This is a genomic window from Azospirillum endophyticum, from assembly GCF_016595245.1.
Taxonomy (GTDB): Bacteria; Pseudomonadota; Alphaproteobacteria; order Azospirillales; family Azospirillaceae; genus Azospirillum; species Azospirillum endophyticum.
This window is the reverse complement of record NZ_JAENHM010000095.1, coordinates 1-112,923: the sequence shown is the minus strand read 5'-3', so window position 1 is coordinate 112,923 and position 112,923 is coordinate 1. Positions and strand designations below refer to the sequence as shown.

The following is a 112,923-nucleotide window of genomic DNA, read 5'->3' as shown; positions in this document are numbered from 1 at the left end:
TACGAGACCTTCTTCGGCTCGTCCGAGTGGCTGCAGGCCACCCGCAACTCGCTGATCGTCTCGAGCCTGACGACGCTTCTGGCGACGCCCTTGGGCGTGGCCGCGGCGGTTGCCCTGTCGCGAAGCCGGATCACGACCGCCCAGATATTGAAGGGGGTCTTCCTGCTGCCTCAGGTCGTCCCGGTCATCATCCTGGGCATCGGCGTCTTCTTCCTCTACATCCGGTTGGGGCTGGTCAATTCACTGCCGGGCATCGTCACGGCCCACACGGCCCTCGCCCTGCCCTTCGTGGTGGTGACGACGCTGTCGGGATTGAAGACATTCGACCACAACCTTGAAATCGCGGCGCAGAGCCTGGGCGCCCATCCGGTCCGGGCGTTCCTCGGCATAACGCTGCCGCGGATCAAGCTGTCGGTTCTGGCCGGCGCGCTGTTCGCCTTCATCACCTCGCTGGATGAAGTGGTGATTTCGCTGTTCATCGCCGGCGGCGACAACACGCTGCTGACGAAGAAGATGTTCTTGTCGCTACGCGACCAGTTGGATCCGACCATCGCGGCGGTGTCCTCGATCCTGATCGTCATGAGCATCGTCGGCGTGTTCATCTTCATGGTGGCCGCTGGAACCGGAAAGGGCCGGCGGCTCTGAGGGGCCTCCGCCACCGGAGTTCCTCAGAGGCTTCAATGAGCGTCCGAGGGACTCCGGGCTTTTCATTTTCCGTGCGATCCACGCTTCAAGACGATGGCGTCTGAACCGGTCGCACTCTGGGCATCACGCCGCCAGCGCCGCGCGGACGCGGTCCACGCACTGGCGGACCGGCGTCAGCGGGTCCAGCGCATAGCGCGAGGCCGAGAACTCGAACGACAGGCAGCCGCCGTAGCCCGCCGCGGCCAGGTCGTTCAGATAGGTCTCCATCGGCAGGTTGCCGTCGCCCCAGGCCATGTGGCCGGCGGGATTGCCGTCGATGAAGTGCACATGGCGGATGTCGTCGCCGAACGCCGCCGTATAGTCGGTGACGTCTTCCCCGGCGACCGCCATGGCGACGGTGTCGAGCGCGATCTTCAGGTTCGGCGTGTCGGCGTCGGAGCGCATCCGGATCAAGTCCGCCACCGACAGAATCAGGTTGGACTCACGCGGCTGGAGGGCTTCCAGCACGCCGGTGACCCCCAGCGAGGACGCATGGTCGGCGATCTCAGCCAGGGCGTCGGCTGAACGCCGCCATGCCGGTTCGCGCGGATGGTCCTGATATCCGGCACCCGACGTCAGGAACAGGTGCGGGCATTCGAGTTCCGATGCGATCTCGGCCGCGCGCCGGAAGAACGCGATGCTGCGATCCCGCATCCAATCTTCGGCGGACGCGATGTTGATCGGGTAGAGGATCTGCTCCGGCGTGAAGCAAGCCAGTCTGAGGCCCCGTTCTCTCAACTGGCCCTTGATCCGCTTGAGATCCGCCGAGGTCACGTGATCGACGTGCAGGTGGGGCGCCACGCCCCAGATCTCCACGGTCTGGAGGTCGAGCGCCACCATGTCGTCCAGGAAACGATCGAACGAGAAGCGATAGTAGCTGAAATTGGTGCCGCAAAGCTGGCTCGGGCTGAGCTTGGTCAATGGTGTCTCCTATCTGGATCGAACCCACCCGCTCTGCTCTTTCGACTCCTGCGCAGGATCTGTCTTGACAGGAGCGCCGCCGGGTAAGAACGTTCTCACACAGTATGAGAACGATCTCATGACAAAACAAGGCTCACGATTCTGGGAAAGAGGAACATCATGACAGCGAAAACCCTCCCTGCCGTTTTCCTGCCGGGAGTCCTGTCCGGCCTTCTGGTGGCAACGGTCCCGCTCGGCGGCGCCGACGCGCAGCAACTGACGGTCGCCACCGGCGGCGGCATCATCGCCGATGCGGAACGCGCTGCCTTCTTTGAACCCACCGCCAAGGCACTGGGCGTGACGTTCAAGGAGGAAACCATCCAGAACGTGCGTGACATCCGGCTTCAGGTTCGCAGTGGGGCGGTCACCTGGGACATAGCGCAGCTTGGCCTGGACGAGTGCCAGCAGGCCGCCAAGGAAGGCATCCTGGAGAAGATCGACCGGAAGATCGTCAACACCGACGGCATCGAGTCACCGTCGGACATGGATTACTGCATTCCCGCCTACTACTACAGCACCGTCATCGCCTGGAATACCAAGACCGGGCAGCCCGGCGGCAAGACGATGAAAAGCTGGGCCGACTTCTTCGACACCAAGACGTTCCCCGGCGCCCGCTCCGTCTTCAAGTATCCGCGCGGCAACCTGGAAATGGCGCTGCTGGCCGACGGCGTGGCGCCTGACAAGCTCTATCCGCTGGACGTCGACCGCGCATTCCGGAAGCTGGAGCAGATCAAGCCGCAGATCGAAGCTTGGTGGGATTCAGGCGCCCAGTCTGCGCAGCTGCTCAAGGACGGCGAGGTCGATTACATCCAGATCTGGAACGGCCGGGCCTCCAGCGTGATGCGCGACGGCGGCAAAGCCGGCTTCACCTTCAACCAGGGCATCCTGACCGGCGACGCCTTCGCCATTCCCAAGGGCGCGCCGCACAAGGACATGGCGATGAAGGCGCTGGCGATGTTCTTCTCGCCCGAGCAGCAGGCGCATTTCCCGCTGACAGTCGATTACGGTCCGTCAAACCTGAAGGCCTTCGACACCAAGATCCTGTCGCCGGAGCAGATTGCCCGGATCAACACCGCGCCGGAAAACATGAAGACCCAGATCAAGCTGGACGAGGTTTGGTGGGCGCAAAACAACGCCGCCGTGCTGGAGCGCTGGGACAACTTCATGCAGCGCTGACGGACCGGCCGTTTCTGTCGACCAGCTTGGAAGGACGCGCTTGATGGGTTTGATCGTGGAAGACGTGACCGCCGACGCCGATGTCCCGGCGGAAACGGCGGTCGTGGTGATCGGCGGCGGCATCGTCGGGACGAGCACCGCTCTCTTCCTCGCCCGGAAGGGCGTCCCGGTGGTCCTCTGCGAGAAGGGCCATATCGCCGGTGAGCAATCCAGCCGCAACTGGGGCTGGATCATCACCTGCGGACGCGACGATCGGGAAATCCCGATCAGCATCCTGTCGGCACGCCTGTGGCGCGGGATGCCGGAACTGGTCGAAGCCGATATCGGATACCGGGCCACCGGCATCGCGAGGCTCTACGACAGCGACGCTCCCATCGCGGTGGCCGAAGCCTGGATCCGCAGGGCGGCCCCCCAAGGTCTCGACGCCCGCATGCTCTCCGGTGCCGAGGTCGCCACCCTTTTCCCCGGCGCCACCCGGCCGTTCAAGGGAGGGCTGTTCGCCAGCGGCGACGCCGTCGCCGAACCGCAACGCGCGGCTCCGGCCATCGCCAGGGCCGCCCAACGCGGTGGCGCCGTCATCCTGACCAACTGTGCGGTGCGGGCGCTGGACACCGAGGCCGGCCGGGTTTCCGGCGTGTGGACCGAACGCGGCCGGATCAAGGCGGATGCGGTCGTGCTGGCGGGCGGAGCCTGGAGCCGCCTGTTCTGCGACAGCCTGGACGTCAGGCTGTCGCAGTTGCTGGTGCAGGCGTCGGTCATGAGGACGGCCCCCCTGGCCGGCGGTCCTTTGCCGGCGGCGGTGACGCAACACTACTCGTTCCGACGCCGGGCTGATGGCGGCTACACCATCGGCGATCCCTTCAACACGCTGGCCCCGATCACGCCGTCCAGCTTCCGGTTCCTGCGCGACTTCACGCCGATGCTGCGCATGTCGTGGCGCCGGCTGCGGCCGACCGCCGGCCGGTTCATGACCGAATTGCGTGATGCGCGCCGCCAGCCCCCGGAGGCCGCCTCGGCTTACGAGCGGACCCGCGTCAACGACCCCGGCCCCGATCAGCGCTTCATCGACGAGGCGAGGCGACGGCTCGTCGAGCGGTTCCCGATCTTCGGAACCGTGGCGGTCGAGCAGAGCTGGGCCGGATTGCTGGACGTCACCCCGGACGCTATTCCGGTGATCTCCAGCGTTCCGGCCATTCCGGGATTCCATATCGGGACCGGCTTTTCGGGTCACGGCTTCACGCTCGGCCCCGGTGCCGGGCATGTGTTGGCGGACCTCGCCACCGGCAGCCGACCGGCGGTGGACGTGACGCCCTTTTCGATCACTCGATTTTCCGACGGCTCCCGTCCTGATCCGCAGGTCGGCTTCTAGGCAGGTTTTGCAGGATTTCCGGGCCCGTCCATCCATGGGCGGAGTTCGGAAATCCTGCTCGGGCTCCCGGGCCGCGAAGGGCTCCGGCGAGCGGCTTTGCCCGATTGGGAAAGGCGAGTAGCATGCGGCGCCCAATTCCCGTCCGGGTAGGGCGCTCCCGGCGATACCGAAACGAAGAATCTCCAGCCATGGCATCCTCCCCGATGAACACCGAGCGCCGCCGCGCCACCATCGCCGACGTGGCCAAGGAGGCGGGCGTATCCGCCGCGACGGCGGGGCGGGCGCTCGGCGACTACGGCTATGTGCGGGAAGAAATCCGCGAGCGGGTGCGCAAGGCCGCCGAAGCGTTGGGCTACCGGCCGAACAGTCTGGCGCGCAGCATGATCACCGGCCGCACCAACACGATCGGCGTCGTCGGCGCAGACATCGCCAACCCGTTCTTCGCCAGCGCCATGCGGGGGATCGGGGATGTCGCGCGGCGGGACGGCTTCGGTACCATCCTGACCAACAGCGACGAGGACGTGGCCCTGGAGCGCGAGGCCGTCGGTCTGCTGCTGCAAAAGCAGGTCGACGGCATCATCGTGTCACCGGCGAGCCCGGTCGACGCCGACCACCTGATCGACGCGGTGCAGGGCGGCACGCCGGTGGTGTTGCTCGACCGCGATGTCGCGGGACTGGCGGCCGACGCGGTCCTGACCGACAGTGTGGGCGCCAGCCGGACGGCGGTCGGCCACCTGCTTGCCCTGGGACACCGGCGGATCGCGATCATCGCGGAGCTTCGCACGGCTCTCGACAAGGAATGGCCGAACTGGATCGGCGCCGCGGCGGCGCCGGATGTCCGGATGCTGATGCCGAGCGGCGCCCGGCTTCTGGGATACATCCAGGCGCACGAAGCAGCGGGAGTCCCAGTCGATCCAAGGCTGATCCGCGGCACCGGATCCTACGATCCCGCCACGGCGCGGGAGCAGACGCTGGCGACGCTGAGGCTCGATCCCCCACCCTCGGCGATCTTCACCGTGGACAACGTCATGACCCATGGCGCCTATCAGGCCTGCCGCAGCCTGGGCATCCGCATTCCCGAAGACCTGTCCTTCGTGGCTTACGACGACATGGAATGGATGACCTTTGTGGAACCGAACATCACTGCCCTGTCACAACCGGTCTACGAAATGGGCAAGGCGGCCGCCGAATTGCTCATTCGCCGCCTGCGCTCCCCTGGAATCGAGCCCTCCCGGTGCCTTCTTGACACGACGTTGATCGTGCGGGGATCGACGATGGCGCCACGCTGACGGATCGCCGCCGAGCGGAATCCGGGCAGTTGGAAGCTGCGGATACGGGCGGCGGCTGCACGCAGATGGTTGGAAGACCCCTCGGGCCTGCAGAACGATCTCACCACTGCCCTCAACGACGGCGCGGCATGCACGTCCAGGGCGTACACCGCCCGAAAGCCGTGCCGCTCACGCAGGTCAGTCCTGTGAAAACTGCAACAAAACTTGACGTTGTTGGTGATTTCTTCGTACAGCTTGTGTCACGAACACAAGAGAGGGAAGAAGATGCTGCGGAACGAAGGAATTTTTCTCAAGCAGGCGCTGATCCTTGGCGCTTGCTTCCTCTTGCCGATGCAGGCAAATGCAGCATCTACGTCCGTCGATACGCTGGCGGCGAAGCATGCATCCGCGAATTATAAGGAATTCGTCGAGCTTCTTTCTCTCCCAAACGATGCTGTTGTTCCCGCCGACATTCAGAAGAACACCGCATGGCTGGAGCAGGCTTTCCAGAAGCGGGGCTTCCAGACGCGGCAGCTGGCGAACAACGGCAAGCCGATGCTGTACGCGGAACTGCCGGGCGCCGATCCCGCCAAGAAGACCATCCTGTTCTACGCACATCTGGACGGGCAGTCGGTCACTCCGCAGCAGTGGAAGCAGAAAAGCCCCTGGGAGGCCGCGCTGAAGCGGAAGACCGACAAGGGCGAGTGGGAAACGATCCCGCTGGAAAAGCTCTACGGCGAGCAGGTCGATCCGGACTGGCGGCTGTTCGCCCGGTCGTCGTCGGACGACAAGGGGCCGATCATGATGCTGCTGACGGCCATCGACGCCCTGAAGGAGACGGGCCAGGCGCCCGGCGTCAACGTCAAGGTCATCCTGGATTCCGAAGAGGAGAAGGGATCGCCGTCCCTGGGCGAGGTCATCCGGCAGAATGCCGAGCTGCTGAAGAACGACGCGCTGCTGGTGCTGGACGGCCCCATGCACCAGACCAACAAGCCGACACTGGTCTTCGGCAACCGGGGCGTCGCCCAGGCGACCCTGACCGTCTTCGGAGCCAAGCAGGGCCTGCACAGCGGCCATTTCGGCAACTACGCGGCCAATCCCGCCATGCGGCTGGCCCAGCTTCTGGCGTCGATGAAGGACGAGAACGGCCGGGTGACCATTCCCGGCTATTATGACTCCGTGAAGATCGACGCGGCCGCGGAAAAGATCATGTCCGCCGTCCCCGACGACGAAGCCGCGCTGCGCAAGCGCCTGGGCATCGCGCAGGCCGAGAAGGTCGGCAAGAACTACCAGGAGGCCCTGCAATACCCGTCGCTGAACGTCCGCGGCATCGCGGCGGCCGACGTGGGCGCCAAGGCCCGCACGATCATCCCGGAAAGCGCCGTCGCCGAACTCGACCTGCGCACGGTTCCGGAGACACCGCCGGAGCAGCTGATCGGCATGCTGAAGACGCACATCGAGGCCCAGGGCTATCATCTGGTCCAGGGGACCCCGACGGACGAGGATCGGGCCAAATACGACAAGCTGGCGTCGCTGGCGTCGGAGGAGGTGTCCGCCTCCAGTTCGGCGGCACGCACCGACATGCAGTCCCCGGTCGGCGAGTGGCTGTACCGCTCCTACAAGGCCACCTATGGCGAGGAGCCGGTGCGCATCCGCATGATGGGCGGCACGGTGCCGACCGGCGCGGCGGTCGAGGCGCTGAAGGTTCCCTTCGTCATCGTCCCGCTGGTGAATGCCGACAACAACCAGCACAGCTATGACGAAAACCTGCGCGTCGGGAACTTCGTGTCGGGCGTGAAGGGGTTGCTCGGCCTGCTCCAGCAGCCGTTCTGAGCGTTCAAGCCGGCGCGCGGGTACAGTGGTTCCGCGCGCCGTTTCTTCGGAAAGCGGCCTGGGCCGACATCCACCGGCGTCCCCGCCGCCCGAGGTGCTGCCGAATTCGCCTCGGGAATCGTCAAGCCGGGCAGTAGCGGCAGTTTTCATACACGTTCACCCTGGCGATTTCCGGCCCGGCGACGAAACGTCGGGCCGCTGCCAGTTCAATCATGCCCTCATGTGAGAGTTTCCCGGGCTCCGCATCGACGCAGGTAGGGCGGCGGAAAGCCATCGCGCATAACTCACAGCCTCTCACTGCCCGTTTCCACGGATTGGGCGCATCTACTGAAACCATACTTTCCTCTCGTCGGCGATCCCGTTTCGCAGCCATTTTTCGAATGCCGCAATCTGCGTGCCGTGCCGGTATCCGGGTGGCTTGACCAGGAAATAGGACGTCGTTTCCACCTGCAAGGCCTCACCCTCGTATAATGGGATGAGCTTGCCGTCGTGAACCTCCCTTGCAGTCAACAGTTCGCTTTCAAGGACAACACCCATGCCCGCGACCGCGGCGTCGATTGCCATGGTCGATCGGTCAAGCCAGAGCTCATTCGCCGGTTTGAGCCCCTCATAGCCGATGGTGCGAAGATATTCGGCCCAAGTCAGGGCGTTGACGGAATGGATCAGCGTGGCTCCCGCCAAGTCGTCGACCGTCTTCAGACCTAGCGATTCAGCAAGCTGTGGAGAGCAAAAGGGACGGAGTCTTTCAATCAGCAAAGGCTCGGCATGCCATTGCGGCGATGCCGGCCGTCCATAGGATATCGCGATATCAAACCGCACATTGTCCAGATCACCGCGATCGGACAGTGTCGACAGCCGTACTGCCACCCCTGGATTGGCGGCAAGGAACTGTGGAAGGCGCGGTTGTAGCCATTTGGCCGCGAAGCTGGGGCCGGACGCGATGACAAGGTGCCCGATCTGGGATTGTGGAGCGGCTCGCCGGGTCGCCTCGGCAATCAGTCCCAGCGCGTGATCGATATCCCGGGAGAAGGACTGTCCCGTATTCGTGAGAACCGCCCGGCCCGCATGCCTCTGAAAGAGGGGTATGCCTAGAAAATCCTCCAACTGTTGAATTTGGTGGCTCACGGCCGAAGGAGTCACGCCAAGTTCCTCGGCACCCTGGCTGAAGCTGCCATGCCGGCAGGCTGCGTCGAAGGCAAGCAGAGCCTTGAGCGGCGGCAGTCGGGGGCGCTTGGGACCGGCTGTTGAATTCATCTCACACCGCGCTGATTTTTTTCGACTGGTTCGACCATGAAACATTTTGTATCAATTTTGTCAAGGGCGAGCAAGTAAATCTGAGAAGATACTGACCGGTATGGTTCATAATTACTGCAAAGCCTGCAGATAAATCCGGAAATTCGGAAGTCTCCGCAACAGAATTTCTTTCGGTCTGCAAAGACAGATCGATCACGTCTCCAAAGGAAAACTGATAATGAAGGAAGATCTTTACAATCTGGCCCAGGAACACCTGGTCAGATATGGTGGCGACGTCTTCCCGACGCTGTTTACGTCGGCCAAGGGAACCATCGTAAAGGACAGTCAAGGGCGGGAATATCTCGACTTCACGTCGGGTCAGATGTGCGCAACGATCGGCCACAATCATCCAGCCATCGTTGACGCGGTGCATCGCGCCGGTGAAAAGGCCTTCCATTTCTTCAGCGGAATGATCCCGGAGGTGGTGGCCGAACTCGCCCAGACGCTGGCGCGAGACTGGCTGCCGGGGGATCTCAAGCGCTCGATCTTCATCAATACCGGCTCCGAGGCCAGCGAGGTCGCCCTTCGCATGGCGAAGATGTACACCGGCGGCTTCGAGGTCCTGGCGCTGGGCGGCTCCTGGCACGGCATCACCGGTGGGGCCAGCGCGGTCTCGATGGCAAGCGACCGCAAGGGTTATGGCGTTCCGGTATCCGGCATCTACGTCATCCCCGAACCGAACGCCTATCGGCCCTACATCGACAAGGCGACCGAGGACGAGGCGGCGCTGGCCAATCTCGACCTTGCGCTCAAGATGTTCGACATGCAGTCGACCGGCCGCGGCGCTGCAATCATCGTGGAACCGGTGGTCAGCGCCGGCGGGGTGCTGGTGCCGCCGAAGGCCTTCATGCAGGCGCTGCGGAAGGCCGCCGACGACCGTGGCATGCTGCTGATCTTCGACGAGGCCCAGACGGCGTTCGGCCGCATCGGGACCCGGACGGGAGCGGAATATTTCGGCGTCGTGCCGGACATCATGACGATGTCGAAGACGCTGGGCGGCGGCCTGCCGGTTGCGGCGGTTTCCACGACCGCGAAGATCGAGGACGACATCCATTCCAAGAAATTCGCCTTCTACACCAGCCACGTCTCGGACCCGCTCGCCGCCGAGGTCGGACTGGCGGTCCTCAACGTCATCCAGCGCGAGAGCCTGGTCGCGCGGGCGAACGTCATGGGGGCTTATCTGCGCGGCCGGCTGGAGGAATTGCAGCAGCGCTACGAGGCCATCGGCGACATTCGGGGGCTCGGCCTGCTGCTCGGCGTCGAACTCGTCACCGATCGGACCTCCCGCACCCCGGCCCACCAGCTGGGCGCATTGACCACCCAGAAGTGCTTCGAACGCGGCCTGAGCATGAACATCCGCCGGCGGCCGGAACGCGGTTCGGTATGGCGCATCGCACCGCCACTGACCGTCTCGACCGAGGAGATCGACCGCGCGGTCGACATCCTCGACCAGTCCCTGCGCGCAAGCCTGGACGAGTTGGCGGCGAGCAAGGCGGCCTGACCGGGGGAACGCGGAGGAGGTTTCCGGACGGACGACCTCCCTGGCCGCCCGATCGCAGAGACCCGAGTTGGATTTCCGACCTCCGCCCACAGATGGCCGGGCTCGGAAATTCTGCAAAACCATAAAGCCCGCAAGCATGCCCAGGCCGGACCATCCATGACCCGATCTGGGCATACCGGCTTAGGGCCAGGGTCGCCCAAGAGCGGCCGACAGGAGGCTTCATGCAATCACGTCACTTCTTCGTCGGTGCCGCCCTTGGCGCTCTCGGCCTGATGGCGCTCACCGGGGCGGCCGCGGCCGACGGCAAGACGCTTGCCAAGATCGCGGACACCGGCACGCTGACGCTCGGCTATCGTGAATCGTCGGTTCCCTTCTCCTACCTGGACGGCAACCAGAAACCGGTGGGCTTGTCCATCGATCTGTGCCAAGCGGTGGCCGAGCATGTGAAGGCGGAGCTGAAGCGTCCCGATCTCAAGATCGCCTATGTGGCCGTCAACGCGTCGAACCGCATTCCGCTGATCCAGAACGGCACCGTCGATCTCGAATGCGGCAGCACGACCAACACCGCCGAACGCCAGAAGCAGGTCGCCTTCTCGGTCGCGACGTTCGTCAGCCAAGCCAACTGGCTGACCCTCGCCTCTTCGGGGATCGCCAAGGCGGAGGATCTGAAGGGAAAACCCGTCGTCGTGACCCAAGGGTCGCTCAACCGTTCGGTCGCCGAGCGGATCAATCGCGAAAAATCCCTCGGCCTGGCCTTCATCCAAACCAAGGATCAGGCGGAATCCTTGCTGATGCTCCGCACCGGCCGGGCCGCTGCCTGGTTCGAAGACGACATCCTGCAAGCCGGGTTGGTGGCCAACGCACCCGATCCGAAAGCCTTTGCCGTCCTGCTGGACTCCCGCGGCGACAGCACTTTCTACGGCTTGATGTTCGCCCGCGACGATGCCGGCTTTAAGCAACTGGTCGACGGGGTGCTGGCGCGGGTGATGGCGTCGGGCGAGTTCGACCGGATGTACGACCGCTGGTTCGTACAGGCGATCCCGCCGACCGGGATGAGCCTCAATCTGCCGATGAGCGCGGCCCTGAAGGAACGCATCGTCCATCCCAGCGACGCCCTCGCTCCTTAAGCCCCGGTCCGACGCCTGAAAAGGGCGTCGGCACCGTCCGGTGCCGATGGGCCGACCTGAAGCCGCGCCGAGGGGTTGCCGAATGTTCGATGTTCTTTTCGATCAAGCGTCCGATGGCCAACGCTATCTGGACTGGTTGATGTCGGGGCTTGGCTGGACCCTCGCCCTGGCCTTTTTCGGATGGTGGATTGCTTTTGCTGTCGGCATCCTGGTCGGCGTCGGCAGGACAGTCGAAATCCGGTCCGTAGCGCTCCTGGCGCGCCTGTATGTCGAAATCTTCCGGAACATTCCCGTCCTCGTCCAGATGTTCCTCTGGTACTTCGTCCTGCCCGAAATCCTGCCGGCCGCGGCCGGCCACTGGCTCAAACAGCTGCCACCGCCTTGGGGAAGCTTCCTGCCGGCTCTGGCCTGCCTGTCCTTCTATACGGCGTCGCGCGTCGCCGAACAGGTCCGGGCCGGGATCGAGGCCTTGCCGAAGGGACAGGCCGAAGCCACGCGGGCATTGGGGCTTTCGTCCGTTCAAGCCTACCGGCTGGTGATCCTGCCGCAGGCCCTGCGGCTGATCGTGCCCAGCCTGACCAGCGAAGTGATGGCGATCTACAAGAACACGTCGGTGGCTTTGACCATCGGCCTGCTGGAACTCACCGCCCAGGCGCGTCAGGTCAGCGAGGAAACCTTCCAGACCTTCGCCGCGTTCGGTGCAGCCACCCTTGCCTATCTGACCCTGGCCCTCGTGGCCTATGGCCTGATGACCCTGGTCGACCGCCGTTTCCACATCCCGGGGCCGGCACAGCGCAGCCGCCCGCGTTACGGTCGCCTGCGGACGGCGAAGGAGGCCTAAACATGCAAGCCATCGATTTCACCATCGTCCTTCAGGCTTGGCCTTATCTGTGTTCGGGTCTCGCCTTCTCCCTGGCACTGACCGCAACGGCCTTCACGGCCGGAATCCTGCTCGGAACCGGCCTTGCCCTGGCGCAGCATCTGGAGATCCCGGTGCTGGGCCATGCCGCCCGGATCTACATCGCGACGATGCGGTCCATTCCGCTGATCCTCGTCCTGTTCTGGTTCTTCTTCCTGGCCCCGGTCATCCTCGGGTCGCTGTCGCCGGACGGACGGCCCGTCTCGATCGGTCCGACGTCGACAGCATTCATCACCTTCTGCCTGTTCGAAGCCGCTTATTATTCCGAGATCATCCGGGTCGGACTGCGCGCCCTGAGTCGCGGTCAGGTCGAGGCCTCGCAGTCCCTCGGCCTCACCACGCCGCAAACCTACCGCTACGTCGTCCTTCCCCAGGTCGCCAGGACGGTGGCGCCGATCGTCCTCAGCCAGACCATAATTCTATTTCAGGATACTTCGCTGGTTTATGTGCTTTCCCTGACGGATCTTGTCGGGGCGACATCGAAGCTTGTCCAGCTCAATGGCCGGTTCGTGGAGCTCTATGTGACCGTGGCCTTGGTCTACCTGACCATCTGCAGCCTGGCATCGCACTGCGTCGCCATCCTCAAGCGCCGAACGGCCGGCCACGCGGCACAGCGGTGACCACCGAATTCGCAAATTCCTGGCAGACCTTTGAACGGTTGGAAAGAGGCCCATGGACATTCAAATCGCCGATGCGGAAAAATCCACGACGCCGAGGAGTGAGGAACCGATCATCCGCCTGGAGAGTGTGTGCAAAATCTACGGTGAGTTCCAAGCGCTTTCGGGCGTCGACCTGGTGATCAGCAAGGGGGAAAAAGTCATCATATGCGGCCCTTCGGGGTCTGGCAAATCGACCCTGATCCGCTGCATCAACCACATCGAGCGGCACAATCGCGGGCGCATCGTCGTCAATGGCATGGAACTGACCAACAACGGCAAGGATATCGCCGCCGTCCGGCGGGATACCGGCATGGTCTTCCAGAATTTCAACCTGTTTCCTCACCTGACCATTCTCGACAACTGCTGCTTGGCGCCGATGAGGGTCAAGGGCATCGGGCGGGAAAAGGCACGGGAGTTGGCCATTCATTTCCTGCACCGTGTGCGGATCGCTGACCAGGCGGGCAAATATCCCTCTCAACTGTCCGGCGGGCAGCAGCAACGGGCCGCGATCGCCCGCGCCCTCTGCATGCAGCCCAGGATCATGCTGTTCGACGAGCCGACCTCCGCGCTCGATCCGGAAATGGTCAAGGAGGTTCTCGAGACGATGAAATCCTTGGCGAGTGATGGAATGACGATGCTCTGCGTGACCCACGAAATGGGGTTCGCCCGCGAGGTCGCCGACCGGATCGTCTTCATGGATCGCGGAGCCATCGTCGAGCAGAGCGATCCCGCCACCTTCTTCTCGGCGCCATCCACCGATCGGGCAAGGGATTTCCTCAGGATGATCCTGTAGCGGTGCTGATCCCCAGCGCCAGTGCGCCCAAGTTCGTTTCCCGTCCCCAATTGTCGGCGATGCGCAAGGGTTCGGTGCCGGTCGATGTCGCGATCGACCAGGGCGGCTGCTTCGAAACCTCGCGTCCGACCACGCACGAGGCACCGACCTACGAGGTCGACGGGATCATCCATTACTGCGTCGCCAATATGCCGGGCGCGGTGCCGTTGACCTCCAGCACGGCGCTCAACAATGCGACCCTGCCGTTCGGATTGGCCCTGGTGGCCAGGGGGATCGACGCGGTCCAGGACGACCCGCACCTCAGGAACGGCCTGAACGTTCGCGGCGGGCGGATCACCCATCCGGCCGTGGCCGCCAGCCTTGGAATGGCGTTGTCGGCCGCCTGACGGAGCCCCCGACCGCCATCCCTCCGGCAGGCGGTGAGAACGAGTCCCCAAGTTCCAGAAGGCTCATTTCCGAATGAGCCTTCCAAAATCCTGTGTTCGGGAGGAAGACCCATGGCCAAGTGGCTCAAGCGCGGCGCGGATTCCGCGATCGTCGCGGAAGGAGACCGGCAGGTCCGCTATACCGTGGAAGGCCTATTGGCCGACATCGCCGCCCGCGGCGACGCCGCGGTCCGCGAGCTGTCGGTGAAGTTCGACAAATAGGACCGCGCCGATTATCGGTTGACCGATGCCGAAATCCGCGACTGCCTTGCCCAGCTCTCGGCGCGTGATCTCGACGACATCCGCTTCGCCCAGGACCAAATCCGCAACTTCGCCCAGTACCAACGGGATGCTCTGCGCGATGTGGAGGTGGAGGTGGAGGTGGAGGTGGAGACCCTGCCCGGGGTCATCCTCGGCCACAAGAACATCCCGGTCAATTCGGTGGGCTGCTATGTGCCCGGCGGCAAATATCCTTTGCTCGCCTCGGCCCAAATGTCGGTGCTGACGGCCAAAATTGCCGGCGTCCCGCGGGTGGCGACCTGCGCCCCGCCCCATCTGGGTGGACCGGCACCCGCGATCGTCGCCGCCCAGCATCTTGCCGGCGCCGACGAGATTTATTGCCTGGGCGGTGTCCAGGCGATCGGCGCGCTCGCGATCGGCACCGAGCGCATCGCTCCGGTGGATATGCTGGTCGGCCCCGGAAACGCCTATGTGGCGGAAGCCAAGCGCCAACTGTTCGGGCGTGTCGGCATCGACCTGTTCGCCGGCCCGACCGAGACGCTAGTGATCGCGGACGAAACCGTTGGCGGCGAACTCTGCGCCACCGACCTGCTGGGACAGGCCGAACACGGGCCGGATTCTCCCGCAATCCTGCTGACCACGTCGGAGGCGCTGGCGCAGGACACCATCAGGCAGATCGAACGGCTGCTCGACATCCTGCCGACGGGCGCCGTCGCGCGGCGGGCCTGGGAAGCCTCTGGCGAGGTGATCGTCTGCGACAGCGACGAGGACATGTTGCGGGAAGCCGACCGCATCGCATCCGAGCATGTGCAGGTGATGACCCGCGATCCGGACTATTTCCTCAGGAACATGACCAATTACGGTGCGCTGTTCCTTGGTCCGCGGACCAACGTGTCCTATGGCGACAAGGTCATCGGCACCAATCACACGCTGCCGACCAGGAAGGCCGCACGCTACACCGGCGGCCTGTGGGTCGGGAAATTCCTCAAGACCTGAACCGCACCTGGCTTCCCGGAGCCGACCTGCCGCGGTCACTCCACCATGGCACCATCCAAAACTTAAAACCTCGTGCGGTTCATGGCAAACGCACGAGGTTTTAGCCGTCAGTCCGGCACGCTTCCCTTCACCACCACCCGCATCAGCACGCGGCGGTGCTTGCCCATCTCGTAATTGGCGGTGGCTCGGTGCAGCAGGCAGCGGTTGTCCCAGAAGACGAGATCGCCGTGCCGCCAGCGGTGGGCGTGGACGAAGCGGTCCTGCGTCGCGTGCTCCAGCAGTTCCTCCAGCAATGCACGCCCCTCCTCTTCCGGCATGCCCTCGATGTGGGAGCTGTACATGCCGATATAGAGGCTCTTGCGGCCGGTCTCGGGATGGGTGCGGACCAGGGGATGGGCGATGGGTGGGGCGGCGGCGATGTCGTCCTCGGTCGGCGGGGCGCTGCCGGTGTAGCGCCGCATGAATTCCAGGCTCTGCACCGACTTCAACCCGTCGATCCGCCGGCGCGTCGCCTCCGGCAACGCGTCGTAGGCGGCGGTCATGTCGGCGAACTGGGTGTCGCCGCCGTTCGGCGGCAGTTCCACCGCCTGCAGCATCGTCAGCAGCGACGGCTCGCGCAGGAAGGACTTGTCGGTGTGCCAGAAATAGTTGGAGCTGATGAAGGGCTTGGCCACCGGGTTGCCGGCGGCGTCCAGGTTGGTGATGGTGTGGACCGCGTCCCACTTCGACCCGTCGGCCAGCCGGATCATGTGGCCTTCGATCGGCCCGAACAGTTCGGCGAAGCGGTACATGCGCTCCTTGTCGAGCGACTGGTTGCGGATCACCAGCAGGTGATGGTCGCGGAAGGCCGCGCGCACCGCATCGACCGTCGCATCGTCGAGCGGCCGGGACAGGTCGAGCCTGTCGGTCTCCGCCCCGATGATGCCGTCGAGCGGCGTGAACAGGGGAGCGGTCGAGGCATCGGTCGGAGCGGCGGCCGGAGCGGCGGCTTGGGCAGGGAGGCTGGTCATCGGGACGGTTCCTCTTGCAGGTCGTATCGGTCTCAGAGCGGACGGCGGCAGGCCCAGAGGGCGGCGCGCGTCAGGACTTGGCGGTGCACCGGGTGTTCCAGGGAGGCGCGGTCGTGGCCCAGCGTGTCGGCCACCACCCGGCCCCGCCCGAAATCGCGTGCCCACAAGGCGGGCCAAGCGCTTCCCCCCTCCGGCGCCACCATCGCCAGCGGCTGGACGTCGGCGGCCAGATCGAAGTCGCCATAGGTCTCGTCGGTGACGGTGAAGGGCGGCAGGCCGGCGGTGAGGGGATGCGGCATGTCCGTCGGGATCAGGGTCACCGGACCGCGCGGCGGATGGGCGGAGCGGCCCCAGACCCAGGCGCCGCCCAGCAGATCTTTCCACTCCGGCCAGTCGTCGAAGCAGATCAGCGCGGTGTGCAGGCCCAGCAGCCCGCCCCCGCCGGCGACGAAGCGCGACAGCCGCTGCCGTCCGTCCGGCGACAGCGAGAAGGCCCAGCGCTCGCGGTGCGGGGCATATTTCTCGCTGCCCAGCATCCGCCAGCGCAGCGCGTAGACGGTGAGCAGGTCGAAACCGCCCCGTTCCAGCGCCTCCAGCCCGGCCTCGATGTCGTCGGTGACGGTCGAGACGATTCCCGCGCCGGCCTCAGCCAGAATCCGCTCCAGCGCCGGAGCGGCTTCGGCAAAGGGATGGCCGATGCCGCCGGTCAGGATCAGGTTGCGGACCGCCCCGTTCATCGGTCGCCCGCCGGCGGCTTGACTGCTGGCGATTTGACTGCCGGGGCGCGGCGGGGCAGGTGCATCTTCAGGCTGAAGGACACGCCGCCGTCGACCATCAGATGCTGGCCGTGGATGTAGCGCGCTTGGTCGGAGACCAGGAACAGCACCGCGTCGGCGACATCGTCGGCGGTGCCGAGCGACCGGGCGGGCACGGCGCCGCCGCGCACCGCGCGCACCTCCGCGTCGGCGTAGATCGGCGCCGACATGCCGGCGTCGATGAAACCGGGGGCGACGGCGTTCACCCGGACGCCGCGCGGCGCCAGCGCCAGCGCCAGATGCTCGGTCAGCAGCGCGACCGCCGCCTTGGTCGCCGGGTAGGCGCCGGCGTCGGGGCTGGGGGCGACGGCGTTCAGCGAGGTGATGTTGACGATCGCCCCCGATCCGCGCTCCGCCATCCGGCGCGCGACGGCGCGGGTGACGATGAAGGTGCCGGTCAGGTTCACGTCCACCACGCGGCGGAAATCGGCGACGCTGTGGTCGAGGATGTCGCCGAAACGGACGATGCCGGCATTGTTGACCAGCACGTCGGGTCCGTCGCCGAAAGCCTCCGCCATCGCGGCGACCACCGCGTCGATCTGCGCCTCGTCGGTCACGTCGGCGGTGAAGGCCAGGGCGCCGGGAATGCGCGCGGCCTCCACCTCCAGCCCGGCGGCATCGAGGTCGAGCAGCGCCACGCGGTACCCTTCGCCGGCCAGACGGCGCGCGATGGCCGCGCCCAGTCCGCCGCCGGCTCCGGTCACCAGAGCGGTCTTGGTCATGCGATCCTCCCGGGAAAGCGGGTTTTGAGGGTTGACGGGGCACCCATCACAGCGCGCTCTGCACCCATCACAGCGTGCTCTGCGATCATCACAGCGCGCTCTGCACGATGCCGCCGTCCACCGGGATGGCGGTGCCGGTCAGGTAACTGGCGCGTTCGGAAGCCAGGAAGACGATCAGGTCGGCGACCTCCTCGGGCCGGGCGAAGCGGCCGAGCGGGATGCCGGCGGCGATGCCGGCCGCGGTGTCCTCCGCGGTCCGGCCCTGGGCGGCGGCGCGGGCGCCGACCACCTGGGTCATGCGGTCGGTCGCCGTCCAGCCGGGACAGACGGTGTTGACCAGGATGTTCTCCGGCGCCAGCTGCGTCGCCATCGTCTTGGCCCAGCCCAGCGCCCCCAGCCGCAGGCTGTTGGACAGCATCAGCTCGCCGATCGGCTGCTTGACCGAATAGGAGCTGATGTTGACCACCCGCCCCCAGCGCTGCCGGCGCATGTGGGGAAGGGCTGCGCGGGTGGCGTTGACCGCCGACATCAGCGTCAGGCGGAAGGCGTCCTCCCAGTCGGCGCCGCTCAGCCCGTCGAAGGGGCCGGGTTTCGGACCGGCGGCGTTGTTGACCAGGATGTGGATGGTGCCGAAGGCGTCGGCGACCTCGTCGACCAGCCGCTCCACCGCCTCCGGGTCGCCGACATCGGCCGGCACCGCCAGAACCGGGCCGCCGGCCGCCTCCAGAAGCGCCCTCGCCTCCTCCAGCCGGCCGGGGTCGCGGCCACAGATGGCGACGGCGCAGCCTTCGCGCGCGAACCCCAGCGCCGCCGCCCGTCCGATGCCCTGGCTGCCGCCGAGCACCAGCGCGACCTTGCCCTTCAGTCCCATATCCATCGCTGTGGTCTTCCTTTTCCGGATGCCGCAAACCTTCGGTCCAAGACGATCGCCTATTGCTCCCTCTCCCGCCCCGGGAGAGGGAAGGGGCCCATGCGCAGCATGGGAAGGGTGAGGGGTTGGGCACGAAGCCATGCACTTTGGGACCATGCGGTCCGGGATTCTCGGACCACCCCTCACCCTCCCCGCCTTCGGCGGGTCCCCTCCCTCTCCCGGGACGGGAGAGGGCGTTTATCGGTACATGCGACAGCGGCCCGTCAGCCGCGCGGGCGCCTGCTGACGACGGTTCCGGCCTCGGGCTGGAAATAGCTGCGCTCGGGCTTGTAGGTTCCGCTCGCCACGGTGATGCCCCAGCTTCCCTGCTCCAGCGCCATGAAGCCGTGGATGTCGGCGGGCGGGGCGATCACCACGCTGTCGCCCGGCTCCAGCACGCGGTCCTCGACCATTGTCAGATCGGCCTTGCCAGGAACCGAGCCGTCGTCGCGCCGCTCGTAGACGGTGTGCTTCACCCGCCCCCGGTAAATCGCCATGCTCTCCCAGTTGCCATGGTCGTGGACGGCGATGGGCTGGCCGTCGGGCAGCTCGAACAGCAGGATCGACAGGTCGCCGTCATAGTAGAGGTACTGGGAATTGGCGACGTGGTTGCCGATGCGCGGCACGCCGGCCGTGCACAGGTCGGGCCGGGCGGCGAGCGCGGCCAGCGGTTCGCGCAGCGCCGCCGTCAGGCGGGCGGTATCGTGTCCGTGCGCCTCGATCGCCCGGATCACCGCCTGGGCGCAGGCACGGATGGCGGTGCCGGTCTCTGGGCTGGCGGCCATGGTGGATCCTCCTGAAAGCCGTCGATCGATAAGGGTCAGAGCGCCGCCAGCAGGCGGCGGGTGGCGGCGACGGCGCGCGCCACGCGGGCCGGCGCCTCCATCGTCCGCGCCAGGGCGGCGGTGGGGATTTCGAGGGCGAGCGGCAGGCCGGGCGGAAGCGCACGCAGCAGCCCGGTCAGGTCGATGCCGCCCTCGCCGGGAACCAGCCGCTCCTTCACCGCGGTGTGCAGCAGGGACTCGCGGTCGGTCCCATGCTCGCGCGGGGCGTCGCAGAGATGCATGTAGGCGAACAGGCCGGGCGGGATCGCCGCCAGCTCGGCCGGCGTGCCGCCGGAGCGGTCGTAATGCAGCGCGTCGAGCGCGATGCCGATGTTCGGGCGCTCCACCCGGCCGATCAGCCGGGCGGCGGCGGCGGCGCTCGGCACGCTCATCCAGGGCACGAACTCGAACTGCACGGTCAGGCCGAAGCCGGCGGCATCGTCGCACAACCGTCCCAGCCTTGCCGCCAGCCGCCCCTCGTCGGGGTCGTCGCCGGTCGCCAGAACATGGCGGGCGCCCAGTTCGGCCGCCGCCTCCAGGAAGGGGCGGAAGGCGTCGAGGTCGGTGTGGGGCAGGACGCGGGCGGTGTTGGCGTCGAGCGCCGTGACGCCGCGGTCGGCCATGCGCCGCTTCATCTCGCGCCGCAGGGCGGGGTCGGCCAGCAGCGGCATCGGATCGCCGTCGGGCTGGCCGCCCAGCAGGCGCAGGCCGACATGGGCGCAGCCCTGGTCCGCCGCCACCGTCACCATGTCGGGCGGCGACAGCTCCGGCACCGTGTAGTAGGAGAGCGACAGCGGGTTCATGCCGCTCCCCCCGCCGCCTGGATGGAAGACGGAGCCGGACGGACGCCGCCATACTGCGCCCAGCTGCCGGCGACGTGCCATCCGGCATCCACCACCAGATTGACGCCGGTGATCGCCGACGCCCGGTCGGAGGCCAGGAACTCGATGCTCTCCGCCACCTCGCGCGGCTGGACGATCCGGCCGAGCGCGGTGAATTCGGCCGGATCGGCGGCGTAGCGGCCCGACCGGATCCGTTCGACCACCCGCGGCACCAACGTCGAGCCGGGCGACACGCAGTTGACCCGCACCCCGGCGCGCCCCCATTCCCCGGCGAGGTTCAGCGTCAGGCTGACCACCCCCGCCTTGCTCGACGCGTAGGCATGGACCGGCACCGAGCCGATGGCGGCGATCGACGCGATGTTGACGATGCTGCCCCGCCCCTGCCGCGCCATGCGGGTGCCGAAGGCGCGGTTGGCGTAATAGGTGCCGGTCAGGTTGACGTGGATTGTGCGCTCCCACACCTCCAGCGGCAGCTCGGCCGGCGGCAGCACCGGCTGGAAGACGGCGGCGGCGACCACCAGCGCGCCGACCGGACCATGCGCCGCCTCGATGGCGGCGACGGCCTCGTCGACCGCCGCGGCGTCGGCGATGTCGAGCGCCAGCGCGGCGCCGCCGAGGTCGCCGGCCACCCGTTCCGCGGCAGCCGGGTCGAGGTCGGCGATGGCCAGCCGCCAGCCGCGTGCCGCCATCAGCCGGGCGGTCTCCTCGCCGATGCCGTTGCCGCCGCCGATGACGACGGCCAGCGCGCCGTCCGTGGCCGGGGTCTGCTGCGTCATGGCGGGGTCCTCCGTCACTTGCGCAGGTCGGCGGCGAGGAAGGAGCTGTCCAGCACCTTCGACCAGTCGACCGGGCCGGACCATTCGCCCATGCGTTCCATGCCCTTGACCCAGATGTTCAGGGCGTCCATGTCGAAATCGCCCTGGCTCCAGTATTTGATCGCCGCCATGCGCTTCATCGAGGCGGTGGCGACATCGACCGGCAGCGTGTCGCCATAGCGCTTGGCGACCATCTTCGCGGCCTCTTCGGGGTTCTCGTAGATGAAGTTCACCGCGGAGCGCCAGGCGGCGAGCAGCCCGCGCAGCTGGTCCGGGCTCTTGCGCATGAAGTCGCCGGTGGCGACGCCGACGGTCGGCGTCATCGACGGCAGGTTCTCCAGCGAGAAGGCGACCTTGTAGCGGTCCTTGCGGGCGCTGTAGAGCGGCTCCAGGATCAGCGCCGCATCCACCCCGCCCTGCTCCAGCGCCGACAGGCCCGAGCCGACCGATCCCAGCGCCACCATGTCGGCCTTGCCGGGATAGCCGGCCGCCTCGAAGGCCATGACGACCATCAGCTCGCTCGACGATTTCGGCGCGGTGATGCCGACCTTGCGGCCGACCAGATCCTTGACCGAGGACACGCCGCTGTCCGGCCGCGTCACCCACAGCAGGTCGTCCACCCGGCGGATCGCGGTATGGACGATGCGGATGTCCATCCCCTGCCTGATGCCGGCCAGCGCGGTGGAGGTGCTGACGATGCCGTAGCCGAGCCCGCCGCCCACCATGTTGCGGATGCCGGTGCCGCCGCCGACCGAGCTCATCACGTCGGTGACGTCGACACCGTTCTTCTTGTAGTCGCCGCGCTCCAGCGCCACCGCGATGGGGGCGGTGTTCAGCAGGGCGCCATAATGGGACGCCATGATCTCCAGCGCGTGGGCCTGCGGCGCCGAGGCCAGCAGGCCGCCGATCAGCGGCACCGCCGCCAGCGCGCGGGTCAGGAAACGGGTGATGGTCATGGCGTCCCTCCGTTGTGGGTCTTATCTTTTCTGGTGGGGTCTTTTCTCAGCAGGCGGCGGGCGTTGCCGGCCAGCGCGGGCGACATGGCGCCGTGGTGCCCATCCTCCGGCTGGTCCCAGCCGGCGAAGTTGGTGCCGAAGACCAGACGGTCCGGCCCCACCACCTGCGTCAGCAGCGCCAGCGCCCGGTCGTCGTTCAGGTGCGTGTCGAACCACAGGCGCGACAGCATCTCCTCGAAGGCGCCATCCTTCTTCATCGACTGGCTGGCCCACGGGCGCTTCATGCCGGCCTGCGCCAGCCGCCCGGCGGTGAAGGCGGCGGCACCGCCGCCATGGCTGATCCAGACGTCCAGCCGGGGGTGGCGCTCCAGCACGCCGCCGAAGATCAGGGTGGCGACGGCGATGGTCTCCTGCGCGGCGAAGCCGATGATGACGTCGAGGTCGAAACGCTTCAGCGCCGGGTCGCCGGGCGGCCCGTCGATGCCGGCCGGAGCCGGATGCAGGAACAGCGGCACGTCCAGCCGGACGAAGGCCTCGTAGAGCCTGTCGAACTCCGGGCTGTGCAGCGGCTCGCCCGCGAATTCGGTGCCGGTCGCCGCCCCCCACAGTCCCAGCTCGCCGACGGAGCGCTCCAGCTCCTCCGTCGCGGCGCGCGGGTCCTGCATCGGCAGGGCCGCCAGTCCGCCCAGCCGGTCGGGGTAGCGCCCGACCAGCTCGGCCAGCGCGTCGTTGTGCCGGCGGCAGAAGGACACGGCCGAGGGCACGTCGATGTGGTGGAAGTAGTTCAGCGGACTGGCCGACAGCACCTGGAAATCGATGCCGGCCTGGTCCATGCGGCGCAGCCGCAGCTCCGGGTCGGTGAAGGGGCTGTTCAGGTGGCGGACGCCGCTCAGCCGGTAATTGCCGACGCGGTACCAGGGCTGGCCGGTCTCGTCGACGCCATGCTCCGGCCCGTGGATGCCGGCGGCACCGTTGGTCGCCTCCAGGCGGACATGGGCATGGACGTCGATCAGCGTCGCGGTTTCGATGGGCATGGGAAGGTCCTTTCCGCCGGGCGGGCCGGCGGCCGGGAAGGAGGTGAACGGAGGTGCCGGATGGCTCAGGCGGCCCGGTGCATCCGGTTGTCGAGCGCGAGCAGCGCGCTGTTGACCGCCAGGGCGAACAGGCCGATCAGCACCGTGACGCTCATCATCGTCGCGGTGTCGTTGACGCTGATGCCGTTCATGATCATGAAGCCCAGCCCGCGCTTGGACGCGAACATCTCGCCGACCATCACGCCCAGCAGGGTGATGGAGAAGCTGATGCGCAGGCCGGTCACGATCTCCGGCACCGTCGCCGGCACCAGGACCGCGGTCAGCGTCTGCATCCGCGTCAGCCGCATGGCGCGGGCCGAGCGCCGCAGCACCGGGTTCATGGCGCGGATGGCGCCCATGGTCACCAGCATCATCGGGATGAAGCCGTGCAGCGTGCCGAAGGCGACCTTCGCCGGCATGCCGAGCCCGAACAGCAGCAGGATCACCGGATAGAGCGTGACCTTGGGAATGGCGTAGAGGGTGACGAACAGCGGCTCCAGCACGTCCGACAGCGACCGGTTGGCACCGATCAGCACACCCGCCAGCCCGCCGCCGATGCAGGAGATCAGCAGCGACAGCCCCAGCGCCTTGGCGGTCTCCGCCACGTTCTCCCAGAAGGACGGGTTGCCGAACAAGACGGTCATCCGGTTCAGGGTAACGGCGGGCGAAGCCAGCGCCTCGTCCCCCGCAAGGCCATGGAACAGCTGCCAGCCGCCCAGGATCAGCAGGGCGATGACGGCGGCAGCCACCAGCTTCTCCCCCGACCCGGCGGTGTCGCGGGCGGCGCCGACGCGGCCGGCGCCCGAGCGGTGGCGCACCCGCTGTTCCGCCCAGTGCAGCAGCACGGTCAGGCTGGACACGAAGACCACGACGAACAGCAGCAGCGCGTACATCGTCCGGTCCTGGAGATTGTTGTACGCGAAGGCGATGGAATAGCCGAGCCCGCTGCCGGCCAGGATGAACTCCGCCCCGATGACGCCGGTCACTGAATAGCTCAGCGCCAGCTTCACCCCGGTGAAGATGTGCGGCCCTGCGGCCGGAAGCTGGATCAGCAGCGCATCCTGGACGCGGTCGAGGCGGTAGGTGCGGCCGACCTTGCGCAGCACCGGCGGGATGCGGTCCAGCCCGGACAGCGTCGCCGTCACCATCGCCATCACCGCATAGAGGAAGCCCATGGCGATGATCGGCAGCGCGTTCATGCCGAGCAGCACGATGAACAGCGGATACAGCACGAAGAACGGCAGGGCGTAATAGCTGGCGATCAGCGGCTCGACCGCCCGGCGGACCCGCGGCAGGGCGTGCAGCGCGACGCCGCCGGCGAAACCCGCCACCATCGCGGCGACGGCGGCGGCCAGGATGTTGCGCAGGGTGAAGCCGATCTGCGACCAGAACCCGTCGGTTCCCATCAGCCGGAGCAGCTCGGCCAGCATCTCCGACGGCGGGATCATGGTGGCGCGCCCGACATAGCCCAGGCGGCAGGACGCCTCCAGAGCCAGGACGGCCGCGGCGGTGATCAGCAGGCGCTGGATGCCGGCCCGCGTCATCCCGCGACCCTCCGCTGGCTGGCCATCGCCTTCAGCGATTCCTCGCGCAGCGTGTTCCACAGCCGGGTGGTGACCTCGCCGAAGGCGGGCTCGGCGGCGATGGCGCTGGTGCGGTCGCGCGGCCAGCCGGTCTCGACGATCTCGATGAAGCGGCCGGGGCGCGACGACATCACGCCGATGCGGTCGGACAGCATCGCCGCCTCGTCCAGCGCGTGGGTGATCAGCAGGACGGTCGCCCCGCTGGCCCGCCACAGCCGCAGCAGCTCGTCGCCCATCAGCAGGCGCGTCTGCTGGTCGAGCGCGCCGAACGGCTCGTCGAGCAGCACCAGGCGCGGACGCATCACCAGCGTCCGGGCGATGCAGACGCGCTGGCGCATGCCGCCGGACAGCTGGTTGGGATAGGCGCCGGCGAAATCGTTCAGCCCCATGAAATCGATGGCATGGCGGACACGGTCCTCCGCCTCGGGACCGCGGAAGCCGGCGCGGCGCAGGCCGAAGCCGATGTTGTCGCGCACGGTCAGCCAGGGAAAGGACGCATCCTCCTGGAAGACCACGCCGACCCCGTCGGGAACCGTGCCGCGCACCCGCTTGCCCTCGAAGGTGATGGTGCCGTCGGTGGGGGCGCTCAGACCGGCCAGCACGTCGAGCAGGGTCGACTTGCCGCAGCCGGACGGACCGACGATCGAGAAGAACTCTCCCCGGCGCAGCTCCAGGTCGACCGGCCCCAGCGCATGGACCGCCGATCCGAAGATGCGGGTGACGCCGGCCATAACCGCGTGGGCCCCGGCCGCCAGACCGTTGGAGCCCGGGGCGCGGCCGAAGGGAATGGGGTGCGCCGGATGGGACGCGCCTGCCGGATCCTGGGGGACCGGCGCTCTTTCTGACGATAGGCCACGCATGGGCTGCATCTCCCTCCCGGTGTCGGGCGTTCGGCGTTCCGCCTGATTTCTGTTTGTTTTGTAAGCATACAAATGCAGCCTGCCGGCCCTGTCCAGGACAGCTTTGGACCACCCCCATATAAAAATTGTTTGCCCTCCCCCGCCACGGGTGCGAGGCTTCGGACCCTGTCGGCGCCGTCCCGCCCTGCCGCAGCCCCCGCAAACGATGGATCACGACGGATGCGCAGCCGCCAGCTGGAAAGCTTCATCCTGGTCTGCGAACTGGGCAGCATCAGCAAGGCGGCGCTGGCGCTCAACATCGCGCAGCCGGCGCTGGGGGTGCAGATCAAGGCGCTGGAGCGGGAATTCGGCGTGCCGCTGCTGGTGCGCACCGTCACCGGTACCCATCCCACCCCGGCCGGCCTTCTCTTCCTGGAAGAGGCGAGGCTGATGGTGCGGCGGCTGGAGGATTTGAAGCGCTCGCTGCGCGAGCTCGCCGGGCAGGTTCCGAGGACGCTGGCCGTAGGGCTGACCCCCAGCCTGTCGGGGCTGCTGGCCGGCCGCCTGATGGAACGGCTGCACGGCGCCCTGCCGGGGGTCGAGCTGAAGCTTTTCGAAGAGCTGAGCCACGCCCTGATCGGCCATGCCTCGTCGGGCAAGCTGGATCTGGCTCTGGCCTACACGGTGCCGCCCAGCCGCATGCTGCACCGGGAACCGCGGCTGAACGAGGCGTTGTGCCTGATCACCCATCCGGGCTCGCGCTTCGACGGGACCGGCCCCGTGTCGCTGGCGGGCATCGCCGACGCCGAACTGGCGATGCCCAACGAGGGCGATCTGGTCCGGCGCCTGGTCACCGATGCGATGACCGCGCGCGGGCTGGCGCCGAACGTCGCCTTCTCGCTGGAATCCATGCAGGCGATCAAGGACATGGTCCGGCGCGGACTGGCCTGTGCGATCCTGCCGCACAGCGCCGTGGCGGAGGACGTCCAGGCCGGCGCGCTGGTGATCCGGCCGATCAGCGACCCGGCGCTGACGCGCACGCTGTTCCTCATTCGCCCGACCGTCGGCGAACCGAACGCCGCGACGGCCCAGGCGCTGCACATCATCGACGGCCTGCTGGACGAGCTGAGGCGCCGCGATTCGAACTTCACCATCGCGGCGGAACAGGCCTGACGCCGGCGGCCATTGACGATCACACGGCGACCATCTCCATCAGCCGGGCACGGTCGGCGGACGAGGCGGCTTCGCCATGCAGCGTGATGCGGCCGCGCTCCACCGCGTAGAAGCGGTCGGCGACGTCGAGCGCGCGGTGGATGTTCTGCTCCACCAGCAGGATGGTCAGTCCCGCCCGCTTCAACTCGGTGATGATCGCGAAGATCTCGTCGACGATCATCGGCGCCAGACCTTCGGTCGGCTCGTCGATCAGCAGCAGCTTGGCGGTGCCCACCATCACGCGGGCCATTGCCAGCATCTGCTGCTCGCCGCCGGACAGGGTGGTGCCGAGCTGCCGCCGCCGTTCGGCCAGCCGCGGGAAGCGGGCGAAGGCCTGTCCGATCGCCTGCTCGTTCTCCCGCCGTGCCCGGCCGGGGCATTGCAGCAGCCCCAGCCGCAGATTCTCCTCGACGCTGAGGCCGGGGAAGATGCGGCGGTCCTCCGGCACCAGCCCGAGCCCGAGGCGGGCGATGGCGTCGGGCGTCCGGCCGGCCAGATCGACGCCGCCGAAGCGGATCGCGCCGGAGCTGGCCGGCACCCAGCCGGCGACGGATTTCAGGATGGTGGTCTTGCCGACGCCGTTGCGGCCGAACAGCCCGACCACCTCGCCCGGACCGGCCTGCAGGGACACCCCCTGCAGGACGTGGCTTAGGCCGTAATGCGCGTGCAGGTTCTCGATGGAAAGCATGGGGATCACCCGTGTCCGAAATAGGCGGCCTGTACGGCGGGATCGGCGCGCACCACGGCGGGCGGCCCCTCGGCGATCTTCCGGCCCTGGGCCATCACGACGACATGGTCCGACAGGCTCATCACCAGCCCGATGTCGTGTTCGATCAGCAGCACCGTCAGGTCGCCGGCCAGCGAGCGGATCAGCGCGCCGGTGTCGGCGGTGTCGCCGTGGCTCATGCCCTGGGTCGGCTCGTCCAGCAGCAGCACCCGCGGTTCGGCGGCCAGCGCCACCGCGATCTCCAGCCGCCGCTGTTCGCCGTGCGACAGGTTGCCGGCAAGCTCGCGCGCCTTGGCCGTCAGGCCGAAGCGCTCCAGCAGCGCGTCGGCCTTGGCGAGCGCCCGGCGGCTGTGGCCGACCGGGCGCAGCGCATGCCAGGGCCGTTCCAGCACCTGCGCGGCGATCCGCAGGTTTTCCAGGACCGGCAGCTCGAAGAACAGGTTGGTGATCTGGAACGACCGCGCCAGCCCGGCGGCGAGCAGCCGGTCGGGCGAGCGCCCGGTGACGTCGGCGCCGTCCAGGGTCACCCGGCCGCCGGTGGGGCGGATGGCGCCGCTGATCAGGTTGAACAGCGTGCTCTTGCCCGCCCCGTTGGGACCGATGACCGAGGTGATGCGGCCGGCGGCGGCCTCGAAACCGACGCCCGCCACCGCCTGGAGCCCGCCGAAATTCACCGACAGGCCGCGCACGCCGAGCGCACAGGCGCCGCCGGCCGTTGCCGTCCTGAGGGGAGATGCCGTCATGGTGCCGTCCTCCCCTGTTCGCCGCGGCGGTTCAGCCGGGCCAGCAGGGCGCCGACCAGCCCCTTGCGCAGGAAGATGACGGACAGCATGAAGATGACCCCCACGACGATCAGGTGATGCTCGGTCCAGGACCCGACGACCGAGCGCAGGGCGGTCAGCAGCAGGCTGCCCACCACCGGCCCGACCAGCGTGCCGACGCCGCCGACGATGACGGTGATCACCGCATTGCCGGAGGTCTCGAAGAACATCAGCTCGGGCGAGACGAAGCCGCGCAGCATCGGGTAGAGCGCCCCCGCCAGCGCCGCGACGCAGGCGGCCAGGACGTAGACCGCCAGCTTGTAGCGCCAGGCGTTGAAGCCCAGGAACGGCACGCGCTTCTCGTTGGCGCGGATGGCGGCCAGCGTGCGGCCGAACGGCGCGTCCATCAGGTAGGACAGCCCGGCATAGGCCGCCACGGTCAGGCCGAGCACCAGCAGGAAGAAGGACAGCGGGTCGGCGGTATCGAGGCTGAACGGCCCGAAGCCGACCCGGATCTGCGGAATGCCGATCAGCCCGTCCGACGCACCGAGAGCGCGAGTGTTGTAGACGGTCTTGGCGGCGACCTGGGCCAGTCCGAAGGTGATGAGGGCGAAATAGACGCCCTTCACCCGGTTGGCGATGACGCCGCCGATCAGGCCGGCGACGCCGCCCGCCAGCAGGGCCGCCGCCATCGCCAGCCAGAAGCTGGGGGCGACGTCGCGCAGGACGAGCGCCGAGACATAGGCGCCCAGCCCGAAATACAGCGCCTGCCCGAGCGACAGGAGGCCGGTGTAGCCCAGCAGCAGGTCGACGCTCATCGCCAGCCCGGCGAAGATCAACGCCTCGGTCGCCAGACGCAGGTAGAAGCCGTTGCCGGTCGCCCAGGCGACGGCGGCGAAGCCCAGCGCCGCCGCCAGGAAGGCCAGCGCCAGCCAATGGACCGGGGCCAGACGGGACAATCGCGATGCCGGACCGGCGCGGCCGGGATCGGAGAGGGTGCGCAAGGTGGCCTCAGGCATGTCCGAGCCTCCCGAACAGGCCCTGCGGCCGGACCATCAAAACCAGCACCATGATCCCGAACACCAGCGGGTCGGACCAGACCGGCGAGATGTAGAGGCTGGAGAGCGCCTGCACCTGGGTCAGCAGCAGGCCGGCGACGACCGCCCCCTGGATCGATCCCATGCCGCCGACGATCACCACGGTGAAGGCCATCAGGATGAAGTCGCGCCCCATGGTCGGGAACACCGAATAGATCGGCGCCAGCAGCACGCCGGACAGCCCGGCCAGCGCCACCCCGAAGGCAAAGGTGCCGGCATAGACCCGGCGCACCGGCACGCCCAGCGACGAGGCCATGTCCTTGTCGAAGGCCGCCGCCCGCACCATGGCGCCGAGCCCGGTGCGGAAGACCACCAGCCAGACCGCGGCGATCAGCGCGAGGCCGAAGCCGATCAGGAACAGCCGGTAATTGGGCAGGAACATGCCGAGGATCTCGGTGCCGCCCTCGATCGGGTTCTCCGGCCGCTGGGTGTTGGGGCCGTAGACCAGCTTCAGCAGGTCTTCCATGATCATGCCCAGCCCGAAGGTCAGCAGCAGGGTCAGGATGTGGCGGTCGCGGCTGTGGAAGACCCGGGCGATCAGCCAGCGCTCGGCCAGCCAGCCGATCGGCAGCATCAGCAACGGCACCAGCACCAGCAGCGCCCAGAACCCGACGCCCAGCCCGGCCAGGGTCAGCGCCAGGAAGGCGCCCACGGCGTAGAACTCGCCATGGGCCATGTTGATGACGTCGAGCAGCCCGAAGATGATGGTCAGGCCCAGCGCCATCAGGACGACGGCAACCCCGAGCGACAGACCGTTCAGCGCCTGCGGCGCCAGGACGAATTGCAGATAGTCGATGAGTTCGGCCATGGGCGGCGGCTCCTTGGAAGCGTCCTCAGAAGCGGGTGCACTGGTCCGGCCCGATGGCGGCGTCGCCCGGAACGGTGCCGACGACGTCGAAGCGGGTGCTGCTGCCGTCCGCCGCGATGCGCACGGCGTACATGTCCTGGATCGCCTGATGGTCGCCGGCCCGCATGGTCTTGGCTCCCTGCGGCGTGCTCCAGCTCAGGCCTTCCATCGCCTTGCGCAGCGCGTCGGTGTCGGTGCCGCCGGCCTTCTCGACCGCCGCCTTGAAGAAACCGATCAGGCCGTAGCTGTCGGCGCCGTAGAGGTCGGGGGCCGTGTTGTATTCCTTGCGGAAGGCGGCGACGAAGGCCTGGTTCTCAGGCGTCGCCAGCTCCGCCGAATAACCGACGCCGGTGACGAAGCCGTCGGCCGCCTTGCCGATGGCGCCGATGTTCTGGGCGGTGACGGTGCCCGACGCGCCGACGATGGTCAGGTTGCGCAGCAGCCCGTATTCGCCCATCTGCGTCAGCAGCCGCACGGTGTCGTTGCCGGCGGTGGAGGTGTAGAGCACGCTGGGGCGGGCGGCGCGGAGCTGGCCGAAATACTGCGAGTAATCCTTGCTGCCGAGCGGCGCGAAGACTTCGCCGGTCGATTGCGCGCCGGTCTTCTCCGCCGCCGCCTTGAAAGCCGCGACGGTGGAACGGCCCATCTCGTAGTCGGGGCCGAGGTAGTAGACCTTGGCCTTCGGCTTGTCCTTGGCCAGCCATTCCGCCAGCGCCGCCGACTGCTGCCCCGCCCGCGCGTTCACCCGGAAGACGTTGGGCGAGCATTTGTCGGTGGTGATGGCGTCGGAGAAGGACACGGTGGTGGCGATCAGCCGGCCGTTGCGCTCGGCGAGCTGCCCGACCGCCAGGGTCGAGCCGGAATTGACGGTGCCGGTCAGGAAATCGACCTTGTTGACCTGGAACAGCTTCTCCGCCTTCTGGGTGGCGACGGCGGGATTGGCCTCCTCGTCCTCGAACAGCAGTTCGACCTGACGGCCGAGGATGCCGCCGGCGGCGTTGACCTCCTTCGTCGCCAGTTCCAGGCCCCAGCGGACCTGCTGGCCGATCGGCGCGTAGGTGCCCGACAGCGGGGTCACCACCCCGATGCGGATCGGATCGGCGGCCTCAGCCGTCCCGGCGGTCGCGAGCGGGGCCGCCAGCAGGGCCAGCAGCGGCGACAGGGCGTAGACTGACCTCAAAAGAGCGTTCTTGGACATGGATGGTCTCCCTCACTGGCGCGATGCCGCGCCTGGAATTTGAAAAAGGCGGCGCCCGCTCGTTGGATGGCGGGCGCTCGAAGTCGGTGCCGAGACGGAAATGCCGGGGATCAGTTGCCTTTGAAGACCGGCTTGCGCTTCTCGTGGAAGGAGGCGACGCCTTCCTTGAAGTCCTCCGAACCGCGCAGGCGGCCGTAGGCCTGACCCTCGATCTCGATGGCGCCGTTGACCGAGACGTTGTTGCCGCTGTTCAGCACGCCCTTGATGGTGCGCTGGGCCAGCGGCGAGAAGCCGCGCAGTTCGTCGACCAGGGCGGCGACCGTCGCTTCCAGTTCGGCGTCGGCGACGCAGTCGGTGACGAAGCCCCAATCGGCGGCCTGGCGGCCGGGGATGCGCTTGGCCCGCATCACCATGTCCTTGGTCCGGCAGATGCCGATCATGTGCAGCAGGCGGGCCGACCCGCCGGAACCGGGGATCATGCCGATGCGCATCTCCGGCAGGGCGAACTGCGCGGTCTCGGACACGATGCGGAAATCGCAGGCCAGCGACAGCTCGAAGCCGACGCCGAAGCAATAGCCGCGGACCTGGGCGATCACCGGCTTGCGGCAGCGCTCCGGCGCGGCGATGTTGACCGCCAGCTCCGACACATGCTCCGCCGACTTCTCCATGAAGCCGGCGATGTTGCCGCCGGACGAGAAATTCTCGCCCTCGGCGCGCAGGACGATCACCCGCACCTTGGGGTCGCGGTCCAGCGCCGCGAACACGGCGCTGAACTGGTCGCGCTGCAGCATGCTGACGATGTTGAAGGGCGGACGGTGCAGCACGATGTCGGCGCGTTCCTTGGTCTCGTCGATCTCCACGCGGAAGCCGTCGAGGTCGGCGAGCAGGCGGTCGGTGCTGTCGAAGCGATAGGGGGTCACGGTCGAAAACTCCATGGATGAAGGCTGGGTTCAGGAGAGTGTCGGGCTATGTTCGGCCGGGCTGTGTTCGAGAGCGAATTCGCCGGCCTGCAGCTTGCGGCGCAGGATCTTGCCGACCGGCGATTTCGGGATTTCGTCAAGGAAGACGTACTCGCGCGGGCGCTTGAAGTTGGCGAGGCCGGAGGTGCGGCAATGGTCGTCGAGATCCTTCGCCTCGACGCCGCGGGTGCGCTTGACGAAGGCGACGACCCGCTGGCCCCAGCGCTCGTCGGGCAGGCCGGCCACCGCCACCTCCAGCACGCCGTCATGCAGGGACAGCACGCTTTCGATCTCGACCGGCGAGACGTTCTCGCCGCCGGTGATGATCATGTCGTCGACCCGGCCGGTGACGAACAGGTCGCCGTCGGCGTCGAGGAAGCCGATGTCGCCGGTGAAGTACCAGCCGGCATGCAGCGCCTTGGCGTCGGCGTCCGGCCGCTTCCAATAGCCTTCGAAGGATTCGTCGCCCGACAGGTCGGCGACGATCTGCCCCTCGACCCCGGCCGCGGCGCGCTCGTCGGGATCGAAGCTGCCGAGGCGGACGATGCGGATGCGCTGGTTCAGCGCCGCCTTGCCGGCCGACCCCGGCTTGGCCGGCGCGTTCTGGTCGATGGTGAAGGTGTAGATCTCCGACGAGCCGTAATGGTTGACGAACAGCTCGGGCCGGAAGGCGGCGTCCAGCCGCTTCAGCAGCCCGTCGGTCATCGACGCCCCGGCGAAGCCCAGCTTGCGCACCGACGACACGTCGGTGCCAGCGAATTTCGGGTCGGCCAGCAGGTCGTGGTAGAGCGTCGGCACCAGATAAAGGCAGCTCAGCCGCTCCGCCGCGATCAGGTCGAGCGCTCGGGCCGTGTCGAAGCGCGGCAGGCAGACGAAGCAGCCGTCGACCAGCGCCATCGCCAGCAGCGAGCGCACCCCCATCGTGTGGTAGAGCGGCATTACGCCCAGCGTGCGCTCGCCCCGGCGGTAGCAGTTCTGCGCGACATGGGCGATCGCGGCGGCACGCTCGGTCCGGTGGCGGCGCGGCACGCCCTTGGGCTTGCCGGTGGTGCCGGAGGTATAGAGGAACAGCGAGACATGCTCCGCCGTGGCGCGGGGCTGCGCCGGAACCGGCTGGCTGTCCAAAAGGTCGGCGAAGCGGTGGTCGGCCTGCTGCCCGCCACCACCGACCGCGATGCGGGGCAGCGTCCGCGCGGCGGCGGAGTCACCGACGGCGTCGGCCGACACGTCCTGATAGAACAGGGCGCGCACCTCGGCATTGGGCAGGCAATAATCCAGCTCGTCCGCCTTCACCCGCCAATTCAGCGGCACGACGGCGATGCCGGCGAGCTGGCAGGCCCAATGGATGGTCGCCATCTCGTGCGTGTTCTGCAGCGCGGTGGCGATGCGGTCGCCGGGATGCAGGCCGAACCGGTCGAAGGCGCCGACCAGCCGGCGGATGCGCTCCAGCCATTGCGCGTAGGTCAGCCGCAGGTCGCCGTCGACGATGGCGACCGCGTCGGGGCTGCGCTCCGCGCTGGCCAGGATGCTGCGGCCGAGGTCAAACATGGGCGACCTCCTTCACCGTCTGGCCGGTGACCTCCATCACGGCGCGGACGATGCCGGCATAGCCGGTGCAGCGGCAAAGATGGCCGCTCAGCATGTCGCGTAGCTCCTCTTCGGTGGGTTTGGGATTGCGGCTCAGGTAATCGGTCAGCGACATCAGGATGCCGGCCGTGCAGAAGCCGCATTGCAGGGCGTGATGCCGGCGGAAGGCCTCCTGGAGCGCGGTCATGCGCCCCTCGTTGGCTTCCGCCAGCCCTTCGACGGTGTCGATGCGCCGGCCGTCGGCCTGGACCGCCAGGGTCAGGCAGGCACGGGCGGCGACGCCGTCGATGCGGACGGTGCAGGCACCACAGACGCCGTGCTCGCAGCCGACGCGGGTGCCGTGGGCGCCAAGCTCGTGGCGCAGGAAATCGCTCAGCAGCAGGCGCGGATGGGCGTGTCCGCTGCGCGGCTTGCCGTTCAGGACGATGGAGACGGCATGTCGCGTCTCGGCCGCCAGGATCGGCGGAGTGTGGGGAGAGGTCAGCGGCGGCATGACAGGGCCTCTTCAAGGACAATGCGGCCGATCCGGCGGACGAGGTCGCGGCGGTAGCGCGCGGTGGCGTGCTGGTCGTCATCTCCGCCGAGATCCCAGGCGAAGGCGTTCAGCGAATCGTCGAGATCCGGCGGCAGCCCGCCGCCGACGAGCGGCCAGGACCGCAGCGTCGGACGGTCCGCGACCCCGCCGACGGCAAGGCTGGCGCGCTCCCCGTCCACCGTGGCGGCGCAGGCGGTGATGGCGAAATCGCCATGCCGCATCGACTGCTCGCGGAAGGCATGGCCGCTGCCCGGCTTCGCCAAGGGAAAGCGGACGCATTCGACGATCTCGTCCGCCGCCTTGACCGTGGTCAGCGGCCCCAGGAAGAAATCGGCGGCGGCAACGGTGCGGCGGCGGCGCAGGTTGCGCAGCACCACCTCGCCGCCGGTGGCGACCAGACAGAGCGGCGTCTCGGCGCTGGGATCGGCATGGGCGACCGAGCCGCAGAGCGTGCCACGGTTGCGGGTCTGGAAATGGCCGACCCACGGCAGGGCGGCGGCCAGCAGCGGTACCTCCCGCGCCAGGGTCGGGCGGGCCAGCACCTCGGCCTGGGTGACGGCGGCGCCGACGGTCAGCCAGCCGTCCTCCGCCCGCAGCGTGCGCAACTCCTCCAGCCGGCCGAGGTCGATCAGCAGGCGCGGCTGGACCAGCCGCATGTTCAGCATCGGCATCAGCGACTGGCCGCCGGCGATCACCCGGGCGTCGTCGCCCCCGGCCGCCAGCGCCGCCAGCGCGTCGGCGACCGTCGCCGGCCGCAGATAATCGAAAGAGGCGGGTTTCATCGGTTGAGTCCCAGAAGGCGCAGCAAGCGCGCCAGAAGCGACAGGGGCGGCGCAGGACGGGCGTCGGAAGCCGTGGGACCGCCGGCGCGGGCGACCAGCTTCTCGAAGAACTGGCCGATCAGCAGGCGCGACGCGCTGTCGAGCATCCGGCCGCCGACCGCGGCGACCTTGCCGCCGACCGACGCGCTGTAGCGGTAGGTGACGCGCGTGCCCTCGGCGGTGCGCTCCAGCGTGACGTGCCCGGTGCCGCTGCCCGAGCCGAGCGCGCTGGTGCCGCTGCCGGTCAGGGTCAACGCCTTGGGCGGGTCGAGGTCGGACAAGGCGACCTCCGCGGTATAGCGGCCGCGCACCGGGCCGATGCCGACCACGACCTCCGCCCGGTAGGCGTTGGGACCGACGAGGTCGAGCGCCTCGCAGCCGGGCAACAGCGCCGCCAGTTCCTTGGGATCGAGCAGGATGGCCCAGACCTGTTCCGGCGTCGCCGGCACTTCACGGCTGCCCTCCCCGGTCAGGCCGCGCCCGCCTTTGGTAGCGGCCGGCGGCGGAGTTTCCCTCGCAATTTCCCCCGTGCCGGCCGCAGACGCCGGACGAGGCGGTTCCGGCGGATGGATCAGCGCGGCCAGCTTGGCCGGGGTGATCGGCAGGGACGGCGGCCCGTCCACCGATACGCCGGCCACAGACAATCCCGACAACGCATCCGCCACCGCGTTGGCGAGGCAGACCGGGGTGCTCATGCAGTTCCCCTCCCCCACCCCCTTGGCGCCGAGCGGCGTCACCGGCGACGGGCTTTCGCGATGGAGGATGACGGGAACCGGTACTTCGCAGGCGGTCGGCACCAGATAGTCGGCGAAGGTGCCGGACAGGAAGCGGCCGTCGTCGCCATAGGCGTATTCCTCGTACAGCGCGGTGCCGACGGCATGGGCGAAGCCGCCCAGGATCTGCCCCTCCACCAGCAGCGGGTTCAGCAGCCGGCCGGCATCGTGCATGGTGACGTAGCGGTCGATCCGCAGCGCCCCCGTCGTCCGGTCGATCTCGACCCCGCAGAAATCGAAGATGAAGCCGTAACAGGCCGAGCTGTTGATGTGGTCGGCGTCGGTCGGCGCCTTCAGCGGCTCCGGCGTCCAGAAGGCGGTCTCGCGCAGCGCCGCCTCCTGCCCGTCCGGCAACGTGCCGGGCGACCAGTGGCCGGCGGCGGCGACGCGGGGGAAGGACAGGCTGTTGTCCGGATTGGCATCGGAGAAGACCCTGCCGCCGGCGAAGCGGACATCGTCGGCCCGGCAATTCAATTGCCCGGCGACCAGCGCCGCCATGCGGCCGCGCAGCCGGGTCGCCGCCACCTGGGCCGCCCCCGCCACCGCCCCGGCGAAGCGGCTGGAATAGTTGCCCGAGGCGATCGACCAGGCATCCTTGCCGGTGTCGAGGTCGGTGTTGACGCGGATGTCCTCGAAGCGCAGACCGAAGACGTCGGCCACCACCTGGGCCAGCACGGTGCGGTGCCCCTGCCCCTGGGGAGCCGAGGCCACCGTCACCGAGACGCCGCCGGTGGGGTCGACGGCGACGCTGGCGGTCGCCTGCGCCCCGTTCTTCGGCCCGGCCTTGCGCCGGTCCTCGGCGGTCAGGACGGTGGTGATGTAGCCCATGTTGGAGATCGACGGCTCGACCACCGCGGCATAGCCGATGCCGTAGAGCCGCCCCTCCGCCCGCAGGGCGTTGCGCCGCGCCTTCAGCGCGTCGAGCGCGCCCTCGCGCACCGCCTGCTCCAGCGTCGCGCGGTAGTCGCCGCTGTCGAGCGTCCCGCCCGAGGCGGTGCGGTAGGGCATGGCGTCGGCCGCCACCAGATTGCGGCGGATGACGTCGAGCGGATCGAGCCCAAGCTCCGCCGCCACCCGGTTCATCAGCCGCTCCAGCCCGTAATAGAGCTGCCCGCCGCCGAAGCCGCGGTTGAGGCCGGTCGGCGTCTTGTTGGTGACGACGATGCGGTTGGTCACCGCCAAATTCGGAATGTCGTAGGCACCGGTCAGGTTGCCGTGGTTGCGGTAGAGCGAGGCCGGCTCCGGTGCCCGCAGATAGGCGCCGCAATCCTCGGTCTGCTCCATCCGCAGCGCCAGCACCCTGCCGTCCGGCTCCACCGCCGCGTCGATGCGCATGCGGCGCGCGGTGGCCGAGGTGGCGGCCATCAGATGCTCCAGCCGGTCCTCCACCCACTTCACCGGCCGGCCGGCGACGCGGGCGCACAGCCCCATCAGCACGACATAGGGGAACACCGCCTGCTTGTTGCCGAAGCTGCCGCCGGAATGGGGCGGCGTCTTCAGCCGCAGCCGCGATCCCGGCACGTTCAGCGCGCGCGCCATCACCGGATGGACGGCGAAGGGGCCGGAGAAGTTCGACAGCACCTCGTAGGCATCCTCGGCCGCGTCGTAATCGGCCAGGACGACGAAGCACTCCATCGGGGTGCAGGAGTTGCGGGGATATTCGACCTCGACCGACACGCTGCGGGCGGCGCCGGCGAAGGCGGCCTCGGGATCGCCGTAATGGAAGCTGCGGCTGTTGACGAGGTTGGAGCCCACCGCCGGATGCAGCGGCTCCGATCCTTCCTCCAATGCCTGGGCGATCGAGGTCACCGGCGGCAGCGGGCGATAGCGCACCTCGATGCGGTCGAGCGCGTCCTCCGCCAGATAGCGGCTGTCGGCCAGCACCACCGCCACCGGTTCGCCGACATGGCGCACGCGGTCGATGGCGAGGCACCAATGCTCCATCGGCGCGCGGATGCCGACCAGGAAGGCGCTGGCATAACGCTTGGCGTCGGCCCCGGTGACTACGGCGGCGACGCCGGGAACCGCCAGCGCGGCGGCGGTGTCGATACCCAGCAACTCGGCATGGGCGTGCGGCGAGCGCAGGATCGCGGCGTGCAGGGTGCCGGGCTTAACCGGCAGATCGTCGGCATAGCGGGCGACGCCGGTCAGCAGCGCGGCATCTTCCACCCGCGGCATCGAACGGCCGACGAACGGAGCCGCTACGGCCGGGCTGCCTTTGATTTCAACGGTCTGCGTGGCCGTCATCGTCATCCTCCGGTTACCGGAGAAGACTAGACCGTTCGCCCCGCAAAGCTTTTACCGTGGAGTGTCGCGATTTACCCTAGCGTCTCATTTTCACGCATGGCCGACTTCCAGCCGCCCTGCTCCAAGCCTTCCTATACCGGGCCGGTCGAGCAGGTTGACGACGCGGCGGTATTCGGTGGGCGTGACGCCCTGGTGGTTGCGGAAGAAGCGGCTGAAATGGCTGGGCGCCGAAAAGCCGAGCCGGCCGGACACCTCGGTCGCGCTCTCCAGCCCGGCAGCCATGGCGTCGATGGCCGCCTCCATCCGCAGCACGTTGAAATAGAGTGCCGGGGTGATCGCCATGGTCTGCTGGAACAGCCGGAACATATGGGCGCGCGACAGGCCGGCGGCGGCGGCGACCCGACCGGCGTCGAATTCCTCGCCCAGCGTCCCGCTCATGAAACGGATGGCCTGACGGATGCGGAAATCGCCGGCCGCCGGGGCGGCGTAGCGCGTCCCGCCCAGCCTCCGCCATTCGGAGAAGCGGTCGATGATGGCGATCATCAGGTCGAACAGCGCCTCCTCCATCCGCTCGCCCGACGGGTCGTCATACAGCAACTCCGCCGCCATGCGGTTGGCCAGCCGGCGGATGTAGGGGGTCAGCTCGCCGCAGGACTGCGCGAAGAATCCGGGATTGCCGCTGGCGTTGAGTTCCCGCTGCATGGCGCCGAGCCAGCGCGGCTCGATATAGAGCGCCAGGATCACGGTGCGCGGGGCGCCCGGCTGGTGGGCATAGGAATGGGCCTCCCAGCTGTTGACCAGCACCGCGGTGTCGTCGCGCAGCGGATAGAGCTGGTCCCCCACCGCGAAGCGGGTGTCGGCGCCGGACGCCTTGATCAGCACATGGCAATGGGGATGCGCGTGATGGATCAGCGCATTGTCCATGTCCAGCAGGGCGACGCGGCCGAAGCTTCCCTGATGGATGCGCATCGCTTTCGACATGGCGTCCGGTCCCTTCCTACCCGCCCGCAGCCAGCGGCTGCCGGGATGATCTTCGATGGTTTGCTTTACAAGCTAATCGTCGGCGGACGCCATTACCAGATCCATCGGACCGGATCCGGCGGATGCATGGCTGCCGGCACCTGGGAAAGAGCCGCCAAAAAGAAGGGCCGGTCCACTGCCCGAAGACAGCGGCCCGACCCCAGTGAGGGAGATGCGGGGGCCGGCGGCGTTCCGGAACCATCCGGATCGGCCGCCAGCCCCTCATTCGATCACCGCGCGCCAATCGGCGCCGGGAGCGGCCAGCCGGTCGAGATCGACGGACTCCTCGCCCGGAACGCGGATGCGCTTGAACTTCATCTCGGGCGAGCCGATCGGGATGGTGGCGTCGATGCCCCATTTCGCCCCCAGCCCCTCGTCGGTCGAGGGATCGAGCCTGGAGCACTGGCTGTTGCCCACCACCACCAGATCGCGGTCGGCCTGGAAGCGGGTGGCGACGGCCCATTCGACCTCGCGCGCATTGTGGATGTCGACGTCGGGATCGACCACCACCGCATGCTTGATGTCGTAATGCGCGGCGAAGGCGCCGAGCAGGACGTTCTTCGCCTCGCCATGCTGGGTCTGACGCAGCTTCACCACCAGATGGTAGCGGCCGACCCCGCCCAGCGACAGATGGACGTCCTGAACGTTGGGGAAGTTGCGCTGGAGCGTCGCCAGGATCGTCGCCTCGCGCGGGATGGCGCCCAGCAGCAGATGCTCCAGCCCGCCGCCGACGATGGTGTGGAAGAGCGGACGGACGCGGTGGGTCACCGCGTCGACCTGGATCACGTGGCGGTCGGCCCGCTCGCCGTAATATTGCGGGAATTCGCCGAACGGCCCCTCCGCCTCGCGCACCTGCGGCAGCAGCCGGCCTTCGATGACGATCTCGGCCTCGGCCGGGACGCGCACGCGGTTGGTCTTGCAGCGCACGACGTCCAGCGGCTCGCCGCGCAGCGCCCCGGCGATCTCCAACTCGTCCTGGCCGACCGGCACGATGGCCTGGGACGCCAGCAGCGTCGCCGGATCGACGCCGATCACCAGCGCGATCTCCAGCGCCTCGCCCTTCGCTTCCGCCTTGCGGTAGAAATGGTCGGTGTGGCGCGGCAGCAGCAGGATGCCGATGCGGTCCGGCCCGTTGATCTGGCAGCGGTGGATCGAAACGTTCTGAATCCCCGTCTCCGGATCGCGGGCGATGGTCAGCCCGGCGGAGATGTAGGGACCGCTGTCATGCTCGTTGTGGGTCGGGATCGGCAGCAGCCGGGTCAGGTCGATGGGACCGCGATGGACGATTTCCTGAACCGGCGCCTCCGCCACCTCGCGCCAGGGCAGGGGGTCGGCGGCGGCGCGCTGGCAATGGGCGATCAGTTCGTCCCCCGGCACCCCCAGCGCCTCCGCCATCCAGGCCCGGTCGGACACCAGGCCCGACACCACCGTGCCGGAATGGCCGTCGGGGTGGGGGAACAGGGTGGCGGTCGTCCCGTCCAGGCGCTTGGCGACGGCGGCGAGCTGGTGCACCAGCCCGACGCCCGGCCGCATCACCGTCAGGCGGTTGGTCGCCTCCAGCCGGTCGAGCCAGCCGCGCAGGCTGCAGGCGGCACTCCGCGTTTCCGGGACCGGAGACGACACCGGAGCCGGCGTGGGGAAACGGTCTATGGCGTGGTTGCTCATGGCTGTCTGCCTTGGAATGGACGGTGCGACGATGCGGGCGAGAGGGCGGGCGCGGCCTTGGCTCAAGCGGTGTCCCGCATCGTCCGGGAGGAGGACGTCAGGCGCGGCAGGTGGCTGACGCTCATCACGATCAGCGGGATGACCAGGGCGACATAGGCGTTGTCGATGCCGTAGGGATCGCCGGCCAGATACCAGCCGATGGTCAGCACCAGCGACAGCAGGATGCTGGTGAGGGCCCCCTTCGGCGTGCCGAACCGCGGTGCGTAGAAGATGAAGAGGACCAGCACGGCCAGGGTCAGGCGCAGCGACTTCGCCAGGAAGGTGACCTTCAGCACGTCGGGGGCGAAGATGGCGAGCGGGATCGGCAGCAGGCAGACGACGGTCGACGCGATCCGCACGAACATCAGCGCCCGGGAGTCGGCGGCCGTGACCGCGTCGGTCTTGTGAACCGCCGGAAGGTAGAAATCCTTGTAGAGCAGGGTCGCCGTGCCGATGCTGATGGCGGAGATCGTCCCGAACAGCGAGCCGGCGAGGCCGGCGACCACCACCGCGGCCATCAGGCTGTCCATCTGCGACACGATCATCGGAAAGGCCTGGAGCGCGTTGATCTTCGGGAACATCAGCGACGCGCACATGCCGCACAGCGCAGCCGCCAGCCCGAAGGGCACCAGCAGCAGGGCGGTGTAGAGGCTGGCCCGCTGCGCCTTGGCGGCGTTGTCGACGGTGCTGATCGCCTGCAGCACATACTGGGTGGAGAAGACGGCGCCGGTTCCCGCCAGGATCCAGGCGAAGATCTGCGGCCACCCGGCATTGCCGACCTCGAACATCTCGGCCGGCAGGCGGGCCTGCAGTTCCCCCATGCCGCCGACCTGCGACAGGGCGAAGGCGGTGGCGACGAGGATGCCGATGTATTTGACGATCGCGTGCATCACGTTGGTGTAGATGACCGACCGCATGCCCCCCATGCTGACATAGAGCGCGGCGACCATCCCGGTGATGACGATGGCGGTCGCCCGGTCGATCTTCAGCAGCCCGGCCAGCACGGCGCCGCCGCTGGCGTAGACGGAGATGGCGACGATCTGCAGCGCCGCGATCATGATGATGCTGGTGGCGAGCTTCGTCCCCTTGCCGTAGGTCTTCGCCATCACGCCGGAGATGGTGTTCTCGCCCAGATCCTTGAACTTGCGGGCGAACAGGAAGGCGTAGAACACGAAGCCGATGCCCAGCGCCGCGAGGTTCCACGCCGCCGAGATGCCCCAGTTGTAGGCGGCCTGGGCGGTGCCGACGCTGGCGGTGGTGCCGATGAACTCCGACATCAGCAGGAAGCCCACCAGCAGCGCCGGATAGGTGGTGCCGCCGGAGGTGAAGTTGTGCGCGGTGTTGGCGAAGCGCTTGGCGGCATAGCTGATGACGCCCATCGCCAGGATGTAGACGATGGCGAGCGACATGGCGGTCCAGTTGGCGTCCATGGCGAATGTCCTCCCGGTGTGGCAAGGCCCGCCCGTTGCCTGGGTCTTTTGCGGGCATGTGGGTGCGTGCCGGGGCCGACGCGGTCGGCCCCGTCGCCAGTGCGTTACGGTGCAGGTGCGCTATGGCGCGGGCGCACCGGGACGCGATGGCAGGGGGTCTTGAAGCAGGGTTCCGCTCTGGATGAGGGCGGTCCGGAATTCGTCGGTGAACAGGCGGACGACATGGTCCAGCCCGTCGGCGCCGGCGGCGGCATAGGCCATCAGGAAGGCACGGCCGGCGAAGGCCGCGGCGGCTCCCCGCCTGCGGGCGCGCAGCAGGTCGAGGCCGGAGACCATGGCGCCGTCGACCATCACGGTGGCACGGCCGCGCACCCGCTCCTCGATCGGCGGCAGGGCGTCGATGGTCGCCGGAGCCGCGTCGAATTGGCGGCCGCCGTGGTTGGAGACCAGGATGCCGTCGGCCCCCAGCGACACCGCCTTGTCGGCATCGTCGGGATGCAGGATGCCCTTGACGATCAGTGGACCGCGCCAGACGTCGCGGAAACGGGCGACCGACTCCCAGGTCAGCGGGCCGGTCATCTTCTGGTAGACGAAGCCGGCGAGGTCGCCGGTGCTGGCCTCCGGACCCAGATAGGGTTCGAAATTGAAGAAGCGCGGCTGGCCGCGCCGCAGCATCGCCAACGCCCACAGCGGCGCCCGCGCCACGTCCCATGCCGTCCGCAGGGTCGGGCGGAACGGCACGACGAGACCGTTGCGCACGTCGCGCACCCGCTTGGAGCGGACCGGCACGTCCATGGTCAGCACCAGCGCATGGGCGCCCGCCGCCTGCGCCCGGCGGATCAGGTCGAGCGACACCGCGTGGTCGTTTTCCGGCACATTGTAGAGCTGGTACCAGAACACGTCCGGCGCGATGCGGGCGATGCGCTCGATCGAGCTGTTGGCGACCGTCGACATCACATAGGGGATGCGGGCGCGCTGGGCCGCCGCGGCGATCGCCTCGTCGGCGTCCGGCCACAGCAGGCCGGCCAGCCCCATCGGCGCCACCCCGACCGGCAGGGCATAGCCGCGGCCGAACAGCGTGGTTTCGGTCGACACGCCCCGCAGGTCGATGCCGTAGCGCGGCACGATCTCGACGGCGTCGAGCGCCTGACGGTTGCGCGCCAGCCCATGATCGTCCCCCACCCCGCCGGCGACGAACTCATAGGCGAAGCGCGGCGTCCGCCGCCGGGCCTGCGCCGCGAGATCGGCGACGGTGGGGAAGCGGCGGCGCAGCCGCGCCGCCTCGCTGCTCAACCCGCCGCTGCCCCACCCCGCGCCGGCCTTTGCAGCCGGAGCGGAGGATGGTGCCGGGGCGATCTGGGCGGTCGCCGCCTCGATGGCTGGATCGCGCGCCGACATCAGTAGTCGCACAGCACGTTGACCAGCGCCTGGCGGCGCTCCTGGGTCACCACCGCCACCGCGCGGCGCAGGGCGTCGCGCAGCTCTTCCGGCCGCTCGACCCGGAAGCCGACGCCGCCGCTCGCCTCCACCAGCTTCTCGAAGGCCGGCGACGGGCTGAGGTCGGCCAGCATGCGCCCGCCGCTGCGCGCGGCGACGCCGGTCTTGTACATCGCCATGGTGGCGTTGCGCACCGCGCCATAGAGCTGGTTGTTGAAGACGACGGTCAGCACCGGCAGGTCATGGGCCTCGCCGACCCAGTGGGAGGCCGTCGGGTTGGCGAACATGTAGGCGCCGTCGCCCAGCGTCGCCACCACCAGCCGGTCCGGGTTGGCCAGCTTGGCTCCCAGCGCCGCCCCCAACCCCCAGCCGAGCCCGCCGGCGGCGCTGAGGCCGAAATAGGTGCCGCTGCGGGTCTGCGGGCAATGGTCCAGCCGCAGCGGATATTCGTTGACGACGATCGCGTCGGGACCGACCGCCTCGCCGATGCAGGCGCTGAGCCATTCCGGGCCGATGCGGCCGTCGGACGGCACCGCGTCGGCCGATACCCGCTTGCCGGCGAGTGCCTGCGACTGCACCCGCAACGCCTCGCCGCGGGCGGCGACGCTCTTGCGGTCCAGCCGCTCGTGGCGGTCGAGCAAGTCCTCGACGGCCGTCAGAACGTCGGCGGTCTCTCCGGCGACGCAGAGGTCGGCGGGAAAGCTGCGCATCGGATAGCGGGTGTAGGCGGGATCGGTCGCGACATGCACCACCCGGCAGCCCGCCGGCGGCGATTCCAATGCCGGGATCCAGGGCACGTCGGCGTCCAGCGCGATCACCAGATCGGCCTGGGCCAGCAGCCCGCCGGGCAGCGAGCCGAGATTCATCGGGTGGTCGGCGGCGATGTTGAGGAAGCGCGGGTGGAAGGAGACCACCGGCAGGGCGAAGCGCTCCGCCAGGCGCGCCAGCGCGTCGAAGCCGGCCTGGGTGCGCCCGGCCCCCTGGGTGACGATCAGCGGACGCTCGGCCCCGGCGATCCAGTCGGCCAGGGTGCGGATGTCGTCCGGCTGCGGATGGGGAGCCGCCGGTGCGGCACGCCGACCGGCATCGGGGCGGGACACCCGGATCGGGTCGGCCAGCACGTCGCGCGGCAGCGTGGCATAGACCGGGCCACGCGGCGCCGTCATCGCCACCTGCCAGGCGCGCGCCACCATGTCGCCGGCCTGTTCGGGCAGATGGAGTTCATAATCCCACTTCACCGCTTCGCGCAGCATGCCGCCCTGGTCGAACATCTCCTGCGCCCAGTGGATGTAGCGGGTGCGGGTGCCGTGGCGGCCGCTTTCGCTGTAGGGGGAACGGCCGGCGAACAGCAGCACCGGGGTCTCGTCGCGGCTGGCGTTCAGCACCGCGTTGACGGTGTTGGCGGTTCCGACATTGACATGCACCATGACCGCCTGCGGCCGACCGGTGGTCATATAGACCCCGTGCGCCATCGACACCGCGAGATTCTCGTGCGGGATCACCATCGGGCGCGGAACGGCCGTGCCGGTCTCCGCCGCCCGGGCGAACGCCTCGGCGATCGGCGGAAAGTCGGTTCCGCCATTGGCGAAGAAGTAATCGACGCCATGCACGGAGAGCTGGGTCAGGAAAAGATCCGACGCGCTCTGCTCGAATTCTCCGGATTCGCCGGCGTTCGATTGATTTTCGACCAAGGATTGTACTCCCTCAACGTGCATTGGCTGATCGTCGGTGCTCGTTCCGCCGCTTCATAGGTCGCGCGATTGGGAACGCTAATCAAATAATTTAAAATCATCGGCCCGATCATCCGATTTGATCGCCTGCCTGACTGATGGATTTCCGGATCATTACCCATGCCCGGATGCAACAGGCCTCCACCATGCTACCGCACCGCCATCAGTTTTTATGATGATCAGCATTCCCAATCATTATTTGTGATGGCGATCCGGTTCCACCATAGTCCGGCAGCAAGCCGTGCCCCCACCCTGCGGGCGGCGACCGACCGGGATTGAGGATGCCGACCGATGGAGATGTCCGCCGACACGCCGCACCACGGCACAGGCCCGGACGGGCGGCCGCGCCCCGCGGCGCCGCAGCGGCTGATCGTCGGCATTTCCGGCGCGTCGGGTGTGGTGTACGGTATCCGGATGCTGCAGACCCTGCGGGCGCTGGAAATCGAGACGCATCTGGTGCTGACCCGCTCGGCGGAAGTCACCATCGCCATGGAGACCGACTGGAAGATCGCCGAGGTCCGCGCGCTCGCCAGCGTCGCCCATCCGGCGGACGACATCGCGGCGTCGATCTCCTCCGGGTCGTTCCGGACGATGGGCATGGTGGTGGCGCCCTGCTCCATGCGCAGCATGAGCGACATCGCCTGCGGCACCACAACCGGCCTGCTGAGCCGGGCGGCCGACGTCGTGTTGAAGGAACGGCGCCGGCTGGTGCTGATGGTCCGCGAGACGCCGCTCCATCTCGGCCACCTGCGCACGATGACCGCCCTGGCCGAGATGGGCGCGATCATCGCCCCGCCGGTTCCCGCCTTCTACGCCAAGCCCGACGGGCTGGACGACCTGATCGACCACACGGTCGGCCGGGTGCTGGACCTGTTCGAGCTGGACAGCGGCCGGGTGCGGCGCTGGGGGGAGAGCGCACGCCGGTCCGGCCGCTCCCCTGCCCGCCCGGCTCCTGCCGATCAACCCGGCGGGAGCGTTTGATGGACCTGCGCCAGCTCCAGTATTTCATGTGCCTGTACGAGGAAGGCAACGTGACCCGCGCGGCGCGGCGGCTGAACGTCGTGCAGCCGGCGCTGAGCATGCAGATCGCCAAGCTCGAGGCCGAATTCGGCGAGAAGCTGTTCGAGCGCAGCCCGCAGGGCATGATCCCGACGGCGGCCGGCCGCACCATGTTCCGACTGTTCCTGCCGATCCTGCGCGACATCGCCGCCGCCAAGCAGGAGATCGGCAATCTGGCCGGCCGCATCTCCGGCCAGGTCTCCATCGGCCTGATCGCCTCGGTCACCCAGTCGGTGCTGTCGCGGACGATCGAGATCTTCTCCAACCAGTATCCCAGCGTGGAGCTGAGCGTCGCCGACGGCTACACCGCCACCTTCGTGGAGCAGGTGACCTCCGGCCAGCTCGACATCGCGGTGATCAACCGGCCGCGCAAGCGGCTGGCGCTGGAAACCACCGACATCCTGAACGAGGAGATGGTGCTGGTCAGCGGGGCCGACCGGCCGCCTCCCTTGCCCGACGCGGTACGCCTCAGCGACCTCGCGCAGTTCCGCCTGGTCATCCCGTCCAAGCGGCACGGGCTGCGGGCGGTGCTGGAACAGGCCGCCGAGGCGCAGGGCATCGACCTGAAACCCCAGCTGGAGATCGACACCCTGATCTCCATCGCCGAACTGGTCGCGCGCACCGACTGGGTCACCGTGCTGCCCAGCATCGCCGTCCATCGCGGCTTGGCCGACGGCACCCTGCGGGCCACGCCGATCGTGGAGCCGACGATCGTGCGCACGCTCGCCTGGCTCCACCACCCGCGGCGGCCGCTCAGCCTCGCCGCCGTCCGCTTCATGGAAACCATGAACGAACGCCTGATCGAGGCGGCCCGCCCCGGCGCGCATCTGGACGCCGCCCGCGCTCCGGCCGAAAGCCATCAGGCGGAGTGATCCTGTTGATTAGAACAGACTATTGGCCTTGACCCCACCCCCGGGGATTAGCTGGCGGTGGAAAGGAGAGCGCGCAAGTGCCGCGCGCCCCTTGCAACGAAAACGTCCAACGGAGATGGGAGGACAACGGTGACCAACCTGGACAGCCGGCAGTGGATCGACGGCGCGTGGGTGCCCGGCACCGGTCGCTTCGCCAGCATCAATCCCGCCGACGGCAGCGTCGTCGGCCATGCCGCCGAAGGCGGGCGCGCCGAGGCCGAGGCCGCCATCGCCGCCGCGCATGATGCCTTCAATCGGCCCGACTGGGCGCAGAACCCGCGGCTGCGCCAATCGGTCCTGCTGGGCTGGGCCGACCGGCTCGACGCGCAGGCCGAGGATCTCGCCCGCCTGCTGACGCTGGAGAACGGCAAGGCCATCGCCCAGTCGCGGGGAGAGATCGCCGGCGCCATTTCGGAAATCCGCTACTACGGCGGCCTGGCCCGCCATGTCCCCGGCCATGTGCTGGAGGTCGAGCCGGGCGTCCTCTCCACCATGCTGCGCGAACCGGCCGGGGTGGCGGCGCTGATCATCCCGTGGAACGCACCGGCGGTGCTGCTGGCGCGGGCCATCGGCCCGGCGCTGGCCTGCGGCTGCACCGTCGTGGTCAAGCCGGCGGCGCAGACCACCCTGCTGACCGCCGCCTTCCTGCGCGCCCTGTCCGAGGTTCCCGGCCTGCCCCGCGGCGTCTGCAACATGATCAGCGAAACCGGCCATTCCGCCGCCGCCCGCCTGGTCGATTCGCCGCTGGTCGACGTGGTCAGCTTCACCGGCTCGACCGCCACCGGCAAGCGCATCATGGTCGCGGCGGCGGACACCATGAAGAAGCTGTCGCTGGAGCTGGGCGGCAAGAGCTGCTGCGTCGTCTTCCCCGACGCCGATCCGGCGGAGACGGCGGCGCGCATCGCCACCGCCGCCACCATCATCTCCGGCCAGCAATGCACCGCCGCCCGCCGGGTGCTGGTCCATGCATCGGCTTTCGACGCGATGAAGACGCATCTGCGGGCGGCGCTGGCGGCGATGACGGTGGGCAACGGGCTGGATCCGGCGATCCGGATGGGGCCGCTGATCGACCGGCCGGCGCGCGACCAGGTGCAGGCCCAGGTCGAGCGGGCCTTCGATGCCTGCGACGAGGTGCTGCTGCGCGGCGGCATGCCGGCGGACGCCCCGGCCGCCGCGTCCTTCCTCACCCCGTCGCTGGTGGCGCACGACGACCCGTCCGCCTTCTTCTGCCAGGACGAGATCTTCGGCCCCTTCGTCGTGCTGGAGCGCTTCGAGACCGAGGCGGAGGCCGTGGCCAAGGCCAACAACACGGTGTTCGGCCTGTCGGCCAGCGTCTGGACCCGCGACGGCGCCCGGGCGCTGCGCGTGGCCCGGGCATTGCGCAACGGAACCGTCTGGATCAACGACCACAACCGCCTGTTCGCCGAGGCGGAAACCGGCGGTTACCGGCAGAGCGGGCTGGGCCGCCTGCACGGTTACGACGCCTTCGCCGATTTCACCGAACTGAAGCATGTTTGTCAGACGGTGGGGACCATCGGCTGACCGCCCGCTTCTCCGCGTGATCAGTCCGCATCCTCGAAGGTGAAGGCCTCGGTTTCGTCGTCATAGGTGAACAGCTCGGCGTAGCGTGCCCAGCTGGTCACCGCCTTCAGCGTCTCCTCGGCATAGGATTCGCTCATGAAGGCCTCCAGTTCGACCTGGATGCGGTTGCTCGGAACGCGCTGGACGGCCGATTCCTTCAGCAGGCCGTGGATGTGGGCGGCCAGCGGGACATAGCGGATCAGATGCTCCGCGAACAGCCGCTTGCGGTCCTCCAGACCGGACTCGGCGAACAGCCGGCCGGGTTCGGTCAGGTGGATGTCGCCCTCCGCCACCTCGGCGAAACCCAGCATCTGCAGCGTCTCGGCGATGGGAAAGAGGTCGTCGATCTCGTGCTGCAGCCCTGCCGCCAGATGCGGCAGATCCGCCTTCCCGTGATAGGCCGGCGAGGCCAGCGTCTCCAGCAGGCCGGCCAGCAGGTTGGTCGAGACATGCTGCAACGGCACGGCATGGGCCGGCGGCTGCCGACTGGAGGGCGACGGCGCCACCAGCGGCCTGCGCGCGGTCATCCGGCCGTAGATGTCGTCGACCATGGCGCGGAACTGGGGATCGAGGCGGTTGCGGGGATGGGGAATGTCGACCCGGATCTCCGCCGCCACCCGGCCGGGATTGGACGAGAAGACCAGGATGCGGTCGCACATCAGCACCGCCTCCTCGATGTTGTGGGTGACCATCAGGATCGACTTGATCGGCAGCCGCCGCTCCATCCACAGATCGAGCAGGTCGGTGCGCAGCGTCTCCGCCGTCAGCACGTCGAGCGCCGAGAAGGGCTCGTCCATCAGCAGGATTTCCGGATGGACCACCAGCGCGCGGGCGAAACCGACCCGCTGGCGCATGCCGCCCGACAGTTCCTTGGGATAGGCGGATTCGAAGCCGGACAGGCCGATCAGGTCGATGGCCTCCTCGGTCCGCGCCTCGGCCTCCCGGGCGGGCACGCCCTTGGCCTTCAGCCCGGCCATCACGTTCTCCCACACCGTCAGCCAGGGAAACAGGGCGAAGGTCTGGAAAACCATCGCCACCCCGTCGGTCGGCCCGGCGACCGGCTCGCCATGGTGGCGGACGGAACCGCCGGTCGGCTTGACCAGCCCGGCGACGATCCGCAGCAGCGTCGACTTGCCGGACCCGGAGCGGCCGAGCAGCCCGACGATCTCGCCGTCGCGCAAGGTCAGGGCGACGTCGTCGAGCACGACGTAATCCTGCCCCGACGGCTTGGCATAGGCCTGACGGACGCCGCTCAGCTCGAAGAGGGTGGTGTTGCGGGTGTTCAGCATGGCGGGGGTCCTCCTCAGGCGAGGCGCAGGCGGCGCTCGGCGAACGCATAGAGCGGACGCCACAGCAGGCGGTTGAACAGGATGACGAACAGCGACATGACGGCGATGCCCAGCACGATGCGCGGATAGTCGCCGGCCGCGGTGGCCTCGGCGATGTAGCGTCCCAGCCCGTGGGCGGCCAGCCGGGTGTCGCCCCAGTTCACCGCCTCCGCCACGATGCTGGCGTTCCATGACCCGCCCGACGCGGTGACCGCCCCGGTGACGTAATAGGGGAAGACGCCCGGCAGCATGACGTCGCGCCACCACTGCCAGCCGCGGATGCGGAAGCTGGCCGCCGCCTCCTTCAGGTCGCTGGGGAAGGCGGTGGCGCCGGCCACCACGTTGAACAGGATGTACCACTGGGTGCCCAGGATCATCAGCGGGCTGAGCCAGACGTCGGGGTTCAGGTCGAAGCGCAGGATGGTGACAACCGCCACCGGGAACAGCAGGTTCGCCGGGAAGGCGGCAAGGAACTGCGCCGCCGGCTGGACCTTCTCCGCCAGCCGCGGACGCAGCCCGATCACGACGCCCAGCGGCACCCAGACCAGGGTCGCCAGCAGGATCAGCACGATCACCCGCAGCAGCGTGGCCCCACCCAGCAGCAGCGCGGTGCCGACATCGCCCCAGCCGGCACCGGTCGAGACGAAGGCGATCATCGACCAGCCGGCCCAGCCTGCGGCCGCGGCGAGGGTCAGGTACCACAGCCCGTCGACGGCCCGCGCCGGCGCCCGGTCCAGCAGCTTTCCGAGCCCGCGGAAGCCGCCTGCCGGTCCACGGGTCCTGCCGCCGGCCGACAGGCGCAGCCAGGCCAGCCGGTCGAGCAGCCGGCCGAAGGGTGCGAAGGCGGCGCGGAAGAAGCGGGTGCGCTGGAACAGGAAGAGCAGCCAGGAGTCCGGCACCTCCTGCGCCCCGGTCGTCTCGACCCGGAACTTGTCGGCCCAGGCGACCAGCGGGCGGAACAGCAGCTGGTCGTAGACCAGGATGACCAGAAGCATCGCCAGCACCGCCCAGGCGACGGCATCCAGCCGCCGCCCGTCGATCGCCATCGCCAGATAGGACCCGATGCCGGGCAGCGTGATGGTCCGGTCGCCGACGGTGATCGCCTCCGACGCGACGACGAAGAACCAGCCGCCGGACATCGACATCATCATGTTCCACACCAGACCTGGGGCGGCATAGGGCGCCTCCAGCGTCCAGAAGCGCTGCCAGCCGGAAAAGCCGAAGCCGGTCGCCGCCTCGTCGAGGTCGCGCGGCACCGTGCGCAGCGACTGGTAGAAGCTGAAGGCCATGTTCCAGGCCTGGCTGGTGAAGATGGCGAAGATCGCCGCGCACTCCGCCCCCAGGACGCTGCCCGGGAACAGTCCCAGGAAGAAGACGACGGTGAAGGAGATGTATCCCAGCACCGGCACCGACTGCAGCACGTCCAGCACCGGGATGAGCAGCATGCCGGCCCGCCGGCTCTTGGCCGCCAGCGTGGCGTAGGTGAAGGTGAAGACCAGCGACGCCGCCATCGCCGCCAGCATCCGCAGGGTCGAGCGCAGGGCGTATTCCGGCAGCATCCAGGGGTCGAGGGTGACTGGAACCTCCTCGACGCTGCCGAGCGGCAGGGCCATCTGGTGACCGCCGACGGCGAGCAGCGCCAGCAGGCCGATGACCAGCGGCAGGGCGACGACGTCCCACCGGTTCGGCGCGGCGTCGGCCGCCTTCACCGAGATGTTCGTATTGATCCAGACCATGACACACCATCCCGCGGCCCCCGCATGGGGCCGGCCGGCAAATAGAAGCGGTCCGGCGCAGGAAAAGCGCCGGTGGGGAATTCAGGCGGAGTGGATGGGGGTCAGCGACTTGGCGGGCGCAGGTCGCCCGTCACGGAAAAGCAGCGGCGCCCGGCAGGGCGGCGGCGCACGGCAATCAGACTGGTGAGGAGCTTCACCATGGTCCACCTCTGATCGGCCCGAGGATGCCGGGCCGCGGGCGGACCTGCGGGGCGGGTCAGCCGGCGATCAGCATCGACGGGAATGCGGGAGTAGATCGACTACTGGGGCTGTCCATCTCTTGCCTTCTCGGTCGGGCCGCCGATCCGGGATGGAGCGCGGCGCGAGCGATCATGCGGTGACGATGCCGCCCCTCTACTCCCATCACCGGACAAGGTCAAGCGAGCCGGGCATGCCAATCCGGTCTTCATGAAAACCTCGTAATGACTTCCCCGGGCAAGACCATCTTCGGTTCGCCGCCCCTCCGAGCCCCGTCACGGTCCACGCCCCGCTCCCCTGACCTATGGTGTCATCCTCCCCGCCCAATGCACGGGGATGATGACGCATTTCGTTGTTTTCCGTGAAATTGATTTAATTTCCCGGAACCCCGGAAGGCCGCTAAAGAACCTTGCCAAGCATTGGCTTGGGAGCCGGTAATCTTATGAATTCGTACGGAATTATTCTGTCGCGCCTGTCGCGCGGCGGATTGGCGCGGCGTGGCGATGCCAGCGCCTGGGCGGTGGGCGTGTGGTGCCTGTTCGTGGCGGCGATGGCGGTGCTCGCCGTCGTCCGGCCGGAGCGACCGATCACGCATATCTACCGGGATGCGGTGATCGACTGGTGGTCGTCGGTGCCGGTCTACACCCAGGGCATCCACGGCTTCCTCTATTTCCCATCCAGTGCGGTCCTGCTCGGGCCGCTGGCGGCGCTGCCGCTCGGGGTGGGGGACCAGCTGTGGCGGCTGGTGATGGTGGCGGCGTTCTCGGGCGCGGTCTACCGGGTGGCGGCGCTGCTGCATCCCGACATGGGCCGCCGGCTGGCGGCATGGGTGCTGGTGGCGGCGATTCCCACCGCCTCGATCAACATCCTGCGTTGCCAGTGCGAACTGATCATGATGTCGGTGGTCCTGCATGCCGCGGTCGATCTGGCGCGCGGACGGGACCGGCGCGGCGCGGTGATGCTGGCGCTGGCGGTGGCGCTGAAGCCCCTGGCCCTGGTGCCGGCCCTGCTGTTCGCGCTGTTGCGGCCGGGCGTGCGGCGGCCGCTGACGCTCGGGCTTCTGGCCGCCCTGCTGGCGCCGTTCCTGCACCCCGATCCCGGCTATGTCGCCGGGCAATATGCGGCGATGGTCGGCAAGCTCGCCACCGCGGCTGCGCCCGACAGCGGCCGCTGGTTCGACCTGACGCGCCTACTGGCCGAGACCGGGATGCAGCCGGCCTACGCCATCATGACGGGGTTGCGGCTCGCCGGGGCCCTGCTGGTGGCCGGGATCGCCTGGGCCGGAGCGCGCCGGCTCGACCGCGCGACCGCGCGACCGGGGTGATGGTCACGCTGATGCTGGGCGCTTGGTATCTGGTCCTGTTCAACCCGCGGACCGAGGAAGGATCCTATCTCGGCATCGCGGTGCTGACCAGCCTGGCGGCCCTGCTGGAGCATCGCCGGCCGCGGGCCGGAGCGGTGCCGCTCCTGCTCGGGCTCGCCGTGGCCGGGCTGGGGCTGCATTTCTACGGCGGCTGGTTCTACAGGCCGACCCAGATGTGGCTGAAGCAGGCGCTGACCCTGGCCTTGCTCGGCTATCCGGTCTGGCTGGTCGTCACCCGCCGCAGCCTCCTCGTGCAGGAAGTCCCGGCGGACGGCGAGGCCCGGCCGGGTCCGGCCGACGGCCAGGCCCTGCGCCTCCCGGCATGACCGCAAGCCGTCGGGTGGACCGCCGGACCAGCCCTCACAACCTCCATTTCAGCCCGGCGCTGACGGAAAGGCTGTTTCCACGGTCGCGCAGTTCGTCCTGCACGGAGACGCCGGCGTTCACGCCATCCTTCAATGCGAAGCCGACCCCGGCGCCGAGCAGCGCCGCATCGTGCCCCGGTTTGCTGGCGTCGGCCGTGAAGGCCGCGCCGGCCAGCCGGTTGGTGGTGGTCGCCGTCACGTCGGCGAAATCATGGCCCCAGGCCAGAGACGCCTCGGGCCGCAACGTCCAGCCCCCCACCGTCAGGCTGGTGCCGCCCCGCAAGCCGATGGTGCTCCGCAGGCTGGTCCAGGCAGCCGCGTCCACGCCCAATGCCGCGGCCCCGCCTTCCTCGTCGAAGGCAGCGCGGGTGATCCGGTCCACCCGCAAGCCGGCGCGCGGCTCGATCCAGGCCTCGTCACCCAGCGCCATCCGGTGCCCGGCCGCCAGCTCGGCGGACAGATCATGCCCACCCGCCTTGGCGGTCGCCGCCTGGGAGAAGCCGCCGAAGGACAGCGAACGGTCGCTGTCATAGCGGGTGTAGCCATAGCCCAGCCCGCCCTCGACATAGGGGCCGGGATATCCCATCACCTCCCAGCTGCCGTAGAGCGTCGCCTGATAGCTGTCGACCGTCGCCTTGCCCAGCCCGTCCTGCGCCGACAGCCGGTTGCGCAGATAGCCGATGGCCAGCCCCGCCGTGACGCCGCCCTCATAGGCATGATCCGCCCCGACCAGGAAGCCGCCGATTCGCTCGCTGCGTCCGCCGGCATTGCCGTCGGAACCGGTCCGGCCATAGGCGGCCAACGGCAGGCCCCACACGCCGCCGCCACCATTGCCGGCCGGCCGCTCCGTGCCGGACACGCCGACGGCCACGGCATTGCCGCTGCCGCCGCCCAGGCTGATGCCGCCCGTCGGGACCGCCTCGCCGCGCATCGAGGCCAAGCGGCCCGCCACCACCTGCCCCATCAGCCGGCGGTTGGCGAGGTCGGCGGCCAGCGTATCGGCATGCAGCCTGCCCGACAGTCGGTCGAGCGCCCCGGCGGTGCCGTCCGCATCCAGCCCGTAGAGGCCGCTGAACAGCGGCGTCAGGGGTCCCGACAGCCGCATGCCGGCGGCAGGCCGGATCGCGTCCACCGCCGACCCGACCGCCGATCGGTTGCGGGTGGCGCCGGGCATGGCGGCGTAGCGGTCCGGCGTCACCGTCAGCCGGATGGAGTCGGCGTCGTACAGCACGTCGAACCGGGTATTGGCGGCCAGCCCCTCCGCCGGCTGCACCAGGCGGTCGAAAGCGCCCAGGACGCCGCCGGCCGCGGTGACGATGGCGTAGCTGCGGCCAAGCGTGGCGGTGTAACCGTTGGAGGCGTCGCCGCCGATCCCGCGCAGGACCGGGGTCAGCGTGCCGGCGGCGGTGAAGCCGCCCTGGACCGCCACGCGGTCGTGATGGCCGGCGCCGGTCCCGGCGGTCGGGCCGTCGATCTCGGCCCGATAGACGCTGGTGCCGGCCAGCGTCACCGACCCGCCCACCGTCAGCACGCCCGGCGAGTTGCCGGGCGACAGCGTGCCGGCGACGGCCGCATCGCCGAGGATGGTGCCGCCACCCCCCAGCGCCGAGCCCGACGCGGCCGTCACCGAACCGGAAACGGTGCCGTTGACGGTGACCGAACCGCCGCCGCCGACGGTGACGGCACCGGTGCCGCCGCCGCCGTTGACCGTCAGAGTGGAGCCGCTGACGGTGACCGGGGCCATGATGGCGCCGTCCACCGTGATGCCGGCGCCGTTGCTGGCGGTGACGGCGCCGTTGATGATACCGTTGGCGGCGACCAGGACGCTGCCGCCGGAGGCCGTCACCGTGCCGCCGACGCCGCCGCCCTGGACCACGGTCAGCGATCCGCCGCCGGCAACCGAGACCGGCGCGGCGACGACGCCGCCCACGGTGGCCGAACCGCTGGCGACGGTGAGCGCACCGGTGACCGTCCCGCCGCCGGCGACGGTGAGGCCGCTGTTTCCCTCCACCGTCAGGGACCCCGAGACGGTCCCGCCGACGGTCGCCGTGCTGCCCCCGGCCAGAAGGATGGGAGCGCTGACCTGGCTGCCGCCGTCAAGCGCGAGGGTGCTGCCGTCGCGCACCGACAGCCCGCCGCCGTTCGACACCGTGCCGCCGATGGTGACGGTGCCGGCGCCCGAGACCGTCAGGGTGCCGCTGCCGCTTACCGGGCCGGTCAGCGTCACGGAGCTGCGGTTGGGCGTGATGAAGCCGCCGTTCGCCATGATCGTGAGCGGCTGGGACAGAAGCAGCGGGGATGTGGGCTTGAGCGTGCCGCCGGCGAAGACGAGCGGGTTGGACTGCAGAACGCTGTCGGAATTGCCGAAGCTGGGCTGGCTGCCGTCGATGACCCCAGGCGGGGGCGGCGGCGGTGGAGACGGCGACACCACCACCGGAGGCGGAGGCGGCGACACCGGCGGGGACACCACCACCGGAGGAGGCGGAGGCGGCGGTGGTGACGGAGGAGATGGCGGGGGCGGTGGTGACGGGGAGACGGTGTTCAGCACCACCTGGAGCCGGTTGTTCGCCGTGTCGAAGGTGACCGTCGGCGTGACGTCGGCCTGGCTGTCGGTGACCGAACTGAACGATCCCGTGACCCCGTTGCCCGCGGTGAGGATGACGAAGTTCTTGTTGGTGTAGGTCCCTGCGTCGGACGCGAGGGACAGCGCCCCGTTCAGCGTCGCCGTCCCCGTGACCGCGACCGTGGACGAGGTGGTGGCGGTGTTGGCGATCGCCAGCGTGCCGCCGCTCTGCTGGGTGTAGTTCCCCGTGATGGTCAGGGTGCCGGGCGCCCCCGAACTTCCGGGCCGGAGCGTTCCCCCGGACTGGACCGTGACGTCGCCGGTGACGGTCCCGGCGGCACCGCCGAGAGTGGCGCCGCTGCCGACCTGGACGCCGCCCGACGAGATCAGCGCGCCCGTCACCAGCAGGCTGCCCGACTGCAGCGTGGTGCTGGCGGCGGTGGCCGAGCCCGAAAGCGTCCAGGACGTGCCGGCCATGCTCAGGTCCGCCATCCCGGTGACCGTGTTCGGCAGGGTGCCCGTCCCTTCAAGGACAAGGGAACCGTTGCCGCCCCCGACGACCGTGCCGATCAGGACGGAGCCGGTCTCCAGCTTCAGCGTGCCGCCGGTCGCGCTGAACTGGACGGCGCTCCCGCCATTCGCCCCCTTGATCGTGCCGTAATTGACCACCGTCCCGCCGGCACTCAGGCTGACGCCGGTAAAGGGGTTGCCGTTCCGATTGGTGATCGTACCGTGATTGATCACCGTCCCGCCGGCGCTCAAAACGACGCCGGTGGTCCCGCCGATGAGGCGCCCGCTATTGGTCACGGTCCCGCCGGCGTCCAGGACGACGCCGGTGACCGCGGCCTCAAGGTAGCTGTCGTTGGTCACCACGCCCGCGCCGCCCATCGAGACGCCGCTGTCGTTCGACGAAAGCAGCGAGCCGGAATTCACGAAGGTTCCCGCACCGCCGATCCGAACGGTCACCCCGTTCGCAGAGGTGAGCGTTCCGGAATTCTCGACATAGCCGCCCTGGTCGAGCAGGATTCCATTCAGAATCTGATTCGACAATCCTCGGTTGATGACGGTGCCACCATTCTGAAGCCGAACACCGACAGCGTTCGCGGAGTTCCCCCCCATCGTCCCGGTGTTTTCGACGTAACCGCCCTGCTCGAGCACGATGCCGCTGGTTGCGAATATGTAACCGCTGTTGATGACCGTGCCGCTGTTCTGAAACTGGATACCGGTGGCGGGCTCGGGGGAACTATTCCCGATCATTCCGAGATTGGTCACGGTGGCACCGGCCGTCGTCGTGCCGTTTCCCAGAATGACGGCGCCGGACGTCGCGTTCGCCGTCACCCCGTCGGCGATCGTAAGGTCCGTGATCCCCGGAGCGATCGTGTAGGTCGAGCTCCGGTTCGCCGATATCGTAACCGACTGGGACTGGGCCTGCGCTGATCCCGCCATCGCCAGACTGATCCCGACGCCTCCGGACACCAGGGCAACCGCTTCCGGCAGGCCGGACAACAGCCGTCGGCGGCGATGGGCGGTACCATTGCAGGTTCTGGCGCGCATAATTTTCCAACCAATCGAAGATAGCAATATTGCTCAGTGCCTAATCCATTATTTCGGTCGGGGCAATACCAAAACACGACGCCAACGGCAAAATGCAACCGGCATGGGGGTGTCGCGGCCACAGCGGCCAATTCGGAAAAATTTCAACAATTTCAATGTTTCCCAGATCCCCTTCTCCATTGCCGCCGGTGCCGCTCCATGTCCCTGGAACGGCCGCCTTCGCGGGGAGCGATGCTCCGGCTTCGATCCCGCGACGACGGCTCGGGATCGTGGTTCGAGAGGGTCGTGGGCGGGAAAGGGGTGGCACTGCCGACACTGACTGTCGGTCCGATTGCCGAACAGGCGGAAAGCTGGTACGGACAGGCACCGCTGCTCAAGCTCGGTCCCGCGGTCGAAAGCTTCTCGGAGACGATGGCGATTCCGGCAAACCTCCAGGACAATCGGCAAGGCGCCCCTGGCGCCCTGGCTGCGGCTCCCGCCGACGACCCTGCCTGAAGCGACTGCTTCGACTTTCCCGGGATCGCCTTTCCCGACCCAAGCCAGCCGGCACTGCGGAAACGCGCGGCGTCGCGACCCTGCGTCGGATGCCGGATACCGATCACGCTTCATTGAGGCCTCGATGCACCAGTCCCCGCTTTGGTCCGTTCGTCACGCCGTCACCCGCATCCATGGCTGCGAGCTCGCCGTGACTTGGCGCCCGGATTGCTGGACATGGGTGGTGACCGTGGCCGGCGAGCAGATCGCCAGCGGGCGGGCGCGCAGCCAGGGCGGAGCCCAGGAGGCTGCCGTCCTGGCGGCGCGGCGCCACGCCGACGACGGTGGAAAGATCCAGCTTCCGCTGTTCTGATCCGGTCAGCCGGCGAAGCCGGTTCCGGGCGGCAAGGCGGAGCAGCGGATGAGCCGGCTGTCGGCGACGCCCGCCTGCCGGTGCGCCATCGCCTCGCGGTAGCGCGGGTCGCGGAGCATCGCCACGAACGCCGCCGGGCTCGGATATTCGGCGATGAAGGCGATGTCCCATACGGCATCCGGCGGCCCGACCAGCGAAAGCTCGAACCCTCCGCGCCACAGGATGCGCCCGCCGAGCTCGGCCAGAACCGGTGCGCTCAGCCGGCCGTAGGCCTGATAGGCCTCGAGACCGGTGACGGCCCGCCCGGCGGCATCCTGGCCGTCCTCATAGACGGCCCACTCCCGCAGGCGGATGAGATTGAGCATGTGCACCGGCCCGGGACGGTCGGCGGCCCGGAACGCGTCGAGGGTCTGCCTGGTGAAGCTGGTATGGCCTTCCATCGGTCAGCTCCCGACGACGGAGGACCAGGTGCCGGGATAAATGGGATGCCGCCGGGCGATCCAGGAATCGAGCCCCTCGCGCAGGTCGGCGGTCGGCGCCATCCGGGCGAACTGCTCGGCCTCCACCAGCAGACCTTCGGTGATCGGCAGATTGAGGCCCCTGGTGACCGCGGTGAGGATGGTGGCGACGGCGAGCGGGGAATGGACGAGGATGCGCTCCAGCAGCGCCCGCGCCGCCGGCAGCAGTTCCTCGTGCGGAACGACCGCATTGACGAGCCCCAGCTCCAGCGCCCGGTCCGGTGAAAAGGTCTCGCCGGTGAGCAGCAGCTGCATGGCGCGCTTGCGCCCGGCCAGCCGCGACAGGCGCTGGGTGCCGCCGAAGGTCGGGGGCATGCCCAGGCGGATCTCGGGTTTGGCGAAGACGGCGCGGTCGCTGGCGATGGCGAGCGGGGCCGCTTCCGTCACTTCGCAGCCGCCGCCATAGGCGAGGCCGTTGACCGCCACCAGGATGGGCTTGCGGAACGCCTCGATGCGGGCGGTGAGCCGCTGGCCGCGCGCCACGAAGTCACGGAGCGCGGCCTCCGGGCTCCGGGCCACGGAGCCCGAGAATTCGGGGATGTCGCCGCCGGCGGAGAAGGCACGCCCCGTTCCGGTGAGGATCACCCCGCGCACCCGGCCGTCGTCCTCGATCCCGTCGAGGGCGGCGAGCAGGGTGTCGATGGTCTCGTAATTCAGGGCATTGAGCTTTTCCGGACGGTTGAGCGTCAGCGTCGCGACCGCCCCGTCGACCTGCTTCAGGACACACTCGGTCATGATCGGCTTTTCCTTCCTCGGTGAGTTCGTCGGTGAGGAGTTCAGGATGGCCGCCGGGGCCGCTTGAGTATACTCACTGTACGGTATACTTTCGTCGCCATGCCACGATACGCGGACACCCGCGGCCGGATCGTCCAGGCCGCCTCCAAGCTCTTCTATGCGGAGGGGATCGGCCGCGTCAGCGTCGATGCCGTCGCCGAGAAGGCGGGCGTCACCAAGCGCACGCTCTACTATCATTTCGAGAGCAAGGACGAACTCGTCGCCGCCTATCTCGACGCGCGCGACCAGCCCAACCTGAAGCAGATGGCGAGCTGGTTCGCCGGGGCCGAGGGCGGGGCCGGGGAAAAGGTGGCCGCCATCTTCGCCGGCCTCGCGCGCAGCGCGCGCCACCCGAAATGGAAGGGCTGCGGCTTCCTGCGCACGACGGCCGAACTGGCCGCCCTGCCGGGCCATCCCGCGGTGAAGATCGGCGCACGCCACAAGAGCGCCTTCGCCTCATGGCTCGCCGGCGAGCTGGAGCTCGCCGGTTTCGAAAGCCCCCAGGCCCTCGCGCGCCGGATCCTGCTGCTGCTCGACGGCGCCTTTTCCGCCTCGCTGGTGCATCGCGACGCCAGCTGGTTCGAGGATGCCGGGCAGGCCGCCCATGCCCTGGTCAGCGGCCATCCGCGCAAGCCGGGCGGATTGCCGGACCGCGGTTGACCGGTCCCCCTCCACCGCGCCCTCGCGCCCGACACCGACGGTGCGGACCGGCGTCAAACCCGGATCAAGTCACACAGGGATCAAGGCGGCGGCTTGGCGGTCCCCGGCGTCGGCGCTTGCCGAGAGTCCCTCCTTCACCGCCGCCCTGTCCTCCGCCTTGCGGTTCTGGCTCATCTTCCGCTTGGCATCGATGCGGGTGATGGGCAGCCTCACGCCGACGATGCCCCGCAACTGCGCCTGGATGAAATCGGCAGGGGCATCGCCGACGGCCCAGGGTCGGGACCGCGACGACTCGTGACGATCGGTCAGGCGGGTGACGACCGAAAGAAGCCGGTCGGCCTCGTGAAAGAACTCCACCGGGCCGTAGCTGTGGATCGCCACGTAGTTCCAGGTCGGAACGACCTTTCCGTCGAGCGCCTTGCCCTCGTACCAGGACGGGGTGACATAGGCGTCCGGTCCCATGAAGATCGCCAAGGCCTCGCCCACCGGCTCCGCTTTCCAGTGCGGGTTGGCCTTCGCCACGTGTCCGTAGAGCGTGCCCATCTCCCCTTCGCCGGCGTCGAGGAACAAGGGTAGCGGCGTGCAGAGCAATCCGTCGGCGGTGGCCGTCACCAGATTGGCGAGCCCGGCGGCCCGCATCGTCTCCTGGATGAACGGCAGGTCGGTTTCGCGGAACGCAGGGGGAATGTACATTCGGGCCTCCTTGGCGGAATGGAGTTTTCCCGAAAGCCGGGCCGATTTGAACAGGCAATTTCCACTGTCACGCCGGCCCGGCTCGACGTCCGCCGGCTCAGCCCCGCCGCCGGTCGAGCGCCATGGCGGCGAGGCACAGGATCTCGAACAGCATCTGCGCGCCGGCCAGGGCGGTGGTGGTGTTGGCGTCGTATTGGGGCGCCACCTCCACCACGTCGCCGCCGACGACGTCCAGGCCAGCCAGCCCGCGCAGGAGTTCGACCGCTTCCCGCGTGGTCAGCCCGCCGACTTCCGGCGTGCCGGTGCCCGGAGCGAACACCGGGTCGAGGCAGTCCACGTCGAACGAGACATAGACCGGCCCGTCGCCGACCACCCGGCGGGCCTGCTCGATCACCGCGGGAATGCCGCGCTGCGCCATCTCCTCGGCATGGATCACCGTCATGCCGGAGTCATAGGAAAACTCCCAGAGGAACTCGGTGCTGCCGCGGATGCCGATCTGCACCGTGCGTTCCGGGTCGAGAACGCCGTCCAGAACCGCTTGGCGGAACGGGCCGCCATGGTGGAACTTGGAGCCCTCGTAAGGGCCGCCGGTATCGCAATGGGCGTCGAAATGGATCATGCCGACCGGCCGTTCCCGCCCCACTGCCTTCAGGATCGACTGGCTGATCGAATGGTCGCCGCCGACCGACAGCGGGATCACCCCGGCATCCATCACCTTCCCATAGAAGCTCTCGATGTCGCGGTGGCAGGCCTCCAGGCTGAAGCGGCTGGACAGCGGCACGTCGCCGACGTCGGCCAGCCGGCAAGCCGCCGACGGAACCATCCGCAGCACATGCTCGTAGGGGCCGATCCGCTCGATCGTCCGCAGGGCGCGCGGGCCGAAGCGGGCGCCGGCACGGTTGGTCACCCCCAGATCCATCGGCACGCCGATCAGCGCCAGCTCCAGCCCGCCGAAGTCCGGCAGTTCGGGGGCATCCGGCCGGTACGGCGCATCGAGCAGGGTCGACACCCCGGCGAAGGGCTGGGTCCGTCGTCCCCCCGCGGAGAACTGCAGGGCGGCGACGCGCTGGAATTCCGGCGAGTGGATGTCGGCGCCGCCGCTGCCGCTGTATTTCTCGCGCAGACGGTTGAGCTTGTCCGGATCGATCATTTGGAAACACTCTCCTGTCGGAAGGTCAGTCTTGCCGCACCCAGGCGCCCAGCAGGCGCGGCAGGTCGCCGAACCGGGCGATCAGCCCGAACACGGCCGCGGTCAGCAGCACGAACAGCACGGTCACGGAGGCCATGGTCGGCGTGTAGCCGTAGCGCAGGGCGTTGAAGATCTTGATCGGCAGCGTCTCCAGCGTGAAGCCGGCGACCATGTAGGCGACGATGTACTCGTTGAGCGACAGCACGAAGGCGAAGGCGAAGCCGGAGATCACGTAGGGCCGCACCAGCGGCATCACCACCGTCCGCAGCACGGTGCGGTCGTCGGCCCCCATGGTCGAGGCGGCCTCGACATAGCTGCGGTCCACCGCGCCGAAGCCGAGCGACAGGGTGACCAGCGGCAGCGTGACGAAGAAGACGGCATGGCTGACCACCACCGTCCACGGCTCGCCATACTGGTCGAAGGTCGCCCAGAAGCTGAGGAACCCCAGCGCGGTGATCACCGGCGGCAGGATGAAGGGCGTCATGCCCAGCACCTCGAACGCCCGCGCCCAGGGCGCCCGCCAGCGCCAGATGAACCAGGCCAGCGGAAAGGCGATGGCGACCGCCAGCGCCGCCGAGAGGACGGCCACCACCAGGCTGGTGATCAGCGCGCCGCGCCAGCCGGGATCGGTGAAGATCTCGGCATACCAGGCCAGCGACAGGCCCTTGGGCGGGAAGTCGAGCGAGCGCTTGGCGTTCAGCGAGACCCCCGCCACCACCAGGATCGGCGCCGCCAGGACGAGGCCGACCAGCCCGGCCAGCAGGCTGTGGAACCAGCGCGGCATCATGCCTCCTCCTTGCGTCCGGCGAGCAGGGCGAGCCCGACCAGCGCCAGACTGACCAGCACCAGGAAGACCGCCATCGCCGCGGCGAACGGCATGTTGGATTGATAGATCGCCTGATCGGTGATCAGCACCGACAGGGTCCAGTGCTGCGGCCGGCCGAGAAGCTGCGGCAGCAGGTAGGAGCCGAGCGCGAAGACGAAGGCCATGATCAGGGTCGCCACGATGGTGTTGCGCTGGGACGGCACCACCACGGTGAAGAAGGCCTTCACCGGCGAGGCGCCCAGCGTCCGCGACGCCTCCACCAGGGCCGGGTCGAGCCGGGCGAGCGCCGGGTAGAGAACCAGCACGGTGTAGGGGAAGGCCTGGTAGACCATGCCGGCCAGCAGCGCGCCGAAGCTGGGCGACAGCGATTGCGGCTCCGCCATCAGGCCGACCGCCACCAGCAGGTTGGTGATGCCGGCGGTGCGCGACAGCAGGGTCGACCAGGCGAAGCCGATGATCACCTCCGACAGCGACAGGATCGACAGCAGGAAGACCAGCCAGCGCACCTGGGCCGCCCGCGGCAGCCGGGCCAACCGGTAGGTGAAGGGAAAGCCGATGCCGACCGCCACCGCCGCCACCAGGGCCGCCAGCTCCAGCGAGAAGGACAGCACCCCGCCGAAGAAGGCGGTGAGGAAGCGTTCGTAATTGGCGAAGACGAAGTCGGGCTCGTAGAAGCCGCCCGGAATCCGGCGGGCGACGCTGACCGCGATCATCAGCCCGAAGGGGATGACGAAGAAGACGATCAGCATCAGCGCCGGGAACAGGATCGGCGCGTGTTCGGCAAGGCTGCGCGGGGCGCGGCGGATCATGACGGCCGCTCCCCTGCCGCCTGCCCTTCTGCCGGCAGGACGACGCAGGCTCCGGCCGGGATCTCGACGGTGACGGCGCCGCCCGGTTCGACCGCCGGGCGGTCCTGCGGACGGGTCAGCGCCACGATCTCCCGCCCGGCCACCTCGATGCGGAACTCGACGCTGGCGCCGAGGTCGCGGACGAAGGACAGCGTGCCGGACAGCCGGTTCGCCCCGCCGGGCGTGGTCGCCGGATGCAGCAGCACCTCCTCCGGCCGGACCGACAGCAGGGCGCGGCCCTGCCGCGGCAATCCTTCGAGCGCCAGCTCGCCGCCGGGGACGGAGAGCCGGCCGGGGGCCGTCACGTCGCCCTCCAGCAGGTTGGTCATGCCGATGAAGTCGGCGACGAAGGCGTCGGCCGGCCGGCGGTAGACCTCCATCGGCGGGGCGGCCTGCCGGATTTGCCCCTCCGACATCACCACCACCAGATCGGCCATCGTCAACGCCTCCCGCTGGTCGTGGGTGACGACGATGGTGGTGATGCCCAGCCGCCGCTGCAGCTGCTTCAATTCGATCTGCATCGCCTCGCGCAGCTTGGCGTCGAGCGCCGACAGCGGCTCGTCCAGCAGGAACAGCTTCGGTTCCAGCGCCAGGGCGCGGGCGATGGCGACGCGCTGGCGCTGGCCGCCCGACAGGCGCGACACCGGCCGGTCTCCCATGCCGGGCAGGCGAACCAGCTCCAGCAGGCTCTCCGCCTTGCGGCGGCGCTCGGCGGCGGGAACGCCGCGGATGCGCAGGGGATAGGCGATGTTCTCGCCCGCCGTCAGGTGGGGGAACAGGGCCAGCGACTGGAACACCATGCCGAAATCCCGCTTATGGGCGGGCGTCGTGGTGATATCGCCGTCGTCGATCAGCAGCCGGCCGCCGGAGGGCTCCTCCAGCCCGGCGATCATCCGCATCAAGGTGGTCTTGCCGCAGCCGGAGGGCCCCAGCAGGCAGACGAACTGCCCGTGCGGAATGCGCAGGCTCGCCCCGTGCACCGCGGTGAAGCTGCCGTAACGCTTGGTGAGGCCGTCGAGAACGAGGGCGGACATCGGGTGGCTTTCGGATCATTCGGAAAGGACGGAGCCCTTCCCCCGCATCGGGAGAGAAGGGCGCTCGCGGGTCGGAGTTTGTAAGCTTTTATGGACCTCTCTCGGCCGTCATCCCCGCGAAGGCGCTACGGCATGCACAGATCTCGCATCCGCGAAGGAAATACATCCTCTGGTAGTGAGCGGCCCTTNGCGGCTGGCCAGAGGCCTGGGAAATTCAGTTTGCTCCCCTCACCCCAACCCCTCTCCCGCGAGGGGAGAGGGGCTTTGCTCAACGCCAGACTGCATGCATTGTTGCAAGCGCGAGATCTGTGAATGCCGTAGCGTGTAGGCGGGGATCCAGGCTGATCCGATCCCTGAACTCCCCGGAACGTCTGGATTCCCGCCTGCGCGGGAATGACGGCCGAAGGAGGACCCACAAAAACTCACCGTTTCTCAGCCCACGATCATTTCCGTCCATTTCTGGTTCAGCCAGTCGGCCTTGGACAAATAGAGGTCGTAGCGCGGGATGATCGGCGCGAGATCGGAGGAGACCGCGGCGAACTCCTTGTCCGTCAGGTCGGTGGCCGAGCGGTCGATGGTTGGCGCGGTGCCGACCTTGCGCGACAGCAGCGCCTGGACCTGCGGCTGGCTCATGTAGTCGACGAAGACATGGGCGAGATCGCCGGCCTTGGACGCCTTGGAGACCGCCCAGCTGCCGGAATCGAGGATGCCGCCCTCCTTGGGGAAGGTGGAACGCACCGGATGGCCGTCGGCGGCGGCGAGGCCGGTGACGTCGTGGTAATACTGGCCCATCGGGATCTCGCCCGACTTCAGCGCCGCCTCGAACTGCGCCTCGTCGCGGTACCACAGCTTCACGTTGCCCTTCATCTCGGCCAGCTTCTTGAAACAGTCGAGCTGCCCCTGCTCGGTGTCGAGATGCTTGGGGCCGCCGAAGAAGGTGGCGGCCGTCACGTCCAGCAGGAAGGAGTTGGCGACCAGCGCCAGCAGGCCCAGCTTGTCCTTGTTGGCCGGATCCCACAGCGCCGCCCAGCTTTCCGGGGGCTGGGGATAGGTCTTGGTGTTGGTCACCAGGGTGATGTACCAGGACACCGCGCCGATGCCGGACACCCGGCCGTCGGCATATTTGTTGATCAGCGCCGGCTTGACCTTGGCGGCGTTGGGCATCTTCGCCAGATCGAGCGGCTGCCACAACTCGGCGGCCATGCCCTTCAGCATCGCCACCTGGGACATCATCGACACGTCGGCCGGGGCCTGTTTGGCGCGGGCCGCCTGTTCGAGCTGGATCAGCCAAGCCTCGCCCGTCGGTTCGGCCACCGCCTCCACCGCGATGCCGGTGGCCTTGGTGAAGTCCGGGAAGATGTGCTTGTCGAAGCTGTTCTTGAAATAGCCGCCGTAGACGCCGACCTTCAGCGACTTCGACTGGGCGCGGACGATGGAGGGGAACCCCACCGCGGCCGCGGCGGCAAGCCCGCCCGCCCCAGCCAACACCGCCCGCCTGCCCACTTCCCTGCCCAGTCCTGCACCGATCTTCATTGCGTGTCTCCGTCTCGTCGTTGGTCAGCCCCGATGGAGGGCGGGCGAAGCAGGCATGTCGCGACATCCCGGCCGGGAGACGGCCGGTCACCGCTCCGCATCGGCTGGAATTGCAGGACGCAATTAGACGGCCACTTTGCGTCTCCAAACATCCCGAATCTTTTGTATCTTACTTCGACAGCGGCCGAAGTAAGATCGGCCCGATCCCCTTGGACAGTTTGAAGGTTCGCCGCCAGCATGAGCCGGATGAGCATCGAGACCGCGGATTTGCGGCTTTTCCGCCTGTTCATGACGGTGGTCGAAGCCGGCGGCTTCACTGCGGCGCAAGGCGAACTGAACCTGTCGCTCTCGACGATCTCCACCCATTTCGCCGAGCTGGAAGGGCGGCTTGGGGTGCGGCTGTGCCGGCGCGGCCGGTCCGGCTTCAAGCTGACGGCGGAGGGACAGGCGGTCTATGACGAGCTGCGGCGGGTCTTCGACACGCTGGACCGCTTCGGCGCCCGGGTGCGGGGATTGCGCGACCGGCTGACCGGCACCCTCAGCATCGGGCTGGTGGACAACACCCTGACCGATCCAAAATTCCCGCTGGAGCGCGTGATCACCCGCTTCGCCGATGCCGCCCCCGAGGTCAATCTCGCCATCGCCACCCGCCCGCCCAACGAACTGCTGCGCGACGTGATCGGCGGCGAGGTCCATCTCGCCATCGCCAGCTTCCCACGGATCGTTCCCGGCCTGTCCTACATCGACCTCTACAGCGAAACCAACCTGTTCTACTGCGGTGCCGGCCATCCGCTGTTCGACCGCCCCGACGACATCGTCGATCTGGACGAGGTGCGCCGTCACCGGCTGGTGGCGCGCAGCTATTGGGGGGCGCGCGACATCAAGGTCTTCGCGATCAGCGCGCCGCACGCCACCGTCAGCGACATGGAGGGGGCGGCGCGGCTGATCCTGTCCGGCCGCTATCTCGGGTATCTGCCCGACCATTATGCGGCTCCCTTCGTCCGGGCCGGGCGGCTGCGTCCCCTGCTGCCGCGGGTGCTGTCCTACCACTCGCCCTTCCAGATCGCGGTGCACGGCGACCGGGCCAGGACGCCGGTGGTCGATCTGTTCATCACCCTGACCCGGGAAGAGATCGGCAGCCGAAGCCCGGCTTAGAGAATCCTGCTTGGACAGCAGTGCCCCCCGGTTTCGGGGCACCGTTGAGACGGGGGTGGTGCCCCATTGCGCGGTGTGGCCGTGGGGACCGGCCCGCCTATACCGGCCCCGCCTACGCCATCCATGTGAGGGCGGCACGGGTGAGGGCGGTCCGGCCGGTTCGCCACGGCTGCCATGCCACGTTCAAGGACACGGCTTCGCCCGGAAATGCCGCCGCGGATGCGGTCGGCCACCCAGTGGTCCGAAAGCGCACCCTCTTCCCCCTGCTCCCCTGCAATCCGGAATTAATGCGGATTAATGATCCCCGCCTTGTCAATGATAATGATTATCATAATCATCTGCGGAAGTGCACCCCCCGGCGCCGCGCCGGCCCTTCCCCAGCCCTGCCAAGAGATTCCTCCGATGCCCGACACCTTTCTGCCTTCCATCGAGGCTCCCGCCATCTCCGACGCCGCAACCGGCCTTCTGCGGCTGGAGGTGGACTGGCCCGCGGCCCTGCCGCGGCTCGACGCCCTCGGTCCGGTCCGGGTGGTCACCACCAACGGCGCCGTCATCCATGAAAAGCTCGGCCGCTTCGGCAATGTGTCCGGCAACGGCCATGCCGTCATCGTGCTGAACCGCGACGTCGATCTGCGGATCTTCCCCCGGCACTGGCATCGGACCGCCCATGATCCGGCCGCCGGCGCCATCCTGGTCCAGGACGCGGCTGGACGCCCGGTGCATGCCATCCACCGCACGGCCGAAACCGACGCCGCAGCCTGGACCGCCTTCCTGGAGGAACACCGCGCCGATGGCACGGCGGCAGACACCCTGAACGACGACGACCCGAACGGCAACGACTTGGTCGGGCAACCGGCGCAGACCGTCGCCGCCGTCCCGGCCGGCATCGACGCCGCCGGCCTGCGCGCCGCCTGGGCGGCGATGACCGATGTCCATGAATTCCACGGGATGCTGAAGCGGTTCGGCGTGGCCCGCCTCGATGCCATGCGGCTGGCGGGCGGCGACTTCGCCCGCGAAATCCCCCTGGCTGCGGTGGCCGGGCTGCTCGAATCCGCCCGTGACGACCAGCTGGAGATCATGGTCTTCGCCGGCAATGCCGGCTGCATCCAGATCCACACCGGCACGATCACCACGCTGCGGGCGGACGGGGCTCAACTCGACATCGACGATCCCGGCTTCCGCCTGACCTGCGACATGGCGCGCCTGTCCAGCGCCTGGGTGGTGTTCAAGCCGACCGGCAAGGGCGGCATCACCACCGTCGAACTCTACAACGCCCAGGGAGAGAACTGCGCGATCCTCTGCGGCCAGCGTGACGAGGACAAACCGGAACGGACGGAATGGCGCCTGCTTGCCCGGTCCATGCCCACACTGCCGGGCGTCGCCTGAGGTGGGGGAGCCGAGGATGACACTCACGGTCCTCCATCGCCTTTTGGCCCCCCATCGCCTTTTGGCGGCCCTCGCTCTCGGCGTCGCCGCCTGCCTGACGGTGCCGGCCGCCGGGGCGGCGGAGATGCGCCTCGTCACCATCGGGGCGCCGGTGACCGAACTAGCCTTCGCGCTGGGGGCCGGCGATGCGGTGGTCGGCCGCGACACCGTCAGCCGCCAGCCGGCCGCGGCGGCGGCGAAGCCCGATGTCGGCTATATGCGCACCCTGTCGGCGGAGGGGCTGATGTCGCTCGCCCCGACGCATGTGCTGGCCGTCGAGGGGGCCGGGCCGCAGGCCGCCTTCGACCAGCTTCGCGCCATGGGCGTGACGGTGGAGATGGTACCGGAAGTCTCCAGCCCCGCCGGGCTGGAGATCAAGGTCGCCGCCGTCGCCCGTGCCCTGGGCCGCGAGGAGGAGGGCCGGCGCCTTGCCGCCGGGCTGACCGGCCGGCTGTCGGCCCTGGCTGCGGAAGCCGAGCGGGCCGCCCGTTCCGGCGGCGCGCACGCGCGCATCCTCTGTCTGGTCGGCGGCGGCCCCGGCGGCCTGATGGCGGCCGGGCGCGGCACGGTGCCGGACGCCCTCATCACGCTGGCCGGCGGGCGGAACGCCATCGACAGCGACCGGGACTTTCCGCCGCTGTCTGCCGAATCCGCCCTGGCTGCCGAGCCGCGGATCCTGCTGGTCAGCCGCACGCTGGTGGAGCGCTCCGGCGGATTGGACGCCCTGCTCGCCCTGCCGCAGCTGGCGATGACCCCGGCGGCGCGCGACCGCCGGGTCGTCCAGCTCGACGGCGCCCTCCTGGTCGGGTTCGGCCCGCGCACCCCGGAGGCGGTCGAGGCACTGCTGCGCGCCCAGACCGGGAAGGCCGGGCCATGAGCGCCAGCGCCAGCCAGTCCAGCGCCAACCGGCCCATCACCGCCATGCCGCCGGCCCGGCGACCCCGGCTTGCGCCCGCCCTGGGGCTGCTGGGCGCCGCGCTGGCGGCCGCGGTGCTGTTCGCCCTGTCCACCGGCAGCATTCCCCTGCCGCTCGACCGGGTGCTGTCGCATCTGGCGCAGGCGGCCGGCCTGCCCGGAGAGCCGCTGGGCGCCCGCGACGCCGCGGTCCTCCACACCCTGCGCCTGCCGCGCATCGTGCTGGCGGCGGCGGTCGGCATGACGCTGGGCGTCGCGGGCGCCTCGCTCCAGGCGATCTTCCGCAACCCGCTGGCCGACCCCGGACTGGTCGGCGTGTCCAGCGGCGCCGCCTTGGCCGGATCGGTCACCATGATGCTGGGGGTCGCCGGGCTGGGGCTGTCGCGCAGCGGCCTGTCACTGTCCACGCTGCTGCCGGCGACGGCCTTCCTGGGGGCGCTGGCGGCGACGATCCTGATCCTGACGCTGGCGCGCCGGGACGGGCGCTGCTCGGCCACCGACATGCTGCTGGCGGGCATCGCCGTCAATGTCCTGGGCGGCGCCGGCATCGGCCTTTGCAGCTATCTGGGCGATGATCAGGCGCTGCGGCAGATGACCTTCTGGATGATGGGGGGCTTCGGCGGCGCCGGCTGGACGCAGATCGGCCCGGCCCTGGCACTGATGCTGGCGGCGACCGCCGGCCTGCTCGCCAATGCCCGCCGGCTCGACCTCTATGCGCTGGGCGAGCGCGACGCCTTCCTGCTCGGGCTGGAGCCGCACCGGTTCGCCGTGCGCACCGTTCTGCTGGTGGCGCTGGGGGTGGGGGCGGCGGTCGCCGTCTCCGGCCTGATCGGCTTCGTCGGGCTGGTGGTCCCGCACATGATCCGGCTGTGGCTGGGGCCGGTGCACCGCCGGCTGCTGCCGGCCACCGCCCTGGCGGCGGCGGTCCTGCTGGTCCTGGCCGACACCGCCGCCCGCAGCATCGCCGCCCCGGCCGACGTGCCGGTCGGGCTGCTGCTCGGCGCCGTCGGCGCGCCCGTCTTCCTGTGGCTGCTGCGCGCCCGCGGCGGACGCCCGTTCGGTTGAGGATCCCATCTTGCTGCAAGCCGAGCACGTCTCCTTCTCCGTCGGCGGACGACCGCTGGTCGACGGCGTGACCGTCCATCTGGTTCCCGGCCGGATGCTGGCGATCCTCGGCCCCAACGGCGCCGGGAAATCCACCCTGCTGGCCCTGCTGTCAGGTGAAAGGCGGCCGACCGGCGGCGCTGTCCGGCTCGATGGCCGCGATCTGCGCGACGTGCCGCCGCGCCTGCTCGCCCGGCGCCGGGCGCTGGTCGGCCAGCACCCCTCCGCCGGCTTCGCCTTCTCGGTGGAGGAGGCGGTCCAGCTGGCGGTCGAGGCGGCGCCCTGCGGTGCCGCCGAGCGGCGGCGGCTGATCGCCGAAAGCCTGCACGCCGCCGACGCCGCTGCCCTGCGCCACCGCCTGCTGCCGCATCTGTCGGGCGGCGAGGGCCAGCGCGTCGCCTTCGCCCGCGCCCTTGCCCAGCTCGCGGCCGGATCGCTGCATCGCGACGGGCCCGACGGGGTCGCCACCCTGCTGCTCGACGAGCCGACCGCCAGCCTGGACCCGGCACACCAGCACCACCTGCTGCGGGCGGCGCGGGACTGGATGGAGCGGACCGGCGGCGCCTGCGCCGTGGTGCTGCACGACATGACGCTGGCCGCCCGCTACTGCGACGACGCGCTGCTGCTGGCCGGCGGGCGGGAGGCCTGGAGCGGCCCGATGGCCGCCCTGCCGGTCCCGGTGCTGGAGCGGGTGTTCGCCACCCGCTTCGTCCGCATGCCGGCACCGGACGGGCGCGGGGCCGTCTTCGCCACCACCGGCCAGCCTCCCGCGGTTTAGCCGCCCGCCACACGCCACCCACCACACGGTTGCCGGCCGGGCTGGACGACTCAATCGCGACTGATTATTATTTTCATTTCTTTGGAAAAGGAGGAGCCGTTGCGCGTTCTGGTCGTCGAGGACGATGCGGCCGTCAGCTATTGGATCGGGGCCAAGCTCAACGGCTCGGGCCATTCCTGCCGCTTCTCCGGCGACGGCGAGGAGGCTTTGCGCCTGCTGGAGGAAGAGGCGTTCGACGTCGTCGTCCTCGACCGCATGCTGCCGAAGCTCGACGGCATGGAGGTTCTGAAGCGGCTGGCCGGCACGCGCCATCCGCCGGTGCTGGTGCTGTCGGCGCTGGACGAGACCTCCGACCGGGTCGCCGGGCTGCGCGCCGGGGCCGACGATTACCTGGGCAAGCCCTTCGACTTCGCCGAACTGCTGGTGCGGCTGGAGCATCTCTCGCGCCGCCATGGGCAGGCGATGGCCGCCCCCGGCGACCTGCTGACGGTCGGCGATCTGGTGATGGACGTGGCCCAGCGGCGGGTGACCCGACGGGGGATGCCGATCGAGCTGACCGACAAGGAGTTCCGGCTTCTGCACATCCTGATGAGCAATCCGGGCCAGACGGTGACCCGGACCATGCTGCTGGAAAAGGCCTGGGGCTACGGCTTCAACCCGCCGACCAATCTTGTCGAGGTGCATGTCTTCAAGCTGCGCAGCAAGATCGACAAGGAGTTCGATCCGCCCCTGCTGCGCACCGTGCGGGCGATCGGCTATGCGCTTGGCTGATCGCCTCCACGCCCGCATCCGCCCGCTGCTCGACACCCGCAGCTTCCGCCAGACCATGACCATCGGCGCCGTCTTCGTCGTCGTCACCTCCGGTGCCGTGCTGTGGAGCCGCAGCCTGCTGACCGACCTGATCAAGGACCATGTGATCGAACTGCTGGAGCGCGACACCGCGACCCAGCGCCAGCTCGGGCGCTTCGGCGATGCCGTCGATCTCGCCGCCGACCTGCGCCGCCGCGAGAGGTTCGAGACCGAGACGGCGCGCAGGCGGCTGGTGCTCGACGCCTCGGGGCGGCTGCTCTACGGCGACGACGCGACGGCGGCGCGGCTGCTGGACGTGCTGTCCTGCGACCGCGCCCGCCTCGCCTCCTGCCCGGCCGGGCTGGTCGAACGACGGGGCAAGGACGCCGCCGACGGCTGGAAGCTGCAGGCGATGGTGGTGGCCCTGCCCGACGGCGGCCGCTTCATCAACGCCTACGACATCCAGCCGATGCTGAGCCAGATGCGGGCGGTGCCGCTGGCCGCCGGCGTCGGCGTGCTGCTGTTCCTGCTGACCAGCCTGACCTTCGGGGTCTATTTCAGTTCCGGCACGCTGCGCCGCGTCGGCGCGATGCGCGAGGCGCTCTCCGCTTATGCCGGTGGCGACCGCAACCGCCGGATCGACGTCGGCCGCAGCGATGACGAGTTCGCCGGCCTCGGCCGCGAGATCAACCGCACGCTCGACCGCGTCAACCGGCTGGTGGAGGAGGTGTCGAGCGTGTCGAGCAGCATCGCGCATGAACTGCGCACGCCGCTGACCCACCTGCACAACCGGCTGTCGGGCATCGCCGAGGACTGCGCCGACCCTGAAATCCGCCATGCGCTGGAGGACGGCATCGAGGAGACCCTGCGCATCCAGCAGCTGTTCCGCGCCATCATGCGGCTGGGCGAGATCGAGACCGCCCGCTGCAGCCTGAGCATGGAGCCGCTGGAGGCCGGGCCGCTGCTGGAGGACATCCGCGAATCCTATCTGCCTTTGGCGGAGGATGCGGGTGTGGCGCTGTCCGTCGCGGCCGAACCGGGGCTTCGCATCCGCGGCGACCGCACCCTGCTGTTCCAGGCCGTCGCCAATCTCGTGGACAACGCCCTGAAATATGCGGCCGGCGGCCAGGAGATCCGGCTGTCGGCCGGCATCCGCGACGGCTGGGAGGAGCTGTGCGTCGCCGACCGCGGGCCTGGCCTCGTTCCCGGCCAGCGGGCGCTGGCGGTCCAGCGTTTCTTCCGGCTCAACCCGCAGGACGGGGTGCCGGGCTACGGGCTCGGCCTGTCCATCGTCGGCGCCATCGCCACGCTGCATGGCGGCGGGCTGCTGATGGACGACAACGCGCCGGGGCTCCGCGTCATCCTCCGGCTCGGCCGCCATGCCCAGCTGGAGTGACGCCGCCGGTCACATTAAGCGGCGTTAAGGGAAGCGTGGTTGAGCTTAAACGCGACTGCGAATTATTCTCAAAAATGTCACCGGACAGCACAGCCTGTCCCCCTCCCGTCCTGTCCATCGGAAACCGTCATGACCACACACCAGATGCCCGCCGCCAGCCAGGACGCAGCCTTGGACTCCCTGCGTGCCCGGCTTCTCGCCGAACCCGGCAGGGTGCTGGAGGCGGTCGCGGCGGAGACCGGCGCCAGCCTGCGCACCGTCGTCGATTGCCTGCCGGCCGCCATGCGCAGCTTCGCCCCCGGTTCGGCGGCGGAGGCGGCGATGGCCGACATCGCCGGCTGGGGGCCGATCACCTTCCTGGTCCACAGCGCCGATCTGGTCCTTGAATGCAAGGGTCCGCTGCCGCTCGGCCAGTTCGGGCGCGGCTTCTACAATCTGGCCGGCGGCAGCCCGATCGGCGGCCACATCCGCCTGGACCGCTGCGCCGATCTCGCCTTCGTCCGCCGCCCCTTCATGGGCAGCGGCGACAGCTGCGCCGTGATCTTCTTCAACGGCGACGGCGAGGCGATGTTCAAGATCTTCGTCGGCCGCGACGAGAAGCGCCAGCTTCTGGCCGATCAGGTCGAGCGTTTCCTGGCCTTGTGCGACCGGCTCCACCTGTCCGTCGCCTGATCCGGCGCGCCCCGCTCCCAATGCCGGGCGCCCAATGCCGGGCGCCGGGCCGGCCTGCGCCTAGAGTTTGCGAATAATAATCAATAGCAAAATCCGACATCACAGTGCCGGACGGGTCCGGCGTGACCCCAAGAAGCGAGGAGAGACAGAGATGACCGCATCCCCCAGCATCGTGCGGCGGACCGCAGAGCCGGGACGGCTGCGCCGGGCGCTGTGGCTGTCGGCGTCGGCCCTGACCCTGGCCGGTGCCGGTGCCGCGCTCGCCCAGACGGCGGTGCAGACGGCGACCCAGACGGCGGCGGCCCCGCAGACCGGCCAGCCGGCGACCGTGCTCGACGCGGTGACCGTCTATGGCGACCGCGGGGAAAGGCGGCTCGACGAGGCGACCTCCACCATCTCCGTGATCGGGGAGGAGCAGATCGAGACGCGCGGCCTTCACCGCCTGCAGGATCTGACGCGCTACGAGCCGGGGGTGACGGTCGGCAACGCGCCCGCCCGCGCCGGGGCCGGCGGCTTCGCCATCCGCGGCATCACCGACAACCGCGTGCTGATGCTGATCGACGGCACCCGTCTGCCGGAAACGCCGAAATCGGCCGGCCCGTCGGCCGGCTACAGCCGCGACGCGGTGGACCTCGATTCCCTCAAGCAGGTCGAGATCGTCCGCGGCCCCTCCTCCGCCCTTTACGGGTCGGACGCGCTGGGCGGCGTCGTCGGCTACGTCACCAAGGATCCGGCCGACTACCTCTATCCCGGCAAGGATTTCTACGCCTCGCTGAAGGGGGCCTACGACAGCGTCGACAGCTCCTTCTCCGAGACCGGCACCGCGGCGATGCGGTCGGGCGAGTTCTCGATCCTCGGCATCTTTACCCGCCGCGACGGCGACGAGTACAAGTCCAAGGACAAGAGCTTCCGCAATCCACAGGACTATCGGGTCAACAACGCCCTGGCCAAGCTGGCCTGGGAACGCGGCCCGGACAAGGTGACGCTGACCGGCGAGTATTTCCGCCGCGACACCGACACCGGTCTGCGCAACGACGTCGGCGCCGCCGCCAGCTACATCTTCTCCACCGTCCCGTCGCGGACCACCCGCGGCACCATCGCCGATTCCGTCAGCGACGACGAGGCGAGGCGCTGGCGCATCGGGCTCGCGCATTCCCACGATGCCCCCATCGGCTTCATCGACCGCATCGACTGGCGGCTCTACGCCACCGGCTACGACCATCGGGAAAACCGCACCCGCACCGCCGGCGTCGCCGCCTCCACCAACACGCTGTTCCCGGCGCGCTCCACCCTGCGCGAAGAGACCGCCAACGAATCCGAGCAGCGCATCTTCGGCGGGGCCGTCGACATGCGCACCGACACCGGCTGGTTCGGGCTGCCCAACCGCCTCTCCTACGGCTTCGGCATCGACCACATCCGCACCGAACGCATGCGCGACGTGACGCTGACCAACACCGCCACCGGCGCCACCGCCAAGAGCTACAACGGCGACACCTATCCCAGCCGCACCTTCCCCAACACCGCCACCCTGATGGTGGGGGGCTATCTGCAGGACGAGATCACCATCGAGCGGCTGCGTCTGGTGCCCGCCCTGCGCCTCGACTATTACCGGATGAACCCGGAACTGGACGCGGCCTATCTCGCCTCCAACCCGTCCGCCACCCCGTCGAAGCTGGACAAGCTGGCGCTGTCGCCCAAGTTCGGCGCCACCTACGAGCTGACCCGCGAATATTCGCTGTTCGGCCAGTATGCCCACGGCTTCCGGGCGCCGCCCTATGACGACGCCAACCTCGGCTTCTCCAACCCGACCTACGGCTACGAGGTGCTGCCCAACGCCAGCCTGAAGCCGGAGACCAGCAACGGCGTCGAGGCTGGATTCCGCGCCAAATACGCCGACGGCTCCAGCGTCCAGGTCTCCAGCTACTACAACCGCTACAGCAACTTCATCGCCCAGCGCGCGGTCGGTCGCAGCAGCGGCGGCCTGCTGCGCTACCAGTCGCAGAACATCTCCAAGGTCGAGATCTTCGGCGTCGAGGGCAAGGGCGAATGGCGCTTCCGGCCGGGCTGGTCGCTGTTCGGCGCGGCGGCCTTCGCCCGCGGCTTCGACCTCGACGCCAGGACCGCCATCGACGAGGTGGCGCCGCTGACCATGAACGCCGGCCTGTCCTACACCGCGCCGGACGATTTCTGGGGGGCGGAGGTCGTCGCCAGCCATGCCTTCGCCAAGAAGGCCGACGATGTCAGCAACTCCACCTACCTCAAGGCGCCGTCCTACACCACGGTCGACCTGTCCGCCCATCTGAACCCGACGGACCACCTGTCGCTCGGCGCCTCCGTCAAGAACCTGTTCAACCAGGAATACTACAACTACATCAACGTGGTGGGCGTGTCCGAAACCTCCGCCGACCGGCGCCGGTACCTGGAGGCCGGACGCTCCTTCCTCGTCCACGCCACCGTCAAATGGTGATCCGATCCTGCCTCAGGCAAGCTCCGGGGGCACCGCCGACGCCTCGCCCCTCGCGGTTCGGGAGGAGACGGTTTGCCGGCGGCGCCGTGACCTGACGGTACGGGTGACGCCGCGCAAGGCCGCTCAGACGATCGAGTCCAGTTCGCTGCGGCGGGCATCGGTCAGGCCGAGGCGCGAGGCGAGATAGGCCAGATACTGGCGGTCGACCGCGCTGCCGCCGCGCACCGCCAGTTCGGAGGCGAGATAGACCTGTTCGGCCGTCTCGGGATCGCGGACGTCGCGGACGATCTCGTCCAACGGGCGTGGCGCCCGCAGTTCGGCCTCGACGATGCGCCGGTCCTCCGGCTCGGCCTGGGCGGCATCGAGGCTGTCGAGGATGCGCCGCTGCTCGTCGGGCGAGATGTGGCCGTCGGCGTTGGCCGCCGCGATCATGGCACGGATCAGCAGCAGCGCCTTGGCGTCGCCGAGATCCGGTTCCGGCTGGCCGCCGCGCAGCACCCCGGCCAGACGGTCGCCCAAACCACCGGCCATGCCGCCAGCCATGCCGCCGGCATCGGCCCTGCCCAGGACGCCGCCCAGAACGCTGCCGAGCGCACCGCCGGCAACACCGCCCCCGGCACCGCCGGTCGCACCCCCCGCCGCACCGCCGAGACCCAGCCGGTCGAGGAGCCCTCCCAGCGCGCCGCCCGCCACCGGAGCCGGCGCCGATGGCGAATGGCCGGGGGTGGCCGGGGACCGGCCGTCCTGATAAGCCCGATAGGCGAGATAGGCGAGCGAGGCGAGGCCCGCCTTCTGCAGCAGTCCCGAACCGGCTGCCGGGGCATGGGGCATGCCATGGCCGTAATGGCCCTTCATCTTCTTCCTGCCCTTCTTGCCGAGGAGCATGGGCATGGCGGCGGCGAAAGCCGGCCCCCGGCCGGTGCGGCCGGCCAGCCCGTTGGCCAGGATGACGCCGAGGACTTTGCTGAGATTGCTCATGTTCCCTTCCCTGCCGGCTGCGGATGACACGTCCCGGCCGCGGCCGGGAGCCGTAGACATGGGGACGGTCCCGGCCATTGAAACCGGCATCACCCGCAAGAGCGGCGGTGGGAATGGCGGGGAAGCCGGTCGGACGGCCCCCTGCAGCGGAACCGCCGGTAGCCGTGTGCCGTCGCATCCGAGCGTTTGGCGGTAGGCCGGAGACCCCCGCGAACAGTGTCCGAGACGGGTCCGTGTTTCGGTTTGGATGGCCGGTTCTATCGACGATTTGTCCGAAACCGCCCCTTGCTTCGCGTTGAGCCGTCAATTGTCATGATGTGTAATGTATACCAGAACGACGCCGATGCAGAGGGACCGGCTCTCCCCGGCGACCTGTTCCGCTGTCGGTTTTCCGGGATCGCTGGACACAAGATGGAAAACGGGGGAAACGGCTGAATTTCGGCCGAGGATCGCTGGATAGACAGTGCCAGGATCACTGGACTCAAACCTGGATCGGTGGACGCTTCCATCCTTCAGCCTCTTCCTGCATCCCCTTCAGAAGCGCATTTTCACCACGGTAGAGCGGTTTGCGACCCGCAGCGGCCAAGGCATCGCGGACTGTTTGATGCCATCTCGGGCAGCGGTGCGTCGACTGCATGGAGCGGCAGGCATGGAACGGCCTTCCTTGACACGGCCCGCCCCAGCTTCCGTTCCGCTTGCTCAATCCCCTTGGGCGGGCAGGTGTAAAGAAAATGGCGGGTGCTGAAATGGTCGCTTACTCATGCCTCCGCAGACTTTACAAAGAGGGTGCTCGGCCCCCTTCTCCTCAAATCCCACCATGGCGCTCATCGGCTACGCCCGCGTCTCAACCGACGACCAGACCACCGCCGCCCAGATGGACGCGCTGCGCGCCGCCGGCTGCGCCACGATCCTCGAGGAGAAGGCCTCCGGCGCTTCGCGCGCCAGGCCGGAGCTGGCGGGGACCCTGGCCCGCCTGAGCCGCGGCGACACGCTGGTGATCTGGAAGCTGGACCGGCTCGGTCGCTCGCTGTCGCACCTGCTGGAGGTGATCGAGGATCTGCGCGGCCGCGGCTGCCATTTCCACTGCCTCACCAGCCCGATCGACACCGCCAGCCCGCACGGCACGCTGGTGCTGCAGATGCTGGGCGCCGTGGCCGAGTACGAACGCTCCTTGATCCGCGAACGCACCCGCGCCGGGTTGGCGGCGGCCAAGGCACGGGGCCGGGTCGGCGGCAATCCCAAGCTGAAGCAGGGCCATCGGCGCCCAGCTGGAAGCGATGCGGGCGACCACGCTACGGGGCGGGCGCCGCTGGCCGGCGGCGTCGGTCAAGAACCTGCTGGATCGCGCCCGCGCCCAGGGGCTGCTTTCCAACACCCCGGCTTCCGCGTCAGGACCGGTGTCATAGGCCGGACGTCCCGGTCCGATCCAAGCCCCTCCATCCATCCCTTGTCCGGCCACCCTGCGGCGTCGTCAGCAGCCGCTGTTCAGCCTGGGTTCAGACGCGGGGCGATAAAGGTCCCGCGCCACAAGGCGCCGTTCCCACCTGCTTCCAACACCGGAAGACCCGCGCCGAACACGGCCGCAACCACCTCGGCCCCCCTCCGCTCGCGGGATCACTCCATGTCCAACGAAACGCAGACCGCCGAGAAGCAGGCCGTCGCCCTGACCTCGATGGTGGCGAGCGCCGGGATGACCGTCGGCAAGCTCTCCGTCGGCCTTGCCACCGGCAGCCTCGGCGTCCTTTCCGAAGGCGTCCACAGCCTGCTCGACTTCGTCGCCACGGCGATGACCTACGCCGCCATGCGGATCAGCGACGCGCCCCCGGACGAGACCCACCCCTACGGTCACGGCAAGGTGGAAAGCGTCGCCGCGCTCGCCGAGACGGCGCTGCTGTTCCTGACCAGCGCCTGGATCGTGTTCGAGGCCGCTCAGCGGCTGCTGAGCCCGCAAGTGGAGGTCGAGGCAACCTGGTGGTCGACCTCGACGTCCTGGTCAGCCGGCTGCTGCCGCCGGGGCGGGTGGCGGAGATGCAGGACGCGGTCGTTTCGGCCAGCCCCGCATGCAGCCACTGCGACAAGGGGCCAGCCTCCAACCCGATGCGGACCACCGGGAAGCCAAGCTCGCCGAAGAAGCGCACCAGGGCGGCGGGCTCGCTCGCCACCTTGGCTTCGCGCACGATCTTGCCCGCCCCATCCACCACGCACACGCTGCTCTGTTCCAACGAGACGTCGATCCCGGCATAGTGATCCATGGCTGTCCCTCCATGATGCGTGGGGCCGATCCGCTCGGACCCCGTTTCTCACACCATCCCTGTGGGGACAGCCGCCCGCCCGAGCCAGAGCTTGGTGCAAGCCCCATTACGGCATCTAGGCCGTACCCGCTTGGCACCTATTGCGGTTGCAGATGTTCGGCCATGAAGTCGACGAATGCTCTCAGTTTGGGCGTGATCTGGCGACTGGCCGGCCAGAGAACATTGAACTGATCGGTCTCGGCCACCCACGCGTCCAGGATGGAGACGAGACGCCCGTCAGCGATCTCGCTGCGGATCGCGAAGGGAGGCAGACAGGCAATTCCCATTCCCTCGATCGCCAACGCGATCAGAGGATCGACCGCCGACGCGCTCATCCGTTCGGGCAGGACGATCTTCCCCTGCCGTTCCCCGCGAGCAAACGGCCAAGCCCGTATCTTGCCGGTGCTCGGAGAACGTTGGAGAAGACACTGATGGTGCGCCAGATCGTCAGGGGTGTCTGGCACGCCGCATCGCGCCAGATAGTCGGGTGAAGCGACAATCTTCAGTCGAAACCGCCCGACATTGCGGCTCATCAACCGGCTGTCCGATGGTTGCCCGGTACGGACGACTGCGTCGAACCCTTCCTCCACAACGTCCACCAGCCGATCTGAGAAATCCAGGTCGAGTTGCACCTCCGGCCAAGCTCGCATGAAATCGCTCATCACCGGGGTCAGCAGCATGCCGACCAGCGGCAGACTGACGCGCAGCCGTCCTCTCGGCGTCCGGTTGGATCGGGCGAGCTCGGCTTCCGCTGCCTCGACCTCCTCGAATATGCGGCGGCAGCGTTCGAGGAACAGCCGCCCTTCCTCGGTCAGGGTCATATTGCGTGTGTTGCGGTGGAACAGGCGCACATCCAGCCGTTGTTCAAGCCGCACCACCGCCTTGCCGACCGCAGATGCGGAAAGACCCAGTTTGCGGCCGGCGGCGACGAAGCTGCCCGTCTCGGCCGACTGCACGAAGGCATCGAACGCGGTGAGTTTATCCATGCCGCTAGTTAGCAGAATTATATTCCTGAGTCATCGGAACAGACACTCATTTTTCCGGAACGGGCCTTCCGCTATCCCTTGGTCTTCCGCAATCAGGGAGACGAAACATGATCCCCGCCTTCACCATCGAGCCCATCCCGACGACCTTCATCGTCAATGTGATCCACGTTCATCCCGGCAAGCAGGAGGACGCGTTTCGGCTGATCCAGGATGTCGTCCACTATGTCGCCGAGCGGAAACCCGGCTTTCTGTGGAGCAACCTTTCCAAGAGCACCGATGGGCTGACCGTCGTGAACATCGAAGCGATCTCCGATCCCGGTGATGTCGAGATCTTCTTTTCCGATCCGGTATTTCTGGAGAAGTTCGGTCGGCTCGATACTGTCTCATCCAGTGAGTTCCACACTTACACGACTGGCGATCTGGTACTGCCGAAGGTGCCGGTGTGAGGGCCCAGGTCGACCGACTGCCGGTGGCGGGGCTATCCGCCTTGGCGGTTGCCGGCTTCGTGACGATCCTGACGGAGGCCCTCCCTGCCGGCCTTGTCCCACAAATTGGGAATTCTCTTGGTGTGAGTGAAGCGATGGCCGGGCAATGGATCAGTATCTATGCGCTGGGATCGCTGCTCGCCGCGATCCCGCTGACAGCAGCGACGCGAAGCTGGCGCAGGCGACCGCTCCTGCTCGGTGCGATCTTCGGCTTCGCCGTCGCCAATCTGATTACGGCCCTCACCACGAGCTTCATCGTCGCACTGGTGGCGCGCTTCGTTGGAGGCGTGTCAGCCGGCCTGCTATGGGCACTGCTGGCCGGCTACGCGGTTCGCATGGCGCCACCTCATCTTGCGGGTCGAGCGATGGCCATCGCCATGTCGGGAACACCTTTGGCGCTCTCGATCGGCATTCCAGCCGGAACGTTTCTGGGCCTTCTGGCCGGTTGGCGACTGACCTTCGGATTGCTCAGCGTCATCGCGCTGCTGCTGATCGGCTGGATTATCGCGAAGGTGCCGGACTTTGCCGGGGAGGCTGAAACGGAACGCCCATCGCTTGCCCAGGTTTTTGCGGTTCCGGGCGTGCGGCCGGTACTGGCGGTGACGCTCTGCTTCGTGCTGGCTCACAATATCCTCTACACCTACAACGCGCCGCTGCTGATCGCCCACGGCATTGTCGGGCAGACCGACCGTGTCCTGCTGGCCTTCGGGATGGCCGGACTGGTCGGTATCGGCCTAACGGCTGCCCTGATCGATAAATGGCTGCGTCCGTTGACCTTCACCAGCGTCGGCCTGTTCCTCGCAGCGGCGTTCATATTCGCGGCGACAGACAGCGCGCCGCTTGCGGTCTATGGGGCAGCATTGATCTGGGGGGTGGGATTTGGCGGGGCGGCGACTCTTTTTCAGACCGCTTCGGCGCGCGCGGCCGGGTCGGCTGCCGATGTGGCACAGGCGATGATCGTCACTGCCTGGAATATGGCGATCGCCGGCGGTGCCATCGTGGGGGGCGTCATTCTCGAAACCGCCGGGGTGGCCGGATTGCCGTGGGTGGGTATCGCTCTGCTGGCCTGCGCCGCTGGATCCGCGCTCTTCATGGAGCGCCGAGCCAGTGGGTTGAAGCCAGGCAGGGCGTTTCCTGGGTAAATCGCGGTTCATCACCCGGCTTGCCGCGCGCGACCCAGTCGCGCTTTGCACGCAGGTAATTGGTCAGTTCTGCCAGTTCGGCCGCCTTCTGCTCAAGCCTGGCGAGCTGGACTTCCATGATCTCGACTTCACGCGCCTGTGATAACCCCTCCCGTTGCAGTTCCGTGGCGATCTCCGCGATCTCCTTGAGGGACATGCCCAGCGATTGCGCAAAACGGATCATTCGGGCTGTCGAGGCGTCCCGCTCAGTGAATACCTGATAGGGATTGCGTCCCCCCTTAGCGGTGAGCTGCGGCGTGAGGAGACCCTTACGGGTATAAAAGCGGATGGTGTCCTGGCTCAGCCCCGTCCGCCGAGCGAATTCTCCTATCAGCATTTCACCCCTTAAGGCTATTGACCATGGACCTGGGTCCAGACTTATAGACCATGTTCCCTCACCTGCGGAACACTTTCATGTCGAACGATGCCAATACCACGTCCTTCCCCCCCATTGCCTTCGTCACGGGGGCAACCGGACTTCTCGGCAACAACCTGGTGCGCGAACTGATCGCCGAAGGTTGGCGTGTGCGAGCGCTTGTGCGCTCACCTGAGAAAGCAGCACGGCAGTTTGCCGAGCTGGATCTGGAGATCGTCACCGGCGACATGCTCGATGTGCCTGGTTTCGTGGATGCGCTTCGGGGCGTCGACGTGGTTTTCCATACTGCGGCCTATTTCCGGGATTCCTACAAGGGTGGCCGCCATTGGGATGCGCTCCATGCGGCCAATGTTGAGGGCACCCGTGCCCTGCTCGAGCACGCATGGAAAGCCGGGGTACGTCGTTTCGTCCACACCAGTTCGGTTGCGGTGCTGCGAGGCGCACCTGGAGAGATCATTGATGAGACCATGCTGCGGAATGAGCGGGACGCCGACGATTATTATCGCAGCAAGATCCTGGCGGACCGCGTGGTGCTCGACTTTCTCAATACGCATCCCGATTTCTGGGCGGCGATGGTGCTCCCCGGTTGGATGCACGGGCCGGGCGACATCGGACCGACATCGGCAGGTCAGACCGTTCTGGATGTGGCGCTCGAACGCCTCCCGGGCGTTCCGCCGGGGTCTTTCTCGGTGGTCGATGCCCGTGACGTCGCACGGGCGATGATCCTCGCCAACCGTCGGGGTCGGCGCGGCGAACGCTACCTTGCCGCCGGACGCCATATGACAATGACCGATCTGCTGCCGCTCATTGCGCAGGCGACGGGGGCCAAGGCGCCGACCCGGCGTATTCCGATGATCCTTCTCCATCTGATCGGCGCCGGCAATGAACTCTACGCGCGGATGACCGGAAAGCCGGTGCTGTTGAGCTGGGCCATGGCGCGTACCGTCGCAACGGAGAATGATCGATCTCGCTACGATTCCGCCAAGAGCGAACGGGAGCTGGATTTGAAGTTCCGTCCGGTAATCGAAACGTTCCGCGATGAAGTGGCCTGGTTCCGCGCAAACGGCCTCTTGCCGATGCGATAACAATCAAGGCTCTTTTCGGTATCCGAGGTGGCGGGGATCGGTGAGGAAGAGCGGAGAAGGTACCGTCAAGTTCAGGCTGGCTCGCGGGGATGCGGAGCGGCAAAGGATCGCCATGGCGACATCCCGTGATCCCCGCTACGCCGGCTACCGCGTCCCTGCCGAGGTCATTGCGATGGCGGTGTGGCTGTACTTCCGTTTCCCGCTGAGCTTGCGCATGGTGGAGGAGATGCTGGCGGCCCGCGGCATCACCGTGAGCCACGAGACAGTGCGGCAGTGGGCCCTGAAGTTCGGTCGCGACATCGCGGATCGGTTGCGCTGCCGGGAGCCGGGGCGATAAGTGGCACCTCGACGAAGTCGTTCTGACCATCGTAATTTGGGGCAGTATGCGAAGGAGGCAGCATACCCTCTGGTTGCTAAATCTCCTCCTTCAACCCTCCGTTCCTTCTCGATGTGTCATACCGACTCTCCTATGAAATGACCTTTTGGAACGACAGCGGGCAGCAAAGGGATTTGATGCGGCCGGTTTCGGCGATGAGTGCGTTTCAGGCGTCGCAACAGGCGTCGATGATGGCATTCTGATCGGGAAAGACCCGCAGGGACATCATCCTCTCTCGTAAGAAGAGCGCGAAATTTCGCCCGTGTGTTCAGACGGGACGTCGGCCATCCCCCGGCCCGTTTCGTGGAGGCGGCGCGGCTCGACGCCGCGCGCCGGATGCTGGTCGATTCCCCCACGCCGCTCCAGCGGATCGCTTACTTTTGCGGTTTCGGTGACGCCAGCACCATGAGGCGCGCCTTCGTCCGCAATCTCGGCATCAACCCGGTCGACTACCGGAAGCGCTTCCGTACGACGGCGGCCGCCTGATCCCCGGTTGCGCCGCGAACGGGACGCAGCCCCCGGGCTTGCCCGTCCGTCGAGGAGTCCAGTCCACAGCGCCGATCCGCTCCGCCGGTCGATGCCGGAGACGGTCGCAGCGGATCGGCTCATGGGTCCGGCGGGCCTCAGCGGGTGACGTCGACGACGACGCGGCCACGGATCTGTCCGGCGAGGATCCTGGTTGCCAGATCGGGGAGTGCGTCGAAGGGCTGCACCTCGTACATCGCCGTCAACGCCGTCTTGTCCATGTCGCGGGCCAGCCGCGCCCAGGCGGCGTCGCGGAGCGGCTGCGGCGCCATCACAGAATCGACGCCGAGCAATGCGACGCTGCGCAGGATGTGCGGCAGCACCGTGCCGGGCAGGTCGGACGAACCGGCCAAGCCGCAGGCGGCGATCGCCCCACCCCAGATGGTTTGCGACAGCGCGTTGACCAGCGTCTGCCCGCCCACCGAGTCGACACCGCCGGCCCAACGTTCCTTCTGCAAGGGCGCGCCTTTTTCCAGGAGGACCGCACGGTCGATGAAGCCGGTGGCGCCGAGGCCCCGCAGATAGTCGTGCGTCTCGGGCCGGCCGGTGGAGGCCACCACCGGGTAGCCGCGCTTGGCGAGCAGCGCCACCGCGACGGAACCGACGCCGCCGGCCGCCCCGGTGACCAGCACCTCCTTGCCGCCGGGGCGAACGGCGCCCCACCGTTCCAGCGCGTCCACGCACAGCGCGGCGGTGTAGCCGGCGGTGCCGATGCCCATCGCCTCCTCGAGCGAGAAAGCGTCCGGCAGACGGGTCAGCCACTCCGCCTTCAGGCGCTGGAAGCGGGTGTAGCCGCCCCATTGCGTTTCCGACATGCCCCAGCCGTTGGCGACCACCTTGTCGCCGGGCTTCCAGTCGGGAGACCGGGATTCGACCACGGTGCCGGCCAGATCGATGCCGGCGACCATCGGCAGCTTGCGGGCGATCCTGCCCTTCCCGGAGACGGCGAGGCCGTCCTTGTAGTTGAGCGTGGAGTAGGCGACCTCGACCAGCACGTCGTTGTCCGGCAGGTCGGCGAGCGTCAACGTCGTGAAGCCACCCTTGGGCTTGCCGTCGACATCCTTGATCACAAAGGCTTTGAAGGTCTCGGCCATGGTTGGGACTTTCCCCGCGATAAAGAGACTGTTGGATGAGCACCGCGCCGTTCGACGGGATGCCGGCACGCCGGACCATGGTCCGGCTGCTCGGGCGCTCACGGCAAGGAGAGTTGCGTGCATAGTCCTTCAGAACATGCCCGTGGCGAGCGCATCCCGGCTGGCGCCGGGCGGACGGCTGCCCTGGCCGCCCACCCTCCGGGCTTGTCGTCATTCACCGCCACGGAACACCGGAGCGCGCTTTTCCAGGAAGGCGCTGACGCCTTCACGGGCATCGGCTTGCGTCTCCAGCCGGCGGGCGACGGTCGCCTCATAGGCGGTCGCGGCCTCGACCCCCTCGACCTCTCCCAGGATCACCCCGGCCTTGATCGCGGCGACCACGGACGGCGAGTTCCTGGCGATGTCGCGCGCCAGGGCGAGGGCCTCGTTCAAAGCCTCGCCCGTTTCGGCCAGACGGTTGATGAAGCCGGTCCGGTAGGCCTCGTCGGCGGGCAGCGGGTTCGCCGTCAACATCAGTTCCAGCGCCCGGCCCGCCGTCATCAGACGCGGCAGGCGGCCGATCTGCCCGCCCTCGGGCAGCATGCCCAGACGCGCCCCCGGCGAACCGAAGGACGCATTCCTGCTCGCCACCCGCAGGTCGCAGTTGACCGCGAAGATCAGGGCCGCGGCATAGCAATGGCCGTTGACCGCCGCGATCACCGGCTTGCGCATGCTGCGCGGGCGCAGGAAGGGCTCTTCCCCCAGGTTGGTTTCGGCATGGGCGCCGGACGCGATCTCGTTCAGGTCATGGCCGCTGGAGAAGGCGATGTCCCCGGCCCCGGTGACCACGATCACGCGCACCGCGTCATCGCCTTCCGCGTCGTTCAGCAGGCGGAGGAAGTCCGCCGCCATCGTCCCTTCGAACGCGTTCCGCTTGCGTTCGTTGGAGATGGTCAGGATGCGGATCGCGCCCTCGGTCCGCGTGGAAATTTCGGGCATGGCAAAAGTCCTCGATTAAAGGCCGGCTGGCCTTTTCGGATTGGGTCGATGGGGATGGGGGCGGCGTCAGCGCCAGATCTTGTCCTGCCGGTCATAGGCGCCGACGCGCAGGTCGGGCTTCTCGGCGATCAGGTGCTTCTTCTGGACCCGCTGGGAGTCGGTCAGCGGGAAGCCGTCGCGGAACTCGTAGTAGCGGGGGACCTTGAACCCGGCGAGATGACGGGAGCAGTGATCGGCGATCAGTTCCGGCGTGCAGGTCTCCGGGGACGCCCCGGGGGCCAGCAGGATGTAGGCCTTGATCTCCTCGCCGCGGTAATCGTCGGGCACCGGCACGATGGCGGCGTCCTGGATGTCGTCGAGCATGCGCAGCACGACTTCGACCTCGCGCGCGGCGATGTTCTCGCCCATGCGGCGGACCATGTCCTTGGTGCGGCCGAGGATGTAGTGATAGCCCCCGGCATCCACGCGGCAAAGGTCGCCGGTGCGGAACCATCCGTCGGTGAAGGCGTCCGCCGTCGCGTCCTCATTGCCGAAATAGCCCTTGAGGATGCCGCGGCCGCGGACCCACAGTTCGCCGGCCTCGCCGGTCGGAACCGGCTTGCCGTCCTCGCCCGCGACCATCAGCTCGCGGAAGGGGGCGGCCACGCCGCAGCTTCCCGATCCGGTCATCTCCGGCAGGCGATGGGCGGGGACGTAGCTGCCGCCGCCGATCTCCGTCATGCCGTAATATTCCTGGCCATACACGTTGAAGCGCCGCTGGAAGTCGGCATGGCTCTCGGGGCCGAAGGCGAAGATCGTGGCGATCTTCAGCTTGTTGTCCGCGTCGGTCGGTCGCGGCGGCTGCTTGTAGACCATCTCGAACAGGGCGCAGTAATCGCACTCCAGCGCCGACACGTCGGTCATGAAGCGCTTGGCGCCCGGCTTGCGCGGGAAGAAGGCGCAGCCGCCGCTGGCCATGGCGTTCAGCAGGATGCGCTGCCCCACCATGTAGAAGAAGCTGGAGCCGACATAGAAGCGGCGCAGGTCGGTGGCGAAGAACGCGGTCGAGCTGATGCCGAGGCACAGCCAATATTCGTTGCTGAGCATGCAGGCCTTGGAGAAGCCCGTCGTACCCGAGGTGTATTGGAGGTTCAGCGTGGCGTCCATGTAACGCGGGATCGCCGGAGCCTGACGGCCGCGGGCCTCGTCCATCAGGACCTGCCAGTCGCGGTGACGGTCCGACACCGCATCGCCGATCACGATGATGTGGGAGGGATCGAGCCACGCCGCTTCCAGCCTGTCCAGATGCGGCAGGAACTCCGCCTCCAGCACCATGTAGGTGGCGAGCGAGGTCTTCAGGACATACTCGACCTCGCGCGCGGTGTAGGTCGCGTTGACCGGCACCATCACCGCCTGGAGACGCGACAGCGCCAGCCAGGTGATCGGGAATTCCTCGCGGTTCCACGCCATCACCGCGACGTGGACGCCCGGGCCGATGCCGACCGCGGACAGCGCGGCGGCGGCGGTATCGACCTTGGCCAGGACTTCGCCCCAACTCCGCTCCACCCCATCGTCGAGGAAGCGCCAGGCGGGCGCCATCGGGACACGGGTGGCGGTATCCAGCAGCAGGTCATACACCGAGTCCGGAAGCGTCATCGCCTCCAGGCGGCGGGCGAGAGCATCGGGTTCTTCCCTGCGGAAATCTGAGAACATCACAACTTCCCTGGGTGATGGGGCCGTCGGGTGCGATGGCCGTATGTTAGGATGCGGCGCCGGCGCGCGGCGTCGGGCGGCCCGTTACCCCGCACGCCGCTTGGCACGGCGTTGGATCAGGTCGCTCATGAAGACGGCGGCGAAGGTGACGGCGATCAGCAGCGTGGCGACGGCGGCCACGACCGGCGTCAGGTCGTGGCGCATGTCCGCCCAGATGCGCATGGGCAGCGTTTCGTTCTGACCCATGACGAACAGGGCGATGACCAGCTCGTCGAAGGAGATGAAGAAGGCGAACACGGCGGCCGAGATCACCGCCGGACGGATCGCCGGCAAAGTGACGTGCCAGAAGGCCTCATGCGGCCTGGCCCCCAGCACGCGGGCCGCGCGGGCCAGCGTGTCGCCGGTCTGGCGCAGCGCCCCGGACACCGTGGTGGTGACGAAGGGCAGAGCCAGGACGGCGTGGACCAGGACCACGCCCCACAGCGAGCCGTAAAGGCCGAAGCGGCTGAAGACCAGCAGGGTGCCCAGCGCCAGGATGATGACCGGCACCACCTGCGGACCGAGGAAGACCGGTCCGGCCGCCCGCGCGGCCTTGCTGCCCTCCCGGCTCAGCACCAGGGCGGCCGCGGTGCCGACGGCGGTGGCCAGCGCAGCGCTCGCCGTCGCGATGAGCAGGCTGCGCAGGGTGGCGTCGATCCAGCCGGCGGACGCGAAGAACTCCTGATACCAGCGGAGGGTGAAGCCCTGCGGCGGGAATTTCAGATAGCGCGTTTCGCTGATCGACATCGGGATGACCAGCAGCAACGGCAGCAGCAGGTAAAGCAGGACGCCGACGAAATAGACCGGCAGCAGGTAGCGCCCGGACATTTCCCAAAGCGATCGTTTCATCGCGAGCCCCCATGGCCGCTCAGCGTCGTCACACGCCGGAAGAGCAGGGCGACGGCGCCGACCACGGCGAATCCCGCGATCACCAGCACCATGCCCAGCGCGGAACCCAGACCCCAGTCGAGGGTCAGCGTGATCTGCGTCGCGATCAGGTTGGCGATCATCGTCTCCTTCGGACCGCCGACCAGCGCCGGGGTGATGAAGAAGCCGAGAGCCAGAACGAAGGTGAGCATCCAGGCGTTGACCGCTCCCCCCGCGCTCAGCGGAAGGAAGATGTGGACGAAGCCGCGCCACGGCGATGCACCCAAAATCCGGGACGCCATCAACAGGGAACGGTTGATGGTGGTCATGGTCGAGAACATGACCAGAATGGCGACCGGCAGCAGAACCTGGACCATCGCGATGTAGACGGCTCCGCGCGTGTACAGCATCTGGAGCGGCCCGTCGACGGCGCCGATCCCGAGCAGCATGGAGTTGACCAGCCCTTCGCGGCCGAGAACGACGATCCAGCCGAAGGTGCGCACCAGCACGCTGACCCACAGCGGGGTCAGGATGAGCAGGAGCAGCAGGGTGCGGTTGCGCGGCGGACGGGATGCGAGGAAATAGGCGGCCGGATAGCCGACCAGGATGCAGGCGCAGGCCACGCCGAAGGAAAGCTGCAGCGTTCCGAACAGGATCGTCCGGTATGGTCCTGCGCCGAGTGCCGCCTCGTAATTCTCTGCCGACAGACCGGCTTCCCCCTGCACGCTCCACAACGCGACCTCGCCGACCGGGAGGATGAACACGAAGAGAAACAGCACGGCCGCCGGGGCAAGCAGCCAGAGGGAGGAGAGAGGCGCGCGCCTGCCGCGCGCCGCCCCTTTCCCATCGCGCGGCATGGCAACGCCGTCGCTCATTGCAGGCGCCAAGCTTCCCACCGCTTCTGGATGCGCGGCAGGTTTTCGGCCCAGTATTCGGAATCCAGCGCGAACTGAACCTCGAGGTTCGCCGGGCTGGTCGGCAGCTCCTTGGCTTCGTCCGCCGAAAGGATCTTATAGATGTCGGGGTTGAAGGAGGAATACGGCATGGCCCGGGCGATCTCGGCCAGACGCGACGGCGTGTTCCAGCAATACTTCATGAATTTCTGGGCGTCGGCCACGTTGCGGGCGCCCTTTACGATGGAATAGTAGCTGACGTCCAGCGACCCGCCGTCCCAGATGATCCTGACCGGCAGCTTGTCCTTTTGCAGCTGCTGGATGCGGCCGTTGAAGGCGGTCGCGTAGAAGACCTCGCCGCTGGCGAGCAGCTGGACCGGCTGCTGGCCGCTGGTCCACCAGACGGTGATCGCCGGCTTGATCTCGTCCAGCTTCCTGAACGCGCGGTCGACGCCGTCCGGCGACCGCAGCACGGTGTAGACCTCGGACGGCTTCACCCCGTCGGCGATCAGGGCGAATTCGAGGTTTTCCGCCGGAGAGTTGCGCAGCGTGCGCGGGCCGGGGAAGCTCTTGACGTCCCAGAAATCCTTCCAGCCGCTAAAGGTCTTGCCTTCCGGCAGCTTGTCGGTGCGCACGCCGATCGTGGTGGAATAGGCGATCGCGCCGATGGCGTACTGTTTGCGGGCAACCGGCGGCAGCTTGTTCTCCGGGTCGACCACCGACCAGTCGATCGGCTCGAGCCAGCCATTCTTGGACGAGACCGGCAGGCCCGAACGCTCGGTGGGCGCAATATCCCACAGGATGTTCTTGGTGGTCTGCTGGACGCGGATCTGGGCAAGGGAGTCCTCGGTCGCCGCCTGGGTGACGGTGATGCCGGTCTCCTTGGTGAACGGCTCGATGCAGATGCGGTTCAGGGTTTCGGCCCACGCACCGCCGTAATTGGCGATCGTGATCGACTTGTTGGCGGACTGGGCCAGGGCGGCGTCGCCGGCACCGCCGACAATCGCCGCTCCAACGGAGAGGCTCCACAGCAGCTTCTTCATAACGGCACTCCCAATCAGTTCTTCAGCGGCCGGCTTTGGAGAGATCCGGAACGAGGACGACGTCGGAGGGGCGCAGGACGAGACCGATGGTCTCGCCGCGTTCCGGGATCCGATCCCTGTCGCGTCTCTGTTCCCGGAAGTGGATGAGCGCACCATGGGCGGTGCGGGCGCTGTACTCGATCACGTCGCCGAGGAACACGGCTTCTTGAACGGTCACGTCCACGGCAATGTCCGACCCTTCGGCCGGGCGGCGCTGGAGCTTTTCGGGACGAACGCTGGCGTACCAGGACCCCGGACGGGCCTGGAACTCCGCGTCCCGATAAACGGCGCCGAGTTCGGAGATGGACACCGATCCGGCTTTCGACAGATCGGCGGCCAGGAGATTGGTCTGCCCGATGAAATCGGCGACGAAGCGGCTTTTCGGCGCGTCGTACATTTCCGACGGCGTGCCGACCTGCTCGATCCGACCGTCGCGCAGCACGACGATGCGCGACGACATGGCGAGCGCTTCACGCTGATCGTGGGTGACATAGACCACGGTGCAGCCGAGCTGATGCTGGATTTCCTTGATCTCGAACTGCAGCGCTTCGCGCAGCTTGAGGTCGAGCGCGCCGAGCGGTTCGTCCATCAGCAGCACGGGCGGTTCGAACACGATGGCGCGGGCGAAGGCCACACGCTGTTGCTGTCCGCCGGAAAGATCGCGGGGCATCCGCTTGGCGAGCGCGCCGAGCCGGACGATCTCCAGGACCCGCTCCACCCGTTCGTTGATCTCGCGCCGCGGGGCGCGGCGCATCCGCAGCGGGAAGGCGATGTTGTCGAACACCGTCATGTGCGGGAACAGGGAATAGTTCTGGAACACCATCCCCAGATTCCGGCGCTCCGGCGGCTCGTCGATCACCGACTTGCCGTCGATGAGGATGTCGCCCGAGTCCGCCCCGGAGAATCCCGCAAGTGCATTCAGCGCCGTCGTTTTCCCCGATCCGCTCGACCCGAGGATCGTCAGGAACTCGCCGGGATGAATGGTCAGAGAAAAATCGTGCAGTGCTGTTACCGATCCATAGGCCTTGCGGACGGATTGGAACTCGATCGTCGCACCGGTGGCCTTCGATTTCGAAAAAGCTTCCCTGTTCAAGGTGCCGCTGGAGGGTTTATTGACGTCCACCATCGTAGGTACCATCGGCCTGTCCAGTGATGACGCATTGTCTAAATATGACGCTATGTGTAAAAATGGCCCTCGTCAAGCTGTGAACGTCAGCTCGCGGAACATTTTTGCCGGGGCCATGGTGGTTGGGGAGCGAGGGCATAAAAATGCAGCAGGATGAGAAAATTCAGGGCAGCGGGCCTGAGCAGGATGAAGCCGATCCCCCGCTCTTCTTCGAGGAGGTGCTGGCGATCAAGAGCCGGGAACGGACGCGCCCGAAGCGGGAACGGACGCGCTACATGCTGCTTTCCCTCGTCGCCCGCCACCTGCGCACCACGCGGGGAAAGCTGATGACGGTGGAGGCGCTGCTGGACGAAGCCGGGCTGTCGCGCGGAACCTTCTACAATCATTTCAAAGACATGGACGAATGCGCCGCTGTCCTCGTCAACCTGTTCTTCGAATATGTCACCCACCGTCGCACCGTGACGAAGGGGCCGCGGAGCAGCTACGAGGCGATCTTGCACGCCAACACCGACTATTGCCGCGCCTATGAGGCGAACGCGGGCTTCTACAGCCTGTTCTCCGAACTGGCCACGCGGGATCCCGAGGTGCTGCGCATGCGCGAGCGCATGAACTCCGAATGGGTCGACCGCATCGTCGTGGCCGTCGCCCGCCGTCGCGGACAGCCCTTCGGTACGGAGGAACGCGGCAGGTTCGAGGGCGTCCTGCGCCTGCTGATCGCGATGACGATCGAGAGCCTGCGCGAACGGTTCGTCCATGGCGACGCGCTGCTGTGCCGGTCCTTTCCCACCGCCGACAGCCTCGCAAAAGCCCTGTCGGACCAATGGTATCTCGCGATGGCGGCGTTCGAGAATCCAACCCGGCCGACGACCGGCGCCGGATCGGATCCCGTGAAGTCGGGATCGATATAAGGTGTGAACCGATCCGCCGGAGCGGGATCGGGAAACGCGCGCCGGATGATCCTTCCCGTGATCCGGCAGGGGGAGCCGCCGACGGGAGCCGCCGACGGGAGCCGCCGACAAGTCCGGCACGCTCCGGAGTGCCGATCGGGCCGCGGACGGGGACACGGCAGGCCGGACAAAAAACAAAGCCATGGGAACGGTTGTCCCCATCCTCCGGTTTCATGAGTCCGATCGATCGGCGTTATCGGGAACGCTGCAGCAACAATCGCCCGATGGACCCGAACCGACGTTGCCTCCGTTGTGCCTGCCGGGCCGCCGGTTTTCGCAGTGAACCTCCGGAAGGCGGCTCCTGCGGACAACGGCGCCTGTCACACCCGTTTTGGCGACCGGTGAAGAGGAAGGAAACAGGACATGGAGGGTTTCGCATGGAGGGTTTCGGGGACCTCGAGATGTCGCGGCGCGGCCTGCTGCTCGGAAGCGCCGCCACCGTGGCGATGACCGGCGTGCCGTTCGCCATGCCGGCCCGCGCCGCAACCACCCAAGCCACAGCCAGCGAAAGGCCTGCAATGCCCGACGGCAATCCCGTCATGTCCAAGGTGTCGTTCACCGTGAACGGTACAGCGCACACGCTGCAGCTCGACACGCGGACCACGCTGCTCGACGCGCTGCGCGAGCATCTGCATCTGACCGGCACCAAGAAGGGATGCGACCACGGCCAGTGCGGCGCCTGCACGGTGATCGTCGACGGCCGGCGGCTGAATTCCTGCCTGTCGCTGGCGGTGATGCACGAGGGCGACAGCGTCACCACCATCGAGGGACTGGGCAGGCCCGGCGACCTGCACCCGATGCAGGCGGCCTTCGTGAAGCATGACGGTTACCAGTGCGGCTACTGCACGCCCGGACAGATCTGCTCCGCCGTCGCGGTGCTGGACGAGATCAAGGCGGGCATCCCCAGCCATGCCAGCGCCGACCTGACCGCCGCGCCGCAGCTGAACGCCGCCGAACTGCGCGAGCGGATGAGCGGCAACATCTGCCGCTGCGGCGCCTATTCCAACATCGTCGACGCGATCACCGAAGTCGCCGGGAGGGAGGCATGAGACCCTTCACCTACGAGCGTGCGGCCTCCCCCGCCGCCGCCGCGGCGGCCGTGCAGCGCAATCCCGACGCCCGCTTCATCGCCGGCGGCACCAACCTGCTCGACCTGATGAAGCTGGAGATCGAGCGGCCGATCCATCTGGTCGACGTCAACGGCCTGAAGCTCGACGGCGTGGAGCCGGCACCGGACGGCGGCCTGCGCATCGGCGCGCTGGTGCGCAACACCGACCTCGCCGCCGACCGGCGCGTGCGGCGCGACTATGCGGTGCTGTCCCGCGCCCTCCTCGCCGGCGCGTCGGGCCAGCTGCGCAACAAGGCGACGACCGCGGGCAACCTGCTCCAGCGCACCCGCTGCCCCTATTTCTACGACACCGACCAGCCCTGCAACAAACGCCGGCCCGGCAGCGGCTGCGCCGCCATCGGCGGATTCAGCCGCCAGCTCGCCGTCATCGGCGCCAGCGACGCCTGCATCGCCACCCATCCCAGCGACATGGCGGTCGCCATGCGCGTGCTCGACGCCACGGTGGAGACGGTGCGGCCCGACGGAGCCACGCGCACCATCCCCATCGCCGATTTCCACCGGCTGCCCGGCGACACGCCGCATGTCGAGACGGCGCTGGAGCATGGCGAGCTGATCACGGCGGTCACCCTGCCCAAGCCGGCCGGCGGTGCGCAGATCTACCGCAAGGTGCGCGACCGCGCCTCCTACGCCTTCGCGCTGGTTTCGGTCGCGGCGATCGTGCAGCCCGACGGCAGCGGCCGCGTGGCGTTGGGCGGCGTGGCGCCCCGGCCGTGGCGCGTCGAGACGGCGGAGGCGGAGATGCCGCAAGGCGCCAAGGCGGTCGCCGCCAAGCTGCTGGCCGAGGCCAGGCCGACCCATGACAACGCGTTCAAGCTGCCGCTGGTCGAGCGCACGCTCGGCGCGGTCCTGGCCGAAGCGAAAGGCTGAGACATGAAGTTCGACACCCCCGCGACGACCAACCCGATCGACCGCCTCGCGGTGGTCGGCAAGCCGACGCCGCGCATCGACGGCCCGCTGAAGACCACGGGCACCGCGCCCTATGCCTATGAACGGCATGACGCCGTGCCGGACGCGGCCTATGGCTATGTCGTCGGCTCGGCGATCGCCAAGGGGCGGATCGTTGCGATGGACATCGCCGACGCCAAGGCGGCGCCCGGCGTCCTCGCCGTGGTCACCGCCGACACTGCGGGGAAGCTCGGCAAGGGCGAGAAGAACACCGCGACGCTGCTCGGCGGCCCCGGGATCGAGCATTACCATCAGGCCATCGCGCTGGTCGTGGCGGAGAGCTTCGAGCAGGCGCGGGCCGCCGCCAGGCTGGTCCGCGTCACCTACGACCGGGCCGACGGCGCCTTCGACCTGGCGCAGGCGCGGGACGGCGCCACCAAGCCGGAAGGCGGCAAGTCCGACAGCGATGTCGGCGATTTCGCCGGCGCCTTCGCGGCGGCCCCGGTGCGGCTCGACGCGACCTACACCACCCCCGACCAGACCCATGCGATGATGGAGCCGCACGCCACCGTCGCCGCCTGGGACGGCGACCGGCTCACCGTCTGGCTGTCCAACCAGATGATCGCCTGGACCACCGGCGACCTCGCCCGCACGCTGGACATGCCCAAGGAGAAGGTCCGCCTGATCTCGCCTTTCGTCGGCGGCGGCTTCGGCGGCAAGCTGTTCCTGCGGGCCGACACCGTGCTGGCCGCCCTGGGGGCGCGCGCCGCCGGGCGGCCGGTCAAGGTGGCGCTCCAGCGACCCTTGATGATGAACAACACCACCCACCGGCCGGCCACGATCCAGCGCATCCGCATCGGCGCCGAACGCGACGGCACCATCACCGCCATCGCGCATGAGAGCTGGTCCGGCAATCTGCCCGGCGGCGATCCCGAGACGGCGGTCGATCAGACCAAGCTGCTCTATGCCGGGGCCAACCGCCTGACCGCGCTGCGGCTGGCGCGGCTCGACCTGCCGGAAGGCAACGCGATGCGCGCGCCGGGCGAGGCACCGGGCCTGATGGCGCTGGAAATCGCCATGGACGAGATGGCGGAGAAGCTGGGCCTCGATCCTGTCGACTTCCGTATCCTCAACGACACCCAGGTCGATCCCGCCCAGCCCGACCGCCCCTTCTCCCAGCGGCAGCTCGTCGAATGCCTGCGCCGGGGCGCCGACCGCTTCGGCTGGGCCAAGCGCGTTCCAACCCCCGGGCGGAGCCGCGACGGACGCTGGTTGACCGGACTCGGCGTCGCCGCCGCCTTCCGCAACAACCTGCTGACCAAATCGGCGGCGCGGGTGCGGCTCGACAAGCGCGGCGGGGTGACGGTCGAAACCGACATGACCGACATCGGCACCGGCAGCTACACCATCATCGCCCAGACCGCGGCGGAAATGATGGGGGTGGGGCTGGACAGGGTGACGGTTCGCCTCGGCGATTCGTCGTTCCCGGCATCGGCCGGGTCGGGCGGCCAGTGGGGCGCCAACAACTCCACCGCCGGCGTCTACGCCGCCTGCGTCAAGCTGCGCGAGGCGGTGGCCGGCAAGCTCGGCTTCAACTCCGCCGACGCGGTGTTCGCGGACGGGGAGGTCCGGGCCGGCAACCGCAGCGTCCCGCTCGCCCAGGCGGCGGGCGACGACGGTCTCGCCGCCGAGGACGGCATCGAGTACGGCGACCTCGACAAGCGCTATCAGCAATCCACCTTCGGCGCCCATTTCGTCGAGGTCGGCGTCGATGCCGCGACGGCGGAAATCCGGGTGCGGCGCATGCTGGCGGTGTGTGCCGCCGGGCGCATCCTCAACCCGCTCTCGGCGCGCAGCCAGGTGATCGGCGCCATGACCATGGGCGTCGGCGCGGCGCTGATGGAGGAACTGGCGGTGGACAAGCGCGCCGGCTTCTTCGTCAACCACGATCTGGCCGGCTACGAGGTGCCGGTCCATGCCGACATCCCGCACCAGGAGGTGATCTTCCTCGACGAGACGGACCCGATCTCCTCGCCGATGAAGGCCAAGGGGGTTGGGGAACTCGGCCTTTGCGGCGTCGGGGCCGCCATCGCCAATGCCGTCTACAACGCGACCGGCGTGCGCGTGCGCGACTATCCGGTCACGCTCGACAAGCTGCTGGACAGGATGCCGGCGGTCGGATGACCAGCCGGCGGGGCCATCGGCGGGGTCGAAGCGGCGTTCCCGCGAGGGTCTTCTTCCAGACGCGGGCCCGCCTCGACGCCGGCGAGGCGGGCCTTTGCCCGAAGCCCCGGCTCAGGGCATGTACTGGCCGCCGTTGACGTCGAGCACCTGCCCGGTGATGTAGCCGCTGCAGGCATGCGAGGCGAAGAACAGGAAGGTCGGCGCGCATTCCTCCGGACGGCCGAAGCGGCCCATCGGGAAGCCGGCGCCGATGCGGGCCTTGGTGTCCGCGTCCTTGTCGGCGTGGAAGGCGGTGTCGAAGGTGCCCGGCGACACCGTGTTGAAGCGGATGCCGTCCTTGGCGTGGAAGGTCACCCAGTTCTTCTGGATGTTGTGCAGCCACGCCTTCGCAGCGCCATACAGCCCGGCGCCGGGACCGCCGCCGGTGTAGCCGGCGACCGAGCCGACCAGGATCACCGAGGCGGTGGTGCCGCTCTGCCTGGCCGAGTCCTTCAGGTGCGGCAGCGCGTATTTGGTGACCATCAGGGCGGAGCGCGCGTTCAGGTCGGTCACCGCGTCGAAGAAGTCGTCGTCGATCTCCTCCAGCGGCTTGCGCGCCACCAGGCCGCCGGCATTGTTGATCAGCACGTCGATGCCGCCGAAGCGCTCGACGAACGCTTCGACCAGGCGGGCCGCCTCGGCGCTCGACGAGACGTCGGCCGGCAGGAACGCCACCTCGCCGTCCAGCTCGTTCAGCCGGGCCAGCGTCGCGTCGAGATCGGCCGGGGCCTTGCGGCCGTTCATGCCGACCAGCGCACCGTGGCGCGCGAACGCCTCCACCGCCGCCAGGCCGATTCCCTGGGTCGATCCCGTCACCAGAACGCGCCGGCCCTTCAGATCACCGAACATGCGAAGCCCTTCCTTGAATACCGATCGTTGAAGACGGAGCCGGTTTCGCGACCACCGGCATTCCGTCCGCCCGGGACGGGCTGCCGATCCATGGTCCGCAAAAATCATATCTCTCACATATTGAGACATGACGCTCATTATTGAGCCGAATGTTAGGGTGGAGCGACAATCCGGTCAAGCATTCCTGGGTCTATTACCTTTGTCACCAACGTTATAAATGTCTCAATATATGGGATACTCTATGTTAGATTTGACAACATACATCGCGGCCTCTAAGGTCCCGGCACCAAGGCGAACCCCATGCCCAGCGAACCCGGCCCCATGTCCATGCCCTTGCCCGCCGACACCATCGACCAGGCCGCGCCCGGGAAGCGGCAGGCCGCCGGCACGCAGACGCTGCTGCGCGGGCTGGCCGCCATCGAGTGCGTGGCCACCGGCACCACCGACGTCAAAGGCATCGCCGCCCGGCTGGACACGCCGCGCAGCACCGTCCACCGCATGCTGAACAGCCTGGTGGCGGAGGGGTATCTGCACCACGTCCCCTACAAGGGCTATCTGCTGGGGCCGAAGCTGATCCAGCTCGGCATGAAGGCGCTGGAGCAGCGCCCGCTGGTGGCGCTGGCCCGGCCCCACATCGAGGAGCTCGCCCGGCGCACCGGCGACACCGTCCATCTCGGCGTGGCCGACGGCGGCGAGGTCTTCTACCTCGACAAGATCCCCGGCACCCGCGGCCTGGAGATGCGCTCGCGCGTCGGGCTGCGGATGCCGTTGGCCTCGACCGGCATCGGCAAGGCGATGATGCTCGGGCTGCCGCCGTCGCGCTGGCGCGAGCTGCATGCAGCGGTGATGGCGACGGCGGACGGAGCGTCCGACCGCCCCGCCCCGGCACCCTGGCCGAAATACGAGAAGGCGATGACCGCCTCGCTGCGGCGGGACTGGGTGCTCGACCTGGAGGAGAACGAGATCGGCGTCCGCTGTGTCGGGGCGCCGGTGCGCGACATCAGCAATCAGGTGGTCGCCGCGATCAGCGTGGCGAGCGCCGTTCCCTACATGCCGGACGAGCGGATGACGGAACTCGGCCCCGTCGTCCGGGCGACGGCCGACGCGATATCGAAGGAACTGGGATGGAAGCAGGACGAACGCGCGACACGGCATCCCTGATCGCGCTGGATTGGGGAACCTCCAGCTTGCGGGGGTTCCTGATGGACGGCGGCGGGCGCGTGCTCGACCAGCGCGCCAACGCGCACGGCATCCAGAACCTGCCGCAGCCCGGCATCCCCGGCTTCGAGCAGGCCTTCGCCGAGCTGTGCGGCGGCTGGCTCGCCGCCCATCCCGGCCTGCCGGTGGTGGCGGGCGGCATGGTCGGCAGCGCCCAGGGCTGGGCCGAGGCGCCCTATGTCCCCTGCCCGGCCGACACCGGCACGCTGGCCTCCCGGGCCATCGCGGTGGACAGCGCGTCGGGTGTCCGCATCCTGATCGCGCCGGGCGTCACCTACGACCCGCCGGACTCGCCGCCGGACATCCTGCGCGGCGAGGAGATCCAGATCGCCGGCGTGCTGGCCGACCGGCCCGACTGGGCGCGCGACGCCTGCATGGTGCTGCCCGGCACCCATTCCAAATGGGTGCGGATCGCCGACGGCCGCATGACCCGCTTCGCCACCTACATGACCGGCGAGGTCTTCGCCGTGCTGACCCGGCATTCCATCCTCGGGCGGCTGATGCCGGAGGCCGCCGAAGCCGGCGATGACGCCCGCGACGGGGCCTTCGCCGAAGGCGTGCGCGCGGCGCAGGCCAGCGGGCCGGGCGACCTGACCCACCAGATCTTCGCCGCCCGCACCCTGGGCATCACCCGGCGCATGGCGCCGGAGCTGCTGAAGGATTACCTGTCGGGCCTGCTGATCGGGCACGAGCTGGTCTCCGGCCTCGCCCATGGCGAGATCGACCCGGATGCCGGACGGACGGACGGCTGTCCGCTGCTGCTGATCGGCGACGGCGCGCTGTGCCGCCGCTACGTCCAGGGGCTCGGCCTGCTGGGCGTCGAGCCCACCGCAAGGCTCGAAAACACCGCCCCCCGGGGGCTGTTCCAGTTCGCCATCGCCGCCGGCCTGATCGCGCCGGCCGGAAAGGACCCCCATGTCTGATGAAAGCCTGCAGAAGCGCCTGGACGGCGCCTTCGCCGCCCTGCCGCTGGTCGCCATCCTGCGCGGCCTGAAGCCCGCCGAGTGCGAGGACGCCGCGCGCGCCCTCTACGACCGCGGCTTCCGGCTGATCGAAGTGCCGCTCAACTCGCCCGACCCCTTCGACAGCATCGCCGCCATCCGGCGCCTCCTGCCGCAGGACGCGCTGGTCGGCGCCGGCACCGTGCTGGAGACGGCGCAGGTCGCCCGCCTCAAGGAGATCGGCGCCGACCTGGTGGTGATGCCGCACGCCGACACCGCGGTGATCCGCGCCGCCAAGGCGGCCGGCCTCGCCTGCGTGCCCGGCGTCGCCACGGCGACCGAGGCTTTCGCCGCGCTGGCGGCCGGCGCCGACGCGCTGAAGCTGTTCCCGGCCGAGCAGATCAACCCGACCATCGTCAAGGCGATCCGCACCGTGCTGCCGGCCGGCACCCGGCTGCTGCCGGTCGGCGGCATCGCGCCCGACACCATGGCCCCCTTCCTGGAGGCCGGCGTCGCCGGCTTCGGCCTGGGATCGGCGCTCTACAAGCCGGGGATGACCGCCGCTGAGATCGCCGAACGGGCCGAGGCCTTCGTCGCGTCCTGGCGGGCCCTGCAACAGCGCTGATCCGCCGCCGCTTCTCTGGACGGACGTTCGTACCGTCCGTCCTCCGAAACCATCACCCAAGCAAAAACCCGAGGGAAAACGCTCATGAAGGGCTACCGCTTTCTGACCGGCACCGCCGTCCTGGCCGCCGGCGTGCTGGCCGCCAGCCTGACCGCCACCCTGGCCGCCGGCGCGCAGGCCGCCGACTATCCGACCAAGCCGATCGAGCTGACCGTGCCCTATGCCGCCGGCGGCGGCACCGACCTGGTCGCCCGCGCCTATGCCGACGCGGCGAAGAAGCACCTGCCGCAGTCGATGGGCGTCGTCAACAAGACCGGCGGCGCCGGCGCGGTCGGGCTGACCGAGATCATGGCCGCGCGCGCCGACGGCTACAAGATCGGCATGGGGACCGTCGAGATCACCATGCTGCCGCACATGGGGATCGCCCGCTTCTCGGTCGACGACTTCAGCCCGATCGCCCGCCTGAACGCCGAGCCCAGCGCCATCACGGTGAACGCCGACTCGCCCTTCAAGACCTTCGAGGATTTCATCGCCAACGCCAAGGCGAATCCCGGCAAGGTCCGCATCGGCAATTCGGGCACCGGCGCCATCTGGCACCTCGCCGCCGCCGCGCTGCAGGACAAGAGCGGCGTCACCTTCAACCACATCCCCTATGACGGCGCCAACCCGGCGGTTACCGCCCTGCTCGGCAACCACATCGAGGCGGTCAGCGTCAGCCCGGCCGAGGTCGTCAACCATGTCGCCGCCGGCAAGCTGCGCATCCTGGCGGTGATGGCCGACGAACGCTCCCCGGCCTTCCCGGAGGTGCCGACCGTCAAGGAAAAGGGCATCGACCTGTCGGTCTACACCTGGCGCGGCATCGTCGTTCCGAAGAAGACCCCGCAGGCCGTCGTCGAGACGCTGCGCAAGGCGTCCAAGGCGACCGTCGAGGAGGCGTCCTTCAAGGAGACGCTGGGCAAGATGAACCTGACCCTGGCCTACGCCGACGGTCCCGAGTTCGGCCAGGTCATGCAGAAGGACAACGCCTTCTTCAAGGACCTGATGACCAAGCTCGGCATGGCCAAGTAAGACCATTTCCGCAAAGTTTCGGCCTGCGGCCGGCACTTTGCGGCCCCTCAGACGCCGGGCGGTCCGCATCCGCGGACCTTGGCTTCGCGGGCATGGGCCCGCGCGGCCGCCGTCGCGGCCGATGCCAGGGGCGGAAATCACAATTTTCTGACCCTGGCATAAGCAAGTCGCAAGGCGGGGCACGGTTGGCACGGCCGCCGCGCCCCGTCCCAGGAGATCTCGAATGAGTCAGTCCCCCGAGGGAACCCCGGGACCGGGCGCGCCGCGGTCCGCGGATATCGGCGCCGGCATCGTCGTCGCCGTGGTCGCCATCGCCGCCATCGTCGTGTCGCGCGACTTCCCGACCACCGGCCTGGACAGCGACGTCGGGCCGGCCCGCTTCCCGCTGATCTATGCGGGCGTGCTGGTCGTCCTCAGCGCCATCCTTATCATCGGCCGGCTGCTGCCGACCCGGCGCAACCGCGAGAGCGCCGCGGCGCCGTCCCAGCCCGGCAGCGGCTTCCGCTTCGTCCCGGTGGCCATCGGGATCGTGGCGACGGCCGTCTACATCTACCTGATCTCGCTGATCGGCTACCTCCCGACCACGGTGGTCTTCCTCGTCGGCATGATGCGGCTGATGGGACAGCGCAGCTGGGTCCGCACCCCGCTGCTCGCGGTCGGGATCACCGCCTTCCTCTATCTGATCTTCCTGTACGGCCTGCAAATCCCGTTGCCCGTCGGAAGCCTGTTCGAAGCCGCCGAGCTGTAGGCGAGGAGTCCGGAAGATGTATGAAATCGACATGCTCCTCAAGGGGTTCGCCAGTCTGGCGGCGGACCCGGTCACCCTGCTGCTCGCCCTGGTGGGCGTGGCGCTCGGCATCGTCATCGGCGTGCTGCCCGGCCTGACGGCCACCATGGGCGTCGCCATCCTGCTGCCCTTCACCTTCGGCATGGACCCGGCCCCCGCGATCCTGATGCTGTCCGGCGTCTTCTTCGGCGGCATCTACGGCGGCTCGATCACCGCCATCCTGCTCAAGATCCCCGGCACCCCGGCGGCGGCGGCCACGGCGATGGACGGCTACGCGCTGAGCCAGAAGGGCCAGGCCGGCCTCGCGCTCGGCACCGCCACATTCTCGTCCTGCATCGGCGGGACCTTCAGCGTCTTCATGCTGATCTTCCTCGCCCCGCTGCTCGCCGGCATCGCGCTGGAATTCTCCGCCGCCGAGACCTTCGCGCTCGCCGTCTTCGGACTGTCGATCATCACCAGCGTGTCGGGCGAATCGCTGGTCAAGGGGTTGATCGCCGGCTTCCTCGGCCTGCTGCTGTCCACCGTCGGCATGGACCCGATGGGCGGCTTCCCGCGCTTCACCGGCGGCTTCAACGAACTGCTCAACGTGCCCTTCATCCCGGTGATGATCGGCCTGTTCGCCGCCTCGGAAGCCTTCAAGTCGCTGGGCCAGCCCGCCACCCACGCCGAGGTGAAGGTCCATATCGGCCGCATCATCCCGCCCTGGTCGGTGTTCAAGGGCCTGATCCTCACCATCCTGCGCTCGTCGGGCCTGGGCATCATCGTCGGCATCATCCCGGGCGCCGGCGCCGACATCGCCTCCTTCGTCGCCTACAACGAGGCCAAGCGCTTCTCCAAGAACCCGGCGAATTTCGGCAAGGGCGAGCTGAAGGGCGTCGCCGCCGCCGAATCCGGCGCCAACGCCTGCACCGGCGGCGACCTCTTGCCGATGATGACGCTGGGCATCCCCGGCGACGCGGTGACGGCGGTGATGCTGGGCGCGCTCACCATGCAGGGGCTGCAGCCCGGCCCGCTGCTGTTCAAGGACCATGCCGGCCTGGTCTTCACCCTGTTCGCCGGCATGCTGTTCTGCTACGCGGTGCTGCTGGTGCTCGGCCTGTCCTCGCTGCGGCTGATGGGCAAGGTGCTGGAGATGCCGCGCTCGATCCTGACGCCGCTGATCCTGACGCTCTGCGTCGTCGGCGCCTATGCCATCAACAACAGCATGTTCGACGTCGGCATCATGCTGGCGACCGGCGTCGTCGGCTTCTTCATGCAGCGCTGGGACTACCCGGCCTCGCCGGTGGTGCTGGCGCTGATCATGGGGCCGATGGCGGAATCGAGCTTCCGCCGCGCCCTGTCGCTGTCGGGCGGCAGCCTCGACTTCCTCTACACCCGTCCGATCACGCTGGGGCTGCTGCTGGTCGCCATCGTCACGCTGGTGCTGCCGCTGCTCAAGCACATCAGGGGCGACGGCGAAAGGCAGGCGGCATGACCGCCGTCACCACCGTCGGCCTCGACGCCGTCATCGATCCGGCCTTGCGCAACGGCACCGGCGAGAACCCGGTGTGGGATGCCGACCGCCGCCGATGGACCTGGATCGACATCCCGGCCCGCCGCATCCACCGGCTGGACCCGTCCAGCGGGCGGCGATGGGCATGGACGCTGCCGGAGATGGTCGGCAGCCTCGCCCTGCGGCCGGACGGCGGCGCCGTCGCCTGCTGCGAGACCGGCATCTTCGACGTCGACCTGCCGGAGACGGACGCGGCGGCGGGGGAAACGGCGGCGGAGGCCGCCGTCTCCCGCCTCGCCTTCATCCGCTTCCCCAAGGAGGGCATGCGCTTCAACGACGGGCGCTGCGACCGGCAGGGGCGGCTGTGGGTGTCCAGCCTGGTGATGGACATCTCGCTGGGCGACCCGTCCGGCGCATGGTTCCGCTTCACCCGCGCCGGCGGGCTGGCCGAAACCGGGCTGCCGGGCTCCATCATCCCCAACGGCTCGGCCTTCAGCCCCGACGGCCGGACCTTCTACGCCTCCGACAGCCACCGCGACGTGCGGATGGTCTGGGCCTGGGACTACGACCCCGACAGCGGCACCGCCCGCGACCGCCGCCCCTTCGTCGACATGCGGGCGATGGTCGGACGGCCCGACGGCGCCGCGGTGGACGCCGACGGCTGCTACTGGATCTGCTGCCTGGACGAGGGCTGCATCAAGCGGTTCACCCCGCGCGGCGACCTCGACCGCCGGATCGACGTGCCGATGCGCAAGCCGACCATGTGCGCCTTCGGCGGCCCCGGCCTGCGGACGATGCTGGTCACCTCGCTCAGCCGCGGGCCGGCCGACCTGGCCGAGGATCCCCATGGCGGCCGGGTCCTGATGTTCGAGCCGGGCGTCCAGGGCCTCCCCGAACCGCGCCTGACCGCCTGACACCCGATACCGGCGGTCGTCGATAACGGCCGCCGGGCGCCGCGCCGACCGGCGCGGCGGCCTTCTCCAGGCCCGCTCCCAGTTCGGAGCCGTCGTTATCTTCCCCGGGAAAAGCGCCTAAACATCCCGGTCGCCGGTCCCGCGGCCACTGTCCCGGCGGCTTTCCTCGACCACCCAGCGGCGGAAGCGGTCGCGACGCTCATCCGGTTGGCGCCGGCTGGCGACGACGAGGAAATAGCCCCGTTCCGTCTGAACCGGCCGGTCGAGCAGGGCGACCAGATGCCCATCCCGCATCAGCTCGTCGACCAGCGGGCTCCATCCCAGCGCCACCCCCTGCCCCATCAAGGCCGCCTGCAGGACCAGCGGGTAATTGTTGAAGGTCAGATCCTGGCCGCCGGCCGGCATCGCCAGCCCGTGCAGGGTGAACCAGTCCCCCCAGGACAGCCAGGCGGCCGGCCCGACGCTTTCCAGATGCAGGAGCGGCAGGGACGCCAGATCGGCCGGGACGGCAGAGTCCCCGGTGGCGGCTCCGGTGCCGGCCCCGGCGGCAAACGGGGCGCGGCCGGCCCGGAAGGCAGGGCTGCAGACCGGCAGGACCCGTTCGGGAAACAGGAGTTCCGCCTCGCAGCCGGGCCAATGGCTATGGCCGAAGGTGATGGCGATGTCCACCGCCTCGCGGCGCAGGTCGATCGCGTTCTGCATCGTCACGATCCGCACGTCCAGCTCGGGCAAGAGCTGGCGCAGCGCGCCGAGACGCGGCAGCAGCCAGCCGGCGGCGAAGCCGAAATCGGTGGCGACGTTCAGCACGCCCGGCCGTTGCCGGTCGCGGATGCCGGTCACCGCATCGCCGATGCCGTCCAGCGCCTCCCGCGTCGCCTCATAGAGCCGCACGCCGTCCGGCGTCAGCGCGACCCCGCGGTGAAGGCGGCGGAACAGCGCCGTCCCCAGATCCGCCTCCAGCCAGCCGATCTGGTGGCTGACCGCCGACTGGGTGCAGGCGAGTTCGCGGGCGGCGGCACTGAAACTGAGCAGCCGGCCGGCCGCCTCGAAGAACAGCAGGGTGCGCAGCGGCGGCAGGCGGTCCTTTCCCATGAGCACCCTTCATACCGACATGATCAGACAGGGGCTTCACGACCCCTGCCGGGCGCGTAAATTCTATCCTGATCGAACGGTCTGTCCACAAACGGTATGAAGCAGACGGATATGGCACGGCGTCCCAACATCCTCATCCTCATGGCCGACCAGATGATCCCGCAGGCCCTCGGCGCCTACGGCAACCGGACCGTGCGGACGCCGCATATCGACCGGCTGGCGGAGGGCGGCGTGGTGTTCGACAGCGCCTATTGCAACAGCCCGCTCTGCGCGCCTTCGCGCTACGTCTTCCTGTCGGGGCGGTTGCCTTCGGCGATCGGCGGCTACGACAACGCCGCCGAATTCCCCTCCGCCGTTCCCACCTTCGCCCATCATCTGCGGCTGGCCGGCTACCGGACCATCCTGTCCGGCAAGATGCATTTCTGCGGGGCCGACCAGCTTCACGGCTTCGAGGAACGGCTGACCACCGACATCTATCCCGCCGATTTCGGCTGGACGCCGGACTGGACCCGGCCTTTGGAGCGACCGAGCTGGTACCACAACATGAGTTCGGTGCGCGATGCCGGTCCCTGCCTGCGCACCAACCAGCTCGACTTCGACGAGGAGGTGGTCTTCGCCGCCGAGCGCAAGCTGTACGACATCGCCCGCGGCCGGCGGGAGCGGCCCTTCGCCTTCGTGGTGTCGCTGACCCATCCGCACGATCCCTACGCCATCACCGAGCACTACTGGAACCGCCACAGCGACGAAGACGTGCCGCTGCCGCGCGTCACCCTGGCGCCGGAGGCGATGGACCCGCATTCGCGGCGGCTGCGCCATGTCTGCGCGATGGACGAGATGCCGCTCGGCGAGCGCCAGATCCGCAATGCCCGCCGCGCCTATTACGGCGCCGTCGCCTATGTGGACGACCAGATCGGCCGGCTGCTGGGCGTGCTGGAGGAAACCGGGCTGGCCGAGGACACCGTGGTCGTCCTGCTGTCCGACCACGGCGACATGCTGGGCGAACGCGGGCTGTGGTACAAGATGAGCTTCTTCGAATCCGCCTGCCGCATCCCGCTGATCATCCGGGCGCCGGGCTGGTTCCAGGCCGGGCGGGTCGCCGCCTCCGTCTCGTCGATGGATCTGCTGCCGACCCTGGTCGACCTCGCCCATGACGGGGCGGCGCCGGGCTGGCGGACGCCGATCGACGGGCGCAGCCTGCTGCCGCACCTGCAGCGCAGCGGCGGCCACGACGAGGTGATCGGCGAATATCTGGCCGAAGGCGCCGTGGCCCCGATCGTGATGATCCGGCGCGGCAAAGACAAATTCATCCATTCGCCGGCCGACCCCGACCAGCTCTACGATTTGTCCGACGATCCGGACGAGCTGGTGAACCGGGCGGAGCAACCGGCCGCCGGCCCGGGGGCGGCCGACTCCGGGGTGGCCGACTCCGGGGTGGCCGACTCCGGGGCGGCCGACTCCGGGGTGGCCGACTCCGGGGCGGCCGACTCCGGGGCGGCCGACGCCATACGGCGCTACCGCGCCGAGGTGGAGCAGCGCTGGGACCTGGCGCGGCTGCATGAGGAGGTCGTCGCCAGCCAGCAGCGGCGGCTCCTGGTGGCCGACGCGCTGCGGCAGGGGCGGCACAGCCCCTGGGATTTCCAGCCCTTCACCGACGCCGGAACCAGCTATATGCGCAACCATCTGGATCTCGACGATCTGGAAGCCATGGCGCGCTTCCCGCGCCCCCCGCGCCCGGGCAGCCCGGCGCATTGACACGGCGCGCCGGCGCGCCGGACGTCGACCACCACCCGACAGGAGGGAGAGCATCATGCGTGCACTGGGGGTTGCGATGGGCGGAGCGGCGATCGGGCGGGCGGCGCTGGCCGGCCTGATGGCCGCGATCGGGATGACGGCGGTCTTGCCGGCGGCCTCGGCGGCGGAACCGGCGGGTTGCCAGACGGTGAGGATGGCCGACCCCGGCTGGACGGACATCACGGCGACCAATGCGGTGGCGGGAACGCTGCTGGGCGCGCTGGGCTACCAGCAGAAGATCGAGACGGTCGCCGTTCCCATCATCTTCCAGGGGCTGAAGACCGCCCAGATCGATGTCTTCCTCGGCAACTGGATGCCGGCCCAATCGGGCTTCCTCGACAAGCTGGTCGCCGAGAACTCGGTCGAGATCCTGCGCCCGAACCTGGAGAACGCCAAATTCACCCTGGCGGTGCCGACCGCGGTCGCCGATGCCGGCGTGCACAGTTTCGCCGACCTCGCCCGGTTCGGCGACCGGTTCGAAAAGAAGATCTACGGGATCGAGCCGGGCGCGCCGGCGAACCAGAATATCCAGCGCATGCTCGACAAGAAGGATTTCGGGCTGGAGGGCTGGACCCTGGTCGAATCGAGCGAGCAGGCCATGCTGGCCCAGGCGGTGCGCCGGACGCGCAGCAAGGATTGGGTGGTCTTCCTCGGCTGGCAGCCGCATCCGATGAACACCCGGATCGACATGACCTATCTCAGCGGCGGCGACGCCTATTTCGGCCCGAACTATGGCAGCACCACGGTCAACACCCTGTCCCGGCGCGGCTACGGCAACGAATGCCCGAATGTCCACCGCCTGTTCAGCCAGCTCGCCTTCACCGTGGGGATGGAGGACACGATCATGGCCGCCATCACGGAAGACAAGAAGGTCCCCAAGGACGCGGCGGCCGGCTACCTGAAGGCGCACCCCGACCTCCTCGGCCCCTGGCTGGCCGGCGTGTCGACCCGCGACGGCAAGGAGGCCGCCCCGGCGGTGCGCGCGGCATTGGGCCTGAAGTGACGCAATCGAACAAAGGGAGATGAACAGCCATGCTGGCGGCGTTGCGCGCATGGATCCGGGCCCGTGTCCCGTCCTGGTTCCGGCCGGCCTACCGGCCCGAACGCCACTATATGCGGGGACCCTCGGGCTTGCGGTGAGGCGGGATCCGTGCGGCAGGTGGCCGGCGCCCGCCAGCGCTCCGTCGGCCGGATCGATCATGCCTCGGGGCACGGCCTCGTGGCGCGGTCCGAATACGCGACATCGCGACGGCCGCCTCCTCCGGGTGCGGCACCAGACATGCGCGCCGCCACCCCGCAGGGGATGGCAGCGACAGCCGCCGCGATGTCGCCCCGCCTCAGGGGATCAGGCGGTCGGCACGCAACGCTTCGAAGAGGTCGAAGAAGGCGTCGTCGGTCGGCTGATAGCGGGTGAAGCCGAGACGCCGGCTCTTGCTCATGTCGGTGACGACCTCGACCGGCCGCCCGAGATCGGCGTCGGTGTGCCAGGGCGAGGCGAGGCGGCCGAGATCGGGTTCCGCCAGCCCCTCGCGCTCGGCGATGCGGCGCCACAGCGGCGCATCGTCCTTCATGACCTGTTCCAGCGGCTCGACGGTGCCGTCGAACGGCGCCGGCTCCAGGCCGAACCAGTGCGCGATGCGGCCCCACATCCAGTTCCAGCGGAAGACGTCGCCGTTCACGACGTTGAAGTCCTCGTTCGCCGCCTCGGGCGTGGTCGCCGCCCATAGCAGATGGTGGGCGAGCAGGCGCACGTCGGTCATGTCGGTCAGGCCGTTCCACTGGACCGCCGATCCCGGGAAGCGGAAGGGCCGCCCGGTCTCGCGGCAGAGGATCGCGTAGGTGGCGAGCGTCGTTCCCATGTTCATCGCATTGCCGACCGCCTTGCCGATCACCGTATGGGGCCGGTGCACGCTCCAGGAAAAGCCGTCGCGCGCGGCTGCGGCGAACAGTTCATCCTCCTGCGCATAATAGAAGTTCGCCACGTCGAGCCGGCCCTGGCTTTCGCGGAACGGCGTCAGCGGCAGCTTGCCCTTGCCGTAGGCCTCGAAGGGGCCGAGATAGTGTTTCAGGCCCGTCACCAGCGCGACATGGCGCACGCTTCCCGCCGGACGGATGCCGTCGAGAAGGTTGCGGACCATCGCCGCGTTGACCCGGATGTTCTCCGCCTCGCTCTCCTGGCGCAGCCAGGTGGTGAGGAAGACCATGTCCGGCTTCAGATCCTTCAGGGCGCCTGCCGTGGCCGGGGCATCCCGAAGGTCCGCGGCGACAGGCCGTACGCCGGGCTGTCCGGTCGGGCGCCGCGCCAGACCGTGAACCGTCCAGCCCTCCTCGACCAGCAGGGTCGCCGTCGCACTGCCGACGATGCCGCTCGCGCCAACTATCAATGCCGATCCCGTCATTCCAGCCACCTTTATTGCCACTGGGCAATGAGTTGTGAGCAGTGCCCATGCCTTCAGGCAAATGCCGGAAGGCGCACGAAGGCCGTGTCCCGCCACTTGGTGCCGGAGGCATCAAGGGTGGTTTTCAGAACCCGGTGCTTCGGTCTGCTGTGATGGAGATGGCGGCCGCAGCGAGCATGGCAAGGACGATCCGCCGGCGTGTCCGGAAAGGGGGACGGTCCGGACAGCGAGAGGGTTTGAGTTTCAAGCGATATGCGTCCACCGTCTTCCCCACGAAGGCGCTACGACATGCACAGATCTCGCTTCTGCGAACGAGCTGCGACTATTCTCTAGCGAATGGCCCTTCTCCCCTCGCGGGAGAAGGGTTGGGATGAGGGGGGCGGCCGACCGTAGGTCGGTGGAAATCAAACCTGCGCCCCCTCACCCCAACCCCTTGTGTGTTTGGGAGGGAGTATAAAGTCCCTGGGCGGCG

The 112,923-nt window shown here is 68.6% G+C and carries 100 protein-coding genes and 4 pseudogenes (1 of these 104 only partly in view); 51 read left to right on the top strand and 53 right to left on the bottom strand.

The features are described 5' to 3' along the window. Window positions 1-645 carry the 3' portion of an ABC transporter permease gene (locus JHL17_RS36715; RefSeq protein ID WP_200199600.1) on the top strand. It extends 168 nt beyond the left edge of the window, so the window shows 645 of its 813 coding nt (coding positions 169-813); its start codon lies off the left edge, out of view; the stop codon is at window positions 643-645. 123 nt (window positions 646-768) lie between these two features. On the opposite strand, the gene JHL17_RS36710 is transcribed toward JHL17_RS36715, so the two are convergent. Then, complete coding sequence (locus JHL17_RS36710) at window positions 769-1,605, bottom strand: sugar phosphate isomerase/epimerase family protein (protein ID WP_200199599.1); 837 nt, start codon at window positions 1,603-1,605, stop codon at window positions 769-771. A 159-nt stretch (window positions 1,606-1,764) separates the two neighbouring features. On the opposite strand from JHL17_RS36710, the gene JHL17_RS36705 reads away from it, so the two are divergent. The 5 genes from JHL17_RS36705 to JHL17_RS36685 all read left to right on the top strand — a co-directional run bounded on the left by JHL17_RS36705 (window position 1,765) and on the right by JHL17_RS36685 (window position 7,290). Beyond that, a complete protein-coding gene (locus JHL17_RS36705) occupies window positions 1,765-2,820 on the top strand; it encodes an ABC transporter substrate-binding protein (RefSeq protein WP_200199598.1) in 1,056 nt (351 codons plus the stop codon). Between the two features lie 43 nt (window positions 2,821-2,863). Further along, window positions 2,864-4,189 (top strand): NAD(P)/FAD-dependent oxidoreductase, encoded by a 1,326-nt coding sequence (locus JHL17_RS36700; RefSeq protein WP_200199597.1) that lies wholly within the window; start codon window positions 2,864-2,866, stop codon window positions 4,187-4,189. A 188-nt stretch (window positions 4,190-4,377) separates the two neighbouring features. Then, on the top strand, window positions 4,378-5,478 hold the full coding sequence (locus tag JHL17_RS36695; RefSeq protein ID WP_200199596.1) for a LacI family DNA-binding transcriptional regulator: 1,101 nt from the start codon (window positions 4,378-4,380) through the stop codon (window positions 5,476-5,478). 128 nt (window positions 5,479-5,606) lie between these two features. After that, window positions 5,607-5,876: a hypothetical protein gene (locus JHL17_RS36690; RefSeq protein ID WP_200199595.1), complete on the top strand. Its 270-nt coding sequence runs from the start codon at window positions 5,607-5,609 to the stop codon at window positions 5,874-5,876. Between the two features lie 136 nt (window positions 5,877-6,012). After that, window positions 6,013-7,290 carry a M20/M25/M40 family metallo-hydrolase gene (locus tag JHL17_RS36685; protein WP_200199594.1) on the top strand — a complete coding sequence of 426 codons (1,278 nt, stop codon included), beginning with the start codon at window positions 6,013-6,015 and terminating at the stop codon, window positions 7,288-7,290. 324 nt (window positions 7,291-7,614) lie between these two features. Here JHL17_RS36685 and JHL17_RS36680 read toward each other — a convergent pair whose 3' ends face one another. Continuing rightward, window positions 7,615-8,544 carry a LysR substrate-binding domain-containing protein gene (locus JHL17_RS36680; RefSeq protein WP_200199593.1) on the bottom strand — a complete coding sequence of 310 codons (930 nt, stop codon included), beginning with the start codon at window positions 8,542-8,544 and terminating at the stop codon, window positions 7,615-7,617. A 217-nt stretch (window positions 8,545-8,761) separates the two neighbouring features. On the opposite strand from JHL17_RS36680, the gene JHL17_RS36675 reads away from it, so the two are divergent. From JHL17_RS36675 to hisD, 8 genes are all read left to right on the top strand, one after another. Beyond that, complete coding sequence (locus JHL17_RS36675; RefSeq protein ID WP_200199592.1) at window positions 8,762-10,084, top strand: aspartate aminotransferase family protein; 1,323 nt, start codon at window positions 8,762-8,764, stop codon at window positions 10,082-10,084. Window positions 10,085-10,305: 221 nt separating this feature from the next. Beyond that, on the top strand, window positions 10,306-11,211 hold the full coding sequence (locus JHL17_RS36670) for an amino acid ABC transporter substrate-binding protein (protein ID WP_200199591.1): 906 nt from the start codon (window positions 10,306-10,308) through the stop codon (window positions 11,209-11,211). Between the two features lie 46 nt (window positions 11,212-11,257). Beyond that, window positions 11,258-12,052, top strand: a complete 795-nt coding sequence (locus tag JHL17_RS36665; RefSeq protein WP_247894097.1) for an amino acid ABC transporter permease — start codon at window positions 11,258-11,260, stop codon at window positions 12,050-12,052. Between the two features lie 2 nt (window positions 12,053-12,054). Beyond that, window positions 12,055-12,750 (top strand): amino acid ABC transporter permease, encoded by a 696-nt coding sequence (locus tag JHL17_RS36660; RefSeq protein WP_200199590.1) that lies wholly within the window; start codon window positions 12,055-12,057, stop codon window positions 12,748-12,750. A gap of 52 nt (window positions 12,751-12,802) precedes the next feature. Then, a complete protein-coding gene (locus tag JHL17_RS36655; protein ID WP_200199589.1) occupies window positions 12,803-13,582 on the top strand; it encodes an amino acid ABC transporter ATP-binding protein in 780 nt (259 codons plus the stop codon). A gap of 2 nt (window positions 13,583-13,584) precedes the next feature. After that, complete coding sequence (locus tag JHL17_RS36650) at window positions 13,585-13,968, top strand: hypothetical protein (RefSeq protein WP_425599678.1); 384 nt, start codon at window positions 13,585-13,587, stop codon at window positions 13,966-13,968. Between the two features lie 111 nt (window positions 13,969-14,079). After that, window positions 14,080-14,229 (top strand): hypothetical protein, encoded by a 150-nt coding sequence (locus tag JHL17_RS37515; RefSeq protein ID WP_247894096.1) that lies wholly within the window; start codon window positions 14,080-14,082, stop codon window positions 14,227-14,229. An 18-nt stretch (window positions 14,230-14,247) separates the two neighbouring features. Further along, window positions 14,248-15,243, top strand: coding sequence for a histidinol dehydrogenase (gene hisD / locus JHL17_RS36645; RefSeq protein ID WP_247894095.1), 996 nt, complete (start codon window positions 14,248-14,250; stop codon window positions 15,241-15,243). Window positions 15,244-15,350: 107 nt separating this feature from the next. Here the strand turns inward: hisD and JHL17_RS36640 are convergent, their stop codons facing one another. The 11 genes from JHL17_RS36640 to JHL17_RS36590 form a co-directional block, all read right to left on the bottom strand. Continuing rightward, window positions 15,351-16,253, bottom strand: a complete 903-nt coding sequence (locus tag JHL17_RS36640; protein ID WP_200199588.1) for a TauD/TfdA dioxygenase family protein — start codon at window positions 16,251-16,253, stop codon at window positions 15,351-15,353. A 32-nt stretch (window positions 16,254-16,285) separates the two neighbouring features. Beyond that, on the bottom strand, window positions 16,286-16,990 hold the full coding sequence (locus JHL17_RS36635; protein WP_200199587.1) for a ThuA domain-containing protein: 705 nt from the start codon (window positions 16,988-16,990) through the stop codon (window positions 16,286-16,288). Beyond that, window positions 16,987-17,790 (bottom strand): SDR family NAD(P)-dependent oxidoreductase, encoded by an 804-nt coding sequence (locus JHL17_RS36630; protein ID WP_200199586.1) that lies wholly within the window; start codon window positions 17,788-17,790, stop codon window positions 16,987-16,989. The genes JHL17_RS36635 and JHL17_RS36630 overlap by 4 nt, the downstream gene beginning before the upstream one ends. Before the next feature lie 88 nt (window positions 17,791-17,878). Then, window positions 17,879-18,667: an SDR family oxidoreductase gene (locus tag JHL17_RS36625; protein WP_200199585.1), complete on the bottom strand. Its 789-nt coding sequence runs from the start codon at window positions 18,665-18,667 to the stop codon at window positions 17,879-17,881. A gap of 257 nt (window positions 18,668-18,924) precedes the next feature. Continuing rightward, a complete protein-coding gene (locus JHL17_RS36620; protein WP_200199584.1) occupies window positions 18,925-19,485 on the bottom strand; it encodes a cupin domain-containing protein in 561 nt (186 codons plus the stop codon). Window positions 19,486-19,520: 35 nt separating this feature from the next. Beyond that, on the bottom strand, window positions 19,521-20,327 hold the full coding sequence (locus tag JHL17_RS36615; protein WP_200199583.1) for a sugar phosphate isomerase/epimerase family protein: 807 nt from the start codon (window positions 20,325-20,327) through the stop codon (window positions 19,521-19,523). Further along, window positions 20,324-21,142: an SDR family NAD(P)-dependent oxidoreductase gene (locus tag JHL17_RS36610; protein ID WP_200199582.1), complete on the bottom strand. Its 819-nt coding sequence runs from the start codon at window positions 21,140-21,142 to the stop codon at window positions 20,324-20,326. The genes JHL17_RS36615 and JHL17_RS36610 overlap by 4 nt, the downstream gene beginning before the upstream one ends. A gap of 14 nt (window positions 21,143-21,156) precedes the next feature. Further along, window positions 21,157-22,137, bottom strand: coding sequence for an ABC transporter substrate-binding protein (locus JHL17_RS36605; protein WP_109050181.1), 981 nt, complete (start codon window positions 22,135-22,137; stop codon window positions 21,157-21,159). Continuing rightward, a complete protein-coding gene (locus JHL17_RS36600; RefSeq protein WP_200199581.1) occupies window positions 22,134-23,171 on the bottom strand; it encodes an amidohydrolase family protein in 1,038 nt (345 codons plus the stop codon). The genes JHL17_RS36605 and JHL17_RS36600 overlap by 4 nt, the downstream gene beginning before the upstream one ends. Window positions 23,172-23,236: 65 nt before the next feature. Next, window positions 23,237-24,754 carry an ABC transporter permease gene (locus JHL17_RS37510; protein WP_247894094.1) on the bottom strand — a complete coding sequence of 506 codons (1,518 nt, stop codon included), beginning with the start codon at window positions 24,752-24,754 and terminating at the stop codon, window positions 23,237-23,239. Further along, window positions 24,751-25,524 carry an ABC transporter ATP-binding protein gene (locus tag JHL17_RS36590; RefSeq protein ID WP_247894093.1) on the bottom strand — a complete coding sequence of 258 codons (774 nt, stop codon included), beginning with the start codon at window positions 25,522-25,524 and terminating at the stop codon, window positions 24,751-24,753. Before JHL17_RS36590 ends, JHL17_RS37510 begins: the two co-directional genes overlap by 4 nt. 348 nt (window positions 25,525-25,872) lie before the next feature. On the opposite strand from JHL17_RS36590, the gene JHL17_RS36585 reads away from it, so the two are divergent. After that, window positions 25,873-26,805 carry a LysR family transcriptional regulator gene (locus JHL17_RS36585; protein WP_200199579.1) on the top strand — a complete coding sequence of 311 codons (933 nt, stop codon included), beginning with the start codon at window positions 25,873-25,875 and terminating at the stop codon, window positions 26,803-26,805. A 19-nt stretch (window positions 26,806-26,824) separates the two neighbouring features. Here JHL17_RS36585 and JHL17_RS36580 read toward each other — a convergent pair whose 3' ends face one another. The 15 genes from JHL17_RS36580 to JHL17_RS36510 form a co-directional block, all read right to left on the bottom strand. Continuing rightward, window positions 26,825-27,532, bottom strand: coding sequence for an ABC transporter ATP-binding protein (locus JHL17_RS36580; protein WP_200199578.1), 708 nt, complete (start codon window positions 27,530-27,532; stop codon window positions 26,825-26,827). 5 nt (window positions 27,533-27,537) lie between these two features. Then, the gene (locus tag JHL17_RS36575; protein WP_200199617.1) at window positions 27,538-28,314 is read right to left on the bottom strand and encodes an ABC transporter ATP-binding protein; all 777 of its coding nucleotides are present in this window, start codon (window positions 28,312-28,314) and stop codon (window positions 27,538-27,540) included. Then, the gene (locus JHL17_RS36570) at window positions 28,311-29,351 is read right to left on the bottom strand and encodes a branched-chain amino acid ABC transporter permease (RefSeq protein ID WP_200199577.1); all 1,041 of its coding nucleotides are present in this window, start codon (window positions 29,349-29,351) and stop codon (window positions 28,311-28,313) included. The genes JHL17_RS36575 and JHL17_RS36570 overlap by 4 nt, the downstream gene beginning before the upstream one ends. Next, window positions 29,344-30,237: a branched-chain amino acid ABC transporter permease gene (locus JHL17_RS36565; protein ID WP_200199576.1), complete on the bottom strand. Its 894-nt coding sequence runs from the start codon at window positions 30,235-30,237 to the stop codon at window positions 29,344-29,346. The genes JHL17_RS36570 and JHL17_RS36565 overlap by 8 nt, the downstream gene beginning before the upstream one ends. Window positions 30,238-30,262: 25 nt before the next feature. Continuing rightward, a complete protein-coding gene (locus JHL17_RS36560) occupies window positions 30,263-31,474 on the bottom strand; it encodes an ABC transporter substrate-binding protein (protein WP_200199575.1) in 1,212 nt (403 codons plus the stop codon). Window positions 31,475-31,584: 110 nt separating this feature from the next. Continuing rightward, a complete protein-coding gene (locus JHL17_RS36555) occupies window positions 31,585-32,394 on the bottom strand; it encodes an enoyl-CoA hydratase/isomerase family protein (protein WP_345773949.1) in 810 nt (269 codons plus the stop codon). A gap of 30 nt (window positions 32,395-32,424) precedes the next feature. Further along, window positions 32,425-33,981 (bottom strand): AMP-binding protein, encoded by a 1,557-nt coding sequence (locus JHL17_RS36550; RefSeq protein ID WP_200199573.1) that lies wholly within the window; start codon window positions 33,979-33,981, stop codon window positions 32,425-32,427. Beyond that, window positions 33,974-34,513 (bottom strand): (2Fe-2S)-binding protein, encoded by a 540-nt coding sequence (locus tag JHL17_RS36545; RefSeq protein WP_200199572.1) that lies wholly within the window; start codon window positions 34,511-34,513, stop codon window positions 33,974-33,976. The genes JHL17_RS36550 and JHL17_RS36545 overlap by 8 nt, the downstream gene beginning before the upstream one ends. Then, window positions 34,501-35,337, bottom strand: a complete 837-nt coding sequence (locus JHL17_RS36540) for an FAD binding domain-containing protein (protein WP_200199571.1) — start codon at window positions 35,335-35,337, stop codon at window positions 34,501-34,503. Before JHL17_RS36540 ends, JHL17_RS36545 begins: the two co-directional genes overlap by 13 nt. Beyond that, window positions 35,334-38,396 carry a xanthine dehydrogenase family protein molybdopterin-binding subunit gene (locus JHL17_RS36535; RefSeq protein ID WP_200199570.1) on the bottom strand — a complete coding sequence of 1,021 codons (3,063 nt, stop codon included), beginning with the start codon at window positions 38,394-38,396 and terminating at the stop codon, window positions 35,334-35,336. Before JHL17_RS36535 ends, JHL17_RS36540 begins: the two co-directional genes overlap by 4 nt. Window positions 38,397-38,486: 90 nt before the next feature. After that, window positions 38,487-39,377, bottom strand: coding sequence for a helix-turn-helix domain-containing protein (locus JHL17_RS36530; protein WP_200199569.1), 891 nt, complete (start codon window positions 39,375-39,377; stop codon window positions 38,487-38,489). 261 nt (window positions 39,378-39,638) lie between these two features. Next, complete coding sequence (locus JHL17_RS36525; RefSeq protein WP_211113708.1) at window positions 39,639-41,081, bottom strand: UbiD family decarboxylase; 1,443 nt, start codon at window positions 41,079-41,081, stop codon at window positions 39,639-39,641. A 62-nt stretch (window positions 41,082-41,143) separates the two neighbouring features. After that, entirely contained in the window at window positions 41,144-42,550 is a 1,407-nt protein-coding gene (locus tag JHL17_RS36520; protein ID WP_200199568.1) for a sodium:solute symporter family protein, read from the bottom strand. A gap of 120 nt (window positions 42,551-42,670) precedes the next feature. Next, window positions 42,671-43,948: an alpha-hydroxy acid oxidase gene (locus tag JHL17_RS36515; protein WP_247894092.1), complete on the bottom strand. Its 1,278-nt coding sequence runs from the start codon at window positions 43,946-43,948 to the stop codon at window positions 42,671-42,673. Continuing rightward, the gene (locus JHL17_RS36510) at window positions 43,948-45,678 is read right to left on the bottom strand and encodes a thiamine pyrophosphate-requiring protein (protein ID WP_247894091.1); all 1,731 of its coding nucleotides are present in this window, start codon (window positions 45,676-45,678) and stop codon (window positions 43,948-43,950) included. Before JHL17_RS36510 ends, JHL17_RS36515 begins: the two co-directional genes overlap by 1 nt. Window positions 45,679-46,014: 336 nt before the next feature. Here JHL17_RS36510 and JHL17_RS36505 point away from each other — a divergent pair, with 336 nt between their 5' ends. From JHL17_RS36505 to JHL17_RS36495, 3 genes are all read left to right on the top strand, one after another. After that, on the top strand, window positions 46,015-46,698 hold the full coding sequence (locus JHL17_RS36505) for a UbiX family flavin prenyltransferase (protein WP_425599679.1): 684 nt from the start codon (window positions 46,015-46,017) through the stop codon (window positions 46,696-46,698). Further along, window positions 46,698-47,648: a LysR family transcriptional regulator gene (locus JHL17_RS36500; RefSeq protein ID WP_200199565.1), complete on the top strand. Its 951-nt coding sequence runs from the start codon at window positions 46,698-46,700 to the stop codon at window positions 47,646-47,648. The genes JHL17_RS36505 and JHL17_RS36500 overlap by 1 nt, the downstream gene beginning before the upstream one ends. 129 nt (window positions 47,649-47,777) lie before the next feature. Then, on the top strand, window positions 47,778-49,229 hold the full coding sequence (locus tag JHL17_RS36495) for an aldehyde dehydrogenase family protein (protein ID WP_200199564.1): 1,452 nt from the start codon (window positions 47,778-47,780) through the stop codon (window positions 49,227-49,229). A 20-nt stretch (window positions 49,230-49,249) separates the two neighbouring features. On the opposite strand, the gene JHL17_RS36490 is transcribed toward JHL17_RS36495, so the two are convergent. Together JHL17_RS36490 and JHL17_RS36485 are read right to left on the bottom strand one after the other, a co-directional pair. Next, window positions 49,250-50,557 (bottom strand): ABC transporter ATP-binding protein, encoded by a 1,308-nt coding sequence (locus JHL17_RS36490; RefSeq protein WP_200199563.1) that lies wholly within the window; start codon window positions 50,555-50,557, stop codon window positions 49,250-49,252. 14 nt (window positions 50,558-50,571) lie between these two features. After that, on the bottom strand, window positions 50,572-52,332 hold the full coding sequence (locus tag JHL17_RS36485) for an ABC transporter permease (protein WP_200199562.1): 1,761 nt from the start codon (window positions 52,330-52,332) through the stop codon (window positions 50,572-50,574). Window positions 52,333-53,011: 679 nt separating this feature from the next. On the opposite strand from JHL17_RS36485, the gene JHL17_RS36480 reads away from it, so the two are divergent. After that, window positions 53,012-53,893 (top strand): glycosyltransferase 87 family protein, encoded by an 882-nt coding sequence (locus JHL17_RS36480; RefSeq protein ID WP_200199561.1) that lies wholly within the window; start codon window positions 53,012-53,014, stop codon window positions 53,891-53,893. Then, complete coding sequence (locus JHL17_RS36475; RefSeq protein ID WP_200199560.1) at window positions 53,893-54,258, top strand: hypothetical protein; 366 nt, start codon at window positions 53,893-53,895, stop codon at window positions 54,256-54,258. Before JHL17_RS36480 ends, JHL17_RS36475 begins: the two co-directional genes overlap by 1 nt. A 34-nt stretch (window positions 54,259-54,292) precedes the next feature. Here JHL17_RS36475 and JHL17_RS36470 read toward each other — a convergent pair whose 3' ends face one another. After that, window positions 54,293-57,910 carry an autotransporter outer membrane beta-barrel domain-containing protein gene (locus tag JHL17_RS36470; RefSeq protein ID WP_200199559.1) on the bottom strand — a complete coding sequence of 1,206 codons (3,618 nt, stop codon included), beginning with the start codon at window positions 57,908-57,910 and terminating at the stop codon, window positions 54,293-54,295. 702 nt (window positions 57,911-58,612) lie between these two features. On the opposite strand from JHL17_RS36470, the gene JHL17_RS36465 reads away from it, so the two are divergent. Both JHL17_RS36465 and JHL17_RS36460 read left to right on the top strand, forming a co-directional pair. Then, window positions 58,613-58,909, top strand: coding sequence for a hypothetical protein (locus JHL17_RS36465; protein WP_200199558.1), 297 nt, complete (start codon window positions 58,613-58,615; stop codon window positions 58,907-58,909). A 124-nt stretch (window positions 58,910-59,033) separates the two neighbouring features. After that, on the top strand, window positions 59,034-59,261 hold the full coding sequence (locus tag JHL17_RS36460; RefSeq protein WP_200199557.1) for a hypothetical protein: 228 nt from the start codon (window positions 59,034-59,036) through the stop codon (window positions 59,259-59,261). 5 nt (window positions 59,262-59,266) lie between these two features. Here the strand turns inward: JHL17_RS36460 and JHL17_RS36455 are convergent, their stop codons facing one another. Both JHL17_RS36455 and JHL17_RS36450 read right to left on the bottom strand, forming a co-directional pair. After that, the gene (locus JHL17_RS36455; RefSeq protein WP_200199556.1) at window positions 59,267-59,701 is read right to left on the bottom strand and encodes a DUF1330 domain-containing protein; all 435 of its coding nucleotides are present in this window, start codon (window positions 59,699-59,701) and stop codon (window positions 59,267-59,269) included. Between the two features lie 3 nt (window positions 59,702-59,704). Beyond that, window positions 59,705-60,514 (bottom strand): crotonase/enoyl-CoA hydratase family protein, encoded by an 810-nt coding sequence (locus JHL17_RS36450; protein WP_200199555.1) that lies wholly within the window; start codon window positions 60,512-60,514, stop codon window positions 59,705-59,707. Window positions 60,515-60,613: 99 nt separating this feature from the next. Between JHL17_RS36450 and JHL17_RS36445 the strand changes: the two genes are divergently transcribed. Then, window positions 60,614-61,213 carry a TetR/AcrR family transcriptional regulator gene (locus JHL17_RS36445; RefSeq protein WP_200199554.1) on the top strand — a complete coding sequence of 200 codons (600 nt, stop codon included), beginning with the start codon at window positions 60,614-60,616 and terminating at the stop codon, window positions 61,211-61,213. Between the two features lie 69 nt (window positions 61,214-61,282). Here the strand turns inward: JHL17_RS36445 and JHL17_RS36440 are convergent, their stop codons facing one another. The 6 genes from JHL17_RS36440 to JHL17_RS36415 form a co-directional block, all read right to left on the bottom strand. Then, window positions 61,283-61,906 (bottom strand): FMN-binding negative transcriptional regulator, encoded by a 624-nt coding sequence (locus tag JHL17_RS36440; RefSeq protein ID WP_200199553.1) that lies wholly within the window; start codon window positions 61,904-61,906, stop codon window positions 61,283-61,285. A 97-nt stretch (window positions 61,907-62,003) separates the two neighbouring features. Then, the gene (gene speB / locus JHL17_RS36435) at window positions 62,004-63,056 is read right to left on the bottom strand and encodes an agmatinase (RefSeq protein ID WP_200199552.1); all 1,053 of its coding nucleotides are present in this window, start codon (window positions 63,054-63,056) and stop codon (window positions 62,004-62,006) included. Between the two features lie 25 nt (window positions 63,057-63,081). Continuing rightward, window positions 63,082-63,882 carry an ABC transporter permease gene (locus tag JHL17_RS36430; RefSeq protein WP_247894090.1) on the bottom strand — a complete coding sequence of 267 codons (801 nt, stop codon included), beginning with the start codon at window positions 63,880-63,882 and terminating at the stop codon, window positions 63,082-63,084. Beyond that, window positions 63,879-64,730 (bottom strand): ABC transporter permease, encoded by an 852-nt coding sequence (locus JHL17_RS36425; protein WP_200199551.1) that lies wholly within the window; start codon window positions 64,728-64,730, stop codon window positions 63,879-63,881. The genes JHL17_RS36430 and JHL17_RS36425 overlap by 4 nt, the downstream gene beginning before the upstream one ends. Further along, window positions 64,727-65,803 (bottom strand): ABC transporter ATP-binding protein, encoded by a 1,077-nt coding sequence (locus tag JHL17_RS36420; RefSeq protein ID WP_200199550.1) that lies wholly within the window; start codon window positions 65,801-65,803, stop codon window positions 64,727-64,729. Before JHL17_RS36420 ends, JHL17_RS36425 begins: the two co-directional genes overlap by 4 nt. Window positions 65,804-66,235: 432 nt before the next feature. Next, on the bottom strand, window positions 66,236-67,336 hold the full coding sequence (locus JHL17_RS36415) for an ABC transporter substrate-binding protein (RefSeq protein ID WP_200199549.1): 1,101 nt from the start codon (window positions 67,334-67,336) through the stop codon (window positions 66,236-66,238). 246 nt (window positions 67,337-67,582) lie between these two features. Between JHL17_RS36415 and JHL17_RS36410 the strand changes: the two genes are divergently transcribed. From JHL17_RS36410 to JHL17_RS36370, 9 genes are all read left to right on the top strand, one after another. Then, a complete protein-coding gene (locus tag JHL17_RS36410; protein WP_247894089.1) occupies window positions 67,583-68,491 on the top strand; it encodes a LysR family transcriptional regulator in 909 nt (302 codons plus the stop codon). Window positions 68,492-68,893: 402 nt separating this feature from the next. Beyond that, the gene (locus JHL17_RS36405; RefSeq protein ID WP_200199547.1) at window positions 68,894-69,877 is read left to right on the top strand and encodes a ChuX/HutX family heme-like substrate-binding protein; all 984 of its coding nucleotides are present in this window, start codon (window positions 68,894-68,896) and stop codon (window positions 69,875-69,877) included. Window positions 69,878-69,893: 16 nt separating this feature from the next. Then, window positions 69,894-70,793, top strand: coding sequence for a heme/hemin ABC transporter substrate-binding protein (locus tag JHL17_RS36400; RefSeq protein ID WP_200199546.1), 900 nt, complete (start codon window positions 69,894-69,896; stop codon window positions 70,791-70,793). After that, window positions 70,790-71,896: a FecCD family ABC transporter permease gene (locus JHL17_RS36395; protein WP_200199545.1), complete on the top strand. Its 1,107-nt coding sequence runs from the start codon at window positions 70,790-70,792 to the stop codon at window positions 71,894-71,896. The genes JHL17_RS36400 and JHL17_RS36395 overlap by 4 nt, the downstream gene beginning before the upstream one ends. Before the next feature lie 10 nt (window positions 71,897-71,906). Next, on the top strand, window positions 71,907-72,713 hold the full coding sequence (locus JHL17_RS36390) for an ATP-binding cassette domain-containing protein (RefSeq protein WP_211113707.1): 807 nt from the start codon (window positions 71,907-71,909) through the stop codon (window positions 72,711-72,713). Between the two features lie 99 nt (window positions 72,714-72,812). Further along, window positions 72,813-73,484, top strand: coding sequence for a response regulator transcription factor (locus tag JHL17_RS36385; protein ID WP_200199544.1), 672 nt, complete (start codon window positions 72,813-72,815; stop codon window positions 73,482-73,484). Beyond that, complete coding sequence (locus JHL17_RS36380) at window positions 73,471-74,898, top strand: sensor histidine kinase (RefSeq protein ID WP_200199543.1); 1,428 nt, start codon at window positions 73,471-73,473, stop codon at window positions 74,896-74,898. The genes JHL17_RS36385 and JHL17_RS36380 overlap by 14 nt, the downstream gene beginning before the upstream one ends. 129 nt (window positions 74,899-75,027) lie before the next feature. Beyond that, on the top strand, window positions 75,028-75,570 hold the full coding sequence (gene hutX / locus JHL17_RS36375; RefSeq protein WP_247894088.1) for a heme utilization cystosolic carrier protein HutX: 543 nt from the start codon (window positions 75,028-75,030) through the stop codon (window positions 75,568-75,570). Between the two features lie 151 nt (window positions 75,571-75,721). After that, complete coding sequence (locus JHL17_RS36370; RefSeq protein WP_200199542.1) at window positions 75,722-78,037, top strand: TonB-dependent hemoglobin/transferrin/lactoferrin family receptor; 2,316 nt, start codon at window positions 75,722-75,724, stop codon at window positions 78,035-78,037. Between the two features lie 123 nt (window positions 78,038-78,160). On the opposite strand, the gene JHL17_RS36365 is transcribed toward JHL17_RS36370, so the two are convergent. Beyond that, a complete protein-coding gene (locus tag JHL17_RS36365; RefSeq protein WP_200199541.1) occupies window positions 78,161-79,015 on the bottom strand; it encodes a tellurite resistance TerB family protein in 855 nt (284 codons plus the stop codon). 760 nt (window positions 79,016-79,775) lie between these two features. Here JHL17_RS36365 and JHL17_RS37505 point away from each other — a divergent pair. Then, window positions 79,776-80,978, top strand: a pseudogene (locus JHL17_RS37505) (cation diffusion facilitator family transporter); the annotation flags it as partial. Window positions 80,979-81,066: 88 nt separating this feature from the next. Here JHL17_RS37505 and JHL17_RS36350 read toward each other — a convergent pair. Both JHL17_RS36350 and JHL17_RS36345 read right to left on the bottom strand, forming a co-directional pair. Beyond that, window positions 81,067-81,267 (bottom strand): annotated as a pseudogene (locus JHL17_RS36350) (IS110 family transposase); the annotation flags it as partial. 137 nt (window positions 81,268-81,404) lie between these two features. Continuing rightward, window positions 81,405-82,292 (bottom strand): LysR family transcriptional regulator, encoded by an 888-nt coding sequence (locus JHL17_RS36345; RefSeq protein WP_200199540.1) that lies wholly within the window; start codon window positions 82,290-82,292, stop codon window positions 81,405-81,407. Window positions 82,293-82,399: 107 nt separating this feature from the next. On the opposite strand from JHL17_RS36345, the gene JHL17_RS36340 reads away from it, so the two are divergent. After that, complete coding sequence (locus JHL17_RS36340) at window positions 82,400-82,738, top strand: antibiotic biosynthesis monooxygenase (RefSeq protein ID WP_200199539.1); 339 nt, start codon at window positions 82,400-82,402, stop codon at window positions 82,736-82,738. After that, window positions 82,735-83,919 carry an MFS transporter gene (locus JHL17_RS36335; protein WP_200199538.1) on the top strand — a complete coding sequence of 395 codons (1,185 nt, stop codon included), beginning with the start codon at window positions 82,735-82,737 and terminating at the stop codon, window positions 83,917-83,919. The genes JHL17_RS36340 and JHL17_RS36335 overlap by 4 nt, the downstream gene beginning before the upstream one ends. Here the strand turns inward: JHL17_RS36335 and JHL17_RS36330 are convergent. Next, the gene (locus JHL17_RS36330) at window positions 83,867-84,295 is read right to left on the bottom strand and encodes a MerR family transcriptional regulator (protein ID WP_200199537.1); all 429 of its coding nucleotides are present in this window, start codon (window positions 84,293-84,295) and stop codon (window positions 83,867-83,869) included. The genes JHL17_RS36335 and JHL17_RS36330 overlap by 53 nt on opposite strands. Window positions 84,296-84,372: 77 nt before the next feature. Here JHL17_RS36330 and JHL17_RS36325 point away from each other — a divergent pair, with 77 nt between their 5' ends. From JHL17_RS36325 to JHL17_RS36315, 3 genes and pseudogenes are all read left to right on the top strand, one after another. After that, the gene (locus JHL17_RS36325) at window positions 84,373-85,419 is read left to right on the top strand and encodes an SDR family oxidoreductase (RefSeq protein ID WP_200199536.1); all 1,047 of its coding nucleotides are present in this window, start codon (window positions 84,373-84,375) and stop codon (window positions 85,417-85,419) included. A gap of 112 nt (window positions 85,420-85,531) precedes the next feature. Then, a pseudogene (locus JHL17_RS36320) lies at window positions 85,532-85,829 on the top strand (IS6 family transposase); the annotation flags it as partial. A gap of 224 nt (window positions 85,830-86,053) precedes the next feature. Beyond that, window positions 86,054-86,281: pseudogene (locus tag JHL17_RS36315) on the top strand (helix-turn-helix domain-containing protein); the annotation flags it as partial. Between the two features lie 137 nt (window positions 86,282-86,418). On the opposite strand, the gene JHL17_RS36310 reads toward JHL17_RS36315, so the two are convergent. The 7 genes from JHL17_RS36310 to JHL17_RS36280 form a co-directional block, all read right to left on the bottom strand. Further along, entirely contained in the window at window positions 86,419-87,414 is a 996-nt protein-coding gene (locus JHL17_RS36310; protein WP_200199534.1) for an MDR family oxidoreductase, read from the bottom strand. Between the two features lie 210 nt (window positions 87,415-87,624). Next, a complete protein-coding gene (locus tag JHL17_RS36305; protein ID WP_200199533.1) occupies window positions 87,625-88,392 on the bottom strand; it encodes an enoyl-CoA hydratase/isomerase family protein in 768 nt (255 codons plus the stop codon). 66 nt (window positions 88,393-88,458) lie between these two features. Continuing rightward, the gene (locus tag JHL17_RS36300) at window positions 88,459-90,084 is read right to left on the bottom strand and encodes a class I adenylate-forming enzyme family protein (protein WP_200199532.1); all 1,626 of its coding nucleotides are present in this window, start codon (window positions 90,082-90,084) and stop codon (window positions 88,459-88,461) included. A gap of 84 nt (window positions 90,085-90,168) precedes the next feature. Next, window positions 90,169-90,972 (bottom strand): ABC transporter permease, encoded by an 804-nt coding sequence (locus JHL17_RS36295; protein ID WP_200199531.1) that lies wholly within the window; start codon window positions 90,970-90,972, stop codon window positions 90,169-90,171. After that, entirely contained in the window at window positions 90,969-91,865 is an 897-nt protein-coding gene (locus tag JHL17_RS36290; RefSeq protein ID WP_200199530.1) for an ABC transporter permease, read from the bottom strand. The genes JHL17_RS36295 and JHL17_RS36290 overlap by 4 nt, the downstream gene beginning before the upstream one ends. Next, entirely contained in the window at window positions 91,862-92,926 is a 1,065-nt protein-coding gene (locus JHL17_RS36285) for an ABC transporter substrate-binding protein (protein ID WP_200199529.1), read from the bottom strand. Before JHL17_RS36285 ends, JHL17_RS36290 begins: the two co-directional genes overlap by 4 nt. A gap of 22 nt (window positions 92,927-92,948) precedes the next feature. Continuing rightward, entirely contained in the window at window positions 92,949-94,103 is a 1,155-nt protein-coding gene (locus JHL17_RS36280) for an ABC transporter ATP-binding protein (RefSeq protein ID WP_200199528.1), read from the bottom strand. A 131-nt stretch (window positions 94,104-94,234) separates the two neighbouring features. Between JHL17_RS36280 and JHL17_RS36275 the strand changes: the two genes are divergently transcribed. From JHL17_RS36275 to paoC, 4 genes are all read left to right on the top strand, one after another. Then, a complete protein-coding gene (locus tag JHL17_RS36275) occupies window positions 94,235-94,999 on the top strand; it encodes a TetR/AcrR family transcriptional regulator (protein ID WP_200199527.1) in 765 nt (254 codons plus the stop codon). Window positions 95,000-95,415: 416 nt separating this feature from the next. Then, entirely contained in the window at window positions 95,416-96,087 is a 672-nt protein-coding gene (gene paoA, locus JHL17_RS36270) for an aldehyde dehydrogenase iron-sulfur subunit PaoA (RefSeq protein ID WP_200199526.1), read from the top strand. After that, window positions 96,084-97,034, top strand: coding sequence for an FAD binding domain-containing protein (locus JHL17_RS36265; protein ID WP_200199525.1), 951 nt, complete (start codon window positions 96,084-96,086; stop codon window positions 97,032-97,034). The genes paoA and JHL17_RS36265 overlap by 4 nt, the downstream gene beginning before the upstream one ends. 3 nt (window positions 97,035-97,037) lie before the next feature. Further along, entirely contained in the window at window positions 97,038-99,236 is a 2,199-nt protein-coding gene (gene paoC / locus JHL17_RS36260; protein WP_200199524.1) for an aldehyde oxidoreductase molybdenum-binding subunit PaoC, read from the top strand. Window positions 99,237-99,347: 111 nt separating this feature from the next. On the opposite strand, the gene JHL17_RS36255 is transcribed toward paoC, so the two are convergent. Next, window positions 99,348-100,124 carry an SDR family NAD(P)-dependent oxidoreductase gene (locus JHL17_RS36255; protein ID WP_200199523.1) on the bottom strand — a complete coding sequence of 259 codons (777 nt, stop codon included), beginning with the start codon at window positions 100,122-100,124 and terminating at the stop codon, window positions 99,348-99,350. A 321-nt stretch (window positions 100,125-100,445) separates the two neighbouring features. Here JHL17_RS36255 and JHL17_RS36250 point away from each other — a divergent pair, with 321 nt between their 5' ends. The 7 genes from JHL17_RS36250 (at window position 100,446) to JHL17_RS36220 (ending at window position 107,169) form a co-directional block, all read left to right on the top strand. Next, the gene (locus tag JHL17_RS36250) at window positions 100,446-101,285 is read left to right on the top strand and encodes an IclR family transcriptional regulator (RefSeq protein WP_247894087.1); all 840 of its coding nucleotides are present in this window, start codon (window positions 100,446-100,448) and stop codon (window positions 101,283-101,285) included. Continuing rightward, on the top strand, window positions 101,249-102,265 hold the full coding sequence (locus tag JHL17_RS36245; RefSeq protein WP_200199522.1) for a 2-dehydro-3-deoxygalactonokinase: 1,017 nt from the start codon (window positions 101,249-101,251) through the stop codon (window positions 102,263-102,265). The genes JHL17_RS36250 and JHL17_RS36245 overlap by 37 nt, the downstream gene beginning before the upstream one ends. After that, on the top strand, window positions 102,258-102,908 hold the full coding sequence (locus tag JHL17_RS36240; protein WP_200199521.1) for a 2-dehydro-3-deoxy-6-phosphogalactonate aldolase: 651 nt from the start codon (window positions 102,258-102,260) through the stop codon (window positions 102,906-102,908). Before JHL17_RS36245 ends, JHL17_RS36240 begins: the two co-directional genes overlap by 8 nt. A gap of 84 nt (window positions 102,909-102,992) precedes the next feature. After that, window positions 102,993-103,976, top strand: a complete 984-nt coding sequence (locus tag JHL17_RS36235; RefSeq protein WP_200199520.1) for a tripartite tricarboxylate transporter substrate binding protein — start codon at window positions 102,993-102,995, stop codon at window positions 103,974-103,976. 223 nt (window positions 103,977-104,199) lie between these two features. After that, window positions 104,200-104,724 carry a tripartite tricarboxylate transporter TctB family protein gene (locus JHL17_RS36230; protein WP_200199519.1) on the top strand — a complete coding sequence of 175 codons (525 nt, stop codon included), beginning with the start codon at window positions 104,200-104,202 and terminating at the stop codon, window positions 104,722-104,724. 16 nt (window positions 104,725-104,740) lie between these two features. Continuing rightward, window positions 104,741-106,237: a tripartite tricarboxylate transporter permease gene (locus JHL17_RS36225; RefSeq protein WP_200199518.1), complete on the top strand. Its 1,497-nt coding sequence runs from the start codon at window positions 104,741-104,743 to the stop codon at window positions 106,235-106,237. Further along, a complete protein-coding gene (locus tag JHL17_RS36220) occupies window positions 106,234-107,169 on the top strand; it encodes an SMP-30/gluconolactonase/LRE family protein (protein WP_200199517.1) in 936 nt (311 codons plus the stop codon). The genes JHL17_RS36225 and JHL17_RS36220 overlap by 4 nt, the downstream gene beginning before the upstream one ends. A gap of 117 nt (window positions 107,170-107,286) precedes the next feature. On the opposite strand, the gene JHL17_RS36215 is transcribed toward JHL17_RS36220, so the two are convergent. Beyond that, window positions 107,287-108,261: a choline sulfate utilization transcriptional regulator gene (locus tag JHL17_RS36215; protein ID WP_200199516.1), complete on the bottom strand. Its 975-nt coding sequence runs from the start codon at window positions 108,259-108,261 to the stop codon at window positions 107,287-107,289. 111 nt (window positions 108,262-108,372) lie between these two features. On the opposite strand from JHL17_RS36215, the gene betC reads away from it, so the two are divergent. Together betC and JHL17_RS36205 are read left to right on the top strand one after the other, a co-directional pair. Further along, window positions 108,373-110,013 (top strand): choline-sulfatase, encoded by a 1,641-nt coding sequence (gene betC, locus JHL17_RS36210; protein WP_200199515.1) that lies wholly within the window; start codon window positions 108,373-108,375, stop codon window positions 110,011-110,013. A 55-nt stretch (window positions 110,014-110,068) separates the two neighbouring features. Further along, a complete protein-coding gene (locus JHL17_RS36205; RefSeq protein ID WP_247894086.1) occupies window positions 110,069-111,055 on the top strand; it encodes a choline ABC transporter substrate-binding protein in 987 nt (328 codons plus the stop codon). 334 nt (window positions 111,056-111,389) lie between these two features. Here JHL17_RS36205 and JHL17_RS36200 read toward each other — a convergent pair whose 3' ends face one another. Next, complete coding sequence (locus JHL17_RS36200; protein ID WP_200199514.1) at window positions 111,390-112,451, bottom strand: SDR family oxidoreductase; 1,062 nt, start codon at window positions 112,449-112,451, stop codon at window positions 111,390-111,392. Window positions 112,452-112,923: the final 472 nt, after the last annotated feature.

Excerpts from the sequence above, each read along its gene's own strand:
- JHL17_RS36455 (WP_200199556.1), bottom strand. The coding sequence starts at position 59,701 with ATGGAAGGCCATACCAGCTTCACCAGGCAGACCCTCGACGCGTTCCGG.
- JHL17_RS36635 (WP_200199587.1), bottom strand. The coding sequence starts at position 16,990 with ATGAACGGGGCGGTCCGCAACCTGATCCTGACCGGCGGCATCGGCCAT.
- JHL17_RS37515 (WP_247894096.1), top strand. The coding sequence starts at position 14,080 with ATGGCCAAGTGGCTCAAGCGCGGCGCGGATTCCGCGATCGTCGCGGAA.
- JHL17_RS36695 (WP_200199596.1), top strand. The coding sequence starts at position 4,378 with ATGGCATCCTCCCCGATGAACACCGAGCGCCGCCGCGCCACCATCGCC.
- JHL17_RS36530 (WP_200199569.1), bottom strand. The coding sequence starts at position 39,377 with ATGTCGAAAGCGATGCGCATCCATCAGGGAAGCTTCGGCCGCGTCGCC.
- JHL17_RS36680 (WP_200199593.1), bottom strand. The coding sequence starts at position 8,544 with ATGAATTCAACAGCCGGTCCCAAGCGCCCCCGACTGCCGCCGCTCAAG.
- JHL17_RS36280 (WP_200199528.1), bottom strand. The coding sequence starts at position 94,103 with ATGGTACCTACGATGGTGGACGTCAATAAACCCTCCAGCGGCACCTTG.
- JHL17_RS36560 (WP_200199575.1), bottom strand. The coding sequence starts at position 31,474 with ATGTCCAAGAACGCTCTTTTGAGGTCAGTCTACGCCCTGTCGCCGCTG.
- JHL17_RS36400 (WP_200199546.1), top strand. The coding sequence starts at position 69,894 with ATGACACTCACGGTCCTCCATCGCCTTTTGGCCCCCCATCGCCTTTTG.
- JHL17_RS36230 (WP_200199519.1), top strand. The coding sequence starts at position 104,200 with ATGAGTCAGTCCCCCGAGGGAACCCCGGGACCGGGCGCGCCGCGGTCC.
- JHL17_RS36605 (WP_109050181.1), bottom strand. The coding sequence starts at position 22,137 with ATGACCATCACCCGTTTCCTGACCCGCGCGCTGGCGGCGGTGCCGCTG.
- JHL17_RS36420 (WP_200199550.1), bottom strand. The coding sequence starts at position 65,803 with ATGTCCGCCCTCGTTCTCGACGGCCTCACCAAGCGTTACGGCAGCTTC.
- JHL17_RS36615 (WP_200199583.1), bottom strand. The coding sequence starts at position 20,327 with ATGAACCCGCTGTCGCTCTCCTACTACACGGTGCCGGAGCTGTCGCCG.
- JHL17_RS36600 (WP_200199581.1), bottom strand. The coding sequence starts at position 23,171 with ATGCCCATCGAAACCGCGACGCTGATCGACGTCCATGCCCATGTCCGC.
- JHL17_RS36430 (WP_247894090.1), bottom strand. The coding sequence starts at position 63,882 with ATGATGCCGCGCTGGTTCCACAGCCTGCTGGCCGGGCTGGTCGGCCTC.
- JHL17_RS36675 (WP_200199592.1), top strand. The coding sequence starts at position 8,762 with ATGAAGGAAGATCTTTACAATCTGGCCCAGGAACACCTGGTCAGATAT.
- JHL17_RS36365 (WP_200199541.1), bottom strand. The coding sequence starts at position 79,015 with ATGAGCAATCTCAGCAAAGTCCTCGGCGTCATCCTGGCCAACGGGCTG.
- JHL17_RS36540 (WP_200199571.1), bottom strand. The coding sequence starts at position 35,337 with ATGAAACCCGCCTCTTTCGATTATCTGCGGCCGGCGACGGTCGCCGAC.
- JHL17_RS36620 (WP_200199584.1), bottom strand. The coding sequence starts at position 19,485 with ATGGCCGCCAGCCCAGAGACCGGCACCGCCATCCGTGCCTGCGCCCAG.
- hutX (WP_247894088.1), top strand. The coding sequence starts at position 75,028 with ATGACCACACACCAGATGCCCGCCGCCAGCCAGGACGCAGCCTTGGAC.
- JHL17_RS36295 (WP_200199531.1), bottom strand. The coding sequence starts at position 90,972 with ATGAAACGATCGCTTTGGGAAATGTCCGGGCGCTACCTGCTGCCGGTC.
- JHL17_RS36345 (WP_200199540.1), bottom strand. The coding sequence starts at position 82,292 with ATGGATAAACTCACCGCGTTCGATGCCTTCGTGCAGTCGGCCGAGACG.
- JHL17_RS36330 (WP_200199537.1), bottom strand. The coding sequence starts at position 84,295 with ATGCTGATAGGAGAATTCGCTCGGCGGACGGGGCTGAGCCAGGACACC.
- JHL17_RS36250 (WP_247894087.1), top strand. The coding sequence starts at position 100,446 with ATGTCCATGCCCTTGCCCGCCGACACCATCGACCAGGCCGCGCCCGGG.
- JHL17_RS36655 (WP_200199589.1), top strand. The coding sequence starts at position 12,803 with ATGGACATTCAAATCGCCGATGCGGAAAAATCCACGACGCCGAGGAGT.
- JHL17_RS36665 (WP_247894097.1), top strand. The coding sequence starts at position 11,258 with ATGGGCCGACCTGAAGCCGCGCCGAGGGGTTGCCGAATGTTCGATGTT.
- JHL17_RS36425 (WP_200199551.1), bottom strand. The coding sequence starts at position 64,730 with ATGATCCGCCGCGCCCCGCGCAGCCTTGCCGAACACGCGCCGATCCTG.
- JHL17_RS36545 (WP_200199572.1), bottom strand. The coding sequence starts at position 34,513 with ATGCCGCCGCTGACCTCTCCCCACACTCCGCCGATCCTGGCGGCCGAG.
- JHL17_RS36310 (WP_200199534.1), bottom strand. The coding sequence starts at position 87,414 with ATGGCCGAGACCTTCAAAGCCTTTGTGATCAAGGATGTCGACGGCAAG.
- JHL17_RS36200 (WP_200199514.1), bottom strand. The coding sequence starts at position 112,451 with ATGACGGGATCGGCATTGATAGTTGGCGCGAGCGGCATCGTCGGCAGT.
- JHL17_RS36705 (WP_200199598.1), top strand. The coding sequence starts at position 1,765 with ATGACAGCGAAAACCCTCCCTGCCGTTTTCCTGCCGGGAGTCCTGTCC.
- JHL17_RS36450 (WP_200199555.1), bottom strand. The coding sequence starts at position 60,514 with ATGACCGAGTGTGTCCTGAAGCAGGTCGACGGGGCGGTCGCGACGCTG.
- JHL17_RS36590 (WP_247894093.1), bottom strand. The coding sequence starts at position 25,524 with ATGGCCGGCGTCACCCGCATCTTCGGATCGGCGGTCCATGCGCTGGGG.
- JHL17_RS36380 (WP_200199543.1), top strand. The coding sequence starts at position 73,471 with ATGCGCTTGGCTGATCGCCTCCACGCCCGCATCCGCCCGCTGCTCGAC.
- JHL17_RS36700 (WP_200199597.1), top strand. The coding sequence starts at position 2,864 with ATGGGTTTGATCGTGGAAGACGTGACCGCCGACGCCGATGTCCCGGCG.
- JHL17_RS36475 (WP_200199560.1), top strand. The coding sequence starts at position 53,893 with ATGGTCACGCTGATGCTGGGCGCTTGGTATCTGGTCCTGTTCAACCCG.
- JHL17_RS36535 (WP_200199570.1), bottom strand. The coding sequence starts at position 38,396 with ATGACGGCCACGCAGACCGTTGAAATCAAAGGCAGCCCGGCCGTAGCG.
- JHL17_RS36225 (WP_200199518.1), top strand. The coding sequence starts at position 104,741 with ATGTATGAAATCGACATGCTCCTCAAGGGGTTCGCCAGTCTGGCGGCG.
- JHL17_RS36550 (WP_200199573.1), bottom strand. The coding sequence starts at position 33,981 with ATGTTTGACCTCGGCCGCAGCATCCTGGCCAGCGCGGAGCGCAGCCCC.
- JHL17_RS36410 (WP_247894089.1), top strand. The coding sequence starts at position 67,583 with ATGAGCATCGAGACCGCGGATTTGCGGCTTTTCCGCCTGTTCATGACG.
- JHL17_RS36490 (WP_200199563.1), bottom strand. The coding sequence starts at position 50,557 with ATGCTGAACACCCGCAACACCACCCTCTTCGAGCTGAGCGGCGTCCGT.
- JHL17_RS36575 (WP_200199617.1), bottom strand. The coding sequence starts at position 28,314 with ATGACGGCATCTCCCCTCAGGACGGCAACGGCCGGCGGCGCCTGTGCG.
- JHL17_RS36685 (WP_200199594.1), top strand. The coding sequence starts at position 6,013 with ATGCTGTACGCGGAACTGCCGGGCGCCGATCCCGCCAAGAAGACCATC.
- JHL17_RS36220 (WP_200199517.1), top strand. The coding sequence starts at position 106,234 with ATGACCGCCGTCACCACCGTCGGCCTCGACGCCGTCATCGATCCGGCC.
- JHL17_RS36515 (WP_247894092.1), bottom strand. The coding sequence starts at position 43,948 with ATGTCGGCGCGCGATCCAGCCATCGAGGCGGCGACCGCCCAGATCGCC.
- JHL17_RS36275 (WP_200199527.1), top strand. The coding sequence starts at position 94,235 with ATGCAGCAGGATGAGAAAATTCAGGGCAGCGGGCCTGAGCAGGATGAA.
- paoA (WP_200199526.1), top strand. The coding sequence starts at position 95,416 with ATGGAGGGTTTCGGGGACCTCGAGATGTCGCGGCGCGGCCTGCTGCTC.
- JHL17_RS36570 (WP_200199577.1), bottom strand. The coding sequence starts at position 29,351 with ATGCCTGAGGCCACCTTGCGCACCCTCTCCGATCCCGGCCGCGCCGGT.
- JHL17_RS36660 (WP_200199590.1), top strand. The coding sequence starts at position 12,055 with ATGCAAGCCATCGATTTCACCATCGTCCTTCAGGCTTGGCCTTATCTG.
- JHL17_RS36440 (WP_200199553.1), bottom strand. The coding sequence starts at position 61,906 with ATGTACATTCCCCCTGCGTTCCGCGAAACCGACCTGCCGTTCATCCAG.
- JHL17_RS36690 (WP_200199595.1), top strand. The coding sequence starts at position 5,607 with ATGCACGTCCAGGGCGTACACCGCCCGAAAGCCGTGCCGCTCACGCAG.
- JHL17_RS36460 (WP_200199557.1), top strand. The coding sequence starts at position 59,034 with ATGCACCAGTCCCCGCTTTGGTCCGTTCGTCACGCCGTCACCCGCATC.
- JHL17_RS36670 (WP_200199591.1), top strand. The coding sequence starts at position 10,306 with ATGCAATCACGTCACTTCTTCGTCGGTGCCGCCCTTGGCGCTCTCGGC.
- JHL17_RS36325 (WP_200199536.1), top strand. The coding sequence starts at position 84,373 with ATGTCGAACGATGCCAATACCACGTCCTTCCCCCCCATTGCCTTCGTC.
- JHL17_RS36500 (WP_200199565.1), top strand. The coding sequence starts at position 46,698 with ATGGACCTGCGCCAGCTCCAGTATTTCATGTGCCTGTACGAGGAAGGC.
- JHL17_RS36405 (WP_200199547.1), top strand. The coding sequence starts at position 68,894 with ATGCCCGACACCTTTCTGCCTTCCATCGAGGCTCCCGCCATCTCCGAC.
- JHL17_RS37510 (WP_247894094.1), bottom strand. The coding sequence starts at position 24,754 with ATGACGCGGGCCGGCATCCAGCGCCTGCTGATCACCGCCGCGGCCGTC.
- JHL17_RS36205 (WP_247894086.1), top strand. The coding sequence starts at position 110,069 with ATGCGTGCACTGGGGGTTGCGATGGGCGGAGCGGCGATCGGGCGGGCG.
- JHL17_RS36485 (WP_200199562.1), bottom strand. The coding sequence starts at position 52,332 with ATGGTCTGGATCAATACGAACATCTCGGTGAAGGCGGCCGACGCCGCG.
- JHL17_RS36235 (WP_200199520.1), top strand. The coding sequence starts at position 102,993 with ATGAAGGGCTACCGCTTTCTGACCGGCACCGCCGTCCTGGCCGCCGGC.
- JHL17_RS36580 (WP_200199578.1), bottom strand. The coding sequence starts at position 27,532 with ATGCTTTCCATCGAGAACCTGCACGCGCATTACGGCCTAAGCCACGTC.
- JHL17_RS36370 (WP_200199542.1), top strand. The coding sequence starts at position 75,722 with ATGACCGCATCCCCCAGCATCGTGCGGCGGACCGCAGAGCCGGGACGG.
- JHL17_RS36290 (WP_200199530.1), bottom strand. The coding sequence starts at position 91,865 with ATGAGCGACGGCGTTGCCATGCCGCGCGATGGGAAAGGGGCGGCGCGC.
- speB (WP_200199552.1), bottom strand. The coding sequence starts at position 63,056 with ATGATCGATCCGGACAAGCTCAACCGTCTGCGCGAGAAATACAGCGGC.
- JHL17_RS36245 (WP_200199522.1), top strand. The coding sequence starts at position 101,249 with ATGGAAGCAGGACGAACGCGCGACACGGCATCCCTGATCGCGCTGGAT.
- JHL17_RS36445 (WP_200199554.1), top strand. The coding sequence starts at position 60,614 with ATGCCACGATACGCGGACACCCGCGGCCGGATCGTCCAGGCCGCCTCC.
- JHL17_RS36415 (WP_200199549.1), bottom strand. The coding sequence starts at position 67,336 with ATGAAGATCGGTGCAGGACTGGGCAGGGAAGTGGGCAGGCGGGCGGTG.
- JHL17_RS36300 (WP_200199532.1), bottom strand. The coding sequence starts at position 90,084 with ATGTTCTCAGATTTCCGCAGGGAAGAACCCGATGCTCTCGCCCGCCGC.
- JHL17_RS36255 (WP_200199523.1), bottom strand. The coding sequence starts at position 100,124 with ATGTTCGGTGATCTGAAGGGCCGGCGCGTTCTGGTGACGGGATCGACC.
- JHL17_RS36395 (WP_200199545.1), top strand. The coding sequence starts at position 70,790 with ATGAGCGCCAGCGCCAGCCAGTCCAGCGCCAACCGGCCCATCACCGCC.
- JHL17_RS36340 (WP_200199539.1), top strand. The coding sequence starts at position 82,400 with ATGATCCCCGCCTTCACCATCGAGCCCATCCCGACGACCTTCATCGTC.
- JHL17_RS36585 (WP_200199579.1), top strand. The coding sequence starts at position 25,873 with ATGCGCAGCCGCCAGCTGGAAAGCTTCATCCTGGTCTGCGAACTGGGC.
- JHL17_RS36525 (WP_211113708.1), bottom strand. The coding sequence starts at position 41,081 with ATGAGCAACCACGCCATAGACCGTTTCCCCACGCCGGCTCCGGTGTCG.
- JHL17_RS36630 (WP_200199586.1), bottom strand. The coding sequence starts at position 17,790 with ATGACCAAGACCGCTCTGGTGACCGGAGCCGGCGGCGGACTGGGCGCG.
- paoC (WP_200199524.1), top strand. The coding sequence starts at position 97,038 with ATGAAGTTCGACACCCCCGCGACGACCAACCCGATCGACCGCCTCGCG.
- JHL17_RS36305 (WP_200199533.1), bottom strand. The coding sequence starts at position 88,392 with ATGCCCGAAATTTCCACGCGGACCGAGGGCGCGATCCGCATCCTGACC.
- JHL17_RS36565 (WP_200199576.1), bottom strand. The coding sequence starts at position 30,237 with ATGGCCGAACTCATCGACTATCTGCAATTCGTCCTGGCGCCGCAGGCG.
- JHL17_RS36215 (WP_200199516.1), bottom strand. The coding sequence starts at position 108,261 with ATGGGAAAGGACCGCCTGCCGCCGCTGCGCACCCTGCTGTTCTTCGAG.
- JHL17_RS36520 (WP_200199568.1), bottom strand. The coding sequence starts at position 42,550 with ATGGACGCCAACTGGACCGCCATGTCGCTCGCCATCGTCTACATCCTG.
- JHL17_RS36625 (WP_200199585.1), bottom strand. The coding sequence starts at position 18,667 with ATGGATATGGGACTGAAGGGCAAGGTCGCGCTGGTGCTCGGCGGCAGC.
- JHL17_RS36265 (WP_200199525.1), top strand. The coding sequence starts at position 96,084 with ATGAGACCCTTCACCTACGAGCGTGCGGCCTCCCCCGCCGCCGCCGCG.
- JHL17_RS36505 (WP_425599679.1), top strand. The coding sequence starts at position 46,015 with ATGTCCGCCGACACGCCGCACCACGGCACAGGCCCGGACGGGCGGCCG.
- JHL17_RS36465 (WP_200199558.1), top strand. The coding sequence starts at position 58,613 with ATGTCCCTGGAACGGCCGCCTTCGCGGGGAGCGATGCTCCGGCTTCGA.
- JHL17_RS36285 (WP_200199529.1), bottom strand. The coding sequence starts at position 92,926 with ATGAAGAAGCTGCTGTGGAGCCTCTCCGTTGGAGCGGCGATTGTCGGC.
- JHL17_RS36610 (WP_200199582.1), bottom strand. The coding sequence starts at position 21,142 with ATGACGCAGCAGACCCCGGCCACGGACGGCGCGCTGGCCGTCGTCATC.
- JHL17_RS36480 (WP_200199561.1), top strand. The coding sequence starts at position 53,012 with ATGAATTCGTACGGAATTATTCTGTCGCGCCTGTCGCGCGGCGGATTG.
- JHL17_RS36240 (WP_200199521.1), top strand. The coding sequence starts at position 102,258 with ATGTCTGATGAAAGCCTGCAGAAGCGCCTGGACGGCGCCTTCGCCGCC.
- betC (WP_200199515.1), top strand. The coding sequence starts at position 108,373 with ATGGCACGGCGTCCCAACATCCTCATCCTCATGGCCGACCAGATGATC.
- JHL17_RS36640 (WP_200199588.1), bottom strand. The coding sequence starts at position 16,253 with ATGACCAGCCTCCCTGCCCAAGCCGCCGCTCCGGCCGCCGCTCCGACC.